The sequence below is a fragment of the Nocardia salmonicida NBRC 13393 genome (genome assembly GCF_001613085.1).
GTDB classification, from domain to species: domain Bacteria; phylum Actinomycetota; class Actinomycetes; order Mycobacteriales; family Mycobacteriaceae; genus Nocardia; species Nocardia salmonicida.
Window position 1 is genome coordinate 112,848 of record NZ_BDBR01000011.1, and the last position, 115,343, is coordinate 228,190.

General features: G+C 65.4%; 103 protein-coding genes and 1 tRNA gene (2 of these 104 cut by a window edge). 43 read left to right on the plus strand and 61 right to left on the minus strand.

Features of this window, described 5'->3' with window-relative positions:
* The 4 genes from NS1_RS13675 to NS1_RS13690 all read right to left on the minus strand — a co-directional run.
* On the minus strand, positions 1–319 hold the beginning of the coding sequence (locus NS1_RS13675; RefSeq protein ID WP_062984959.1) for a lytic transglycosylase domain-containing protein. It extends 398 nt beyond the left edge of the window; the window shows 319 of its 717 coding nt (coding positions 1–319); the start codon lies at positions 317–319; its stop codon lies beyond the left edge, outside the window.
* A gap of 106 nt (positions 320–425) precedes the next feature.
* Positions 426–3,044, minus strand: coding sequence for an ABC transporter ATP-binding protein/permease (locus NS1_RS38990; protein ID WP_157125205.1), 2,619 nt, complete (start codon positions 3,042–3,044; stop codon positions 426–428).
* Positions 3,045–3,079: 35 nt separating this feature from the next.
* A complete protein-coding gene (locus NS1_RS13685) occupies positions 3,080–4,009 on the minus strand; it encodes an ABC transporter permease (protein WP_062984961.1) in 930 nt (309 codons plus the stop codon).
* A 5-nt stretch (positions 4,010–4,014) separates the two neighbouring features.
* Positions 4,015–5,520 carry an ABC transporter substrate-binding protein gene (locus tag NS1_RS13690; protein WP_062984747.1) on the minus strand — a complete coding sequence of 502 codons (1,506 nt, stop codon included), beginning with the start codon at positions 5,518–5,520 and terminating at the stop codon, positions 4,015–4,017.
* A gap of 330 nt (positions 5,521–5,850) precedes the next feature.
* On the opposite strand from NS1_RS13690, the gene NS1_RS13695 reads away from it, so the two are divergent.
* From NS1_RS13695 to NS1_RS13715, 5 genes are read left to right on the plus strand one after another with little or no spacing between them, the layout of a single operon-like run.
* Complete coding sequence (locus tag NS1_RS13695) at positions 5,851–6,927, plus strand: TauD/TfdA family dioxygenase (protein ID WP_084503708.1); 1,077 nt, start codon at positions 5,851–5,853, stop codon at positions 6,925–6,927.
* Positions 6,899–7,909 (plus strand): ornithine cyclodeaminase family protein, encoded by a 1,011-nt coding sequence (locus NS1_RS13700; protein ID WP_174562647.1) that lies wholly within the window; start codon positions 6,899–6,901, stop codon positions 7,907–7,909. Before NS1_RS13695 ends, NS1_RS13700 begins: the two co-directional genes overlap by 29 nt.
* Positions 7,900–9,354 (plus strand): alanine racemase, encoded by a 1,455-nt coding sequence (locus NS1_RS13705; RefSeq protein ID WP_255284522.1) that lies wholly within the window; start codon positions 7,900–7,902, stop codon positions 9,352–9,354. Before NS1_RS13700 ends, NS1_RS13705 begins: the two co-directional genes overlap by 10 nt.
* Positions 9,355–9,390: 36 nt before the next feature.
* The gene (locus tag NS1_RS13710; RefSeq protein WP_062984752.1) at positions 9,391–10,425 is read left to right on the plus strand and encodes a PLP-dependent cysteine synthase family protein; all 1,035 of its coding nucleotides are present in this window, start codon (positions 9,391–9,393) and stop codon (positions 10,423–10,425) included.
* A gap of 37 nt (positions 10,426–10,462) precedes the next feature.
* On the plus strand, positions 10,463–11,854 hold the full coding sequence (locus NS1_RS13715) for an MATE family efflux transporter (RefSeq protein WP_062984754.1): 1,392 nt from the start codon (positions 10,463–10,465) through the stop codon (positions 11,852–11,854).
* Between the two features lie 50 nt (positions 11,855–11,904).
* On the opposite strand, the gene NS1_RS13720 is transcribed toward NS1_RS13715, so the two are convergent.
* The 4 genes from NS1_RS13720 to mfd form a co-directional block, all read right to left on the minus strand.
* Positions 11,905–12,480, minus strand: coding sequence for a TerD family protein (locus NS1_RS13720; protein ID WP_056813802.1), 576 nt, complete (start codon positions 12,478–12,480; stop codon positions 11,905–11,907).
* A 38-nt stretch (positions 12,481–12,518) separates the two neighbouring features.
* Positions 12,519–13,004 (minus strand): pyridoxamine 5'-phosphate oxidase family protein, encoded by a 486-nt coding sequence (locus NS1_RS13725; protein ID WP_062984756.1) that lies wholly within the window; start codon positions 13,002–13,004, stop codon positions 12,519–12,521.
* Between the two features lie 189 nt (positions 13,005–13,193).
* Complete coding sequence (locus tag NS1_RS13730; protein ID WP_062984758.1) at positions 13,194–13,901, minus strand: nucleoside triphosphate pyrophosphohydrolase; 708 nt, start codon at positions 13,899–13,901, stop codon at positions 13,194–13,196.
* On the minus strand, positions 13,898–17,512 hold the full coding sequence (gene mfd / locus NS1_RS13735; RefSeq protein ID WP_062984760.1) for a transcription-repair coupling factor: 3,615 nt from the start codon (positions 17,510–17,512) through the stop codon (positions 13,898–13,900). The genes NS1_RS13730 and mfd overlap by 4 nt, the downstream gene beginning before the upstream one ends.
* Positions 17,513–17,730: 218 nt before the next feature.
* Between mfd and NS1_RS13740 the strand changes: the two genes are divergently transcribed.
* Complete coding sequence (locus NS1_RS13740; RefSeq protein WP_062984762.1) at positions 17,731–18,990, plus strand: hypothetical protein; 1,260 nt, start codon at positions 17,731–17,733, stop codon at positions 18,988–18,990.
* A 68-nt stretch (positions 18,991–19,058) separates the two neighbouring features.
* Complete coding sequence (locus tag NS1_RS13745) at positions 19,059–19,682, plus strand: TIGR03085 family metal-binding protein (RefSeq protein ID WP_062984764.1); 624 nt, start codon at positions 19,059–19,061, stop codon at positions 19,680–19,682.
* A 1-nt stretch (position 19,683) separates the two neighbouring features.
* On the opposite strand, the gene NS1_RS13750 is transcribed toward NS1_RS13745, so the two are convergent.
* A complete protein-coding gene (locus NS1_RS13750; protein WP_062984766.1) occupies positions 19,684–20,331 on the minus strand; it encodes a TetR family transcriptional regulator in 648 nt (215 codons plus the stop codon).
* A 160-nt stretch (positions 20,332–20,491) separates the two neighbouring features.
* Entirely contained in the window at positions 20,492–21,130 is a 639-nt protein-coding gene (locus tag NS1_RS13755; protein ID WP_194827177.1) for a TetR/AcrR family transcriptional regulator, read from the minus strand.
* 313 nt (positions 21,131–21,443) lie between these two features.
* Between NS1_RS13755 and NS1_RS13760 the strand changes: the two genes are divergently transcribed.
* The 6 genes from NS1_RS13760 (at position 21,444) to NS1_RS41180 (ending at position 26,093) form a co-directional block, all read left to right on the plus strand.
* Positions 21,444–21,514: transfer RNA gene (locus tag NS1_RS13760), tRNA-Gln, on the plus strand.
* A 93-nt stretch (positions 21,515–21,607) separates the two neighbouring features.
* Positions 21,608–23,098 carry a bifunctional UDP-N-acetylglucosamine diphosphorylase/glucosamine-1-phosphate N-acetyltransferase GlmU gene (gene glmU, locus NS1_RS13765; RefSeq protein ID WP_062984768.1) on the plus strand — a complete coding sequence of 497 codons (1,491 nt, stop codon included), beginning with the start codon at positions 21,608–21,610 and terminating at the stop codon, positions 23,096–23,098.
* Entirely contained in the window at positions 23,095–24,075 is a 981-nt protein-coding gene (locus NS1_RS13770) for a ribose-phosphate diphosphokinase (RefSeq protein WP_056813833.1), read from the plus strand. Before glmU ends, NS1_RS13770 begins: the two co-directional genes overlap by 4 nt.
* A gap of 211 nt (positions 24,076–24,286) precedes the next feature.
* Entirely contained in the window at positions 24,287–24,904 is a 618-nt protein-coding gene (locus tag NS1_RS40020; protein WP_157125206.1) for a hypothetical protein, read from the plus strand.
* 80 nt (positions 24,905–24,984) lie between these two features.
* Positions 24,985–25,653 (plus strand): DUF2461 domain-containing protein, encoded by a 669-nt coding sequence (locus NS1_RS13780; protein WP_062984772.1) that lies wholly within the window; start codon positions 24,985–24,987, stop codon positions 25,651–25,653.
* Positions 25,654–25,718: 65 nt separating this feature from the next.
* Positions 25,719–26,093 (plus strand): hypothetical protein, encoded by a 375-nt coding sequence (locus tag NS1_RS41180; protein WP_063816132.1) that lies wholly within the window; start codon positions 25,719–25,721, stop codon positions 26,091–26,093.
* On the opposite strand, the gene NS1_RS39000 is transcribed toward NS1_RS41180, so the two are convergent.
* From NS1_RS39000 to egtA, 5 genes are all read right to left on the minus strand, one after another.
* On the minus strand, positions 26,090–26,791 hold the full coding sequence (locus NS1_RS39000; RefSeq protein WP_084503709.1) for an MmpS family transport accessory protein: 702 nt from the start codon (positions 26,789–26,791) through the stop codon (positions 26,090–26,092). The genes NS1_RS41180 and NS1_RS39000 overlap by 4 nt on opposite strands.
* Before the next feature lie 108 nt (positions 26,792–26,899).
* Positions 26,900–27,871, minus strand: a complete 972-nt coding sequence (gene egtD / locus NS1_RS13795; protein ID WP_062984774.1) for an L-histidine N(alpha)-methyltransferase — start codon at positions 27,869–27,871, stop codon at positions 26,900–26,902.
* Positions 27,868–28,746 (minus strand): class II glutamine amidotransferase, encoded by an 879-nt coding sequence (locus NS1_RS13800; protein ID WP_062984776.1) that lies wholly within the window; start codon positions 28,744–28,746, stop codon positions 27,868–27,870. The genes egtD and NS1_RS13800 overlap by 4 nt, the downstream gene beginning before the upstream one ends.
* Complete coding sequence (gene egtB / locus NS1_RS13805) at positions 28,746–30,080, minus strand: ergothioneine biosynthesis protein EgtB (RefSeq protein WP_062984779.1); 1,335 nt, start codon at positions 30,078–30,080, stop codon at positions 28,746–28,748. Before egtB ends, NS1_RS13800 begins: the two co-directional genes overlap by 1 nt.
* A gap of 82 nt (positions 30,081–30,162) precedes the next feature.
* A complete protein-coding gene (egtA, locus tag NS1_RS13810; protein WP_062984967.1) occupies positions 30,163–31,446 on the minus strand; it encodes an ergothioneine biosynthesis glutamate--cysteine ligase EgtA in 1,284 nt (427 codons plus the stop codon).
* Between the two features lie 122 nt (positions 31,447–31,568).
* On the opposite strand from egtA, the gene NS1_RS13815 reads away from it, so the two are divergent.
* Positions 31,569–32,747, plus strand: coding sequence for an aminotransferase class V-fold PLP-dependent enzyme (locus tag NS1_RS13815; protein ID WP_062984781.1), 1,179 nt, complete (start codon positions 31,569–31,571; stop codon positions 32,745–32,747).
* Here NS1_RS13815 and NS1_RS13820 read toward each other — a convergent pair.
* Positions 32,737–33,297: a TetR/AcrR family transcriptional regulator gene (locus NS1_RS13820; protein ID WP_062984783.1), complete on the minus strand. Its 561-nt coding sequence runs from the start codon at positions 33,295–33,297 to the stop codon at positions 32,737–32,739. The two genes, NS1_RS13815 and NS1_RS13820, sit on opposite strands and share 11 nt — an antisense overlap.
* A gap of 98 nt (positions 33,298–33,395) precedes the next feature.
* Here NS1_RS13820 and NS1_RS13825 point away from each other — a divergent pair, with 98 nt between their 5' ends.
* Entirely contained in the window at positions 33,396–34,052 is a 657-nt protein-coding gene (locus NS1_RS13825) for a lysophospholipid acyltransferase family protein (RefSeq protein WP_062984785.1), read from the plus strand.
* Positions 34,053–34,173: 121 nt separating this feature from the next.
* Positions 34,174–35,817: a fatty acyl-AMP ligase gene (locus NS1_RS13830; RefSeq protein WP_062984787.1), complete on the plus strand. Its 1,644-nt coding sequence runs from the start codon at positions 34,174–34,176 to the stop codon at positions 35,815–35,817.
* Between the two features lie 43 nt (positions 35,818–35,860).
* Here the strand turns inward: NS1_RS13830 and pth are convergent, their stop codons facing one another.
* Together pth and NS1_RS13840 are read right to left on the minus strand one after the other, a co-directional pair.
* A complete protein-coding gene (pth, locus tag NS1_RS13835) occupies positions 35,861–36,439 on the minus strand; it encodes an aminoacyl-tRNA hydrolase (RefSeq protein ID WP_062984789.1) in 579 nt (192 codons plus the stop codon).
* Positions 36,440–36,462: 23 nt separating this feature from the next.
* Positions 36,463–37,083, minus strand: a complete 621-nt coding sequence (locus tag NS1_RS13840; RefSeq protein WP_056813862.1) for a 50S ribosomal protein L25/general stress protein Ctc — start codon at positions 37,081–37,083, stop codon at positions 36,463–36,465.
* 483 nt (positions 37,084–37,566) lie between these two features.
* Between NS1_RS13840 and NS1_RS13845 the strand changes: the two genes are divergently transcribed.
* The gene (locus NS1_RS13845; RefSeq protein ID WP_157125207.1) at positions 37,567–39,207 is read left to right on the plus strand and encodes a peptide chain release factor 3; all 1,641 of its coding nucleotides are present in this window, start codon (positions 37,567–37,569) and stop codon (positions 39,205–39,207) included.
* Positions 39,208–39,225: 18 nt separating this feature from the next.
* Here NS1_RS13845 and NS1_RS13850 read toward each other — a convergent pair whose 3' ends face one another.
* Together NS1_RS13850 and NS1_RS41625 are read right to left on the minus strand one after the other, a co-directional pair.
* Positions 39,226–39,792 carry a nuclear transport factor 2 family protein gene (locus NS1_RS13850; protein ID WP_084503710.1) on the minus strand — a complete coding sequence of 189 codons (567 nt, stop codon included), beginning with the start codon at positions 39,790–39,792 and terminating at the stop codon, positions 39,226–39,228.
* Positions 39,793–40,032: 240 nt separating this feature from the next.
* The gene (locus NS1_RS41625; RefSeq protein WP_082843540.1) at positions 40,033–40,905 is read right to left on the minus strand and encodes an Abi-alpha family protein; all 873 of its coding nucleotides are present in this window, start codon (positions 40,903–40,905) and stop codon (positions 40,033–40,035) included.
* A 336-nt stretch (positions 40,906–41,241) separates the two neighbouring features.
* Between NS1_RS41625 and NS1_RS13860 the strand changes: the two genes are divergently transcribed.
* Together NS1_RS13860 and NS1_RS13865 are read left to right on the plus strand one after the other, a co-directional pair.
* A complete protein-coding gene (locus NS1_RS13860) occupies positions 41,242–42,516 on the plus strand; it encodes a DUF445 domain-containing protein (RefSeq protein WP_255284523.1) in 1,275 nt (424 codons plus the stop codon).
* Positions 42,507–43,352 carry an Abi-alpha family protein gene (locus NS1_RS13865; RefSeq protein WP_062984793.1) on the plus strand — a complete coding sequence of 282 codons (846 nt, stop codon included), beginning with the start codon at positions 42,507–42,509 and terminating at the stop codon, positions 43,350–43,352. Before NS1_RS13860 ends, NS1_RS13865 begins: the two co-directional genes overlap by 10 nt.
* Here NS1_RS13865 and NS1_RS13870 read toward each other — a convergent pair.
* Positions 43,349–45,139 carry an ABC-F family ATP-binding cassette domain-containing protein gene (locus NS1_RS13870; protein ID WP_056813869.1) on the minus strand — a complete coding sequence of 597 codons (1,791 nt, stop codon included), beginning with the start codon at positions 45,137–45,139 and terminating at the stop codon, positions 43,349–43,351. The genes NS1_RS13865 and NS1_RS13870 overlap by 4 nt on opposite strands.
* Positions 45,140–45,340: 201 nt before the next feature.
* Complete coding sequence (locus NS1_RS13875; protein WP_056816101.1) at positions 45,341–46,276, minus strand: 4-(cytidine 5'-diphospho)-2-C-methyl-D-erythritol kinase; 936 nt, start codon at positions 46,274–46,276, stop codon at positions 45,341–45,343.
* 151 nt (positions 46,277–46,427) lie between these two features.
* Between NS1_RS13875 and NS1_RS13880 the strand changes: the two genes are divergently transcribed.
* Positions 46,428–46,634, plus strand: a complete 207-nt coding sequence (locus NS1_RS13880; RefSeq protein ID WP_062984973.1) for a heavy-metal-associated domain-containing protein — start codon at positions 46,428–46,430, stop codon at positions 46,632–46,634.
* Between the two features lie 280 nt (positions 46,635–46,914).
* Here NS1_RS13880 and rsmA read toward each other — a convergent pair whose 3' ends face one another.
* The 5 genes from rsmA to NS1_RS13905 all read right to left on the minus strand — a co-directional run bounded on the left by rsmA (position 46,915) and on the right by NS1_RS13905 (position 52,605).
* Positions 46,915–47,799, minus strand: a complete 885-nt coding sequence (rsmA, locus tag NS1_RS13885) for a 16S rRNA (adenine(1518)-N(6)/adenine(1519)-N(6))-dimethyltransferase RsmA (RefSeq protein WP_056813872.1) — start codon at positions 47,797–47,799, stop codon at positions 46,915–46,917.
* A 34-nt stretch (positions 47,800–47,833) separates the two neighbouring features.
* Complete coding sequence (locus tag NS1_RS13890) at positions 47,834–48,988, minus strand: lipase family protein (RefSeq protein WP_062984795.1); 1,155 nt, start codon at positions 48,986–48,988, stop codon at positions 47,834–47,836.
* An 84-nt stretch (positions 48,989–49,072) separates the two neighbouring features.
* Positions 49,073–50,224 carry an alpha/beta fold hydrolase gene (locus NS1_RS13895; RefSeq protein WP_062984797.1) on the minus strand — a complete coding sequence of 384 codons (1,152 nt, stop codon included), beginning with the start codon at positions 50,222–50,224 and terminating at the stop codon, positions 49,073–49,075.
* 226 nt (positions 50,225–50,450) lie between these two features.
* Positions 50,451–51,578, minus strand: coding sequence for a resuscitation-promoting factor (locus tag NS1_RS13900; protein ID WP_062984799.1), 1,128 nt, complete (start codon positions 51,576–51,578; stop codon positions 50,451–50,453).
* Positions 51,579–51,750: 172 nt separating this feature from the next.
* Positions 51,751–52,605: a TatD family hydrolase gene (locus tag NS1_RS13905; protein WP_062984801.1), complete on the minus strand. Its 855-nt coding sequence runs from the start codon at positions 52,603–52,605 to the stop codon at positions 51,751–51,753.
* 1 nt (position 52,606) lies between these two features.
* Between NS1_RS13905 and metG the strand changes: the two genes are divergently transcribed.
* Positions 52,607–54,175: a methionine--tRNA ligase gene (metG, locus tag NS1_RS13910; protein ID WP_062984803.1), complete on the plus strand. Its 1,569-nt coding sequence runs from the start codon at positions 52,607–52,609 to the stop codon at positions 54,173–54,175.
* A gap of 53 nt (positions 54,176–54,228) precedes the next feature.
* Here the strand turns inward: metG and NS1_RS13915 are convergent, their stop codons facing one another.
* Together NS1_RS13915 and soxR are read right to left on the minus strand one after the other, a co-directional pair.
* The gene (locus tag NS1_RS13915) at positions 54,229–54,981 is read right to left on the minus strand and encodes an isocitrate lyase/PEP mutase family protein (RefSeq protein WP_062984805.1); all 753 of its coding nucleotides are present in this window, start codon (positions 54,979–54,981) and stop codon (positions 54,229–54,231) included.
* 33 nt (positions 54,982–55,014) lie between these two features.
* Positions 55,015–55,500, minus strand: coding sequence for a redox-sensitive transcriptional activator SoxR (gene soxR / locus NS1_RS13920; protein ID WP_056813892.1), 486 nt, complete (start codon positions 55,498–55,500; stop codon positions 55,015–55,017).
* A 153-nt stretch (positions 55,501–55,653) separates the two neighbouring features.
* On the opposite strand from soxR, the gene arcA reads away from it, so the two are divergent.
* Both arcA and NS1_RS13930 read left to right on the plus strand, forming a co-directional pair.
* The gene (gene arcA / locus NS1_RS13925) at positions 55,654–56,895 is read left to right on the plus strand and encodes an arginine deiminase (protein ID WP_062984807.1); all 1,242 of its coding nucleotides are present in this window, start codon (positions 55,654–55,656) and stop codon (positions 56,893–56,895) included.
* Complete coding sequence (locus NS1_RS13930; RefSeq protein ID WP_373864335.1) at positions 56,892–57,260, plus strand: GntR family transcriptional regulator; 369 nt, start codon at positions 56,892–56,894, stop codon at positions 57,258–57,260. Before arcA ends, NS1_RS13930 begins: the two co-directional genes overlap by 4 nt.
* A gap of 87 nt (positions 57,261–57,347) precedes the next feature.
* Here the strand turns inward: NS1_RS13930 and NS1_RS13935 are convergent, their stop codons facing one another.
* Complete coding sequence (locus NS1_RS13935; RefSeq protein WP_255284525.1) at positions 57,348–58,952, minus strand: dolichyl-phosphate-mannose--protein mannosyltransferase; 1,605 nt, start codon at positions 58,950–58,952, stop codon at positions 57,348–57,350.
* 191 nt (positions 58,953–59,143) lie between these two features.
* Between NS1_RS13935 and rsmI the strand changes: the two genes are divergently transcribed.
* The gene (gene rsmI / locus NS1_RS13940; RefSeq protein WP_255284526.1) at positions 59,144–59,974 is read left to right on the plus strand and encodes a 16S rRNA (cytidine(1402)-2'-O)-methyltransferase; all 831 of its coding nucleotides are present in this window, start codon (positions 59,144–59,146) and stop codon (positions 59,972–59,974) included.
* A gap of 16 nt (positions 59,975–59,990) precedes the next feature.
* Here the strand turns inward: rsmI and NS1_RS13945 are convergent, their stop codons facing one another.
* From NS1_RS13945 to NS1_RS13975, 7 genes are all read right to left on the minus strand, one after another.
* The gene (locus NS1_RS13945) at positions 59,991–61,118 is read right to left on the minus strand and encodes a glycosyltransferase (RefSeq protein WP_062984811.1); all 1,128 of its coding nucleotides are present in this window, start codon (positions 61,116–61,118) and stop codon (positions 59,991–59,993) included.
* Between the two features lie 79 nt (positions 61,119–61,197).
* Positions 61,198–62,187 (minus strand): GAF domain-containing protein, encoded by a 990-nt coding sequence (locus NS1_RS13950; protein ID WP_062984813.1) that lies wholly within the window; start codon positions 62,185–62,187, stop codon positions 61,198–61,200.
* A gap of 9 nt (positions 62,188–62,196) precedes the next feature.
* On the minus strand, positions 62,197–64,014 hold the full coding sequence (locus NS1_RS13955) for a putative bifunctional diguanylate cyclase/phosphodiesterase (RefSeq protein WP_062984978.1): 1,818 nt from the start codon (positions 64,012–64,014) through the stop codon (positions 62,197–62,199).
* A 74-nt stretch (positions 64,015–64,088) separates the two neighbouring features.
* Positions 64,089–66,218: an Rv1355c family protein gene (locus NS1_RS13960; RefSeq protein ID WP_062984816.1), complete on the minus strand. Its 2,130-nt coding sequence runs from the start codon at positions 66,216–66,218 to the stop codon at positions 64,089–64,091.
* A complete protein-coding gene (locus NS1_RS13965) occupies positions 66,215–66,895 on the minus strand; it encodes a hypothetical protein (RefSeq protein WP_157125209.1) in 681 nt (226 codons plus the stop codon). The genes NS1_RS13960 and NS1_RS13965 overlap by 4 nt, the downstream gene beginning before the upstream one ends.
* Positions 66,896–67,136: 241 nt before the next feature.
* Entirely contained in the window at positions 67,137–67,577 is a 441-nt protein-coding gene (locus NS1_RS13970) for a hypothetical protein (protein ID WP_056813908.1), read from the minus strand.
* Entirely contained in the window at positions 67,574–68,017 is a 444-nt protein-coding gene (locus NS1_RS13975; protein ID WP_056813911.1) for a GyrI-like domain-containing protein, read from the minus strand. Before NS1_RS13975 ends, NS1_RS13970 begins: the two co-directional genes overlap by 4 nt.
* A gap of 130 nt (positions 68,018–68,147) precedes the next feature.
* Here NS1_RS13975 and NS1_RS13980 point away from each other — a divergent pair, with 130 nt between their 5' ends.
* Positions 68,148–70,493, plus strand: a complete 2,346-nt coding sequence (locus NS1_RS13980) for a glycosyltransferase family protein (RefSeq protein WP_255284527.1) — start codon at positions 68,148–68,150, stop codon at positions 70,491–70,493.
* Positions 70,494–70,734: 241 nt separating this feature from the next.
* Here NS1_RS13980 and NS1_RS13985 read toward each other — a convergent pair whose 3' ends face one another.
* Complete coding sequence (locus NS1_RS13985; RefSeq protein WP_235569384.1) at positions 70,735–71,661, minus strand: alpha/beta hydrolase; 927 nt, start codon at positions 71,659–71,661, stop codon at positions 70,735–70,737.
* 324 nt (positions 71,662–71,985) lie between these two features.
* Here NS1_RS13985 and NS1_RS13990 point away from each other — a divergent pair, with 324 nt between their 5' ends.
* On the plus strand, positions 71,986–73,470 hold the full coding sequence (locus NS1_RS13990; protein WP_062984820.1) for an MDR family MFS transporter: 1,485 nt from the start codon (positions 71,986–71,988) through the stop codon (positions 73,468–73,470).
* A 67-nt stretch (positions 73,471–73,537) separates the two neighbouring features.
* Here NS1_RS13990 and NS1_RS13995 read toward each other — a convergent pair whose 3' ends face one another.
* Together NS1_RS13995 and NS1_RS14000 are read right to left on the minus strand one after the other, a co-directional pair.
* Entirely contained in the window at positions 73,538–75,127 is a 1,590-nt protein-coding gene (locus NS1_RS13995; protein ID WP_062984821.1) for a glycosyltransferase family 39 protein, read from the minus strand.
* 1,370 nt (positions 75,128–76,497) lie between these two features.
* Positions 76,498–77,037: a helix-turn-helix domain-containing protein gene (locus NS1_RS14000; RefSeq protein WP_062984823.1), complete on the minus strand. Its 540-nt coding sequence runs from the start codon at positions 77,035–77,037 to the stop codon at positions 76,498–76,500.
* A gap of 644 nt (positions 77,038–77,681) precedes the next feature.
* On the opposite strand from NS1_RS14000, the gene NS1_RS41325 reads away from it, so the two are divergent.
* Both NS1_RS41325 and NS1_RS14015 read left to right on the plus strand, forming a co-directional pair.
* The gene (locus NS1_RS41325; RefSeq protein WP_211300397.1) at positions 77,682–78,038 is read left to right on the plus strand and encodes an NAD(P)-dependent oxidoreductase; all 357 of its coding nucleotides are present in this window, start codon (positions 77,682–77,684) and stop codon (positions 78,036–78,038) included.
* A gap of 27 nt (positions 78,039–78,065) precedes the next feature.
* The gene (locus NS1_RS14015) at positions 78,066–78,635 is read left to right on the plus strand and encodes a Rossmann-fold NAD(P)-binding domain-containing protein (protein ID WP_062984825.1); all 570 of its coding nucleotides are present in this window, start codon (positions 78,066–78,068) and stop codon (positions 78,633–78,635) included.
* Between the two features lie 53 nt (positions 78,636–78,688).
* Here NS1_RS14015 and NS1_RS38585 read toward each other — a convergent pair whose 3' ends face one another.
* The 10 genes from NS1_RS38585 to NS1_RS14070 form a co-directional block, all read right to left on the minus strand.
* Positions 78,689–79,486 carry an alpha/beta fold hydrolase gene (locus NS1_RS38585; RefSeq protein ID WP_169812772.1) on the minus strand — a complete coding sequence of 266 codons (798 nt, stop codon included), beginning with the start codon at positions 79,484–79,486 and terminating at the stop codon, positions 78,689–78,691.
* Positions 79,487–79,625: 139 nt separating this feature from the next.
* The gene (locus tag NS1_RS14030; protein WP_084503714.1) at positions 79,626–80,258 is read right to left on the minus strand and encodes a hypothetical protein; all 633 of its coding nucleotides are present in this window, start codon (positions 80,256–80,258) and stop codon (positions 79,626–79,628) included.
* A 30-nt stretch (positions 80,259–80,288) separates the two neighbouring features.
* Positions 80,289–81,245, minus strand: coding sequence for an MlaD family protein (locus NS1_RS14035; RefSeq protein WP_063816134.1), 957 nt, complete (start codon positions 81,243–81,245; stop codon positions 80,289–80,291).
* Complete coding sequence (locus tag NS1_RS14040) at positions 81,242–82,309, minus strand: MlaD family protein (protein ID WP_245914573.1); 1,068 nt, start codon at positions 82,307–82,309, stop codon at positions 81,242–81,244. Before NS1_RS14040 ends, NS1_RS14035 begins: the two co-directional genes overlap by 4 nt.
* Positions 82,310–82,329: 20 nt before the next feature.
* The gene (locus NS1_RS14045; RefSeq protein WP_062984835.1) at positions 82,330–83,433 is read right to left on the minus strand and encodes an MlaD family protein; all 1,104 of its coding nucleotides are present in this window, start codon (positions 83,431–83,433) and stop codon (positions 82,330–82,332) included.
* Between the two features lie 2 nt (positions 83,434–83,435).
* Complete coding sequence (locus NS1_RS14050) at positions 83,436–84,356, minus strand: MlaD family protein (RefSeq protein ID WP_169812774.1); 921 nt, start codon at positions 84,354–84,356, stop codon at positions 83,436–83,438.
* 107 nt (positions 84,357–84,463) lie between these two features.
* Entirely contained in the window at positions 84,464–85,480 is a 1,017-nt protein-coding gene (locus NS1_RS14055; protein WP_062984839.1) for an MCE family protein, read from the minus strand.
* Positions 85,477–86,469, minus strand: coding sequence for an MlaD family protein (locus NS1_RS14060; protein WP_062984841.1), 993 nt, complete (start codon positions 86,467–86,469; stop codon positions 85,477–85,479). The genes NS1_RS14055 and NS1_RS14060 overlap by 4 nt, the downstream gene beginning before the upstream one ends.
* A 66-nt stretch (positions 86,470–86,535) precedes the next feature.
* Positions 86,536–87,402, minus strand: a complete 867-nt coding sequence (locus NS1_RS14065) for an ABC transporter permease (RefSeq protein ID WP_062984843.1) — start codon at positions 87,400–87,402, stop codon at positions 86,536–86,538.
* Positions 87,403–88,137: an ABC transporter permease gene (locus NS1_RS14070; protein WP_084503715.1), complete on the minus strand. Its 735-nt coding sequence runs from the start codon at positions 88,135–88,137 to the stop codon at positions 87,403–87,405.
* Positions 88,138–89,150: 1,013 nt separating this feature from the next.
* Here NS1_RS14070 and NS1_RS14075 point away from each other — a divergent pair.
* A complete protein-coding gene (locus NS1_RS14075) occupies positions 89,151–89,450 on the plus strand; it encodes a hypothetical protein (protein WP_062984847.1) in 300 nt (99 codons plus the stop codon).
* A gap of 48 nt (positions 89,451–89,498) precedes the next feature.
* On the opposite strand, the gene NS1_RS14080 is transcribed toward NS1_RS14075, so the two are convergent.
* The 6 genes from NS1_RS14080 to NS1_RS14100 form a co-directional block, all read right to left on the minus strand.
* On the minus strand, positions 89,499–89,798 hold the full coding sequence (locus NS1_RS14080; protein WP_063816137.1) for an IS3 family transposase: 300 nt from the start codon (positions 89,796–89,798) through the stop codon (positions 89,499–89,501).
* Between the two features lie 182 nt (positions 89,799–89,980).
* Positions 89,981–90,115, minus strand: a complete 135-nt coding sequence (locus NS1_RS39010) for a transposase (protein WP_084503716.1) — start codon at positions 90,113–90,115, stop codon at positions 89,981–89,983.
* A 440-nt stretch (positions 90,116–90,555) separates the two neighbouring features.
* The gene (locus tag NS1_RS14085) at positions 90,556–91,434 is read right to left on the minus strand and encodes an alpha/beta fold hydrolase (protein WP_062984981.1); all 879 of its coding nucleotides are present in this window, start codon (positions 91,432–91,434) and stop codon (positions 90,556–90,558) included.
* A gap of 8 nt (positions 91,435–91,442) precedes the next feature.
* Entirely contained in the window at positions 91,443–91,883 is a 441-nt protein-coding gene (locus NS1_RS14090; protein WP_062984982.1) for a PaaI family thioesterase, read from the minus strand.
* Between the two features lie 43 nt (positions 91,884–91,926).
* Entirely contained in the window at positions 91,927–92,613 is a 687-nt protein-coding gene (locus NS1_RS39015; protein ID WP_101465753.1) for a TetR/AcrR family transcriptional regulator, read from the minus strand.
* Between the two features lie 93 nt (positions 92,614–92,706).
* Entirely contained in the window at positions 92,707–93,351 is a 645-nt protein-coding gene (locus tag NS1_RS14100; RefSeq protein WP_022565909.1) for a TetR/AcrR family transcriptional regulator, read from the minus strand.
* 1,002 nt (positions 93,352–94,353) lie between these two features.
* Here NS1_RS14100 and NS1_RS14105 point away from each other — a divergent pair.
* Entirely contained in the window at positions 94,354–95,283 is a 930-nt protein-coding gene (locus NS1_RS14105; protein WP_062984851.1) for a ferritin family protein, read from the plus strand.
* Complete coding sequence (locus tag NS1_RS39020; RefSeq protein WP_084503717.1) at positions 95,280–96,785, plus strand: flavin-containing monooxygenase; 1,506 nt, start codon at positions 95,280–95,282, stop codon at positions 96,783–96,785. Before NS1_RS14105 ends, NS1_RS39020 begins: the two co-directional genes overlap by 4 nt.
* 1,002 nt (positions 96,786–97,787) lie before the next feature.
* On the opposite strand, the gene NS1_RS14115 is transcribed toward NS1_RS39020, so the two are convergent.
* The 4 genes from NS1_RS14115 to NS1_RS14130 form a co-directional block, all read right to left on the minus strand.
* The gene (locus NS1_RS14115) at positions 97,788–98,747 is read right to left on the minus strand and encodes a protoglobin domain-containing protein (protein ID WP_169812775.1); all 960 of its coding nucleotides are present in this window, start codon (positions 98,745–98,747) and stop codon (positions 97,788–97,790) included.
* 191 nt (positions 98,748–98,938) lie between these two features.
* On the minus strand, positions 98,939–99,481 hold the full coding sequence (locus tag NS1_RS14120; RefSeq protein ID WP_062984983.1) for a PaaI family thioesterase: 543 nt from the start codon (positions 99,479–99,481) through the stop codon (positions 98,939–98,941).
* Positions 99,482–99,503: 22 nt separating this feature from the next.
* Positions 99,504–99,953 carry a universal stress protein gene (locus NS1_RS14125; protein ID WP_062984857.1) on the minus strand — a complete coding sequence of 150 codons (450 nt, stop codon included), beginning with the start codon at positions 99,951–99,953 and terminating at the stop codon, positions 99,504–99,506.
* On the minus strand, positions 99,950–101,548 hold the full coding sequence (locus tag NS1_RS14130) for an MFS transporter (protein WP_062984859.1): 1,599 nt from the start codon (positions 101,546–101,548) through the stop codon (positions 99,950–99,952). Before NS1_RS14130 ends, NS1_RS14125 begins: the two co-directional genes overlap by 4 nt.
* Positions 101,549–101,676: 128 nt before the next feature.
* Here NS1_RS14130 and NS1_RS14135 point away from each other — a divergent pair, with 128 nt between their 5' ends.
* A complete protein-coding gene (locus NS1_RS14135) occupies positions 101,677–102,345 on the plus strand; it encodes a TetR/AcrR family transcriptional regulator (protein WP_062984865.1) in 669 nt (222 codons plus the stop codon).
* Positions 102,346–102,874: 529 nt separating this feature from the next.
* On the opposite strand, the gene NS1_RS14140 is transcribed toward NS1_RS14135, so the two are convergent.
* Positions 102,875–103,876, minus strand: coding sequence for a helix-turn-helix domain-containing protein (locus NS1_RS14140; RefSeq protein ID WP_062984985.1), 1,002 nt, complete (start codon positions 103,874–103,876; stop codon positions 102,875–102,877).
* Between the two features lie 118 nt (positions 103,877–103,994).
* Between NS1_RS14140 and NS1_RS14145 the strand changes: the two genes are divergently transcribed.
* From NS1_RS14145 to NS1_RS14195, 11 genes are all read left to right on the plus strand, one after another.
* A complete protein-coding gene (locus NS1_RS14145; protein ID WP_019050196.1) occupies positions 103,995–104,315 on the plus strand; it encodes a 2Fe-2S iron-sulfur cluster-binding protein in 321 nt (106 codons plus the stop codon).
* A 23-nt stretch (positions 104,316–104,338) separates the two neighbouring features.
* Positions 104,339–105,727 carry a cytochrome P450 gene (locus tag NS1_RS14150; RefSeq protein WP_062984867.1) on the plus strand — a complete coding sequence of 463 codons (1,389 nt, stop codon included), beginning with the start codon at positions 104,339–104,341 and terminating at the stop codon, positions 105,725–105,727.
* A complete protein-coding gene (locus NS1_RS14155; protein ID WP_062984869.1) occupies positions 105,724–106,926 on the plus strand; it encodes an NAD(P)/FAD-dependent oxidoreductase in 1,203 nt (400 codons plus the stop codon). The genes NS1_RS14150 and NS1_RS14155 overlap by 4 nt, the downstream gene beginning before the upstream one ends.
* Before the next feature lie 64 nt (positions 106,927–106,990).
* Positions 106,991–108,451, plus strand: coding sequence for a cytochrome P450 (locus NS1_RS14160; protein WP_084503729.1), 1,461 nt, complete (start codon positions 106,991–106,993; stop codon positions 108,449–108,451).
* The gene (locus tag NS1_RS14165; protein ID WP_062984873.1) at positions 108,448–109,173 is read left to right on the plus strand and encodes a transglutaminase domain-containing protein; all 726 of its coding nucleotides are present in this window, start codon (positions 108,448–108,450) and stop codon (positions 109,171–109,173) included. The genes NS1_RS14160 and NS1_RS14165 overlap by 4 nt, the downstream gene beginning before the upstream one ends.
* Positions 109,170–110,696, plus strand: coding sequence for an aldehyde dehydrogenase family protein (locus NS1_RS14170; RefSeq protein WP_062984875.1), 1,527 nt, complete (start codon positions 109,170–109,172; stop codon positions 110,694–110,696). Before NS1_RS14165 ends, NS1_RS14170 begins: the two co-directional genes overlap by 4 nt.
* On the plus strand, positions 110,693–111,529 hold the full coding sequence (locus tag NS1_RS14175) for an SDR family oxidoreductase (protein WP_062984877.1): 837 nt from the start codon (positions 110,693–110,695) through the stop codon (positions 111,527–111,529). Before NS1_RS14170 ends, NS1_RS14175 begins: the two co-directional genes overlap by 4 nt.
* A 49-nt stretch (positions 111,530–111,578) precedes the next feature.
* Positions 111,579–112,646: a BtrH N-terminal domain-containing protein gene (locus NS1_RS14180; RefSeq protein WP_062984879.1), complete on the plus strand. Its 1,068-nt coding sequence runs from the start codon at positions 111,579–111,581 to the stop codon at positions 112,644–112,646.
* Between the two features lie 82 nt (positions 112,647–112,728).
* Positions 112,729–114,360, plus strand: coding sequence for a long-chain fatty acid--CoA ligase (locus NS1_RS14185; RefSeq protein ID WP_062984881.1), 1,632 nt, complete (start codon positions 112,729–112,731; stop codon positions 114,358–114,360).
* 282 nt (positions 114,361–114,642) lie between these two features.
* Positions 114,643–115,173: a PaaI family thioesterase gene (locus tag NS1_RS14190; RefSeq protein WP_022565926.1), complete on the plus strand. Its 531-nt coding sequence runs from the start codon at positions 114,643–114,645 to the stop codon at positions 115,171–115,173.
* On the plus strand, positions 115,170–115,343 hold the start of the coding sequence (locus NS1_RS14195) for a cytochrome P450 (RefSeq protein ID WP_062984883.1). 1,041 nt of this gene lie beyond the right edge of the window; the window shows 174 of its 1,215 coding nt (coding positions 1–174); the start codon lies at positions 115,170–115,172; its stop codon lies beyond the right edge, outside the window. Before NS1_RS14190 ends, NS1_RS14195 begins: the two co-directional genes overlap by 4 nt.

The following is a 115,343-nucleotide window of genomic DNA, read 5'->3' on the forward strand; positions in this document are numbered from 1 at the left end:
CGTGCCCACTCTCCACGCTGGCGATGCCGGCGATGGTGGTCCAGGCGATCCCGCATTCGGGCTTCGACTTCGCCAGCACGGCGGCGGCGTAGCCGTAGGCCTCCAGCGCGACCGGCTCGATGCCGATCGCCCCGGACTGCTCGTCGGCCCAGCCGCGCAACTGCGCGGCCGCGCGGCCGGGTGCGTCGACATCGATCACGGGCAGCGCGACGCCCGGCCCCGGCGGCATGTCATCGGGGATCGACGCGAGCGAACTGCACCCCGATAAGAGGGCGCTGATCGCCACCGCGGCGAGTACGCCGACCTTCTGCACTGACATCTGTTCAATCATCCAGATCCAGCAGTGTTCGTGCACATCTCACAGGGAGTTCTCAGCTCCGTGTCCCCGCGATTCCGGCCCGACCGAGGCGGTTGTCCGGGCGGTGTCAGCCGAGTAGCGCGGCGGTGGCTCGGTGGGTCGGGGTGGTGAGAACTGTTTCGGGGGTGCCTGATTCGACTATTCGGCCGTGGTCGAGGACGAGGAGGTCGGTGCAGTGGCCACGGACCAGGGTCATGTCGTGGCTGATCAGGATGACCGCGGTGCCGTGGTCGGCGCGGAGGCGGTCGAGCAGGGACATGATGGCGGCGGCGGTGTCGGTGTCGAGGGCGGTGGTGATCTCGTCGCAGATCAGGACCGCTGGGTCGGCAGCGAGGGCGCGGGCCAGGGCGACTCGTTGGCGTTGGCCGCCGGAGAGTTGGTGGGGGCGACGGTCGGCGACGTCGGCGGGGAGGCCGACGGCGGCGAGTAGGGCGGTGACGCGGGTGCGGATTTCGGGTCTGGGGACGCGTGTGATGCGGCGCAAAGGGCGCGCCAGGGTCTGTTCGACGGTGCGCCGCGGGTTCAACGCGGCCCGAGGGTTCTGGGGGACGAATTGAATACCGTTGGCGCCGAACCGAATTCGCCGACGACTCCCTAACCGAACCCGCACACCGCCTATCTCCAGCAGTCCGACGGCATCGGTGTGCAAACCCGCGATCACCCGTGCGAGCGTGGTCTTTCCAGCCCCTGAAGGTCCCACCACAGCAAGGGCGGCACCTGCGGGCACGCGGAAACCGATGCTCTCGAGCACCGTGTGGCCGCCCGCGTCCGCGTTGATCGCCTCGGCGTGCAGGGCAATTACCTCCGTGAGGTCAGGATTCAGCGCCCGTCCCGAGCAACCATTGCCGCGTGCCGGAACCTGGGACGGTGGGTCGGCCCGTCGGCGGCCGGTCCTGCAACGCCCATTGGTCGAGTGCTCACCGCCGGCTGAATCAGCCACTACTTCGTCCGTCCGCCCACGGACCATCTCGGGCTCGGCGATGCTGTCGGCGCCGGTGACCGCGCGCACGGACGGTGGAAGGCGGTTGCTAGCCGAACCAGCCACGGCGGCCGCGATATTCGTCGATCGCTCACCGGGTGGTCGGAGCTCGATCACGGTGTCGGCGATGACGTTGATCGCCTCGGTGTCGTGGCCGGAGAGGAGGACGGTGGTGTGGTTCTCGGTGGCGAGGGTCGAGATCAGCTGGGCTATTTCGGTGCGAAGAGTGCCGTGCAGGCCCGCGAGTGGTTCGTCGAGTACGAGGATTCGGGGGCGGCGCAGGATGGCGCGGGCCAGGGCGACACGGCGTTGCTGGCCGCCGGAGAGCCGAGCGCAGCGGCGGCGGAGATGGGCGGGGTCCAGGCCCACTTGTTCGAGGACGGCCAGACGGTCGGCGGCGGAGGCACCGGGCGCCGCCTCGGCCAGGACTGCCCGGACGCGAAGCAACGGATTGAGTTCGGAGCCGGGATCCTGGCCGACATAGGCGATCTGCCCACGGCGGAAAGCGCGCAGCGCGCCCGCGTCGAGCGCGAACACATCGTGTCCCGCGACGAGCACCGCGCCCTGCCTACTGGCACCGGCGGGCAGATGTCCGAGCAGCGCACGCATCGCCGTCGACTTTCCCGACCCCGACGCCCCGGTGAGCGCGGTGACCGTCCCCGATTTCAACCGAAACGACACCGGCGCCAGCAATACCGCTCCACTGTCGGCAACGACGCTGAGCCCGTCTACCACCGCCGCGTCCCCTGAATCCACCACGGAGATCCCACATATCCCGGCCCTCCCCGAATCCCTCGGCCGCCCAGCATCTCCTGATCCTCCAGCAACGTTTACGCCCCCGAGGGCTCCCCCGCTGAGTGCGCCCCTCTCAGCTCTCGGCCTCGAGACCCCGACCGCGTCGAGCGCATCCGAGGTTTTCGCGGTCCGGCGATTCCTCGGCCCACTCGTCACCACCAAATTCACACCGACCGCCACGATGGCGATGGCAGCGCTCGGCGCCAGCACCGCCAAGGGGTTCAGCAGCAGCCCGGAGGCATTGTCGCGGACCATGATCGCCCAGTTGTCGGGGTCGAGGGCGGAGACGCCGAGGAAGGCGATGGTGCTGACGAGGTAGACGGCGACGACGAAGCGCAGGCCGAGCTGGGTGGTGAAGACGGCGCGCAGGTTGGGCAGGATTTCGCGAAAGACCAGGTGCGACAGCGACTCTCCGCTGGCGACGGCGGATTCGACGTATCCGGAGGCAGCGATGGTCGAGGCGGAGGCCGCGAAGATTCTGGCGCAGTAGGGAACTCCGAAGAGCAGGGACACGGCGACCAGCGCGGTGACGCCACCCTGTGGCCATGCGGTGAGTACGAGCAGGATGCCGAGGACAGCGGGCAGCAGGATGACCAAGTCGCCGCAGAGTTCGATGACCTTGCCCGCGCGCGGGCGCACGGCCGCGACGGCGCCGAGGACGGCCGACAGCACGGTCACCGCCACCGCGATCACCGCGGAGACGGCCAGCAGCTGCGTGCCGCCGGTGAGCAGGTGACTGAGCACATCGCGGCCGAGCCGATCCGTCCCGAGCAGCGCGTCCCCACCCGGCTGCGCGAACGGCATCCCGACGGCCTTCTCCCCCGGATGGGGCGCGAAGAGCGGCCCGGCCACCGCGAGCAGCACAACCAGCCCCACACCACCCGCCACCGAATACCGCCACCACCTGGACATCCGCGGCACCGCTCTACCTCCCGAGTTGGACCTCTTCACCGCGCGCTCCTCGATGCCCACGCCCGGACCAGGTCGGCGACGGCGAGCAGCACCATGATGACGATCGCCGTCAGGGCGACCACCGCGGCGACCGTGGTGGCGTCACGGTCGGCGACCGACCCGGCGAGAACGGCGCCGATACCGGGGTAGTTGAAGAGTGTCTCGACCACCAGGGCGCCGCCGAAGAGCATGCCGACCGAGGTCGCGTACCCGGCGACAATGGTCGGCGCGGCGAACGGCAGCATGTGCCGGATCAGGATCGTGCGGGTAGGGAGTCCGTCCAGCACCGCGCTTTCCACATGGGGTGCGGCACCCACATCGAGCAGGGCCGAGCGCACGACTCGGGCGTTCCAGCCGATCTGCGGAATCGCCAACGCCAGCACCGGAAGCACCAGCATCTCGGGACCGAGAGGAAAACCGGAACGGCCCGTGATGGTGACGGCCGGGAGCCAGCCGGTGGCCAGGGAGAACACCAGGATCAGCAAGGTGCCGCCGACGAACTCCGGAACGGCCACCGCGATCGTGCTGACAGGCTGCAGAATTCGCGAGCCGAGCGCGGTCGGCCGCATCGCCCACCAGCAGCCGAGCCCCAAGGACAAGGCGACGGTCAGCAGCAAGGCGAGCCCACCCAGCAGCAGCGTCTGCGGAAACTTGTCGGCCAGCAGCGCGCCGATCGAGTTCCCGCGCGCGGTCTGCCCGAAGTCTCCGGTGAGTACCCCGCGGATCCAGTCCAGGAACTGCACCGGCAGTGCGCGATCCAGTCCGAGCTCGTGTTCTTTCGCCGCCAGCGCGGCCGGATCCGCGTCCCTGCCGAGCGCCGCGCGTGCCGCGTTACCCGGCAGCAGATCCACCGCGACGAACACGATGGCCAGCAATGCCACCAGGAGCGCGATCCGCCGGAACATCGGCAGGGCGAAGGTTTTCATGACACTCACGCCAACCAGGCACGTTCCAGCTGAACGCGCGCGAACCCGCCGAGCGTCGGCAGATCACGCACCGTCGACGCGGCGATGTCGACACCGTCGGCCATGCCCCACACCAGATAACCGCCCCGCTCGAACTCGATGCGCTGCAGTTCGCGCACCGCACGGGTGTACTCGTCACCGGAGGCGGCGAGGGCCTTCGCGTCGGCGGCGTCGAATTCCGGGTCACGGAAGGCGGTTTCGTTGCGGTTGGAGCCGGACGTCATCAGCTTGTCGGCCAGGAACACCACCGAGTCATTGGTCCCCCAGGACACCGTGTACAACGGTGCGTTGAGCCAGGTCCGGTCGTAGAACGCCGCCGATTCCGCCACCTGCACGTCGAGCCGGACGCCGATCTCGGCGAGCTGGGTGGCGATCACCTTCGCCGATTCGACCTCACCCGGCACCTCGGCCTTCGTCACGAACGGGTAGCTGCGCCCGGTGTCGAAGTTCGCCTCGCGCAGTAGGGTTTTCGCGCGCTCGACATCGCGGTCACGACGCAGCGCGGTGTCGTAGAGCGGGTCGGCGGTGCCGAGAACATCGGCGGCGACGGTGCCGTAGCCGGAGTGCACCTGGTTGACCAGCGCGGTACGGTCGACGCCGAGACGCAGCGCGGTGCGCACCCTGGCATCGGCGAACGGGCCGTCGGCGACACGCATCGCCACACCGAGCATGGTGTCGTCGGCACGCCGGATCACCTGCAGGTCACCGCGTCCCGCGGCGGTACGCCCGGCGATCGCGCCCACGTTGGAGGCGAGGTCGATCTGGCCGCCCAGCGCTGCGTTGCCCAGCGCGGTGACGCTGTCGAACATCGTCACCTCGATGGCGTCGAGCAGGGGCGGCGTGCCGTGCCAGCGCTCGTTGCGCACCAGCCTGGCGTTGCCGCCCTGATAGGACTCGAGCCGGAACGGCCCGGTGCCGATCGCGGCGGCGAAGTCGGTGGTGTCCTTCGGCACAGTGAAGGTCATCAGCCGAAGCAACAGTGGCAGTTGGGTATTAGGTGCCGGCAGCGTGAACACGACGCGGTTCGGGCCGTCTGCGACGATGTCGTTCTCGGCCACCGGCATCTTCGAGGCGCCACCGACCAAGCGCAGGCGCCGCATCGACCACACCACGTCGTCGGCGGTCACCGGCGCACCGTTGTGGAAGGTCGCGCCCTCGGCGATGGTGAAGGTCCAGCGGCGGTTGTCCTGGCTCGGCTCCCAGCGCGAGGCGAGGCGCGGGGCGACAGTCGGGTCCGCGCCGGGAACGGTGAGTGCGTCGTAGACGAGCGAGGCGATGAGAAAGTCGCTGTCGTTGCTGAGATTCGCGTGCGGATCGCGTTCGCTGCGGGCCGCGGTGCCGAGCGCGCCGACGCGCAGAGTGCCACCGCGTTGCGCGGTGGCGGATCGATCATCGCTGGTGCATGCGGCGGCCAGCAGCACCGCGGTGACGCCGATGCCGGACTGGAAGAGCTGCCTGCGAGTGAAACTCATCGTGTTGCCTCCTCGAACCGCGTGCGCCGAAACCCCTTTTCCGGCGCCGCAAACCAGGCGAGGCTAGCCTAAAACTTACACCGAGTGGGGAGCTTCACATCGACCGTCACCGAACCGCAGCGACCTGACGACACCCCGGTCAGCGTTCGCTTCGGCAGTTCGGGGGCACAACGCTATGTTATATGGATCGGCTATTTCCCTGGCCGACACGTTAGGTAAGTCTTGCCTAATCAGAGTACAGGCACTACCTTCGCACATCGAGTCTGAAGATCACCCGCGTTCGACCGATGCGAAGAAGGGAAGCCGGTGAAAAGCGTTCTCTCCGAACGTATGACGATTCACCAGCACGACATCGAATATCGCGAGCTGGATCCCCGTGCCGCCACGGCGCTGCGATCGCTCGCGACCGACATCCGCCACCGATTAGGTGATGCACTACACACCGCGACTCTGCACGATCCCGCATTGATCGCCCAGATCACCGAGCGCGTCGGCGAACTGCCCGATAGCGTGCGCCACGCCGTTCGACCACCCGCCACCGCCGCGGGTGCGACCGTGGTGCGCGGATTGTCCGTCGACGACGCCGAATTCGGTGCGACTCCGGCGCATTGGCAGGCCGCGGCCGAGCACGCGCACCGTGGCTCACTCGAGCTGGATATCGCGATGTTGCTGCTCGGTCGATGTGCCGGTGAGCCTTTCGGCTGGCAGGGGCAGCAGAACGGCAGGCTGGTCAACAACATCGTGCCCGCCGAGGGTCACGAGGACGAGCAGTCGGGCGCGAGCAGTTCCACCCTGCTCAGCCCGCACACCGAGGACGCTTTCCACGCTCAGCGCGCGAACATGCTCATGCTGGCCTGCCTGCGCAATCCCGACCGCGTGGCCACCACGGTCTCCTCGGTGCGCGAGGCACGCCTGTCCGACGACGATCTGCGCACGCTCACCACCCCGACGCTGCCGATCCTGCCCGACGTCTCCTACGGCACCGGGTTCGATCAGCTCGCACCGTTGCCCACGCTGTGGCTCGACGAAAACAATTCTGTCACAGCACGTTACGATCCCGCATACACCCCGATCGACGACGCGGACGCGGTCTTCCGCGCTGCCTACGCCAGGCTCACCACCGAACTCGCCAGGGTCAGTCACGCCCCCGCGCTGGCCCCCGGCGAGATCCTGCTGGTGGACAACGATGTCGCCGTACACGGGCGCGTTCCGTTCCGCGCGCGCTACGACGGCACTGACCGCTGGCTCAAGCGTGTCAATATCCGGCTGCCCGAACGCCGTCGGCGCGCGCAGGAGTCGTCCGAGAATGGGTATGGCCAACGTGTGGTCGCCCCGTTCCGGGCGGCCGCTGATCGGACAGCAGAGCGGGGCATTGCAGATGAACGAGGATCCGTTGAACAACCGTGACCGTGGCATCGGGCTGCGGGTGCTCTCTCGCAGCGACCTGGCCGACGTGCCGATCAGCCCCGCCGAGGTGGTGCGCGCCGTGGAGGAGGCCTATCTCGCCTTCGCGGCGGGCGAATCCGACAATCCGCGCAAGCTGAGCGTCGCCGACCCCGGCGGCTCGTCGGTGTCCTATGCCATGCTCGGCCGCGACGGGCGGCGGCGCGTGGTGGCCATGAAGACCTCCTACAAATTCGACCCCGGCCACGACCGCAGCACCAAGCGGTACTACACGACCATCACCCTCTACGACGACACCACCGGCGCCCCCATCGCGATGATGGACTGCGCGCGGGTCGGCGCGTTACGCACGCCGGCCGTGTCGGCGCTGCTGGTGCGCGAGACGGTCCGACGTGGGGCCGAAAGCGTGCTGCTCATCGGCACCGGCACCCAGGGACGTAATGCGTTGCCGCACTTGCTCGCCGCGAACCCACAGTTGCGCAAGCTGATGGTGTACGGCACCCATCCCGAGGGGCTGGCCGCCGTGCACACGCACCTGGCCGACGCGGCGCCGCACGCGCTGCTCGACGTGGTCGACGATCCGTACGCCGCGGCGGCGTCCGCCGATGTGGTGCTGGCCGCGGCCGGACCCGGCACCGAGGTGGCGCTCGAATCCTCGCATCTGGCACCGGGTTCGGTGGCGGTACTGGTCGGCTACGGACTGGCGCCGTCGACGCTGGTCGAGGCCGATCGGGTGGTGGCCACCAGCGCGGCGCAGATGGCACTGACGGGCACCGACATGGTCGGACCCGACGGGACCCTGCGGTCGGTGGATGCCGAACTGCCGCAGGTACTCACCCGCAGCGCCGTGGCGCGTCGCAACGAGGACGAGAAGATCTTCGTCTACAACAGCGGGCTGGTACTCACCGATATCGCGGTCGCGCACGCGCTGGCCGCCAGGGCGATCAGCGAGGGACGCGGCACGGAGGTGCCGTTGTGGGACTGACGGGTGCGCAGCCCGGGGTCACCGGGGACAGCACCCCACTCGCCGCGCCCCGCACCGACGCGCGAGTGCCGCCGAGCCCGCCGCCAATCGCGGACCTGGCCGTCGACTCGGCACCGACGGCAACCGACGAGCGGCCGGGGCACTGCGCGCCACCCATGCCCGCCTACACCGACGTGGCGGAACAGCGGCTGCTCGCCGATCCCCGCCTGCTCGGGGAGATCGCCGATGCGGTCGGTGGGCCGTTCCATGTGCTGTTCCCCGAGCGGGTCTCGGTGAATATCAAAGCTTTTCAGTCAGCGTTCGGTGAGGTCGACGGATTCGTCTACTACGGGAAGAAGGCGAACAAGGCGGCGTGCGTGGCTCGTGCGTGCGCGGAGAACGGCGCGGGGATCGATGTCGCCAGCACCGGCGAGCTGATCGCGGCGTTGGGACAAGGGGTGCGTGGCGAGGATCTGATGGTCACCGGGCCCGCGAAATCCGATGAGTTGCTGTGGTTGGCGGCGCGGCATCGAGCACTCATCGCTCTCGACGCACTCGATGAACTCGACCGCCTCACCGCGCTGGATCTGCCGGTGCGGGTGCTGCTTCGGGTCTTGCCCGAGGGTTCGACCAGCCGGTTCGGGCTCGATGCCATGGAACTCGAACAGGCGATCCAAGCCATCGCCGTCGCAGGACCGATCACGCTGTCGGGCTTCAGTTTCCATCTGTCGGGCTACGACGCGGTCGCCCGCTCCGAACAGGCGGCCGCGCTGGTCGGGCACTGCAGGCGTGCACGGGCGAACGGTCATCTCGCGGATACGATCTCGATCGGCGGCGGCTTCGGCGTCGACTATCTCGATGCGTCGCCGTGGGCCGAGTTCCGGAACAACGTCAGCGACAACTGGTTCCACGCGAGCCCACCCGGCGACTTCTACCCCTATCACTTCCCGGTTCCCGGCGCGGCCATGCTCGAAGCCGTCCTCGCCCACAACGATCTCGCCTGCCTGCTGCGCGACAACGGAATACGACTGGCGATCGAGCCCGGCCGGGCGCTCCTCGACCGCGCGGGCAGTTCCGTCTTCCGGGTCCAAGGCGTGAAAACCCGAACCACGCAAGGAAACCCGTACGACATCCTCACCGTCGACGGCACCAGCCTCAGCCTGTCCGAGCAGTGGTTCGACAGCGAATACCTCCCCGATCCCGTGCTGTGGCCGCAAGGCCCCGGCCGGCTCACCCCCACCTGCGTCGGCGCCACCACCTGCCTGGAGTCCGACCTGTTGAGCAGACGGCGCATCCCGCTCCCCCGCCGCGCACGCACCGGCGACCTGCTCGTCTACCCGAACACCGCCGGGTATCAGATGGATTCCAACGAATCCCCCTTCCACGAACTCCCGCTCCCGCCCAAGGTGGTGCTGCGCGTGGGCGCCGACCGACCGCGCTGGAGTCTGGACAGCACAGCCCGCTGATCCACCCGAGCTCTCAATCCGATGGAGGAACACCCCATGGCTCTCGTCACGCGCGTGACGGACCTGATCGGCCGCACCCCCCTGTTCGAACTCGCCGTCACCGACGCCGGTACCCGGCTGCTGCTCAAGCTCGAACAGTTCAATCCGACCGGCGCCGCCAAGATCAGAATGGCCCGATCGATGGTGCTCGACGCGGAGCGGCGAGGTTTGCTGCGCGATGGCGGGCATATCATCGAGTCGACGTCCGGCAACACCGGACTCGGCTTAGCGGTGGTCGCGGCCGAACGCGGCTATCGGTTCACCGCCGTGGTCGACAACCATGCCTGTAAGGACAAGTTGCGCGCGATGCAAGCAATGGGCACCGACCTGGTGTTCGTCGCCGACGACGGTGACGACGAACTCGCCACCTCGGCGCGGGAAGACCTCGCCGAGGCCATGGCGGCCGCCCGCGACGACGCGTACTTCACCGAACAGCACAACAACGACGCCAACGCCGTCGGCTACTACGCCGTCGCCGAGGAACTGCTGGAAGACGTCGAGCGGGTCGACATCCTGCTCTCTGCGGTCGGCACCGGCGGCTCGCTGTTCGGCACCGCCACCCGCCTGCGCGACCTCGGTAAGCCCGCCAGGGTGATCGGGATCGAGCCGGTCGGATCCATCGCCTTCGGCGGCGAGGGCGGGCCGTACTGGCAGTCGGGCACCGGCACCCCGCCCGGGGCGACCATCGGCACCGCCGTCGACTACGCGCTGCTCGACGAAGGCGTGAAGGTCAGCGATATCGACGCCTTCGCCACCACCCGTGCCGTCGCGAGGACACACGGTCTGTTGATCGGCGGTTCGGCGGGCGGTTCGGTGCACAATGCCTTGGCGCGGCTGGAGGAGTTCCCGGCCGGGTCCACCGTGGTGACCATCGTGTGTGATGGTGGCGAGAAATATCTCGACACCGTGTTCGACGACGACTGGATGCGCGCGCGCGACCTGCTCGACTCCGCCGCCGAAGCCGAAGTGACCACGCTGCTGCGCCGCTATTCGCCGCTGCGGCATCAGGACGAATTGATGGAGGTCAGGTGAGCGCGAACGCGCGCGAGACGAACCACGGAGCGGGTGGGTGAACGGCACGGCGAGCGATAGCAGCGCGCTGGCCAGGCTGGCGACGCCGATCGCGCTCACCCAACTGGCGCAGATCGCGGTCTCGACGACCAACCTCGCGCTGATGGGCACGCTCGGTGTGCGCGAGGTCGCCGCGGGCGGGCTGGCGCTGGTGCTGTTCAACCAGATCCGCACCATGTGCGTCGGGCTGATCACCGGCACCGGGAATCAGATCGCGGGCGCGCTCGGCGCGGCAAGCAAGCGTGGCGGTTCGGCCGACGCCGAAGTGCGTGCGGTGGTGCGGGCCGCGTTCGTCATCGCGACTCTCGCCGGCCTACTCGGTGGGGCCCTGTTGATCGGGCTCGGCTGGGTGTTGCCCTGGCTCGGTCAGGATGCGGCGGTGCTCGAACTGGCCCGGCCGATGATGATCGCGCTCGCGCCCGGATTACTGCCGTGTCTGTGGTTCCAGGTGTTACGGCAGTACACCGTCGGCATGCAGCGCCCACAGGCGTTGCTGCTGGTCACGCTCGGCTCGGTGGCGTTGAACCTGGTGCTCGCGCTGGCCTTCATCCACGGCTGGGCGGGTATTCCGGTGATGGGTCTGACAGGTGTGGGCATCGCGACCTCGCTGGTCTTCCTGATCACCTTCGGGGTGTTCTGGGCGATGGTGCGCCACGACGAGCAACTCGGTCGCACACTGCCGTCGACGCCGTGGCCGGTGTGCTGGGCGACGGTGCGCGAGGAACTGCGCCTGGGCACCCCGATCGCGCTCACCTACGGTTCGGAAGCGGGCATGTTCTCGGTGCTCGCGTTGGTGATGGGCAGTTTCGGGCCCGCCGCGCTGGCCGCGCACAATGTCGTCTACCAGATCATCTACATCGTGTTCCAGATGGCGATCGGGCTGTCGCACGGTGCGTCGATCCTGGTCAGCGACGCTGTCTCGCGCGAGGAGTTCGCCCGTGCGAGGGCGCTGGCCTGGTTGGCGTTGCGGATGGCCGCGGTGATCGCGATCGTCACCGGTGTCGTCTACGTGCTGGCCCCGGACATCATTCTGGCACCGTTCCTCGATTCCACCGACACCGACACGATCGCCATCGCGCACACCCTGCTGCTCATCGGCATCGTGCTGCAGTTCTTCGACGCCGCCCAGAACATCGGCACCGGGCTGCTACGCGGTCTGAAGGAGACGTCCGCGGGCTTCCGGCTGTCGCTGGTCGGCTACTGGGGCGTCGGTCTGCCCTCGGCGCTGCTGCTCGCGTTCCCGCTGCATCTGGGCGCGGCGGGCGTGTGGTGGGGTCTGACGGCAGGCTTGGCCACCACCGCCGTGCTGATGCTGCGCAAGTACTTTGCGCTGCTCGATCAGGTCAGCATGACGCCGCCACGGCGCGTGCCCGTCACCCAGTCACGATGAGCACGACAAAGGCGGGCGACCTCGCGTCGCCCGCCTGATGTCGTGGTTCGTCAGAGATTCACGCCGTAGTCGCGAGCGATGCCCGCCAGGCCCGAGGCGTAACCCTGGCCGACCGCGCGGAACTTCCACTCGTTGTTGTGGCGGTAGAGCTCGCCGAAGACCATCGCGGTCTCGGTGGACGCGTCCTCGGACAGGTCGTAGCGCGCCAGCTCCACGCCGGTGTTCGCGTCGGTGACGCGGATGTAGGCGTTGCGGATCTGGCCGAACGACTGGCCGCGGGCCTGGGCGTCATGGATCGAGACGGGGAAGAAGATGTTGGTGATCGTCGGCGGGGTGGCGGCCAGGTCGACGTTGATGATCTCGTCGTCGCCCTCGCCCTCGCCGGTCAGGTTGTCACCGGTGTGCTCGATGGTGCCTTCCGGCGAGCGCAGGTTGTTGTAGAAGATGAAGTGCTGATCCGAGAGCACCTTCAAATTCGTCCCGGTGGCCAGCGCGCTGGCGTCGAGGTCGTGGTCGGCACCGGTGGTGGTGCGCACGTCCCAACCTAGCCCGACCGCCACCTTGGTGAGGTTGTCGGTCTGCTTCGACAGCGAGACATTGCCGCCTTTGGCGAGTGTGACGCTCATGAAAACCCTTCTGTCCAGATGGTGTGCCGTAGAGGAAATTACGCTGAGGGTCCGATGTCGGCCCAGGTTCGCAGGGTCTCGACCCGACCCTCGAGCGCTCGCAATTCGGTGTCGTCGAGAACGGTGCGCTGGATGCCGCGGTCGACGGCGAACGCGGACTGCCGATGGTCGTCGATCACTTCCACGTCCAGCTGCACCGCGGTGTAGTCCTGCGCCGACGGCATCTGCTCGGCGAGGACTGTCGCCCGTCCGCGCGCGCACAACGCCACATTGCCGCCGCCGAGGATCAGCAACGCCACCTCCGGCCGCGCCCGCAACCGCGCCAGCGACCCACGATCGGACTTCAAGCTGAGGAGAATCCGCCGGTCGCCCGCGCGCACCGGCCAGGAGACCGGGATCGCGTGCGGCCCCGGATCGGTGGTCACCAGCACCGCGATGGTTTCCTGCGGCCATACCGGCAACACGTCCAGCTCAGGATGGTCGGACGCCACGTCCTGCCTTGCCGAATCTACCTCTGTACCCATCAGCCTCACCTCGACGATCGCCGGACCCCTGCCCCGCCGCGAACGACGAGCTGCCTCGATTCTAAAGCGGTGCGGCCCTTGCTCGCTGGCGCGCGCATGATCGGCCACAAGATCTCAGCAACGTCTCAGACGCTGATGCCGTTCCCCGAACCCACGATCGACCGGTAGCTGATCGGTAGCGGATGGTGCTCAGCGTGGCCAGAAGGTGTGCCAATCCTGGCTGGTGAGCGGCGACCGGGTGCCTCGTTCGGCTTCGGCGGCGTCCTCGGCGGACCGGATCGCGGTGGCGAAGTCGATGGACGCTGTGCGCAGGCGTTCCTCGGCCGAGCCGGGGCCGCCGAGCTCGACCACGCGCAGGGAGTCAGGGACGAGGTCGGCGGGCAGCCCCGCGGCGGCACTGCGGGTGCGGATCTTCTCGGCGAGGGCTAGGGCGGGTTGGGCCATGGCTATGCCGTCGAGGCAGGAGCGACGGGCCTTCTCCGCGGATTTGCGCTCCTCCCAAGCCTTTTCCTGCGCCGCGATCTTGTCGTCCACCGAGGCCCCCGAGGAGAAATCGGCGTCGGTGAGGTAGGGGCTGCGGTGGACGAGCTTGCCGACCAGGGTCGCCGCGACGTCGTCGACGGTGAATTCGCCCGCGTGTTCGGCGATTCGGGAGTGGAACAGCACCTGCAGCAGGAGGTCGCCGAGTTCCTCCTTGATGGTTTCGGCATCGCCCGCCTGGATGGCGTCGAGGAGTTCGTAGGTCTCCTCGAGGAGGTAGGGCCGCAGGGAATCGTGGGTCTGGGTGCGTTCCCAGCCGCCGAAGTGCCAGAGGCGGTCCATCACCTCGACGGCGTCGGACAGTCCCGCGGCAACCACCGCGGTATCGGCCTGCTCCTGGGAGATCTCGGGGCTCATCGGGCCGCTGCGGCTTCCGTCGGAACCGAGAGATCCACCATTCCCTGGGGTTTGCCGTCGAGGACCAGCAGTAGATCGGCGACGAACTGCAGCACTGCCACGTCACGCACCCGGTCGGCGCCGACGCTGTCGGTGATCCGCGGCAGCGGCAGGGTGATCAGACCGCTGGCCGGACGATAGTTGGCGGCGGGGTAGATCCGCTTGAGCCGAAGTTGTTTGGAGTCGGGCAGATTCAGCGGAGCGATCTTGAGCGAAGAACCGGTGACCACGATCTCGGACACGTCGTACTCGCGCGCGAGTAGGCGCAGTCTGGCCACCGCCACCAGTCGCCCGACCTCCACCGGCAGCGGGCCGTAGCGGTCGACGAGCTCTTCGATCACCGCCGCCAGGGCCGTATCGTCCTGGGCGGAGGCGAGTTTGCGGTAGCCCTCCAGCCGCAGGCGGTCGCTGGCGATGTAGTCGGGCGGGATGTGCGCGTCGACGGGCAGATCGATACGCACCTCCTTGTTCTCCTCGGTGACGATCGGCTTGCCGTCGGCGGCCGCGCGGTAGGCCTCCACCGCCTCACCGACCAGTCGCACATACAGATCGAAGCCCACGCCGGCGACGTGACCGGACTGTTCGGCGCCCAGCACATTGCCCGCGCCACGAATCTCGAGGTCCTTCATCGCCACGGCCATACCCGCACCGAGATCGGAGTTCTGCGCGATGGTGGCCAAGCGGTCGTAGGCGGTCTCGGTGAGCGGCTTCTCCGGCGGATACAGGAAGTACGCGTAGCCGCGCTCCCGGGAACGACCGACGCGACCACGCAACTGGTGCAGCTGCGAAAGCCCGAGGGAGTCGGCACGTTCCACGATCAAGGTGTTCGCGTTGGAGATGTCGAGGCCGGTCTCGATGATGGTGGTGCAGACCAGCACGTCGTACTCGCGCTCCCAGAATCCCTGCACGGTCTTCTCTAGCTGGTCCTCGTTCATCTGACCGTGCGCCACGACGACGCGCGCCTCCGGCACCAGATCACGAATCTTCTTGGCGGCCTTGTCGATCGAGGACACCCGGTTGTGCACGTAGAAGACCTGGCCGTCACGCATCAGCTCACGGCGGATGGCGGCGGTGACCTGCTTGTCGTTGTAGGCGCCCACATAGGTGAGCACCGGGTGCCGTTCCTCGGGCGGGGTGAGGATGGTCGACATCTCGCGGATGCCCGCCAGGCTCATCTCCAGGGTGCGCGGGATCGGGGTGGCCGACATGGTGAGCACGTCGACGTGGGTCCGCAGCGCCTTGATGTGTTCCTTGTGCTCCACACCGAAGCGCTGCTCCTCGTCGACCACCACCAGGCCGAGGTCCTTCCAGCGCACACCGGTCTGCAGCAACCGGTGCGTGCCGACCACGATGTCGACCGAGCCGTCGGCCATCCCGGCCAGGATCTCCTTGGAATCGGCGGCATCGGTGAACCGCGACAGACCACGCACCGTCACCGGGAAGCCCGCGACCCGTTCGGTGAAGGTCTGCAGATGCTGCTGAGCGAGCAGGGTGGTCGGCACGAGCACGGTGACCTGTTTGCCGTCCTGCACCGCCTTGAACGCGGCGCGCACGGCGATCTCGGTCTTGCCGTAGCCGACATCGCCGCAGACCACGCGGTCCATCGGCACCGCCTTCTCCATGTCCGACTTCACGTCGGTGATGGCGGTCATCTGGTCGACGGTCTCGGTGAACGCGAACGCGTCCTCCATCTCCTGCTGCCACGGCGTATCGGGGCCGAAGGCGTGACCGGGCGCGGCCTGGCGCGCGGCGTAGAGCTGCACCAGCTCGCCGGCGATCTCGCGAACAGCCTTGCGCGCCTTGCGTTTCGTGTTCGCCCAGTCGGAGCCGCCGAGCTTGGACAGGCTCGGCAGTTCGCCACCGACGTAGCGGGAGAGCTGGTCCAGCGATTCCATCGGCACGAACAACCGGTCGCCGGGCTGGCCGCGCTTGCTCGGCGCGTATTCGATGACCAGGTACTCGCGCCGCGCGCCGCCGATGGTGCGCTCGATCATCTCGACGAACCGGCCGATGCCGTGCTGGTCGTGCACCACCATGTCGCCCGAGGTGAGGGCGAGCGGGTCGACCTGGTTGCGGCGCTTGGCGGGCAATCGCTTGCCCTCGGTGGGCGCGGTGACCCGGTTGCCGGTGAGGTCGGACTCGGCGACGACCACCAGACCGGCGTCGTCGAAGATCAGGCCGTCGTGCAGCGAACCACACAGCACGCCGACCACGCCCGACTCCGGTGCCACACCAGCGGCCAGCAGGGCGGCGGGTACCTCGGCCTCGCCGAGCCGCTCCAGCACGCGTTGCGCGGTGCCGTGGCCGGTGACCACCACGACCGCGCGGCCGCCGGTGGCGACGTGCGCGCGCAGCGACGCGAAGATGGTGGCGACCAGTTCCTCGGAGCCGCGGGCGGTCGGCCCGGCGGATACCGGCAGGTTCACCTCGATCGGATCGCCGGAGCTGAGCGGACTCAGCGTCCACCAGGGCAGGCCGAGTTCGTCTGCGCTGGTGTGCAATTCGGGCAGGCTGCGGTAGCCGGAAGCGGCCAGGTCGAGGCCGTTGGCGCCCAGCGGCGCGTCGCTGCCGAACGAGGCAGCGGTCCACGATGCTTCGAGGAATTCCTCGCCGGTGCGCACGAGATCGGCTGCGCGGGTGCGGATCTTCTCCGGGTCGCACAGCAGCAACTGGGTGCCCGCGGGCAATGCCTCGGTGAGCAGGCTGAGCTTGCCCGGCGCCAGGACCGGCAGCAGAGCCTCCATGCCGTCGACGGGGATGCCGTCGGCGATCTTGTCCAGCATCTCGACCAGGGAGGCGTCGGCCTCGTTGTCGGCGGCGACCGCGGCGGCGCGTTCGCGCACCGGCGTGGTGAGCAGCAGCTCGCGACACGGCGACGCGACGACCAACTCGACCGTGTTCTCGGTGAGCGAGCGCTGATCGGCGACCGAGAACGGCCGGATCTCGCTGACCTCGTCGCCCCAGAACTCCACGCGCACCGGATGATCCGCGGTCGGCGCGAACAGATCGAGGATGCCGCCGCGTACCGCGAACTCACCGCGCTTGCCGACCATGTCGACGCGGGTGTACGCGAATTCGACCAGGCGAGCGAGCAATTCGTCGAAATCGTATTCGCCGCCGACGCGCAGTACGACCGGTTCGATATCGCCGAGCCCGGCGGTCATCGGCTGCATCAGCGAACGCACCGTGGTGACCACGACCCGGAGCGGATCGGGGTAGACGGGGTCTTCGGGATGGGCCAGCCTGCGCAGTACCTCCAGCCTGCGGCCCACCGTGTCGGGACCGGGCGAGAGACGTTCGTGCGGCAGGGTCTCCCAGGACGGGAACATGGCTACCGACGGGCCGATCATCTCGGTGAGTTCCACGGTCAGATCGTCGGCCTCACGACCGGTCGCGGTCACCACCACCAGCGGGCGCTGGTCGGCGATCGTCGCAGCGACGAACGGCCGTACGGCCGACGGTGCGACCAATTCCACCCCGGACTTGCCGACCAGGTCGGTGACCGTCCGCAGCGCGGCGTCACCCGCGACCACTTCGGCCAGACCGGCGAGCGGAGGACGAAGGGAGGACATTGTTCGCTCCTGAATGCGCAGACGGGATCGGCGAGGCAGCCGTCTCGAAGTCTAGATGAGTGATTCCAGGGGGTCGGCCTGCGGCTGACCCCGGAGTGCGCGCTGCCTCGGGGGTGGTAGGCGACCTGTGAGAGACATCACAGAAGGGATTTCGACCAGTCGCAGAACGCACTCGCCACGAACCTCCGAAAGCTATACGTCTATCGAGTAGGTGATTCATGACGACCACGGTCGGAATATCAGCGGAACGCACTGTCGTCCGGGGGGTGCTCCTGTCCAACGCACCGGGGAAACGGCCCGAGGTCCTGCAGGCAGTCGAGCAGTGGGTGGCAGACGGAGGCTCGATCGTCGGCGTGCTCGACGCGCTCACCGAGGCGTCGCCGGTCGTCGCCGACGTCGCCGTGGCCTATCACTCGGCGGAGGACCGGCACCGGATCGTGTCGCAGCTGGCAGACGGACAGTGGCGGGCATCGTCGCTGGTTTCGACCCGATCGGCACTGTTCGCGCTGGTCGGTGACATGCCCGAACTCGCCGAGTTCGAGACCGTGGTGCTGCTGAACCTCGCCGATCGCACCGCGACCGCCGTGGTGGTCGGGCCGGATCGTCGGCAGATCCTGGCGTCGGACACCTGGACCACCGGATTCGCCGACGGCACCTCGCTCGACGGTCCGGTGGACGCGTTCGATGCCGACGCGATGACCGAGGCGATCGCTCACGTGCGATCGATGCTGGAGTCGATTCCGACGCATCCCGGCGCGGTGGCCCTCTGTGGTTCATCGGCGGCCGATCCCGAGATCGCGGGCGCCTTGCGCTACGCACTCACCGCGCGCGTAGTCCTCGTGCCCGACTTCGCCGAGGCAACAGCGCGCGGAGCCGCGCTGATCGCCGCCGACCAGGTGCGACAGCAATCCGCCGAACCTCCGCGCGCGCCTCGGCGCCCCAAGCGGCTACTGCTGGCCGCGGCGGCGCTCGCGGCTTTCCTCGGCGTGTCCGGATTCGCGGTCGCACAGGTACTGGACGACAACACCCCGACCACGAACGCGGGTTCCCTGGACACGACCAGCCCTTCGCCATCCTCGACGCCGACAACCGTCGAGGCCCCGCTTCCGACCTCGTCACAACCACCGGCTCAGCCCGCTCCACCATTGGCGCCTGCGCCTGACCCCGGCGTACCCTCGGCCGCCGCGCCCGCGCCGCCGTCGGCTGCGACGGCCCCGACCGCGCCTCGTGGTCCGAAACCGCCCACTCGGGTTCCAGCACCCGAGGACGGCCCCACAGACTCCTCCGCGCCACCGAGCTCACCGGAAGCGGCCGCGCCGAGCGCCCCTCCGACACCGACAAAGGTCGGCCCTCCGGGTCCGCAGGGGCTGTTCCCGGGAGAATCGCCGCCCCCGGCGGCGGGCTCGGACCCCGCGGCGGAACAGGCGTGGTGGGCCAACCATTGGAACCTGAAGCGACAGTGGATGAACGGCGGCTGAAACACACCGCTGGGTGGGATCGCGCGGGGGTGAACGCCGCTACGCCGCTACGCGCGTATGGTCGAGGCGTGAGTCTGGCTCGACGTGAACGCCACGCCCTCGTGGAAACGATGACCGAGGCCGGCCCTGCCGCGCCGACCCTGTGCGGCACCTGGACGGTGCACGACCTCGCCGCCCACCTGGTGGTCCGGGAACGCAGGCCCGACGCTTCGATCGGCATCATGTTCCGGCCGATGGCCGGGTACCTGGCGGCGAAGCAGGCGCAGATCGCACAGCGCCCGTTCGCCGAACTGCTCGAGCTGGTCCGCACCGGCCCGCCGTGGTGGTCGCCGCTACGCCCGGTCGACGCGGTGGCCAACCTCAGCGAGATGTTCGTCCACCACGAAGACGTGCGCCGGTCCGAACCGGGCTGGGAGCCAAGGCAATTGGCGGAGAGCGACGAAGAGCGCCTCTGGAAGACCCTGCGCACCGTCGCCCGTGCGGCCTACCGCAAGTCGCCGGTCCCGGTCGTCCTCGCGACGCCGCAGGGTGCCAGGATCACGGCGCATCGTGGCGACGGCGCCGAAGTGGTGCTCACCGGCCCGCCGTCGGAGCTGCTCCTGCACGCGTTCGGCCGCGACGAAGTCCGGATCACGCCGACCGGGGCCGACGCCGATGTGCGGGCGGTGCTCGCCACCGACCGCAGCGTGTGAACTAGACGACGTAGCGACGGAGCCTGCGCGCGGCGAATTCCCGGAAGTACGACAGCTTCTCCGGCGGTACCAGCGAGGGCAGCAGGAAATACCAGGCCCGCTCCATCCGCGCCGCCATCTGATCCATCGTCTCGGTGCCGACCGCGACGATGTGCACGCCCGCGGTCAGTTCCTGCAGCAGCACGCCGACCACATCGGGATCGAGGTCGGCGATCAGATCGCCCTGGGCGATGGCCCGTTCCGACAGCAGCCGGTAGGTCTCACCCCAGGTCTTGGCGATGTTGTCGCCCTGCGCGCCGCGATAGTCACCGATCTGATGGGTGAGCTTGAGCATCGCCCCCACCATCGGATCGTTCATCGATAGATCGGCCACCACATAGGTGATCCCGATACCGGCTTCCAGCGCGGGCACCCGGGAATCGAAGAAGCCCTGACACGATCCGATCAGGCGTTCGTTGCCCTGATCGACCACCGCCCTGGCCAGCTCCTCCTTGGAGCCGAAGTGAAAGCACAAGGCGCCCTTGGTCACATTGGACTGCGCGATGATTTCGCTGAGGCTCGCGTTGGCGTAGCCCAAACGGAGAAAGACATCGGCAGCGCCAGCAAGGACGGAGTCGCGGGTGATCTCCGCGCGTGCTTGCCTAGCCATCAGATCCGCCTGTCATCCAATAATCCAGCCATCCTGAAGTAGACCGACATCCCGAAATTTGATCGACATACCGCCCGGCAGCACCCAAAAGGATGGGTGAACCGTACCACCAGGCGCCAAAGTGGCAGCCGAATCATGGATTCGGTCCACACAGCGTGCGCTAACGTCCGGTTACCCCACCGATGGTTGGTGTAGTCCCCGTATTCCATTCGGAGCTGAGCCCCGGTTCGGCTTCCAAATGACTCAAACCGTTCCAACACAGGTTCACCAGGTGCGCCGCGACCACCTCTTTGGGCGGGGTTCGCTCGTCGAGCCACCAGGTGGCGGTGGTCGACACCATGCCGACCAGGGCTTGGGCGTAGAGCGGGGCGAGGCTGGTATCGAGATCACGGCGGCCGAAATCGCTGGCGAGCAGATGCGCGACCTGGTTGACCGCCTCGTTGAGCAGGCTCGAGTAGCGACCGTCGGAGCTGGCCGCGGGCTGATCGCGGACCAGGATCCGAAACCCGTCGGTCCGTTCCTCGATGTAAGTGAGCAGAGCCAGCGCGACCTGCTCCAATCGCACCCGCGAGCGGTTCTGGGTGAGCGAGGAGGTGATCATCTCCAGCAGCATCGACATCTCGCGATCGACGACCACCGCGTAGAGACCTTCCTTGCCGCCGAAATGCTCGTAGACGACCGGCTTGGACACCTGCGCGCGCTGCGCGATCTCCTCGATCGATGTCGCGTCATACCCCCGCTCCGCGAACAACGCGCGACCGATCTCGATCAACTGCTGCCTGCGCTGTGTTCCGGTCATCCTCGGCCTGGTAGCGCGACCCGGCTCACTGGAAGACATACTCCCCCGCCTCTCCGTGCCTGTTGCCGGTCCTCACGTGCTCCTCCAGTACCGCACCGGACCGACGGACGTGCGCGGTCGAAGTTTTGGGCGCCCCCGAGGAGTAACCCATGTACTCGCGAAATCTGTACGAACGTTCCAGAAGGCTAACAACGCGCCGCGAGGCGGTGCGCGACAGGCGTACACAAGATTCGCCCGGGGGCGGGATCGTGTGCGAGGATCACTGGCGTGCCGTAGCACAGTGGTGGGCCTCGACGGCCCACTGGTGTGGCGATCCGCCGTAGTGTAATGGCAGCACCTCTGATTTTGGTTCAGATAGTTCAGGTTCGAGTCCTGGCGGCGGAGCACACACGGACACAGTGACGTATCGTCGGCCCGCACCATCTACCGACCGAACCCGCCACAGCACACTCGCTGACAGGCAGCCGAGGGAGATCCATGCCACCGCAGACCGCCGTCGTCGTTCTCGCAGCAGGTGCTGGGACGCGAATGCGGTCGAAGACTCCGAAAGTGCTGCACCCGTTAGCAGGCCGGTCGATGCTCTCGCACGCGCTGCACGCCGCCGCCGAGATCGATCCGACCCACCTGATCACCGTCGTCGGGCACGACCGTGAGAAGGTCGGAGCCGCCGTGGCGGACGTGGGTAAAGAACTCGGCCGCGAGATCGTGTGCGCGGTGCAGGAGCAGCAGCTCGGAACCGGCCACGCGGTGCAGTGCGCACTGGGTTCGATCCCGGCGGACTTCGACGGCGACCTTCTCGTCACTTCGGCCGATGTGCCACTGCTCGACGGACACACCCTCTCCGCGCTGCTCGACGAGCATCGCAGCTATGCCGAGCGGCCCGCCGTGACGGTCCTGACCTTCGTGCCCGAGGACGCCAACGGCTACGGCCGGATCGTGCGCGACGACGAAGGCCAGCTCGCCGAGATCGTCGAGCACGCCGACGCGACCCCCGAACAGGCCAAGATCAAAGAGGTCAACTCCGGCGTCTACGCGTTCGACGCGTCGGTGCTGCGCACCATGATCGGCCGGCTGTCGACCGCCAACGCCCAGCACGAGCTCTACCTCACCGACGTGCTTCGACTGGCCCGCGAGGCCGGTCGCCCGGTGCACGGCGCGCGGCTGGTCGACTCGAACAAGGTCACCGGCGTCAACGACCGGGTGCAACTGTCCCAGGCCGGCGCCACCCTCAATCGCTACATTCTCGAGCGCCACATGCGTGCGGGCGTCACCATCATCGACCCCGCGACGACCTGGGTCGACGCGAGCGTGCGGATCGGACGCGACGCCGTGCTGCGGCCGGGTACCCAGCTCTTCGGCGAGACCCAGATCGGCGAGGACGCCGAGATCGGGCCGGACACCACGCTCACCGATGTATCCGTCGGCGAGGGCGCGAGCGTGATCCGCACCCACGGTGAGCGCGCCGAGATCGGCGAGGGCGCCACCATCGGACCGTTCAGTTATCTGCGGCCGGGCACGGTCGTCGGCGAGGAAGGCAAGCTCGGCGCTTTCGTCGAGACCAAGAACGCCTCGATCGGCGCGCACTCGAAAGTGCCGCACCTGACCTACGTCGGCGACGCGACCATCGGCGAGCACAGCAACATCGGCGCTTCCAGCGTTTTTGTGAACTACGACGGGGTGAACAAGCACCACACTGTGGTCGGTTCCCATGTGCGGACCGGTAGCGACACCATGTTCATCGCGCCGGTCACCGTGGGTGACGGCGCCTATACGGGTGCGGGTACTGTACTGCGCAGAAGCGTTCCACCGGGTGCACTTGCTGTGTCGGGTGGGCCACAGCGCACTATCGACAACTGGGTGCAGCGCTACCGTCCAGGAACCGCTGCGGCGCGCGCGGCGGCGGAAGCCATCGCGGCAGACGAGACGTCTTCGAAGACAATCGAGCAAAAGGATGGCAACCAGCAGTGACCGCGTTCTCGATCGACAATCAGAAGAACTTGATGCTCTTCGCAGGCCGGTCACATCCTGAGCTTGCCGAACAGGTCGCCAAGGAACTCGACGTCGACATCACTCCGCAGACCGCGCGTGACTTCGCCAACGGTGAGATCTTCGTCCGGTTCGAGGAGTCGGTCCGCGGTTCCGACGCCTTCGTGCTGCAGAGCTTCCCCGCGCCACTCAACCAGTGGCTGATGGAACAGCTCATCATGATCGACGCGCTCAAGCGCGGTTCGGCCAAGCGGATCACCGCGGTGCTGCCGTTCTACCCGTACGCGCGCCAGGACAAGAAGCACCGCGGCCGCGAGCCGATCTCGGCCCGCCTGGTCGCCGACCTGCTCAAGACCGCGGGCGCCGATCGCATCATCAGCGTCGACCTACACACCGACCAGATCCAGGGCTTCTTCGACGGCCCCGTCGATCACATGCACGCGCTGGTGCAGCTGTCGGACTACATCCGCACCAACTACCCCTCGGACAATCTCGCGGTGGTCTCCCCCGACGCGGGCCGCGTGAAGGTCGCCGAGAAGTGGGCCGACGCGCTCGGCGGCACGCCGCTGGCGTTCATCCACAAGACCCGCGACCCGCTGGTGCCCAACCAGGTGAAGTCCAACCGCGTCGTCGGTGACGTCGAAGGCCGCACCTGCGTGCTGATCGACGACATGATCGACACCGGTGGCACCATCGCCGGTGCGGTGAAGGTGCTCAAGGAAGCGGGCGCGGGCGACGTGATCATCGCGGCCACCCACGGTGTGCTCAGCGATCCGGCCGCCGAGCGCCTCGCCAACTGTGGCGCCAGGGAAGTCGTCATCACCAACACGCTGCCGATCAGCGAGGACAAGAAGTTCCCGACGCTGACCGTGCTGTCGATCGCACCGCTGCTGGCCCGCACCATTCGCGAGGTCTTCGAGAACGGCTCGGTCACCGGCCTGTTCAACGGCAACGCTTGAGCTGTTCCGCCTCCCCGCGTCTTTTGGCCGGACTGAGGCGCGGGGTGAGTTAGGGACGCGGCAAGCTTTTTCGGGGTGGTGAGTTAGCTCGTGCCCGGTGAGTTACCCATGTTCTCTCGAGATCAGTCGGTGTGCTTGTCCTCGGACAATGGCGCACCGGCTGGTCTTTGGTGCATGGTGGTCCTGTAATTCGGGACGGGACGGGGGCGGCATGGGGACTGAGCCGGAGCGGCGGGTCGAGCTCGGTAAGGATCCGGGTGTGCCTCGGGTGCAGGACGCGCCGGAGGTGTCTGATTCGTCGGGCGGGGAGCCGTGGGGTGGGATCGCCGGTCCGGTGACCCCTCGCGATGCTGCGCCGTATCCACCGCCGCCCGCCGCACAGCCATGGGGTGGGATCGCGAATCCGGGTCCGGCTGTCGAGATGCCGCCGTATCCGCCGCCTCCGCCGGTTTTTCCCGCTCCTGGTTATCCCGCCGCTGGTTATCCCGTTTCCGGCAATCCGGCGCCGGGCTATCCCGCGCCGGTCCCGGGACCCTATGGCGTTGCGCCGTATCAGCCGTATCCGCCGCAGCCTGGGTACGGGTACAGGGACAACACGCCGCTGTGGTCGATCTTCAGTTTTTGCTGTGCCGCCGCGTCGGTGTTCGGCGGGTTGGCGTTGTGTGGGCTGCCGGTGCTGATCACCGCGCCGACGGGCATCGTGCTCGGGCTGGTCGGGCATGCCAAGGGCGAGGAAATGGGCAAGTGGGCCGCCATCGTCAACGGTGCGATCGCGGCGCTGGCCGCGCTGGCCGTCGTCGTGTTCGTGGCGATGATCGGCGGTATCTGAGCCGTGGCGCGCGATACTGGTAGCGGTAACCTGACCGATCAGGCCTGCTCCCCCGAACAGAACTGAGAAACGCCGCACCGATGGATGCTTTCACCGGATTCCCGCTCACCGGACTCGACTTCTACGAAGACCTCGAGGCCGACAATTCGAAGGCTTTCTGGAACGCGCACAAACACATCTACGACGACGCCGTGCGGGCCCCGATGACCGCGCTCGCCGCCGAACTGGCGGCGGAATTCGGACAGGCCAAGATCTTTCGGCCCTACCGTGATGTCCGGTTCTCGGCCGACAAGCTGCCCTACAAAACGCACCAGGGTGCGGTGGCGGCGATGTCGCCCGGCGTCGGTTGGTACGTGCAGATCGGGGCGGCGGGGTTGTTCGTCGCCGGCGGCTGCTTCCGGCCCTCGCCCACGGCCTTGGCGGTCTTGCGGGCCACGATCGACGACGAGGTGCGCGGCGCGGAACTCGAGAAGATCCTGGCCGCGACGACGGCAGCCGGTTTCACCGTCGGCGGCGACAAGCTCAAAACCAAGCCGAGAGGCTATGCCGTCGACCATCCACGCATCGACCTGCTACGCCACAAGTCGCTGACCCTGCACCGTGAGTTCGGCGCGCCGGACTGGCTCACCACTCCGGCCGCGGCCACCGAGATCCGCCGCGCGTGGAACGACCTCCGGCCGCTGGTCGAGTGGTTTGCCGCCGTCCTGGAGGGCGTCCCGGAGGACACGAGCGGCAGGCGCCCGAAGTAGCGGTGACCGACCGGCCCGAGCGTGCCTCGTGACGCCACGGCTCTCGGAGGCCGATACTGGAAACCATGAGCCGTGAACCGTTGGACGTGGACATGGGCGATGACGATCAAGCCGACGACATCGTTGAATACGAGCGCTATGTGGAGGACCCACCCGCGGACCACGTGATCCGCAACCACGAAGCCGAAGCCGACGGCTTCCTCGGCATCAACGAGGAAATGTCCGAGGAGTACACCGAGAGTGGGTCCCGCCGCGAGTCGTTGGCACAGGACGAACGACCCGCCGAGGAAGTCGCGATGGGAGTACGCGGCGACGACAAAGTCGACGGCGACCTCTTCGACGACGACGCCGTCAACGGCGAGGAAGGCACCGAAAAGGCCCTCGAGGGCGACGAGAACCTCACCAGCGGCGAATACCTCGCCGACGAACTCGACCTCTAACTCCCCGCGTCGCCGGTGCACGACACGCTGGCATACGGCCCGCTGGCCGTTTGCTCGGCGAGCACCTCGTCGCCGACGAGGATCCTGCAGGTGACATCGCCACCATCGGCGTCGGCCGAGGCGGTGAGGGTGACGGTTTTGAAGATCCCGTCGATGCTGACCTCTTTCGTCCAGGGCAGAGCGGCGTCGGTGTCCTGCGCGATGTCCATATTGCGACCGGAGTAGGTGATCGAACTGGCCTGGCCGGTTCCGTCGACCTGATAGGTCACGTTCACCGCGCGATTGATCTCATTGTCGACCTCGTTCACCGCAGTCCCGATGATGGCGATGCACGCGCCGAGTCCCACCAGGAACACCAGTAGGACGCCACCGAGAACCCATGGCCAGACCTTGCGCTTCTTGGGCGGCGGGTAGCCACCTTGCGGATAGCCGGCCTGCTGGTACGGCGGGCCACCCTGCTGCTGCCAACCTTGTGGCTGTCCGTAGGGCTGTTGTCCGTAGGGCTGTTGTCCGTACGGCTGCTGCCCGTACGGCTGCTGCCCGTACGGCTGCTGCCCATATGGCTGCTGCCCGTACGGCGGATAGCCGGGCGGCTGGTCGCCCGACGGCGGAGGGCCCGATGGCTGTTCACCGGAAGGCTGCTGATCGTGCGGGTCTGGCGACGATCCAGGAGGCTGCTGACCAGGTCGATCCGACATGTGAGCTCCTTTGCTCGGCGACGTGGCCCGCTACACGAGTGAGACCTGGGTCACATGTTGATCTTACTGTGCTGGTCCTTCCGGCCGGAAGAGCCGCCGACCCCCTGATCAGCGGCGTTCGGCCAGGGCCAGGATGAACCGATTGTCGGGGTCGGTCCAGGTGTGGGTGGGAGTGAAGCCCGCTTTGTCGAGTTCGGCGGCGAGGGATTCGGGGCGGAATTTGGCGGAGATCTCGGTCCGCATTTCCTCGCCTGCCGCGAAATCGACGGTCAGGTCGAGTCCGGCGACGTTGGCTTTCATCGCCTCGGTGGCGCGCAGGCGCATTTCGATCCATTCGTTCTCGGCGTCCCAGATGGCGACGTGTTCGAATTTCTCGGGGACGAAGTCGGCGTCGAGTCGGCTGTTGAGGACGTGCAGGACATTGCGATTGAATTCCGCGGTGACGCCCGCGGCGTCGTCATAAGCGGGGACCAGGATCGCGGGGTCGATGACCAACCCCGCGCCGAGCAGGAGCAGTTCGCCGGGTTCGAGGACCTCGTTGATGCCTGCCAGGAATTCGGCGCGCTCGGCGGGGACCAGGTTGCCGATGGTGCCGCCGAGGAAGGCGATCATGCGGCGACCGCCCCGGGGCAGGTTGTGCAGGGTGTCGGTGAAGTCGCTGACGACTCCGTGCACGGACAGGTTCGGGTACTCGGTCGCGATCTCGGCGGCCGCACCGCGCAGCGCCGAGGCCGAGACGTCCTGCGGAACATAGGTTTTCAGTGAGCCTTCAGCGGTGAGGGCGTCCAGCAACAGACGGGTCTTGGCGGCCGAGCCGGAGCCGAGCTCCACCAGCACCTCGGCGTTGGCCGCCGCGGCGATCTCGCCGACGACCCGCTCGAGGAGGGCTCGCTCGGTACGGGTCGGATAGTACTCGGGAAGTCCGGTGATCTGCTCGAAGAGTTCGCTGCCGCGTGCGTCGTAGAACCACTTGGGCGGCAGGGACTTCGGATCGGCGGTCAGACCGGTGCGGGCGTCGGTGCGCAAGGCCGCGGTGAGATCGTCGTCGGTGAGGTGGATGTCCAGCAGCGGCGCGGTCATGAACGGACCCTTTCGGTGGCGGGGAGTTCGAGAGCGGAGATGGTGCAGTGGCCGGGCGTGGCGACGACCAACTGGCGATCGGTGACGGATTGCCAGCGCGGGTCGGCGTCGTAGGGTTCGGAGGACACCACGGTGTGGTCGTCGGCAACGAGCACCGACAGCGAATGCCAGCAGGTGGTGGCCCACAGCGCAGCGCCGTTGCCGAGCAACAGGTTCAGCCGAGCTGTCGGCTGATGGCGCAGGATGAGCGCGACCAGCAGTTGCACGGCCTCAGCCGGAGAGGTGATCGGCCCCTCCGGGGCGATCGCCCGGAGCAGACCGCGCAGCAGCACCCATAGTGCGGCGGAGTCGGTGAACGCCTCAGCTTGGAGCAGCACTGCGGGCGAGCCGAATGGTGTTGCAGGGGACGCGGGTCGAGCTACAACGGCGGGCGTCGCGGTGGCGAATACTTCGTCGATGTCGGCGAGTACGGCCACGAGGGTTGTTCGCCAGTCGGGGATGACGCCGTTGTGACTGAAGGCCCAGTGTTCGTCGGTGAAGGGGGCGCAGGCCGAGCGCTCCACCGGCATCCCGACGGTGGCCGAGCGGACAGCGGCGATCACCGAGCGGGATTCGAGTTGGCCGAGGACCTCGGCGACAGCGGGATCGGTCCAGATCGGGGCCTGGTTGCGGTAGCGGGCAACGGCGTCACGGGCGGCTTCGACGCCGATATCGGCTCGGCGCCACCAGGCGACGCCGAACCCGTCGGCGTTGATGGTGCCGCCCGCACGCATGTCGGCAGGGGCCCAGGACTGGGCGAACAGTGAGTGCGGGCCGCGCATCACCAGCTCGCCAACGCCCACCGGCGGGCCGACGAAACCGAGGTGTCTACACATCAGCGTTCGTCCTCGCGCAGGTCTCTGGCGAGGCGGAAGCCGGCGAAGATCTGTCGGCGGATCGGGTGGTCCCAGTTGCGGAAGGTGGCGCGGCAGGCGACCTCGTCGGTACCGAAGGAGCCGCCGCGCAGGATGCGGTAGTCGCCGCCGAAGAAGACCTCGGAGTACTCGCGGTAGGGGAACGCGCGGAAGCCGGGGTAGGCCTCGAAACCCGAAGAGCACCATTCCCAGACATCGCCGATGAGCTGGTGCACGCCGGTGGCCGACGCGCCGGCCGGGTAGGCGCCGACCTCGGCGGGTTCGAGGTGTTGCTGACCGAGGTTGGCCAGGCCGGCATCCGGTTGCTCCTCGCCCCACGGGTAGCGCCGCGACGCTCCGGTTTCCGGATCGAAGCGCGCCGCCTTCTCCCACTCGGCCTCGGTGGGCAGTCGCTTTCCGGCCCAGCGAGCGAAGGCCTCGGCTTCGAACCAGCACACGTGCACGACCGGCTGATCGAGCCGCAGCGGGGTGCGGACGCCGAACGCTGTGCGCGTCCATCCGTCACCGTCGCGCTCCCAGAACTGCGGCGCGACCAAGCCCGCCTCTTGGCGGTGCGCCCAGCCGCGCTCCGACCACAGGTCGGCCCGGTCGTAGCCGCCGTCGTCGATGAAGGCGAGGAACTGCCCGTTGGTCACCGGTGCGACATCGATCGCGAACCCGTCGACCTGCACCGGATGGGCTGGGCGTTCGTTGTCCAGCGCCCACGGATCGGCCGACGTACCCATCAGGAATTCGCCTGCGGGAATGACGATCTCGCCGTCGACCCGAACCCGCCCGACCGGCGCGGGCGGGGCCGAGAGCACCGGCGCGCCGATCCGCAATTGGTGGGTGGCCAGCATGGTCTCGTCGTGCTGCTGTTCGTGCTGGGCGATCATGCCGAAGACGAAACCGTTGTCCACCAGCGCAGTACCGGCCAAATCACTGGAATCGAGGACATCGAGAACCTTTTCGCGCACCGAGCCGACGTAACCGCGCGCCTGCTCGGGATCCAACAGCGGCAGCGCCGGACGATTGACCCTGGCGTGCTTGAACGCGTCGTAGATCTCATCGATATCGGCGCGCACCGCCTCGCGCCCACCGACATCGCGCACCAGCCACAGCTCTTCCTGGTTCCCGATATGTGCCAGATCCCAGACCAGCGGTGACATCAGCGGCGAATGCTGCGCGACGAGATCGGCCTCGTCCACGCTGTCGGTGAGCGTGGCGGTGCGGCGGCGAGCACGCGAGAGGACCTCGGCGATCCGGGCGCGCGTACGGTCGCGGTCACTGTGGTCGGCGGGGACAGAAAGACTCACGAGAGCTCCGAAAAAGACTGGTCGACAACGACTTCGGACAGAAGGACAGCGGCTCGCCCGCGACGGACGATCAGCCGTGGGGTCATCGCGACGAGCCGTCGCGCGCGGAGTCGACCTCGGCGAGCGGACTGCGACCGGACCTACATCGGCGGGCCGAGGCTGCCAATTCCGCGGCGGCCTCGGGGGTTCGCGCATGAGCGGCGGCCAGGTCGAACACATCCACCGCCGCGCGGCGCAATTGCGGCTCGAGCAATCCGCAGCGGGCCGACGTCAACCACTCACCCGCGGTGGGCGCGGCGAGAGCGGTCGCCTCGGCGACGACGGCGGGGGTCGACAGCAGGGCATCGAACAGGTGGATCGGGGTGGTCCACGCTTCGCCGGGTTGGGTGTCGAGGTAGCGCACCTCGAGGTGACCGGACGGTCGGACCGGGGGAAACAGCGTGGTCAGGTGATAGTCCAGGTCGGCGCGGGTGGGGCGGCGGCCGACTTCGTCGTCGAGGGCGCCCGACAGCCAGTCGGCGAACGTTGCGCCGGGCGGCGGGAACCAGTCGGCGTCCTCATCGGCACAGCGCACGCACAGCAGTGGCACGTCGAGGGCCCAGTGGGCGTAGGCGGTGATCGGGTCGACCCAGTCGGCCACCGGGGGTCTGGCGCGGGACGGGTCGAGGCGCAACCAGGTACGCATGCGCTGGGAGGCCCAGTCGCCCGGCGGGACGCCGTGCAGGCGCGGTGAGCAGGCGAAGGCGGCGATCAGGGTGGGGCCGAGCGCGTAGAGGGCGGTCCAGCGGGCCCGTATCTCGGCGGTATCGGCGCCCGCGTCCACACTGACCTGGGTGGCGGCGGTATTGCACATCATCAGCGTGCCGAAGGGGCCGACGCCGTCGAAACGACGTTCCATCGCCGCGTAGCGGGGAAGTCGGAGCAGGCGCTCGGCGGGACGGCCCGCATCGGCGGCGGCGGCGAAGATGCTGATCTCCCGGGCGGCGAGCAGGTCCCGCAAACGGGCCGCGTCAGCGCGCAGATGCTGCGTCAGCGCTGCCGGATCGGCGAACGGTGCGCTGGAAAGTTCGATCTGACCACCGGGTTCGAGGGTGACCAGGCTCCCCCCCGGCAGGGGAACCGCGGCCGGGGCCGGGGCGATGGAGGTCGGTGCGTGCGGCCCGAGGGCCGCTGCCAGCTGGTCGAGCGTGGGGCGTGAACCGGTGGGCCCCGCGGTGAGCCACTCCAGTTCGGCGCCGATCAGCGCAGGTGGTCCGAGCTTGAAACACACGCCGCCGACATAGGCCTCCGCAGCCACCCTGGACGACATTTCGCCCTGGTCGGGGGCGTAATCGGGCCACGATGAGCGTTCCAGAGTGACCGCCATGCCAACCTCCACGTGCTGTGTGCTGCCGGGGAACCTGCGTTTCGCTCATTCCAGAGTAGCGAGCACCACCGACAGGGAAAGTGTCGAAAAGGCCAACGACTCGGGGCGCTATCGTCGTCACCATGCTTGACCTCGCCGCGATCAGAGCCGCCACCTCAGGACTTTCCACTGGTCAGGTCTTCCTCGACAGCGCCGGATCGTCTCTGCCGCCGAAGGTCGTCGTCGACACGATGATCGCCCATTTACACCGCGAAGCCGAGATCGGTGGCTACCGTGCGGCTAACGAACGCCTCGACGACCTCGCCAAGGTGAAGACCTCGATCGCCACCCTCATCGGCGCCACCCCCGACACCATCGCCCTCAGCGACAGCGCATCCCGGTCATGGGCCGATTTCGCCTACTCGGTGCCCCTGCGTCCCGGCGACCGCATCCTGATCTCCGGCACCGACTACGCCAGCAACGCGATCGCCGCCCTACAGCGCGCGAAGCGCACCGGGGCCGTGGTCGAGCGTATTCCCAGCGACGACACCGGACGCCTCGACACCGACGCACTCGCCGACATGCTCGACGAGCGCGTGCGACTGGTGTCGCTCCAGCACGCACCGACCAACGGCGGCCTCGTGAACCCGGTCGCCGAGGCCACCAGGATCGCCCACGAAGCCGGTGCGCTGGTACTGCTCGACGCCTGCCAGTCGACCGGCCAGCTGCCCATCGACGTCACCGAACTCGGAGTCGACGCCATGTCGAGCACCGGCCGCAAATGGTTGCGCGGCCCCCGCGGCACCGGATTCCTCTATGTCCGTGCCGAATTGGCGCGGACGATGGAACCGGCCCGCCTCGACCTGCACAGCGCCGAGTGGGTGAGCCCCGGCGAGTATCGCCTCGCCGACGACGCGTCCCGTTTCGAGTTCTGGGAATGCGGCGTAGCCGCCCGTCTCGGCCTAGGCGCGGCCGTCGACTACCTGCTCGAGCAAGGTCCCGACGAGGTCTACACGGCCGTCGCGAACCGCGCCGAGTACCTGCGCAAGACGCTGCCCGAGCTGCCCGGCGTGACCGTGCGGGACCTGGGTACCGAGCACAGCGGCATCGTGTCGTTCACCGTCGACGGCCACGACCCCGACCAGCTGCGCGACCACCTGGCAGAGCGCGCGATCACCGTTACCGTCAGCCGCGCGGGCTCCACCCTGCTCGACATGTCGGAGCGCACCCTGCCCGCCGTCCTGCGAGCCTCTCCGCACTGCTTCGTCAGCCCGGAGGATCTCGACCGCTTCGTCACGACACTGGCCGACCTCAGCCGCTGAGCCTCGCGAGGTGCTCGCGGACGATCCGGTCCACGAGCACCCGCGGGTCCTGATCGGGGGCAACGATTTCCAGCGTCCGGTTGACGGCGATCGTCGCCAGACCGTGCACATTGGTCCACAGGGCCAGCGCGCGCTGCGGCGCCGACTCCGGCGCCACCGCCGCGACCAGTTCGACCACCTGCCCGTACAGCGGCTGCGTCGTCGCCCGCAGGTTCTCGCCCGAACCCTCCAACAGATCGTGGCGAAACATCAGCGTGAACATCTCGGGCCGCGACACCGCGAAATCCACGTAGTCGACCGCCATCCGACGCAATCGTTCGCGCGGGTCATCGATCGTGGCGAGGACCGCGAACCGCTCGATCAGCTCCCCGAATCCGCGGGCCGCGATCGCCGCGAGCAGGGCCGCGTGGGTGGGAAACCACCGCCGCGGCGCGCCGTGCGAGACGCCGGCGGCCCGCGCGATCGCGCGCAGCCCGAGTGCGCCGACGCCGTCGGTTTCGAGCAGATCGACGCCGACGTCGATCAGGCGCTCGCGCAACGATTCAGGCATACCGGCAATTCTGCACACCAGCTCGGCGGCATTCGCCGTCGCATGCGTAGACAGTGTCTACTAGTCTTCGGTAGACACTGTCTACTGAAGGGCTGCCCATGTGGTACCTGTTGTGCAAATACGTCCTCATCGGCCCGGCGCTGCGCCTGCTCGGGCGCCCGCACGTCGAAGGGCTCGAACACATTCCCCGCACCGGCCCGGTGATCATCGCGGCCAACCACCTGGCCTTCATCGACTCGCTCTACCTGGCCCTGGTGATCCCCCGGCCACTCACCTTCCTCGCGAAGCAGGAGTACTTCACCGGCACGGGGCTGCGGGGGCGATGCAAGCGCTGGTTCTTCTCGGCCGCGGGCCAGGTGCCGGTGGACCGAGCCGGCGGCGACGCGGCCGCAGGCGCGCTCGCGGCGGCCACCGCGATCCTCGACGGCGGCGGCGCCTGGGCAATTCACCCGGAGGGCACACGGTCACGGGACGGCAGGGTCTATCGTGGTCGCACCGGGGCGCTGCGCGTTGCCATGGCCACCGGGGCGCCAGTGGTGCCCGTGGTCCTGGACGGTACCGATCGCATGAATCCTCGCAGTCGGAAACTGTTGCGTTTCACCAAGGTACGCATCACCGTCCACCCCGCGAGGCACTATCCCGCAGCAGTTCATCACGCCCAGGTCAGAGCGGCAACAGACCTGCTGATGCGGGAAATTGCCACGTTATCGGGTAGACCATATGTAAACCGCTACGCAGCCACCTTCACTGGCTAAGGCGCAACAGCAGGGGTGCTGGGTGTCAGCCCGGGTTAACACGCGCGGGGCGGGGCGGGATTTCTTGTTGGGAGTGCAAAGCACGGCCGTAACCGATCGTTGGCGTAAAGGGAGACCGACGTTGAGCAGGTTCACCGACGAAATGTTTGGCACAGCGCTGACCAGCCCGAAGGGACTGGTCACCGGAGAGCCGGAGGCACCACTGCGGCAGACCTGGGGGGAAATCCATAGGCAGGCACGGCGAATGGCGGGTGGTCTCGCGGCCGCCGGGATCGGGCACGGCGACGCTGTCGGCGTGCTGGCCGGTCTGCCCGTCGACATCGCGCCTGCCTGCCAGGCCATCTGGATGCGCGGCGCTTCGATCACGATGTTGCACCAGCCGACGCCGCGCACCGACCTGGAGGTCTGGGTGCGCGACACCGAAACGGTGCTGCGCATGATCGACGCGAAGGCCGTGGTTCTCGGCGCCCCGTTCGATGCCGCCGAACCGGTGTTGCGGGAACGCGGGATCGCTGTGGTGCGGATCGAAGACCTGCACGGTGGCCCGGATGCCGATCCGGTGCCCACCACGGAGAGCGATATCGCTCTGCAGCAGTTGACCTCTGGTTCGACCGGATCACCCAAAGCGGTGCGAATAACCCACGGCAACTTCTACGTCAACGCGTACGCGATGTTCAACCGGGTCAAGTTCCAGACCGACGACGACGTGATGATCAGCTGGCTGCCGCTGTTCCACGACATGGGCATGGTGGGCTTCCTCAGCGTGCCCATGCAATTCGGCGCCGAGGTGGTGTGCGTGACACCGCTGGACTTCCTGGCCAGGCCGCTGCTGTGGGCCGAGCTGATCGACAAGTATCGCGGCACCGTCACCGCCGCACCGAATTTCGCGTACTCCCTGCTGGCACGGCGACTGCGGCAGGCCGAGCCCGGCACGATGGATCTGTCGAGCGTGCGCTACATGTGGAACGGCGCCGAACCGGTCGACCCCGACACCATGACCGCCCTCGCGGCGGCGGGACAACAGTTCGGGCTCAACCCGATGGCGCTCACGCCGGTCTACGGCATGGCCGAGACCACCCTGGCCGTATCGATCCCCGACCCCGGCTACGGGCAGGTGCTCGACGTGATCGACGCCGACCTGCTCGAGGCCGTCGGCAAGGCGGTGCCGGTCGCCGAGGACGGCCACCACGGCACCCCGCGCAGGCTGCCGACGCTGGGGCACCTGGTCGACGACCTGGAGGGCCGCGTCGTCGACGCCGAACGGCAGCCGCTGCCGGTTCGCTCGGTCGGCGTCATCGAATTGCGCGGCCCCGCGGTCACTTCGGGCTATGTCACCGTCGACGGCTTCCGCCCCGCCCAGGACGCCGACGGCTGGCTCGACACCGGGGACATCGGCTACTTCACCGAAGACGGCCTGATGGTGGTGTGCGGACGCATGAAGGACGTCATCATCATGGGCGGCCGCAATATCTACCCCACCGACATCGAACGAGCCGCCCTGCGGGTATCGGGAGTCCGCCCCGGCAACGCGGTAGCGGTGCGTCTGGACGCCGGTGAGAAACGCGAAAGTTTCGCGGTGGTGGTCGAATCCAACGACTACCAGGACCCCGACGAGGTGAAACGCATCGAGCGCGAGATCGTCCACGAGGTCTTCGCCGAGGTGGGCGCGCGCCCACGCACGGTAGCCGTCCTCGGACCGGGAGCCCTCCCGAAGACCTCCTCGGGCAAACTCCGCCGCACCGCCACCGCGGTGCACCTGCGCTGAGAACGAACTCGGCGCGCCAAGAGTCGTTGGCGCGCCGAGTGTCTCAGTGCAGGTTGTTCTGGGCTGCTTCCAGCCCGACCTTCAACAACAGCTCCACCGCGTCGGCGGCCTGCTCCACGATCACCGGAACCTCTTTGCGCTCCGGCGCGGAGAAGGGCTTGAGCACGTAATCGGCCGGATCCTGCCGACCGGGCGGACGTCCGATCCCGATCCTGGTCCGCAGGTACTCCTTGGTGGTCAACGCCTGCGAGATCGACCGCAATCCGTTGTGCCCACCTTCGCCGCCGCCCTGCTTGAGCTTGAGCGTCCCGAACGGCAGATCCAGCTCGTCGTGGACCACGATCACCTGATCCACCGGCACCGAGAAGAACTTCGCCAGCGCGGCGACCGGCCGCCCGGACAGGTTCATGTAGGTGCGCGGCTTCGCGAGGAGGATCTGGCGTCCGTCCAGTCGCGCCTGGAGCAGGTCGGCACCGGACTTCTTGTGCACGGCAAAACGGCCGCCGATGCGCTCGGCGAGCACATCGGCGACCAGGAAGCCCACATTGTGGCGAGTGCGCTCGTATTCGGGGCCGGGGTTACCCAGTCCGACTACGAGCGCGGGCCCGGAAGATTCGGTCATTGCCCGAATCGTAGTGCGCGGTCTTACTCGGACTCGGGAGCGGTCTCCGCGGTCTCGGTCTCGGCGGCGGCTTCACCCTCGTCGTCCATCTGCGAGGCGGAAGGCGCCTCGATCACGTTGACGATCAGCGCTTCCGGGTCACCGGCCAGGGTGACGCCCTCGGGCAGCGCGATGGTGCCGGCCAGGATCTGGGTGCCGGGCGCGATGCCGTCGACCGAGACCTCGATGGTCTCGGGCAGGTTCATCGCGTCGGCCTCGATCGACAGGGTGTTGAGCTCCTGGGTGATCAGGGCACCGGAGACGGCATCGCCGACGACCACGACGTTGACGTCGGTGGTGACGCGCTCGCCACGCTTGACGATCAGCAGGTCAGCGTGCTCGATGTAGCGACGGATCGGGTGGACGACGACCGACTTGGTCATCGCCAGCTGCGGCTGGCCGTCGATCTGCAGGTTCAGGATGGCGTTGGTGCCGTGCAGACGCAGGATCGCGGCGAACGCCTTGGCGTTCAGCGACAGGTGCTGCGGCTCGGCGTGGTGGCCGTACAGCACGGCGGGCACGTTGCCGTCGCGACGGGTACGGCGAGCGGCGCCCTTACCGAATTCGGTGCGGACGGCGGCTTCGATCAGATTGGCGTCGGACATACTGAATGCGCTCCTACGGCTGGTCATGGGTGACCCAACTCCGGGGTCAAGGTCTACTCGTCGGACGAAAGAACGAACGAGGACGGCCCAAACAAACTCAGCCGAGCCGCGTCGATCACGGTGTGCGCACCAAACGGGCACTCACCCTCGCCGAGACAACCCGCCAACCATACCGCATAGCAATCCGCGATCTAAAACCGCCATGACCGCACTCCGAACCCCGCACCTGCGACCCATAGGGAGCAGCGGCCACAAAGTGGCCGGTCGCGGCCGGGTCGCCGGTTAGCCGCCGGGGCGTACGCGACGAAGGAGCAAGCCCCGGTGGCTAACCGGCGGCCCCCAGGGGCCGCGACTCGAGCGCGCCCGCGCTCCAAAAAACACAGCGTCAAACATCCTGGGACTACCGAACAATTGATCCCCCCTGTGACCACCCCTTCAGCCCCTCGTACCCTGGAAAGGCTGCCCCCACCGAAAGGCTCCCCTTTGTCCGAGTCCGGAGAGAACGTCGCCCCCACCCCACGCGGGTTGCCCGCCGAGGTGGCCCGTCGGCGTACGTTCGCCGTGATCTCGCACCCCGACGCGGGTAAGTCGACGCTCACCGAAGCACTGGCGCTGCACGCGCGGATGATTTCCGAGGCGGGCGCGATCCACGGTAAGGCCGGTCGCAAGTCGACGGTGTCGGACTGGATGGAGATGGAGAAGGCGCGCGGTATCTCCGTGAGTTCGACCGCGCTGCAGTTCAACTACCGGGCCGCCGGGTCCGATATCGACAATGTGATCAACCTGGTCGACACCCCCGGTCACTCCGATTTCTCCGAGGACACCTACCGGGTGCTCACGGCCGTCGACGCCGCGGTGATGCTGATCGACGCGGCCAAGGGCCTGGAACCGCAGACGCTCAAGCTGTTCCAGGTGTGTCGCCACCGCGGCATCCCGGTGATCACCGTCATCAACAAATGGGACCGGCCGGGTCAGGCCCCGCTGGAATTGCTCGACGAGATCAGCGAGCGGATCGGCCTCACGCCCACTCCTCTGTTCCTGCCGGTCGGCATCGCGGGCGATTTCCGTGGCCTGCTGCGCCGTGGGCCCGAGGGCGAGGCGAGCGAGTACATCCACTTCACCCGCACAGCCGGTGGCGCGACCATCGCGCCCGAGGAATACCTGAACGCCACCCAGGCCGAAGCGCGCGAGGGCGAGGCGTGGACGACCGCGGCCGAGGAGAGCGAACTGCTCTCGGCGACCGGACAGGACCACGATCAGGAGATGTTCCTGGCAGGCCAGACCTCGCCGGTGATCTACGCCTCGGCCATGCTGAATTTCGGTGTGCGCCAACTGCTGGAGACCCTGGTGGAACTGGCGCCCGCGCCCGGCTCGCGTGCCGATGTGACGGGCAAGGAACGCACGACCGGTGACCCGTTCAGCGCGGTGGTGTTCAAGGTGCAGGCGGGGATGGATACCGCCCACCGCGACCGGCTGGCGTTCATGCGGATCGTGTCCGGGGAGTTCGAACGCGGCATGGTGGTGACTCACGCGCAGACCGGTCGCCCGTTCGCCACCAAGTACGCGCTGACGGTCTTCGGCCGCGAGCGCACCACGGTCGACACCGCCTATCCCGGCGATGTGGTCGGCCTGGTCAACGCCACCGCGCTCGCACCGGGCCACACGCTGTTCGTCGAGAAGAAGGTGGAGTACCCGCCGATCCCGAGCTTCGCGCCCGAACATTTCGCGACGCTGCGCGCGCAGAGCGCGGGCAAGTACAAGCAGTTCCGCAAGGCCATCGACCAGCTCGATTCCGAGGGCGTGGTGCAGGTGCTGCGCAACGATGCCCGCGGTGACGCCACCCCGGTACTCGCCGCGGTCGGTCCGATGCAGTTCGAGGTCGTCACCGCCCGGATGCAGGGCGAGTTCAACGTCGAGACGCAGCTGGACTTCCTCCCCTTCACCCTGGCCCGGCGCACCGACGCGGAGTCGGCGCCCGAGCTGGATCGCCAGCGCGGCGTCGAGGTGTTCACCCGCACCGACGGCGTGATCCTGGCGCTGTTCAGCGACAAGTGGCGGCTGCAGTACATCGAGAAGGAACACCCGAAGCTCACGCTGGAACCGCTGGTCGCGACCGCGGACTAGGGCTGTCTGGGTCGGCCGCTACGCGGCCGGTCCCGGATTGCGTTCCACCGAGGAGATGTGGTTCTCCTGCGCGATCATTCCCCAGCGGCTCGCGGTGAGACGCAGGCTCGGCAGGTCGCTGAGCGAGAGCACCACCTCGTAGGTGCGCTCGTATCCGGTGTGCGAGATGCGCCAATGTCCGTCGTCGCAGCGCACATAGCTGTCGGTGTAGAACGCGGCGCCGCGCAGGCACATGTTGTGTTCGGGGATGATCACCGTGTCGGCCAGGTACCAGGTACCGCTGGCGGTGTCACCGTCGACATCGACCTCGGGGTGGTCGCAGCGGTGCTCGGTGATCACGTGCGGCCCCAGGGTGTTGCGCAGGAAGGCCAGGAAGGCCTCGCGTGACTCGAACTGGAGGTATTCGCTGTAGGTGGCGGTGGCCTCGGGGATCATCGTGTCGGCGAACTCGTCCCACGACTTGGTGTCGAGGCTGCGCAGGTAGCGGTACTTCAGCCTGCTGATCGCGATGAGGTCGTCGGGGTGATCCGGCGGGCGCTCGACCGGTACGGGCTGTTCGCCGTCGTCCAGCTGCTCTGACGCCATCCATGCCTCCCCCGAGTTCGACCCGGCGACCAACGGCGTGTCATCTCCGGGCAGTAACGGCGTAGGGCCTGTCCACGCGGCCGCGACAGGTTCGTCGACGTGCACGTTCGGAGATTCCGGACCCTGCTCCATCTCTCCACGATCCCACCGGAAACGGCTCGCCGCGCGTTCTGTATCAGATCGCTATCACTGCTGACACCGGAGTGTGACCTCCGGCGCCTGCCGTCCCGGCTGTCTGGGCTACCCGATGGTGAAGCAGGTGCGGCAGAAATCCTCACCGAATTCCGAGAGGCGAAGGCTCTTGCGCACGATCTTGGGCGCACGGCCCGCCTTCTTGAGCGCCTGCTCCACGACGGGCTGCACTTCCAGCACCATGTACCGGCTCAGCACGACCGGATCGTCGGAGGTGAGCGTGAGTCCGAGTCGGTTGAGGTTGATCAGGTAGGACCGTGAGCGGTCCGGGTAGCGCACGCCCGCCTGCTCGGGGACCGAGGTCAGATCGCCCTGCACCAGCTCCGAGCCGATGCCGAGCGGTCGGTTGGTACGCACGTCGACGGAAGGTTGCGGACCGTTGAGGGCCATGAACCGCAGGATGCGGGCCTCGTCGGGAGCGACCTCGTCGAGGATGCGGTCGTAGGCCGGGTGCACGTCCTCGGTGAAGTACACGTCGGCCGAGCGGGCCAGCAACGCGTCGCCGCGTCGCCGCAGGTCATCGGTGGTGGCCGACTGCAGGTACGGGCCGACCGTGATGGCCTGCTGCGATGCCCCGTTGGGCGTCGGCACATAGCTGACGATCTCGCGCACCGACCCCTCGGTGACGCCGAGTGCGCTGCGTGCGATGGAGCGCAGGGCATTGCCGGTGCGCTCGGCGATATCGGCGGAGGATTCGCCGTCCAGCGCCGCCTGCGCCAGTTCCTTGGTGACCTCGTAGGTGGTGCCCACAGCCCACTGGCTGCCGCGCACGGCGGTACCGGCGGCCAATCCGGCGGCGCGGAAAACGCCACGGATCAACCGTGCCTCATTACTGATCTGTCGCTGCTCGACATCCGAGCTGCGCTCGACGGCGCGGGTACCGGCACGGGCCAGGTCCTGTCCGGTCCTGTCGTCTGTCACGTCCTACTCCGAAGTCTCGCCATGTGAACAGTCCTGCCACCGCGCCCCCTGTGCGCAAGTTTGTGGGTTGTCACCAAATGTGGTGGTGGTCATTGTTCCGACTTGCAAGGGTGAGTACGGCATTCGGGACAGGTTCTGTGACTGATGTCTCAGACACTACCCTGTGGTCTGGCGCACGACGAATGGACCCAGTTCCTCAACTCACAGTAGGGTCACCTCGCCGCGGGGGTGATAAATTTTGGTTCTCGGTGAGGCGGTGGTCACCGGGTATCGGCAGGAGGGCGTGTCGTGTTGGAGAGTGTGTTCGGGTTACACCCGACACTCCTGCTAGAAATTGTGACCATTCCTCTTTTCACAGGAATTATCGGCTACATAACCAACTGGTCCGGCATTCTCATGCTGTTCCAGCCGATTCAATTCCATGGAGTCCGACTGCCCGGTTTGCGCGCGATCTTCCCTTTTCTGCCCAAGCGGATCCAGGTATTGCCGCTGCTCAGCTATGACGGCCGGATCGGCTGGCAGGGCATCGTGCCCTCGCGCGCCGACAAGATGGCCAGCATCGCGGTCGACAAGGGGCTGTCCAAACTGGGCAGCGTCGCCGACTTCTATCGCGAGCTCGACCCGGAGAAGCTGGCCGAACATCTGGCCGAGGTGGCCGACGCGCAGATCCGCGACATCGTCGAGGTGATCCTGCGCCGCGAACACCCACAGCTCTGGTACAACCTGCCCGTTCAGGTCAGGGAGATGATCCATCAGCGGGTGCGCTCGCAACTGCCCGAGATCCTGCGCGACCTCACCATGGAGCTCGGCGCCAATATCGACCAACTGCTCGACGTGAAGCAGATGGTGATCCGCTACTTCCAGGCCCGACCGCAATTGCTCAACCAGCTGTTCCAGGTGCTCGGCGCCAAGGAGCTGCGGTTCATGCAGAATTTCGGCTTCTATTTCGGCGCGCCCTGCGGGCTGCTACTGGTGCTGGTGCTGCACACCACCGGGCTCTCGGCACTGGTCGTGCTGCCGGTCGGCGGGATCATCATCGGCTGGGTGGTGAACTGGATCGGGATCAATATGATCTTCGCGCCCGCCACGCCGAAGTGGTGGTGCCCGTGGCGGCAGGGTCTGCTGATCAAGCGCCAGCCCGAAATCACCGCGGGGTACGCGGCATTGGTGTCCACCGAGGTCGTCACCGTGGCCAATATCGGCGACGAACTGCTCAACGGCCCGCGCTCGGACCGCACCCTGCAGATGCTGGAGGACACCCTGCGCCCGGCCGCCGACCGTGCGCTCGGGCCCGCGCGGCCCGCGGTGAAATTCATGCTCGGCAGCCGCGAGTACGACACGCTGCAAACAACTCTCACCACGCAGGCCATGACGATCGCGCCGATGGCGTTCGCCGACCCGGCGTTCAACGCTCAGCAGAGCAGGCAGGTCAACGATTACATCGCCCGGCAAATGTCCGCCCTTTCGCCCCATGACTTCGTGGACATGCTGCGCTCGGCGATCAAACAGGACGAATGGTTACTTTTCGTCCATGGCGGTGTGTTGGGACTGCTCGCCGGATACGCTCACATCCTGGTCTTCGGAACAGGAGTAGCGACGACATGGATGTAGACGACGGGACCCCGTCCACCGACATGGTGCGACGATCGGTACCGCCGCTAGAGGCATCAGGCGACAAGCGTGGCCTGCTGCCTGTCTCACCGGTGCGCACCGTGCGGGCGGCGACCGGCGTGGCACGGGTCGCGTTGACCGCTGCCTCGGGGATGACGCTGTGGACCCTGGACACCGCGCTCGGGGTGACCGTCACGGTGGTGCGCGGCAGCATGGCGGGCAACCCGCCCAACGAGGTGCTCGCCGAAGCGGAAACCGCAGTACGCGACCGGCTTCGGCACGCGCTCGGCCTGCCGACGGGCGCCGACCACCGCGGTGACGACGGCGCGCCGACCCTGCGCGAGCAGGGCGCCGAACTGCTTCGCCTGTCTGCCAGCACGCATGCCGCACAGCCCGACACCCATCCGGCCTATCCCGGCATCCTCGCCGAGATCACGCCGGACGAGGCACGGATTCTGCGATTCCTGCACGTCGACGGGCCGCAACCGGCCATCGATGTGCGCACCGGCCGTCAGCGGGCGTTCGGTGGCGAGCGGTTGATCAGCGGACTCACCATGCTGGGTGAGCATGCGGGCCTGCGGTTTCCGAACCGGGTGCCGCAATACCTACCCAACCTGCGCAGGCTCGGGCTCATCGAGTACACCCGCGACCCCGTCGGCAACCCGCACCGCTACCAGGTCATCGAGGCCCAGGAGCAGGTGCGGGAAGCGTTGCGGCGCCCCGGTTTCGGCACGAAGGTGACCTACCGCAGCATCCTGCTCACCGAATTCGGCGCCGACTTCGTCCAGACGTGTCTACCTGTCGTGATCAGCGACGGTCGCGAGACCGCGACCTAGCTCTCGCCGAGCTCCGCCAGTTCCATCCAGCGTTCTTCCGCTGCTTCCTTTTCGGCGACGACTTCCTTGAGTTCGGCTCCCAGCTTGATCAGCTTGTCGGGATCTGTCGCAGCGTCGGCCAGCGCCTTGTGGAGTTTCTGTTCGCGCTCGTCGAGCTTGGCGATGCTGCGTTCGACCTTCGACAGCTCCTTGCGGGCGGCCCGGCGGTCGGACGAATCCGTCGAGGTGCCACCGGTCTTCGCGGTGAGCGGCTTGGCGTTGCCCGCCATGGCGGCGCGCTTGGCGAGGTAGGAGTCGATGCCACCGGGCAGGTTGGTGAGTTTGCCGTCGCCGAACAGGGCCCAGGTGGAGTCGCAGATGCGCTCGACCAGGTAGCGATCGTGGCTGATGACCACCAGCGTGCCCGCCCAGTTGTCGAGCAGGTCTTCGAGCTGCTGCAGGGTGTCGATGTCGAGGTCGTTGGTCGGCTCGTCGAGCAGCAGGACGTTCGGTTCGGCCATCAGAATGCGGGTCAGTTGCAGGCGACGGCGTTCGCCACCGGAGAGGTCGCCGACCGGGGTGCGCTGGCGGGCCGGGGTGAACCCGAGCCGTTCGGCGAGCTGGCCGGCCGAGATCTCCTTGTCGCCGAGCATGATTCGCTGCGCGACCTGCTGCACGGCCTCGAGCACCCGCATATCGGTGGGCAGGTCGTCGAGTTCCTGACGCAACCAGCCGATCTGCACGGTCTGGCCCTGGATCCGCTTGCCCTTGGCGGGTTCGGTCTCCCCGGCCAGCGCGCGCAACAGCGTGGTCTTGCCCGACCCGTTGACGCCGACCAAACCGACCCGCTCGCCCGGCGCGAGTCGCCAGGTGAGGTCGTCGACCAGCACACGACCGTCGGGGGTGGCGAGCGCGACGTCTTCGAGTTCGATCACCACGCGGCCGAGGCGCTTGCGCGCGAACGCGGCCAGCGAGACCGAGTCGCGCGGCGCGGGCACATCGGCGATCAGCGCCTCGGCGGCCTCGACGCGGTAGCGCGGCTTGGAGGTGCGGGCCTTGGCGCCGCGGCGCAGCCAGGCCAGTTCCTTGCGGGCCAGGTTCTGCCGACGCGATTCCGAGGCGTCGGCCTGACGTGCGCGTTCGGCGCGGGCGAAGATCCAGTCGCCGTAGCCGCCCTCATAGACCTCCACCTTGCCGCCGACGACCTCCCAGGTGCGGTTGGCGACGGTGTCGAGGAACCAGCGATCGTGGGTGACGACGACGAGTGCGGTGCGACGGGCGACCAGGTGTTCAGCCAGCCACTGCACCCCCTCGATGTCGAGGTGGTTGGTCGGCTCGTCGAGGACCAGCAGGTCCAGGTCGCGCACCAGCGCCGCGGCCAGCGCGACGCGGCGGCGCTCGCCACCGGAGAGGTTGGTGACCAGAGTGTCGAGCCCGAGATCGGCGATGCCGATGCCCTCGAGGATCGAGCGCACGCGCGAATCGGCGGCCCATTGATGGTCGGCGATGTCGACGGTGGACAGATCATCGGAGAGCCCGGCGAACACGATCGAACCGATGCTCGCACCTTCCGGCAACACGCCACGCTGGGTGACCACGGCCATCCGCAGCCCACCCACCCGGCTCACCCGGCCCTTGTCGGGCGGTTCCAGTCCGGTCAGGACCTCGAGCAGCGTGGTCTTACCGCCACCGTTGAGGCCCACCACCCCGATCCGTTCCCCCGCGTGAATTCCGAGGGAGACGTCATCCAGCAGCGGCTTGACGCCGAAGCTCTTGGAGACCTGTTCCAGGTTGATCAGGTTGGACATAGATGTAGCCTGTTCCGCCTCCCCGCGACTTCTGGCCAGACTCAGGCGCGGGGAGGCGGTGCGTCGGCGGCCTACGTTGGATTGCTGGATCAGTGGGCCCGTCCCCGGCGAAGTTACCCATGTCCATACAAGATCTGTTGCCTGTGATCATAGAGGACCGGCCGTTGGCCGCTCTGGCCCCTGCCGCGGCGGCCGTGTCCATCAGCGATTGGGCTGCGTCTCACTGTCGAGCACACGCGCTCCCGAAACCGGTCCACTCGCGGTGCGCACGCTGCGGCACACGCCCGCGCCCGCCAGTTCGGCGGCGACACCGATCGCGACTTCCTCGGATTCGCAGAGGAAGGCGCAGGTGGGGCCCGAACCCGAGACCAGGCCGGCCAACGCGCCCGCGCCGACGCCCGCGCGCAGGGTGCGGCGCAGTTCCGGTTTCAGCGAGAGGGCCGCGGCCTGCAGGTCGTTGCCGAGCAGCGGCGCGAGGGTGTGCGGGTCGCCCGCGGCCAGTGCCTGCATGAGTTTCTGGGGGTCGCCGAGACGCGGCGGCTCACCTTCGGCGCGGAGGCGGTCGAGTTCACGGAAGACCGAAGGGGTGGACAGGCCCTCCTTGGCCAACGCGAGGACCCAGTGAAAGGTATTGCGCGACAGCACCGGAAGCAGGCGTTCGCCGCGACCGGTGCCCAGCGCGGTGCCGCCGTGCAGCGCGAACGGGACGTCGCTGCCGAGTTCGGCGGCGATCGTGGACAGTTCGTCGCGGGTCAGCCCGAGGTCCCACAGCTCGTTCAGCCCGACCAGGGTCGCGGCCGCGTCGGCACTACCGCCCGCCATGCCACCGGCCACCGGGATGCCCTTGGTGATGGCGATCTCGACCAGCGGGGCACGGCCTGCCAGGTGCGCCAGGCGGACCGCGGCCTTCCAGACCAGGTTGGTGCGGTCGGTGGGCACCTCGGCGGCGCCTTCGCCGGTGACCCGCACGGCGAGCGAGGCCGACGGGGCCAAGCGGAGGTCGTCGGCGAGGGACAATGCCTGGAAGACGGTGGTCAGGTCGTGGTATCCATCCGGACGCAGATCAGCGACTCCGAGATGCAGGTTCACCTTCGACGGAGCTCGCACGACGACCGGGCTGGGCACAACTGACAGCACGATCACCAAGCGTAATAGGTTCGGCCGACTAGTACGCACGTCGAACACCCGCCGTTCGAACAAGGCCTTGCGCTAGGTACCCACGGGGGGTATGTTCGTCCGTGTCGGGGACATACCCCTGGACCGTATGTTCGAAGCGAAGGAGTCGGCCATGGCCACCACCACTTACACCGTCACGGGGATGACCTGCGGGCATTGCGCGAGCTCGGTCAAGCAGGAGATCGGCAAGATCGACGGCGTCACCAGTGTGGATGTCGACCTCGCCAGCGGTCTCGTTCGCGTGGACAGCGCGGGCGAACTGGCCGATACCGAAGTGGCCGCCGCAGTCGACGAAGCGGGCTACGCGCTCAGCGCCTGATTTCCGCGCCGCCGGTGCACGGCTGACCAGCCGTTCACCGGCGGTTCACCCCCGTCGCACTGCCCGACGAACCATCCACAATGTCATCCACATCCATCCCCAGACGTGGTGAGAACCGAATTCCGGGGTGCGACCGGGAACGCCGCCCGCCGACCATGATCAACTCCGGACACGGCGAAAACCGGTTATCCACAAGTGCTTTCACAGGGACCGCCCGACCCGTGCCGATGAACGGCCGGTGTACTGCGGGTTCTCCTGCGAGAAACTACGATTCGCGGACCTAAGTCGTCGCCGCCAACCGGACGAACGCCGCGGTTTCGAGGGTCTCCCCCCGCGCCGTCGGATCGATGCCCGCGGCGACGAGCCTGCGCTCGGCCTCGACGGGCGAGCCCGCCCATCCGGACAGCGCTGCCCGCAAGGTCTTTCGCCGCTGCGCGAAAGCCGCGTCGATCACCTCGAACACCCGGCGGCGATGCGCCTCGTCCATCGGCCACGGTGGTTCGACATAGCGGTCGATGCGCACCAGCCCCGATTCGACCCGCGGCACCGGCCAGAAGACCTGCGTCCCCACATGACCCGCGCGACGAACCTTACCGAAGAAACCCGCCTTGACGCTCGGCACCCCGTACACCCGATTACCGGGCTCGGCGGCCAGCCGGTCGGCCACCTCGGCCTGGACCATCACCAGCGACACCATGATGCTCGGCAACGTCGCGAGCAGGTGCAACAGCACGGGCACGGCCACGTTGTACGGCAGGTTCGCCACCAGCGCGGTCGGCACGGCGGGCAACTGCTCCGGGCGCACCCGCAGCGCGTCGGCCTCGACCACCCGCAGCCGCTCGACCAGGCCGGGCGCGCGATCGGCGACGGTTTCGGGCAGGTAGTTGGCCAGCACGGGGTCGATTTCGACGGCGACCACCTGATCGACCACGTCGAGCAGCGCCAACGTCAGCGAGCCGAGACCGGGACCGACCTCGAGCACGGTGTCGCCCGCACCGACACCGGCCGCGGACACGATGCGACGCACGGTATTGCCGTCGTGCACGAAGTTCTGTCCGAGTTGCTTGGTGGGTCGGACGCCGAAACGTTCGGCCAGCGTCCGGACCTCGACGGGACCGAGCAATGCGGCACGGCTACCTCGAGCGGAATTCTCTGGTTCGGACACCGCTAGAACCTACCAACCTCGCCGATGAGGCAGCTCAGCGCTGTGTCGGGGCGGCGTTGACGCGCGCGAGGAAACCGTCGATGGCGGCGAGCTGCTCGGGCGAGACCGAGCCGTGCTGGCCGGTGCCGGTGACCACCTGCTGATCGACGCCGTTGGCCGCGAGCTGGGCGACCAGCGCCGCGTGCAGTGGGGACGGCACGACCGTGTCGGTGACGTTCATCGTCAGCAGGATCGGGGCGTCGTAGCCGCTGGTCGGCAGCATCATGTACGCCGCGAGCGGCTCACGCAGCGGGGCGAGCGGGCGCGCCAGGAAATCGGCCGAGGTCACGCCCTTGGTCGCGGCGAGGATCTCGTCGAGGCACTGGGTGCCCGCGTCGTCGACGAGCGCCTTGCCGCGCTCCGTCAGATAGGAGTCCACATCGAGTTCCGGGTGCGTGGCGCGCAGCCCGGCCAGGATGCTGACGACGAACGACGTGGTGCCCGAAAGTCCGGGCGCCGACGGGATGTCCGGCCCGAGCAACGGCAGGATCTTCTCCACATCGGAGGCGGCGTCGATGGCGGCGGTGCCGCGGAAGTCCAGCTCGGGAGCGTATTCGGCTTGGACATGCGCCGCGCTCAGCGCCGCGTGACCGCCCTGGGAGGTGCCCGCCGCGGTCCAGGTCCGCGACAGTTCAGGGCTGGCGGCACGGGCCGCGCGAACCAGGTCGATCGTCGCGGTCGCCTCGCTGCGCACTTCCAGATACGGGTGGGGGCCGGTGTCGAAGCGGCCGAGGCCGAGGTAGTCGGGGGTGACCACGGCGAAGCCCTGGTCGACGAACCGCTTGATCAGCCGGTCCTCGGACGCGCGATGCAGCGGCAGCGGCGCGAGCTCCGGATCGGCCTGACCGCCGCATCCCGGGCCGGAGCCCGAAGTGCCGTGGGCATAGGCCACGATCGGCCAACCACCGGCCGGGGCTTCGCCTTCGGGGAGGAACATCGCGCCGCTGGCCGGGCGCTGGACGCCCGCCGAGTCGGTCATCCAGTATTCGACCGAGGAGCCCCTGTCGAGCCCGTGCCAGCCTGCGGGCTCGGCCCGCACCGAGATGAGTGAACCGGGGGTCTCGGCCGTTGCCGGGGTGAAGCCGGCGGCCGTGACAGCGCTCGCGGCCAGCGCGGCGACAACGGTCGCCCGAATCGGGTTCTTCAGCACAGTTCGGTCTCTCTACCAGGCGATCAAGATTTTGGACGAGTGTACAGATCAACGATCGTCGGGACCCCGAATGACAGAGAACCCTTAACCCGCGACGACCCGACCCAAGAACTCGTCGATCGCGGCCCACATCGCCGGATTCAGCTCGCAGTGACTGCCTGTCCCGACCACCGGTGTGTAGTCCACGCCGCCCGCGGTGAACTGCGCGGCCAGCGCCGCGTGGAGCGGCGAGGGCACCGTGCGGTCGGTGGCGTTGACCAGCAGCACGATCGGCGCGTCGTACCCACTGGTCGGGACGGTCATGTAGTCGGCCATCACCGAGCGCATGGGCTCGTCTCCGAGCGAGCGGCTGAGCATCTCGCCCAGCGTGAGATCGGCGACCCGGTCGTCGATGGCGTCGGAGCACAGGGCACCGATCTCGTCGACGACCTGACGGCCGAGCGGGCTCAGGTAACTGTCGACCTGCGCGTCCGGGCGAGCGGCTCGCAGTCCGGCCAGGATGCTGGCCGAGAACCCCAGGATTCCGCCGCTGAGGCGATCGGGGTTGCCCGGCCCGAGCAGCGTCGCCACCTTCTCCACGTCCGACTCCGGGTCGATCGCGATGGTCCCGCGGAAGTCCAGCTCCGGCGCGTAGCTCACCTGCCGATGCGCGGTGCCGAGCGCGGCCTGCCCACCCTGCGACATTCCCGTCGCCACCCAGACCGGCGACAGATCATCACGCACGGAATGCGCGGCCCGGAGCATATCGATCGTGGCAGTGGCCTCGGTGTCGATCCCGAGGTACGGATGCGGACCGGTGTCGAACCTGCCGAGACCCAGATAATCCGGCGCGACGACAGCGAACCCCTTCGACACCAGATGCCGCAGGAAAACATCCTGGCCCGCTTGCGCTTGCGGCCACGGCGCACCCGCCGGATCCGACTGCCCGCCACAGCCCGCGCCGAGTCCCGTGGTCCCGTGGTCGTAGGTGGCGATCGGCCAACCACCCGCGGGCGCGACCCCGGTCGGCAGATACAGCGCGCCACTCGCGGGCTGCGGCACACCCCCCACACCCCGCGTCCAGTAGTCGATGACCTGAGCCCCCGACATCCCATGGAACCCGTCGCCCTGCGGAACAACCGCGATCACCGTTCCCGGCGCGTCCGCGTGCGCCACCGTCACCGGCGCGCACACCCCGACCCCCGCCGACAGCACCACCGTGGCAATCGCACGCCACCAGGCCGAAACCGTAGACATCCCAACCACCCGTCGACTCGTTCAACGACCCGACCCCACCGCACGAGCACAGCAGACCCGGCGAAACGAGAGCACTGTACCGGCGGTCCCGCCTCTCCGCGTATTCAGCGTGCCGTCCGGAAGTCCGATTGTTCAGTTCTCGGCCTTGCGTGATTCACGTATCAAGTGGGAGGTAGCCGGGGAGTTACCCATGTTCCTGCGTGATCAGCTCAACGGTCTTGCTGGATCAGCTGATTCCCAAGCGTCCGGTGCAAGCAGGCCACGCGCCCCAGCCCTGCCGCGCCCGCGTCACCTCGGCGATCGCGATCTGTTCTTCCCGACTCGCCAGATCGGCGCGCGGCGCGTACTTCAACCCGCCCTGTCGTTCCCACGTGCTCTGATCGAACTGAATGCCGCCGTAGTAACCGTTGCCGGTGTTGATCCCCCAGTTCCCCGTCGACTCGCACTTGGCCAGCGCGTCCCACACAGCGCCGTCGCGCACCGGCGGCACCTCGGTGCCCGGCTTGGCGCCCTTACGAATCGTCTTGGGCTGCGCGGGCGTGATCACATTCGAATTCACCTGCACGCGTGAGGCTTCGGCACCGTTGACCATCCGCACCGCGAACGTCGCCTCGTGCAGACCGGGCATGCCCGGGTTCTCGACCACGGTGCGGCTCATGTTCATGGTCACGTCCTCGATCACCGTTTCGACGGGATCCAGGGGCAGGGTTTCGGTGCGCTGTTCGGTGTGCTGGCGCGTGACGACGACCCGCATGCCCTCGGCGAGCGGCGTCGTCGCGGCGGGCTCGGTGAAGTCCTCGTCCTTCAACGGAACGCCTGCGGCAGTGAGGAATTCACCGATGGTCGCGGCGGCGAGGCGCAGATCGATCGGGGCGGCGCCGCCGTCGACCAGCGAGATATTGCGCGGGGTGTACACGCTCAGTGCCGCACCGGCGAGGGGCAGCTTCTCGGTGCGGGACGGCAACACGTGGGTGTCGGACGGGATCTGCATCGACGCGAGCGCGTCGCCAGCGGTGGTGCCGGTGGTCCACACCATGCGCTCGACACCGTCGACGGTGACTGTGATCTCGCGGCCACGATTGAAAGTGATCGTGGCGCCGTCGCCGACCTTGGCGCCCGCGGCGGGAATCACCTCGTCGTGTTCGCCGATCTCGTAGCCCGCGTCGGCCAGAATGGCGCGCACATCGCGCGACATCGTCGAGAGCTCGGTCCGTTCGCCGTCGATGACCAGTGCCACCGTCTTGTGGTTCACGATCGCCAGTGAGGCGCCGACGAGAAGAATCAGCAGCATGGCCGCCACCGCTGCGAACAGCAGCGGTGAACGTGACGAGTTGATCCGCGCAAAAGCTGACATGATTACAGGACGATAACGGCGAGGTGCGCGGTAGACAACACCAGGCCGCCCGAACAGCGGGATCGTAGATCACAATTCGATATAGACAGCGCTGGTAGATAACAACGTGAGCGCACGAATGTGAGCCGACTCACGTTTAATGTCCAGCCCCCTGCCGAACAGACGAAACGGACTACCGAATCCGATACAGCCTGCGTGCGTTGGCGGTGGTGATCTCGGCCAGCGCCTGCGGGTCCTGTTCGCGCACTTCGGCCAGCGCGCGGACGGTGTACGGCAGGCAGTACGACTCGTTCGGCGCACCGCGATACGGGTGCGGGGTCAGATACGGCGCGTCGGTCTCCACCAGGATCTGGTCGTCGGGCACCAGCTTGGCGGCCTCTCGAAGTTCGTGCGCGTTCTTGAAACTCACGGTGCCGGAGAAGCTCAGCACGCACCCCTCCGCCACACAGGCCTCGGCCATCGTGGCGTCGGAGGAGAAGCAGTGGAAGATCACCGTGTCCGGCGCGCCCTCGTCGAGCAGCACCGTGAGCAGGTCGTGATCGGCTTCGCGGTTGTGGATCATCAGCGGTTTGCGCACGCGTTTGGCCAGGTCGATGTGCCAGCGGAACCCCTCGATCTGGGTTTCGACATCGGCGCAGCCGTCGAGCTTGCCCGGCCAGTAGTAGTCGAGGCCGGTCTCACCGACCGCGACCACGCGCGGGTCGGTGGCGAGGTGCTCGAGCTCGGCCTTGGCCTTGTCGTCGAGGGCGTTGGCCCGGGTCGGATGCAACGCGACGGCGGCGTACACCCGCGGATCCCACTGCGCAGCCCGCACGGCCCACTGCGCGGCCGCGAGATCGTCGGCCACGGTCACCACGTGCCCGACACCGGCCGAGGCGGCGCGGTCCACGATGGCCGTGGTCGACGCGGCATCGGTTGCGCCACAGGCATCGAGGTGGGTGTGGGCATCGATCAGGGGCGCGAGCGGCGTCGGAACTGGCGGAGCCGGACGATTCGTATTTGCCACCCGGATTACAGTAATGGGCATCATGAGTGCAGCCGGAGGCGCCGAGGCGCCCGCCTTCTACGTCACGACGGCCATCGCGTACCCGAACGGTGTGCCGCATATGGGCCACGCGTACGAGTACATCTCCACCGACGCGATCGCCCGCTTCAAGCGACTCGACGGTTACGACGTGTTCTTCATGACCGGCACCGACGAGCACGGTCAGAAGATGCAGCAGACCGCCGTCACCGAAGGCATCCCGGTGCAGGAGCTCGCGGCCCGCAATTCCGACGTCTTCGAGTCGATGGACAAGGCGCTCGACATCTCGTTCGACCGCTTCATCCGCACCACCGATGACGACCACATGGCCGCGAGCGTCGCCATCTGGGAACGGATGCTCGCCAATGGCGACATCTACCTCGACAACTACTCGGGTTGGTACTCGGTGCGCGACGAGGCCTTCTACAACGAGGACGAGACCACCCTCCTCGCCGACGGCACCCGCGAGTCCACCGAGACCAAGACCCCGGTCACCTGGACCGAGGAGTCGAACTACTTCTTCAAGCTCTCGCAGTACCAGGACAAGCTGCTCGCCCTCTACGAGGAGCGCCCCGAGTTCATCGCGCCCTCGACCCGGCGCAACGAGATCGTCAGCTACGTCAAGGCCGGTCTGAAGGATCTGTCGATCTCGCGCACCACCTTCGACTGGGGCGTTCCGGTCCCCGGCGAGCCCGACCACGTGATGTACGTGTGGGTCGACGCGCTCACCAATTACCTGACGGGCGTCGGCTTTCCGAACACCGACTCCGCCGCGTTCGAGAAGTTCTGGCCGGCGAACCTGCACATCATCGGCAAGGACATCACCCGCTTCCACACGGTGTACTGGCCCGCGTTCCTGATGTCGGCCGGGATCGCGCTGCCGGACCGGGTGTTCGTGCACGGGTTCCTGTACAACAAGGGCGAGAAGATGTCGAAGTCGACGGGCAATGTCGTCGACCCGCTCTCACTGGTGTCCACCTACGGCCTCGACCAGGTGCGTTTCTTCCTGCTGCGCGAGATCTCCTACGGCCAGGACGGCAGCTACAGCAACGACGCCATCGCGGGCCGGATCAACAGCGACCTGGCCAACGAGTTCGGCAACCTGGTCCAGCGCAGCCTGACCATGGTCAACAAGAACTGCGACGCCAAGTCCCCCACGCCCGGCGAGTTCACCGACGAAGACCGTGCGCTGCTCGACCGCGCGAACGGGCTGCTCGACAAGTGCCGCGCCGAGTTCGACGTCCAGCAGATGCACCTCGCCCTGGAGGCCATCTGGCTCACCCTCGGCGAAACCAACCGCTACTTCTCCGCCAATGCCCCCTGGGCACTGCGCAAGTCGGGCACCGAAGAAGACCTGGCCCGCATGGCGACGGTCCTCTACGTCACCCTCGAGGTGGTCCGCATCGTCGCCATCCTGGTCCAGCCGGTGATGCCCGGCTCCGCGGCCAAGATCCTGGACCTGCTCGCCCAGGAAGGCCGCACCTTCACCGATATCGCCACTCCCCTGGCCCCCGGTCTCGACCTGCCCGCGCCGGAACCGATCTTCCCGCGCTACATCGAGCCCAAGGAATAGTCGAACGAGCTGTGGCGCACGGCCTTTCGCCGTGCGCCACCTAGAGCCCGGCCCTATTTCCAGGCGGCCAGCAGGTTGCTCGCTTCGGCGCCCAGCGCGGCCTGCAGGAATGGGCCGAAGCTGATACGGGCTACGCCGAGTTCGGCGAAGTAGTCCTTGGCCGGTGCGCCCGGCTGGCCGATCGCGTTGACCGGCAACGGCAGATCGGTGGTGAGCCTGCGCAGGTCGGCATCGGCGTGCTTGCCCACGGGATAGAGCACGTCGGCGCCCGCTTCGGCGGCCAGAGTCAGCCGGGCGATGGCGCGGTCGAGGCGGTCGGCCTCGTCGCCGTCTTGACGCAGGAACAGGTCGGTGCGGGCGTTGACCACGACATGCACGCCCGCCGCGTCGGCGGCTTCGCGCAGACCGCGGACCAGATCGGCGTGTTCGGCGGGCGATCGCAGGCGCTTGCCTTCGCTGTGGACCGTGTCCTCGATATTGAGGCCGACGGCGCCCGCGGCGAGCAGGCCGTCGATGAGCTGCAGCGGTTCGAGGCCGTAGCCGGATTCGATGTCGACCGAGACCGGGAGCTCGACGGATCCGGTGACCTGGGTGACGCGGGCGAGGAGCTCATCGAAGCTCATGCCCTCGCCGTCGGCGCGACCGATCGAGTCGGCGACCGGATGGCTGCCCATGGTCAATCCCGAAAAACCAGCGGCCACAGCGACATTCGCCGACCACGCGTCCCACACCGTCGGCAGCACCACCGGATTTCCCGGACGGTGCAGTTCGAGCAGAGTCTTCGCCTTGGCATCCAGAGAAGTCATACCCGCGATGATGCCCCAGGCATCCGACAAGAGCTAGACACAGCCGGATTTGGGCGGGCAGTTCAGCTGAACATCGAGCACGCGCGCGCCGGGGCCCTCCGCGCCGAGGCGGTCGTGCTCGTTGACGAGCTTGCACGAGCCGAGCGAGAGGCAGCCGCAGCCGATGCAGCCGGTCAGATTGTCGCGCAGGCGCACCAGCTGGGTGATGCGATCGTCGAGATCTTCGCGCCACGTGGTCGACAGGGTCTCCCAGTCGCGACGGGTGGGTGTGCGGCCCTCGGGGAGACGATCCAGTGCCGAACGGATCTCGCTGAGCGGGATCCCCACCCGCTGCGAGATGCGAATGAAGGCGACCCGACGCAATGTCTCGCGAGAATATCGACGTTGATTGCCACTGGTTCGACGGCTCGATATGAGACCTTCGCGTTCGTAGAAGTGCAACGCGGACACTGCAACTCCACTACGATCGGAAAGCTGCCCGGGGGTCAGCTCCTTCGTTTGCCAATCGGCCATCGTCATCTATAGCTCCTCCCACTACCACCTAAACAATACTTCAGGTATTCGTGTCGTGTACGAAAAATGGGCGGAACACGTGTCAGAGGCGAGCACGCCGTGGCCGAACCCAGCGCGTTGCGGCTCGCAGACACGCCGTCCTCGCATTACGGTTTGCCAATGGGAACCGCCCCCGACTCGCGCCTGACCGTCACCTCCGAGGTCGGCCAGCTACGGACGGTGCTGCTGCACCGCCCCGGCGCAGAACTACGCCGCCTCACCCCGAGCAACAACGACCAGCTGCTTTTCGACGGAATCCCCTGGGTCGAACGCGCACAAGCCGAACACGACGCCTTCGCCACCGTACTGCGCGACCGCGGCGTAGAAGTGCTGTTGTTGGCAGATCTGCTGACCGAAACCCTCAGCGCCAGTGGAGCAGCCAGGATCCAGGGCATCTCGGCGGCGGTCCACGCCCGCAGGCTCGGCCACGGCCTGGCCGACCAGCTCGCCGCCGAACTGCGCAAATTCGACGCCCGCGCGCTCGCCGACATCCTGATGGCCGGGATGACCTTCGACGAGCTGCCGTTCGGCCCCGACGCCACCTCACTGGTGCGGCGCATGCACCACGGCAGCGACTTCGTCATCGATCCGCTGCCGAATCTGCTGTTCACCCGCGATTCCTCGTTCTGGGTCGGCCCGAAGGTCGCGATCACCTCGCTGGCGCTGCCCGCCCGCAGCCGCGAGACCTCCATCACCGATCTCGTCTACGCGTTCCATCCGCGCTTCCTCGGCGTGCGCAGGGCCTACGAATCGCATACCGCGCCGATCGAGGGCGGCGATGTGCTGCTGCTCGCCAAAGGCGTTGTCGCCGTGGGCGTCGGCGAGCGGACCACGCCCGCGGGCGCGGAAGCGTTGGCGCGCAGCCTGTTCGACGACGATCTCGCGCACACCGTCCTGGTGGTGCCGATCGCGCAGAATCGGGCGACCATGCATCTGGACACCGTCTGCACCATGGTCGACACCGACGCGGTGGTGATGTACCCGGGCGTGCGGAAATCGCTGGAGGCGTTCACGATCCGCCGCGAGGACGGCTTCTCCGGACGCGGTGACCTCGAACGCATCAGCATCAGCGGACCCGAACCCTTCCTGCCCGCCGCCGCCAAGGCGATGGGCATCCCGAAGCTGCGGGTGATCGACACCGGCCGCGACGGACCCGACGCCGAACGCGAACAGTGGGACGACGGCAACAACACCCTCGCCCTCGAGCCAGGGGTGGTCGTGGCCTACGAACGCAACGAGATGACCAACTCGCGCCTGACCGAGGCGGGTATCGAGGTCGTCACCATCAGCGGCTCGGAGCTGGGCTCCGGCCGCGGCGGCCCCCGCTGCATGTCCTGCCCGCTGTCCCGAGACGAGGTGTGAGCACCGTGTTCCACGTCGAGCTGTCCACTGATTCCACCCAGCCGCCCTACGAGCAGTTGCGCACGGCCGTGATCGAACAGGTCCGCGCGGGCACGCTCACCGCGGGCACCAAGATTCCCACGGTCCGCGCACTGGCCGCCGACCTCGGCATCGCCCCCAACACCGTCGCCCGCGCCTACCGTGAGCTCGAAGCGGACGGCGTCCTCGAAACCCGTGGCCGCCAAGGTTCTTTCATCGCCTCCTCCGGCGACCCGACCCGCGACATAGCCAGCCGCGCCGCCGTCGACTACGTCACGACCACCCGACGACTCGGCCTCGACGACGCAGACGCCCTAGATCTCGTCCATCAAATACTGAACACCTGAACGACGCACGAATCTTGATCCGCCGGTCGCGTCCACACCGGACAACAACCTGAGTCCGGCCTGAATACCCGGAGAGGCGGAGGAGCCCTATCGCCAACTCGGCAGCCAGAGGTGGTCCTGCCAGTTCTGCGGCGTGATCGCCTGACCCGTGAGGATCGGCCACAGCCAGACGAAGTTGGCGATCACCAAGCCCAGATAGATGCTCACGATCAGCAGGCCGAGGGCGTAGCGCTCGTTCACCGGGGCGGGCAGATAGGTGCCCGTGGGACTGCGCGGTAGCCCCGCGGGTCGCGCCGATCCGAGGATGTCACCGAGCGCCAGCGCCATCCCCATCACCAGGAACGGTGCGAGCACCACCGCGTAGAAGAAGTACATCTGCCGGTCCAGCGTCAGGAACCACGGCAGCAGCCCGGCGCCGTAGCCCACCAGCACCGCCGCGTAGCGCCAGTCGCGGCGCACGATCGAACGCCACACCATCCAGCCGATCAGGGGCAGTGCCAGCCACCACAGCGCGGGCGTACCGACGGCCATCACGGCCTTCACACACTGCGCTTCGCCGCAACCGGTGACCGTGCCGTCGGCGTAGTAGTAGAGCATCGGGCGCAGGCCCATGGGCCAGGTCCACGGCTTGGATTCCCACGGATGGTGGTTGCCCGCCGAATTGGTGAGGCTGGAGTGGAAGTCGAGGGTCTCGCCCTGGTAGTACCAGAGCGAGCGCAGGGCGTCGGGCAGGAACGCGAACGTGCCGCCGCTGCCGACCTGATTGCCCACCGCGTACCGGAACACCCCGTTCTCGCTGGCGAACCACGCCCAATACGAGGACAGATAGACCACCAGCGGAATCACCACCAGCGCGTACAGCGCGGGCCCCACGTCGCGGATCATCGTGCCGAGCCACGGCCTGCGCACCCCGTACGCGCGGCGCGCGCTCACGTCGAAGGCCACGCTCAGCAGGCCGAAGAACATGATGTAGTAGATGCCCGACCATTTGGTGCCGCACGCCAGCCCGAGCAGCACTCCCGCGCCGAACCGCCACCAGCGCACGCCGAGTCGCGGGCCCCAGTCCGAGACGCCGACCCGGCCTGCCAGATCCGCGCGAGCCATACGTTCGCGGACTTCGTCGCGGTCGACTATCAGACAGCCGAAAGCGGCGGTGACCAGCAGCGACATGAAGATGTCGAGCATGCCGATACGGGAGGAGACGAAGGTCAGCCCCTCGGCGATGAGCAGCACTCCCGCGAACGCGCCGATCAGCGTGGACCGTGCCATCCGGCGCACGATCCGCACCACGAGCAGCACCAGGATCGTGCCCGCCAGCGCCGCGGTGCCGCGCCAGCCCCACGCGTTGTAGCCGAAGATCGCCTCGCTGATGGCGATGAACTGTTTGCCGACGGGTGGGTGTACCACCAGGCCGTAGGCGGGGTTGTCCTCCACACCGCCGCCGGTGACCATCTGCCAGGCCTGTGGGGCGTAGTGCTTCTCGTCGAAGACGGGAGTGCGCGCATCGGTCGGATAGTTCAGGTTGACGAACCTGGTCAGCGCCGCGATGAAGGTGAGCACCGCGGTGACCAGCCAACCACGCGCGGTGTCGAGCGGGCCGAAATCGGCGGCCGGGCGCAGCGGCGCGGGACTCACCAACGCCGACACCGGACGCGACGGGGGCATCGCGCGCTCATCGGTCACCGGGATCACGCCCCGATCGTAGGCGGTACGCCCACCGAAGTCCGACCCGACACTGCGCCCCCTCGTTTCCCCACCTACGCGCGCACAGGGCCCGCGCGCTCGCCTGACAGAATGGATCGGGCGCCATCTGCTCATCGCACGCACCGCTCGCCGTACTGATCGCCTGCGGCCCCAAAATACCGGAGAGGCGGGACAACACTGTGTTGGTCTTAGCGGCAACCCCCATGGGCGATATCGGCGACGCGTCGCAGCGACTGCGCGACGCGCTCGGTTCGGCCGACGTGGTCGCCGCCGAGGACACCCGCCGCACGAAATCACTCGCGAAGTCGCTCGGCGTCGAGATCACCGGCCGCGTCGTGAGCTTCTACGACCACGTGGAAACCGCCCGCATCCCCGCCCTGCTCGACGATCTCGCGAGCGGCCTGACAGTCCTGCTGGTGACCGACGCGGGCATGCCATCAGTGAGCGACCCCGGCTACCGCCTGGTCGCCGCCGCCGTCGAACGCGATCTCCCGGTTACCTGCCTGCCCGGCCCCTCCGCGGTCACCACCGCGTTGGCCCTGTCCGGCCTGCCGGTGGAACGCTTCTGCTTCGACGGCTTCGCTCCGCGTAAGGGCGGTCAGCGCCGAGAGTGGCTGCGCACCTTGGCCTCCGAACAACGGGCCATCGTCTTCTTCGAAGCCCCCCACCGCCTCGCCGAGTGCATGACCGACGCGGTCACCGTCCTCGGCCCCGACCGCCGTGCCGCCATCTGCCGCGAACTCACCAAGACCTATGAGGAAGTCGTGCGCGGCACCCTCGGTGAACTGGCCGCCTGGGCCGCCGACGGGGCCCGCGGTGAGATCACCGTGGTTCTCGAAGGCTCCCAACCGGTTTCGGCCGAGCCCGCCGAATTGGTCGACGAGGTCGAGACATTGGTGGCCGGTGGAATGCGGCTCAAGGACGCCTGCGCCGAAGTCTCGGCGGGCCGAGGCGCCTCCCGTCGCGAGCTCTACGACGCCGTCCTGGCCGCCCGGTCCGCCGAAGCCTGACCACGCCGCCGGGGCCTCAGCGCCCCAGCACCGCGAGCATCCCCGCGACCGCGCGCGGCCAGCCGAACTGTTCGGCGCGGGAGCGGGCGGCGAGGCGGCGGCCGGAGGTCGGCATGGCCAGGACGTCGGTGACGGCTCGGGCGAAGGCCCGGGGTCGGTCCGCGGCGATGGCTCCGCATTCGGCGGTGACGATGTCGGCGAGCGCGGAGGAACGGCTGGCCACTACCGGGGTGCCCGCGGCCAATGCTTCCAGGGCCGCGAGGCCGAAGGTTTCGTGCGGGCCGGGCGCCAAGGAAACATCCGCGGTGGCAAGGAGTTTCGCCACCATCGCGCGCTCGCTGATGAAGCCGGTGAAGTGGACCGCCGGTTCACCACCGGGGAGGGCAGGCAGGGTGCGGGCGCGGCGTTCGAGTGATTCGCGGCGAGGACCGTCACCCGCGACGACCAGCCGGGCGGGTACCCCGGCCCGGTGCAGGGCGCCGACCGCTTCGATGCTGCGGTCCACGCGCTTCTCCACCGACAGTCGTCCGCAGTGCACCAGCATCGGATGTCCGTCGACCCCGAGATCGGCACGCAGGCCGAGGTCACGGCGGCGTGGACTGAACAGGTCGAGGTCGACGCCGAGCGGCACCAGTTCCACGTTCGGCGCACCGATCCGCAGGAACTCCTCGCGCGCGAAATCGGTGGTGCACACGACCATGTCGAAGTCGGCGGCCGTGCGCCGATTGGCCACATCGGCGCAGCGGCGCGCGGCGGGCCCTGGCAGGAACTGGCCGAGCAGCCGGTCGAGGCGCTCGTGCGAGATCATCACGCTCGCCACCCCACGACGCCCCGCCCACCGACCGAAACCACGCAGCGTGAGCCGGTCCGACACCTCGAGTACATCCGGCGACAACCCGGACAGCGCATCGGCCACCCGCCGCGGATCAGCCGCCCGATAACCACCGGTCCACGGAATCCCCAATGCGGGCAAGGTAATTCGCAGCGCGCCCGTGGGCAGCACCTCTTCCGAACGACGCGACCCCGGCACGATCAGCACCACCTCGTGCCCCGCTGCCACATATCCCTCACCCAGGTGGTGCAGGGCAGTGCGCAACCCACCCGATCGCGGGCCATAGAAATTGGCTAGCTGCACGATGCGCACCCGCCGATCGTCGCGCCGCGCGGGTTACCTACGGCTCCCGCCCGAGGAACGGGAGGTGAACAGCGTCGAAAGATGCGGCTCAGTGGTCGTCGGGCGAACCGTCACCGGCTGACCACACCCGCAGCAGCCCGTGCCCCACACCCATGGCAACCAATTCGGCCCGCGCCGTGATCCACTCCCCGTTGACGAACCGCAGCCGCAGCGACAGCTGCCTGGCGGTGCCGGGGGCGCGGGCCAGGTCGTGGCAGGCGGTCCGCAGCACGGCGAGATCGTCGAGGTCGATGGTGGGGCGCTCTACCAGCCAGCGATCCAGCGGCGGCAGCGGTGGACCGGCCCATTCGTAGATCAGCGCGCTGGTCAACTCGATGATGCCGACGCCGACGCCGCTGCACTGCGAGACGGCGCGCAGCATGGCCGCGTCGGGATCGGCGGCGGGCCGTGCCGTGTCGAGTTCTGGAATCGCGTGCATCAGCGCGCTGATCCGGCGGTGTGCGGGCACCGCCCTGGTGATCATCTGGAAGTGGCGGACCTCGTCGTCGTCGCCGACCATGTCGACCTCGCCCTGCCACTGTCCACCGTCGTCGAGCTGCGCGACCATCGTGAAGTAATCGATGCGCCCGTCGAAGCGCGCCATCCGACCGAACGCTTCGGGCGGGGTGCGAATCACCCGTACCTGCTCGGGATCCCTGGCGAATACGAGTTCCTCCAAACCCGGGCCGTGATGGGCGAGTTCGGTGTCGGCGTCCCAATCCCACGCGGCGACCCGCCGCGGTGGCGGGATCGGGGCATCGGCGGCCCCGGCCCACAGTCGCACCCCGTGGACGCCGCCGAAAGCGCACTGAACCGGCTCGGTCACGACCACCGTGTCCGCCTCGACCACGTGTCGAGGTCCTGCGCCCGCCTGGCAATGCCGCACCGCCTCCTCCGCGATCCCTGCTCGGGACGGGCCGAGAACGCGACGCAGCGAGCCGAGCCCGGACCAATGCCTCGGGTGCACGCCCGCGGCAACCACCGTCGGTTCACCACCGGGAACGAGGGTCTCCACCAGAAGCCAATCGTCGGTCGGCATCGCCGCGATTCAGCTCGACGCCACGCCGCGGCCAGCCCGCGGCAGGTCGAGGTCGAGCGGGATACGGCCCTCACGCAGATGCGATTCCACTTCCTCGCTCGGCATCGGGCGGGCGATGAGGAACCCCTGCGCGCGGTAACAGCCGAGGCCGACCAGCGTTCTGGCCGCCATCGGCGTCTCCACACCCTCGCCGACCACGCCGAGGCCGAACGACCCGGCCAATCCGATGATCGACTTCACGATCGCTAAATCATCGTCGCTGTCACCGAGGCGCTGCACGAAACCGCGATCGATTTTCACGGCGTCGACGGGCAGCGCCTTGAGGTGCGAGAGCGAGCTGTAGCCGGTACCGAAATCGTCGATGGCGATCTGTACGCCCATTCGTTTGAGGCCGCGCAGGGTGAGCCTGGTTCGCACCAGATCCTGCACAACGACGTGCTCGGTGATTTCCAGGCAGACCGAGCTGCCATCGATGCCGTACAGGCGAAGAATGTCCTCGATGCGCTCGACGAAATCGGCGCTGACCAGCTGGACCGGCGACACATTGATCCGGATCACCACGTTGGCGGCAAGCCCACGGCGGCGCCAATCGGCAAATTGCGAACAGGCCGAACGGATCACCCACCGGCCGAGCTCGCCCGCCAGGTTGGTGGCCTCGGCCACGGCCACGAACGCACCCGGTGGCAACAGCCCTCGGGTCGGATGCTGCCAGCGCACCAGCGCTTCCAGTGCCACGATCCGTCCGGTGCGCAGGTCGACCTCGGGCTGATAGTGCAGCACCATCGATCCGTCGGACACCGCGCTGCGCAGGTTGACCTCGACGTCGTCCTGTAACTCGAACTGGACCCGCATGGCATCGGTGAACACCGCGATGCCGTTGCCACCGCCGGATTTCGCCGAGAGCAACGCGTGGTCGGCACGACGCAACACGTCCGACACCGTCGTCTCACCGGGCACACCGAGTGCGACGCCCACGCTGACCCCGCGGCTCACCGATTCCTGCCCGACCGAGACCCGGCGTCCGACCAGCTCCTGGATCCTGTTCGCTTCCAGTTCGGCGGCCACCGCGTCCATAGTCTTGGCAGGCACGATGACGAACTCGTCACCGCCGAGGCGCGCGATCATGTCCTCTGGCGCGAAGTTCTTGCGCAATCGGGCCGCGAGCGTGCGAATGAAATTGTCGCCGGCGTTGTGGCCGAGGAAGTCGTTGAGTGCTTTGAGTCGATCGAGATCGAGGAAGAAGGTCGCGACCGGACCTTGGTTGCCCGGCGCGAGCCGTTCCTCCATGTGCTCGAGCAACGCGCGCCGATTCGCCAGGCCGGTGAGATCGTCGTGTGAGGCGATGTAACGCAGCCGGTCCTCGGCTTCCACCCTGGCCTGTAACTGCGCGAACAAGGCGGCGATGGCCTTGAGCACATTGACCTCACGGGTGGTCCACGCACGGTCTCCGCGCCGGACGAAGCCGAGCGCGCCGGTGGACACCCCACGGGAGACCAGGGGAACGCACGCGGTCACCATCGAGGGCATACCGGTGCTCTGCCGGATCATTTCCTGGTAGTCGGGGTACTCGTCACCACGGCTGACGAGGATTGGTTCGACGGCGTTCTCACTGGCCAGAAACAGCGAATCGGCCTCGGCGAACTCGATGACGCGTAGCGGGTCAGGCTCGGGCACGTACGGTCGGCGCGGCCACTCGGCGATCAGCACCGTCTGGCGCAGCTCGCGAACGGTGTGGCGCAGGTAGGCGAACTCCACGTCGAAGTAGTCGACCAGGCTCGCGAGAACGCGTTCACTGGCTGCGACCATGGTCGTGGCGTCGACACCCATCAACTCCGAGGCGACCTGCGTCACCAACGAGTCGAGGTTTCGCCGAGGCACCGTTTCTCCGATCGTGCTATCTGTCAGTTCCCTGGACCGAGTACCGGGAGCCTGGCGCTCCGTACTGTCGGCGCGGGCGCATAGCTCAGTCGTAATACTGCCGTGACCGTCTCGTGCCCGGGAATTCCCATCAGTGCGGAGAACCGTTTGTTGATCGAGGCCAGTGTATCTGTGAATCCTGCCGATACGTTGCGCAAATCGTTGTCGTCACGGGCGTAGAGGAAAACCGGCGACATCGGCTGCACCGCGAGGCCCAGCTTCTGCGCGGCAATCCATACGCGCTCCACGGCAGAACCGCCGCGCACATAATCGGTCAGATCGGCGTCGATTCCGGCCGGGCAGGTGATCGCGATCAGCGCGGACCCGGACGAAATGCGCTGGTACGCGTAGTCACCCAGTGCCACACCACCGGACCAATCCCGCAGGTAGGCCATCACATCGGCGCGTGCGCCGATATCCAGCTTGGCCTGCTCGTCGGCAGCCAGCTCCATGGTTCGCAGATCGAGGCCCGTACGTAAATCGTCGGCGGGCCAGCGCAATTCACCGAACATCTCCGCGTGTAATCGGGGCGTCAGGTAGCGGACGCGGTCGGATTCGGCGAGCAGTTCCGCGACCTCGCCGAGCGCCGCGCGATCGACGAGCCCGTGCACGATCGAACCTTCGGCTGCAGCCGAAATAGACAGTGCGTCAAGCACTTCCGGATCCAAAGGGCGACCGTCGCCGAGGTGCCGATTGGTGGCGCGCGTGAGCATCCCCGGGTAATCGGCGGCCAATTCCGGGTCAGCGCGCGCACCGAGCCGCAGGAGAGCGGAGACCGGAGCCGTACCACCGAGCACGATCTCATGCGTTCCCAGCAAACCCTGAGCTGCGGCGGCTACGCGGGCGTTGTAGAGGGCGGCACCGAGCGCTACCGCACTGCCCCGGAATCCGATATCCATCCCGGAAGTGCGTGCCGGGTCGACAGCGAGGTGCACGACGGAGCCGTCGACATGCACCGCCCACGGTTGCGCATTCCCGCCCGACGGTGCGCGCTCGATGCTGTGCAGAATGCGCGCGATCGGCGTATGCGGCTCATCGGACTCGACGAGCGGTGCGTCGGCGGTGAATATCCGGTCACCGCGATCGGGTTCGCAGAGTCCGTCGAGCTCCCGCTCCAAGTCGATGCGAATTCGACCGGACGGCAGCGCCTGGTCGAGGCCGATCCGGCGCACCGCGGTGGCGATGATCGCCGCGCCGAGCCCGACATCGCTGCCGAGCTGGGGCCAGGTGGTCACCGTCTCGTCGATTTCGGTGAGGCTGGCGGCAAGTCGTGCCGAGAGCTGATTCGGATCGAGAATCCGCATCACATGCGGGGCCTTGTCCCTGTTCGATAATCCGCGCAGGTCGGACTCCATCGTCTCGCCGAGCAGACCGTGGAAGGGCGGCCGATCAGGTTCGAGATCGAATCGCTCGACATCGAACAGACCTCGGTCGTTGGTCTCCATCAGCACCGGAATGCGGTGGCGCCTCGCCGCCTCGCGCGCGGCGAGCTTCACGTCGAGGGAATCGCACACCTCGACCACCACCGACAGGCCGGTCAGGAATTCGTCTATCGAGGACTCGTCGACGCCCGCCGGAAAGATCTCGACAGGCAGGTATGGATCGAGTTCGGCGATCCTGCGCCCGGTGACCACGCACTTGTTGAGCCCGATGTCGAACAGACCACCGGGAATGCGATTCAGATTCGACAGTTCGACGGTGTCGAAGTCGGCGATCCGCAGCAGTCCACAGGTGCCCTCCAGCGCGATGACGTAGGCGATCTCGTGCCCCGCGCTCTGTCCGATGACGCCGACCGCCTGCCCGCGAAGCTCTCGCTGCTCGACGATCGTCACCTTGTTCCGGTTACGGTCCTGCCGAATCGCGCGAAACGCGGGAGCGCCGACGATGGCGACCAGCGAGGACCGCCACGGGTAGTACACCCAGCGATCATCTGCCGGATCCGCCTCGGGTGCGGCTTTGAGCCGGGCCAGCTCCGATCGCATCGCGGGACGCAGATCGATGACCGAGACTCCGGGGACTTCCCGTATGCGGGCCAACTCGGCCGCGTCGGCAGGGACAGCGTCATCGAGCACCAACGGTCGAAAGATGTCGGCGGGTACGAGATCTCGAATCATGAGCGTCGCGCTTCGAGTAGCTGCGCACGCTCGGCATCGATCAGCTCCAGCTGCGCCGGCGTCGCCGCCGAGAGATCGGACAGGTCCCACCACACCGGCACGGTGGTGTACCGCTCGTCCGGGTAGGACACCGCGGGGATGCCGGGATCGGGTCGCGCTCCACTCGATCGATAGGAATCGAGCTGGTGCAGGGGGCTCACACCGAAGCCGTACCGCACGTCGAGCAACCAGGTGACGTGCACGACGCCGCGGGCCACCAACGCGCCGAGTTCCGGCCTGCGCGGGACCGACCGCGTGGACCACCCACCCTTGGATTCCACGACCCCGCTCGGCACCTTGGCTTCGACAGACGCACGCAACGCGGCCTCGCCTGGAGTACCGAGCCACGGGCGGAATCCGGGGATGTCATCGGCGCTCGCGTGTGGCCCATGAGTGCGCAATCCGGCCACCACCGAGCCGTCGGGGTCGATCGCGGCAAGGAATACCGTCGTCGAACTGCCGTCGGCGAGCGATTCGACGTCGAGCGCGTCCTGAACTCCGTAGTGCCGGTAACCATTCAGCGCACCCTCGAGGTACTGATTCCACAGCGCTGGATCTTCCCGAGGGGAACAGATGCGGACATGACATCCAGAACTGCTGTCGAGGTACCGCAACCCGCCCGCATTCGCACCAACCACCCGGTCATCCGAGCCGGTGTGAGCCGACACCCTCATACAACTCCGTACCTACACCCACGTCGGCTTAGTCCGACCAGCCAAAGATTTCCTACGCAGTATCCGTCATTACGAAGGAATCCACCATACGAGTGGCTAATTTTCCGGAAACCTTCTGAGCCAGTTGAAATAATCCCAGGTCAGAACGGGTGAATGCGCGAAAGGCGAACGAGTCAAGACCGATCGGTTCGAATTCGGCTAACTTTCAGCTATCGACAGTGATCGACACGAACAGTTCCACCGTGTCGGGGCCGTGCCACACTTCGATCTCCTCGCGGTAGGCGCGGGAGATCTCGGCCGACGCCGTCGCGTCGTCGACCTGGGCCCACACGTCTTCCACCGGGTCGTGATAGTCACCGTTGGGCGCGAAACGGGCGTAGATGCCCTTGGGAACGCGCAGCATGAGATCGCCCACCGGCACGTCGGCCGGAGTCGCGTATTCGCGCGCGACCAGCGCGTTCCAATTTCCCGCCGGATCGGGGACGTAGACCGTGTGCAGCGGTTCGCCGGCGCCGGGCCGGTCGCGCAGTCGGTCCTTGAGGAACTCGATCAGATCGCTGTTGCTCACTTTGAAGCTCGGATGCACCCGGGGTACGGCCAGGCCGCCGTACAGCGCCGCGCCACGGACCACGATCGAATAGGTCATCGCGGGTCGACCGCCAGGTACAGGTCGATCTTGTAGGCGTGCGGGTAGCACTCGAAATCGCCGGTGAAGGTGCGCTTGATCTGGTTGTGCTCCTCGGCGTAGGCGATCTGGGTCCACAGATCCGTCATCACCTGCGGGAAATTGCCGACCGAGGAGAAGCGCGCGTACGCGCCGCGCGGCAGCCGAGCCGCCAGATGTCCACGAGTCACCTGGTCGAGTGATTCACACTGATAACCCACGATCTGGGTGTTGTACGTGCTCAACTCGCCGGTGTAGTCGGTGTAGGCGCTGGCCAGTGGCCCGCCGAGATCCTGATGCAAGACCGCCGACCATGCCGCTTCGAGGTCACGGTCGCGCAGCTCACCGAGTGCGCGTTTGGGACTGCGAACCGGAAGACCGGCCACCCAGGTCTCGTCCCGCTCGACGATTTCGAACTGCAATTGATGACTCTCTCGAAGGGTCCTGCTCGGGTTGCGCAATGCTATCAAACCCCACCCTAACCATATCTGAGCTGGACAAATGTCCACCACCGCCGAATGGACGTCTGGCGCTATTGTTCGATTCATCTCCATGCCCTATGCTCCCGCGCTCGTGTGGGTACGCGCGGTGCTGGAGCCGCGAAAACAAGTCGTGGGTTGGGCCGGTGTCGTCATCGCGGCCGTGCTGGTCGGATATCTCGCTGTACTGCTGGGGGATTCGCGGCACTTCTACACCGACGACACCGAGGCGCAATACGTGCCGATGTGGCAGTTGCTCGGTACCGAATTGCGGGCGGGCAGATTCCCGGCGATGGTGCCGTGGGAATGGATGGCGGGCAATTACAGCCTCGAAGAGGCCGGACTCTACAACCCCGCGCAGTTGCTGGTGTACCTGCTGGCGCCCTCCTTCGACAATCTCGCGCTGTACGCGACCGCCGTGAAATTCGTGTTCTCGGCGATCGCCGCGCTCGGCGTCTTTCGCATCTGCCTGGCCTACGGCGCCCGCGCGCCATGGGCCGCGGTCGCCGGCGTGGCGTTTCCGTTCAGCGGCTGGTTCCTGTTCTTCGACGAGGCCAGCTGGTTCACCTCGCAGACCGGCACCGCGTGGCTGGTGCACGCGTGGGCCTCCGCGGTGCTCTACGCCCGAGGGCGGACCGGACCGATTCCGCTGTTCGTGTTCCTGTACCTCGCGCTGACCATCCAATACGCCTTTCCCGCAGTCGAATCCGGGCTGATGATCGCGACGGTCGCCGCGGGCGAGTACCTGCACCAGCGTCGGTGGGCGCCGGTATTGCGCCTGCTCACCGCGTCCGGCCTCGCGGTGCTCGCGTCGATGATCGCGAATCTGCCGATCCTGCTGTCGTCGCAGGCCACCTGGCGCGGTGACGTCTCCACCATCCACAACGACCCGTTCCTGACCGTGCCGTGGTCGGAATCGCTCAATGCCAGCCTGCCCAGCACCGTGCCCGCGTTCACCGCGTGGTGGGGGCATGTGCAGCCGCTACCGATGGTCTACATCGCGTGGTTCGTGATTCCCGCGCTCGCGTTCATCGACTGGAAGGCCGCCGCGCGCGCTGCCGCGTCCTGGAGCGGGATCGCGCTGTTCGCGGTGGCGACCCTGATGTGGACGGCCGGGCCGGGCGCGATCGGTCCATTGCGGTGGCCGGCGCGGGTGTTGCCGATGCTCGCGATCGCGTTGCTGGTGCTGGTGTGTGTGCTGATCAGTCGCTACGGGGATTTCTCGTCGTCGCGGCGGCGTTACGCGGCGGCGGGCGCGCTGATCGCGTTGCTGTTCATCCGATCGTTCTCCGCCGCACCGAAACTCGTCGAACGGCATGCCCTCGCGGTGTTCGTGGTGCTCGGTCTCGGAGCCGGAGTGGTGTGGCTGGCCCGCACGCGCGGGATCGCCGCCGCGGCGGCGTTGACCATTGTCGCGACGTTCCCGATCGCCTTCGTCCAGGTGGCGTCGGCGCCGCGGACCCCGATGTCGTACGGATTCGCCGAGCAGCGCTCGGACATGACCGCCGCGTTCCCCGATTTCGGCGGGCGCACACTGCAATTGGCGGACCGGATCATGGTGCGCGACGAAGAGCGAACGCTCGCAGGCACTTACGGCTCCATCGCATTGGGCAGCTACGCCAAGAACCTGGGGCTGCAGTATGTGAACGGGTACACCCCCGTGGGGCACGCGGCCTTCGCCGGCTTGCTGTGCATGGCATGGGACGGCGGCACCTGCCCCGACGCGTACAAGAGGGTCTTCGCTGTCGAACCGTCGACCGACACACCGATCGTCGATTTGATGCGGCTGGATCGCATCGTCCTGCAGCGCAGTCAGTATCCGAACGCGGGAAACGACCCGGCCCCCGCGGGCTGGAAGTTCGTCCACTACCCCGGTCACGAACACCAGATCTGGGTACTGGAACGACTGAACCCACTACCCTCCCCCGGCGACCTGATCGCCCATGAATCCGGCGTCCACGCCAGCGTGATGCCGGAAGCCGGCCTCACCAACCGCGCCACCGTCTCGTCCGGGACCGGCGGCCGAATCGTGTTGTCCCGCCTGGCCTGGCCCGGCTACACAGCCACCCTCGGCAACAGCGAAATCCCCATCCGAGCCGTCGCGGGAACCTTCGTCGCGGTGGACATTCCCCCCGGTACCCGCAACGCGACCCTCACCGTCACCTGGCGCCCACCCGGCCTGTCCATCAGCCTCACCACCGCCCTGCTGGCCCTGATCGGCATCGCGACCCTGCAGTGGTTGTTCCGCCGCACCCGCCGGCACAACCCACCCGAAACCCCCGAACCCCACCCCTCGACCAATCCCCCGACCCCCCAACTGGTCACCGTGATACCCACCCCACCAACCCCATCTCCCACTCAGCCCACCCCAGCCGATCCCTGTCTTCAACAACCCACCCCCAGCACTCCTGCCCCCTAGGAACCCACCCCCAGCACTCCCGCCCCCTAGGAACCCACCCACCGCACTCCCGACCCCTAGGGAGGGACGGCCACGAAGTGGCCGGTCCGCGGCCGGGTCGCCGGTCAGGCGCCGTTGCGTAGGCGACGAAGGAGCAAGCAACGGTGCCTGACCGGCGGCCCCTCAGGGCCGCGGACGCGCGCGCGCCAGCGCGCCAAAAACACAGCGTCAAACCGTCCGGGACTACTTCTCACCCGATCTCTCACCCGATAGCGGCCGCCAAATGCGGCCAAGCCTCATGCAAGTCAGCCTGAAACTGCCCCCACGTATGCGACCCGCTCGGCCGATGCACATGCACAGCCGGAATCCCCAACTGCCCCAACCGCCCCGCGAAAGCAGCCGTGCACGCCCCCGCGAGAGCCTCGATCGGCGGCATCGGCAAACCCCGATCCTGCGCACCCGGAACCCCCGTCGCCGCGGACAGGAAAACAGCCTTCCCCGCGAGCCGCCCCGCGTTGGCGAAGACGTCGTGCTCCTGCCACCCCGGCCCACCGGGCAGCCCCCACATATTCCCCGGATTCCCACCGCCACGCACCGCCTGCGCGCTGGCCATCGCGATCCCCATCGGATCCGACGCCCACGGGCAACCACTCAGCGCCGCCACCGCGGAAAACCGCGAACCACTCCGAATCGCGAGATCCAGGGCCGAGGACGCGCTCATCGACACACCGGCGATGGCATTGCGCCCACTCGTCTCGAGCGCGCCGTCGATCACCCCGGGTAACTCCTGCGTCAGATAGGTCTCCCACCGCACCCGGCCCACCCCGGGGTCATCGGAGATCCAATCGGTGTACAGCGTGTACGCGCCGCCGACCGGCATCACCACATTCACGAACTTGTCGGCGAAGAAGGTGCGTACGTCGGTGTTGTCCCACCACGAGATCCCGTCCGCCCCACCACCGGCCCCGGTGAGCAGATACAACGTGGGCGCCCCGGCCCCCGCCGCCTTGATCACCTTGTTCTGGATGACCCGCCCCATCGCGGGCGAGTACACATCGATCTGCGCGGACCTGCCACCCAGCGGCGCCTCGCCCGCCACATAGGCCCCTGGATCGGCCGATGCCTTCGCGCCCCCGAGAGCGGCAACAATCGCGCACACCACAGCAAGCCACGTTCTCGATGCAGTCACCTCATCGGTATACCCCGCATTTCGGGCGCCACTCCGGGAACACACCGGCGCGCCGCATGTCGAGATCGGGCAGTGACCAGGCTCACCATCCCGCCCGAGATTAGCTTCGATATCCCCGGGACCTGCGACTTTCGATACGTTCGCGCTGACGCGAATCCGGAAAACCAGGTGATTTGTGTCGTACCCGCCCGGAATACTGACCGGCGCCCGATGAGTTGGACGGACGGAATCCGTCTTCTCTCTTGTGGTGCCGGGACGTCGTCTACTCGGCATCGGGCCACAGCTCACGCCCCGCCGTACCCATGTCCTCCGGAGGTTACCCCGATGCCAGCCGATCTATCCACGCCGACGACGAAGGGCAAGACACCGACCGTCATCCGCGTGCTGGTGCTCGCGACCTTCGTCGTCATCCTCAACGAAACCATCATGATCAACGCGATCCCGCGGTTGATGAGCGATCTCCACGTCACCGAGGTCGCCGCGCAGTGGGTCTCCACCGCGTTCATGCTCACGATGGCCGCGATCATTCCCACCACCGGCTGGTTCCTGCAGCGGGTCACGACCAGGCAGGCCTACGCGGCCGCGATGGGCGTGTTCATCGCGGGCACCGTGATCTCGGCGCTCGCGCCGACGTTCCCGGTGCTGCTGGTCGGCCGCGTCATCCAGGCGGGCGGCACCGCGGTGATGATGCCGCTGCTGATGACCACACTGATGACCGTTGTGGCGGAACAGGACCGTGGTCGCGTGATGGGCAACGTCACCCTGGCCATCTCGGTGGCGCCCGCGATGGGCCCGGTCATCTCCGGCCTGATCCTGCAGATCGACATCCCCGGCATCGACTCGTGGCGGCTGCTGTTCGTGGTGATGCTGCCGATCGCCGGTCTGGTCACCTGGCTGGGTCTGCGTCAGCTGGAGAACGTCGGCGAGCCGCAGCCCGGCACGCTCGACCTCCCCAGCGTGGCGCTGGCGGCTCTCGGCTTCGGCGGATTGGTGTTCGGGCTGAGCAAGTTCCACGGTGACAGCTACACCACCGCGGCACTGATCACCGCCGTCGGCGTCGCGCTGATCGCGGCGTTCGCGCTGCGTCAGATCAGCCTGCAGCGCAACGGAACCCCGCTGCTGGATCTGCGCGTCCTGCTGCAGGGCACCTACACCAAGGCACTGGTCCTGATGTCGATCGCGTTCCTGGCGATGATGGGCTCGATGATCCTGCTGCCGCTGTACCTGCAGAACCTGCGCGGTCTGAGCCCGCTGGAGACCGGCCTGCTGGTGATGCCGGGTGGTCTGGCGATGGGTCTGCTCGGCCCGACCGTCGGCAAGCTGTTCGACAAGTTCGGTGGACGCCTGCTGGTGATCCCCGGCTCGATCGGCATCGCGGCCTCGCTGGCCGGTTTCACCCAGATCTCGATGGACATGCCGTACTGGCAGCTGCTCGGCCTGCACATCCTGCTGATGGTGTCGCTGGCCGCGACGTTCACTCCGGTGTTCACCCTGGGCCTGGGCGCACTGCCGATGCACCTGTACTCGCACGGCAGCTCGATGCTGGGCACCATCCAGCAGGTGGCGGCGGCCTTCGGTACCGCACTGGTGGTCACCGTCATGTCGGGCCGCAGCACCTCGCTCATCGAAGAGGGCACCCCGGCGGCCGTCGCCACCCTCGACGGCATGCGCCTGGCCTTCCTGATCTCGGCCACCCTGGCCCTGGTCGTGATCGCCATGGCGGTCCTGCTGCCGAACCGCGCGGCGACCGACCCGCACGCCGCACCCGTGCAGGACGAGGCGGACGAGCCGGAGCTGGTCAAGAACTGACCTCCCGGATCCAACGACGAACCCCCGGCCACCTACGCGACCGGGGGTTCGTTTGTGTCGTCCTCGCTCAGTGCGTGGGTCGGGTGGTGGTCCGACCGTCTCGCCAGAGGCCGAGATCGAAATACAGCGTGGTCATGGAATCCCACATGGTCGACCACTGCTGCTTCGGACCCTTGCAGACCCAGACGGCGGTCATGCGGTCGATGCCGGGGATGCCCATGGGATCGTCGAGGTGGACTACGCGCTCCACCTCGGTGAATCGGGTGCGCAGTTCGTGTTCGGCGGTGTCGAGTCCGACGTAGACCACCGATGTCGCCGAGTCCGGTGGCGGGCCGAAGAACCCGAAGCCACGGCTCGGGCTATAGGTGGCGGGTAGCCCGTACTGCCTGCCGAACTGTTCGACGGCACCTGCTTGCGGATAGCCCTGCGCGACGATGACGGCGTCGGCCTTTTCCGCAGGCGTCAGCGTGCGGTAGCCGTCGTTGACCGCGGAAACCATCAATGACCAATTGGTGTTTCCGAAGAATGCAGTTCGGAGTCCGAGGTCGATCGCGTCCTCGGCCTGTGTGCGCCAACTGGGCGCGAGGGGTATCACCGTGAGTGTCACGATGGTCGTCAGCACCGAGATTCCGGCGATCGGAACCAGCGCCACATTCATCCACCGTTTCCGGTCGTACTGCCAGAGGCCGACGGCGCCGAAGGCGAACATCGCGGGAAAGAGACCGCCCGGATAATAAGGACGTCCATGCGTGATCATGACAAACGCGGTCATGATCACAAGTGCCACCGCGATAAATAGATACGGGCGCAGCGACTCCTGCGTGAAGGCCGCCCAGAGTCCGATAGCGAGCAACAATGTGCCCAGGATGCCGGCCAAGATGGGAAACTGCGGAAGAAATCCCACCGGACCGTAACCGGTGGCGTCCTGCTCGGCTCCGATGACCGCACCCATTGCCAGCTGTGGCCAATTGTGTTGTGACTGCCAGTAAAGAATCGGGATCAGGGACGAAGCGAGAATGCCGGTCGCCACCCACAGCGCGGGGCGGCGCAGGATGTCGCGGGGACCGCACAGGATGACCGCCGCGCCCAGGCACGCCCAGACGATGGGGATCATCCACTTCACCTGCATATCAAGGGCGGCGACCAGTCCGGCTACGACGATCAGCCGGTCCTGGCGCGTGCGAACCCAGCGAATGAACAGCCAGGTGATCACGGCCGTGAAGGTGGCATCGAAGGAGAACGTGCTCAGCACGACCTGATTGGCCGCCAGTCCCGACAACGCGTACGCGGCCGCGGCGAGCATCTGAACGCGGTGGCTGCCCCGGAGTTCGTAGGCGATCAGTGCCGCCACGACCACCGCACCCACGCACATCAGGACAGCCGGGAAGCGCAGGGCCGTCACCGATCCCGGTGCGAGCTGGTCGGCGATCCAGGCGAACATCGGCACCACCACGCCCTGATCGGCATAGGTGTAGTCGAGTCGCCGACCGGCGGAGAGGAAATAGAGTTCGTCACCGAAGTAGTCGTAACGGCCCGCCGTTGCCGTCAGTGCGATCGCGGCGATCGAAGCGATCAGCGCGACGCCACGATACGCGAACGACGGATGGGTATTCGGTATTTCTTCGGGCTCGGTACGAACCTCGATGACCGCTGTCATGAACTGCCTCTGATGCTTTCCAACAGACGCGTTCGACGCCCCTCCCGATGGTGACGTCACATCTGTTCGCTGGTGAAACGATTCCTCCCCGGCAGCGAACTTGGTGAGCGAGCGCTCGCGGTCCTGCGCGGATCATGTGATTTACCGGAACGTTACTGCCATTCAGCAGCGTCCGCAAATACATCGACCTGCACAGCAATAGCCATTTTTGGTCTATCGGCTACCACTTGGTCAGCGTTACCGATGTGACCGATATTACGGTTTATACAGTTTGCGAATAGGTTTAATCCGCCGCTGTACAGCAAAATGAAGCTTTCACAATGAAATTCGACAAATACCGGCACCGAAATGAAAAGGGCTATTACTCACCAGTAAATATTCATCAATGGATCGTGCCATAAAAATTGGGGGCATGCGATCTATCCGTGTCGCGCCTAGAGTGCGCGCCACGGCGAAGGGGCGGCCGATGTTCGCCAGGTACAGAGAAAGGGCCCGGTCGGTGACCGGGCCCTTCTGGGGGTGGAGCTAAGGGGAATCGAACCCCTGACCTTCTCGGAGCGCGCGGCATAGACAACCGTGGCCCACTCTGGGCAACCATCGTCTACCAAATCAGCATGCCTACCTGGGGAAATACGCTCCGATACGACAACTATCGACAACGCTGGACAACGCTCGACAACGGCGTGTCCAGCCAAATTAGTGGTGACATAGTGGGGTCCCCGCCCGCTGCCACCGCGTTGGAGAGCCACTCGCCCTGCGTCGAGATCGACGATCGCGCACCCCAGATCGAGGCCGCCTGAGAGTGTGCCAAGCCATACGAGCGATCGGCACGGCCCCGCCCGACCCGATCCACACGTGATGATCAACACACCACCTTCTGGCCGAGCCGTGTATCTCGCCGCAACGCCGCATCGCCGACAGCCACTAGCACCCAGCGATCGCGCGTCACACACCCGAGCATCGCACTCACGACCTTCTCGAAAGACGCCGTGCGGACAAGCAGAGAAGTCGAGCTGAGTTCCCGAATGGCTCACATGCAGGAGCCGTCTACACGGCATCAACGGCTCTCGACGATCGTCCTCTGTACGGGGAGCAGATCGAGGGACGAAAGCTCTTACTCCGGCGAGCGGGGCCAAGATCACGTGAGCCACGATCGCAGACCGATTGACGCTAATGCCGTGGCGCCGACCCCCACGATCCCCGCCAGGCCACGCCTGCGCGGCAGGCGCCTTCAGAGCACGCAACGTGAGGTGGCCGACGCCCGCCCGACGACATCGAGAGCTGGGACAACAGCCATTTCTCGCGCGATTGGATTCACCCGCCCCACCACAGCTGATCCTGTGCTCCCCCGATCAGGGTGCATACGCACGTTAACCCCCAAGATCGACACTGTGCGCACGCTCGTTCAGCCGTGCGCACAGTGCAACTGACCGTGTGCACCCGCACTCGACCGGTGCGCACGCCGAGAAGTCCGAGAAATTCTGCCGTGCGCACACCCTGCAACGCAATGTTCTCGGCGCTGCACCCAGCAGATACGTAATCTCGCACGACAGGGAGGCACGGGCGAAGCGATCCATCCGCGACCGTCCGGACCCGTTACCTTCGTGCTGGGTCGTCGTCAGTCCGAACAGGTACTCGGTCACCCCTTGGGGAGTGAGACCGAACTCCTTGGCAATGTCGCGCACCGTCATCCCTTGCCCATGCAGGCCGGCGAGCACTTTACCCAGCACCTGTGACGATTCGTGGACAAGCGCCGAGCCTGGGCGCGCGGAGCGGACTCCGCGCTTGCTCAATTCCACCAACGCTGCGCGATACGTCCAGTCAGCTATCAAACCCAGCGCATGCAGCCGGTTCGCCAGCGCTGTCGCGGACACGTTCCATCGAGCCTTGGCACGGATGACCTGCGCCACGCTAGGGTTTCGCAGTCCCACCGATAGAACATCATGGCGACTTGAGCAACGCGTTAGCGAACTGATCGCCGCAGCTTCTGCCTCGCACCCGTGCGGCACAGCATGAATGCCGTGAATACACAGGTGCCCGAGGTCGTGAGGTGCATCGAACCGTAGCCGCTCGGCGGTGGTGTCGAGGAAAACGAACGGAGTATTGCGGCGGTAGAAGCTGAAGGCATCGACGTCTCAGCGCCGCGGTCGGCCTCGCGGTGATCATGGCGCTGGCAATGGTGGCCCACGCGCGCTGGAAGGAGCCCGCCGCGATCGTGTTCAACCTTGCCCTGCTGGAAGCCGCGGTGTTCGTCGCTTGGGGACGTTTCGGCCCCTACGCCTCCTGACCACCCCGATTCCCGAAGGAGGACTCGTATGAATGTCACTGTTTTCGGGCCACCGGTTCGCTGATGGTGGAACGGCTGCTCGCGGCCGGGCAGACCGTGACCGCCTACGCCCACAACCCGCCAAGATCCCTTCTCGCTGGGGTGAGCAGGTGAAAGTCGTGGTCGGCGAGGTTTCCGATGCAGTGATCAGCGCGTTGGGCCCGAGCATGGACCGCAAAGCCAACCGGGACCCCGCTGATCGAGGGCACCAGCCACATCCTGGCGGCGATGAAGCGTCACGGTGTGGGCCGCTTCATCGGCCACGCCACTCCTGCGGTACTGGACCCGCGGGGGTCCCCGACCTTGATCACCGGGTTGATCGAGTTCATGCCGCGCACGTTCATGCCCCGCGCCTACGAGGAGATCACCGGCATGTCGAACAAGATCATGCCCTCGGGGCTGGATAGGACGATCGTGCGGTTCATCGCCCCCCAAGGACTGTGCACCGAAGGGCCATATCCGGTCAGGTTCTTCGGCACCGACAAGCTCGGCTTCGCGATCACCCGCGCCGGCATCGCCGCCTTCACCGCCGATCAGATCGGCGAGAGTCGCTACCTGCATCGCGCAGCCGCCATCAGCAACTGACCACCGTCGAAACCTGAACGGAGACCTGTGTCCATCGTCATCACCGTTACCTGCGGTCACCTCGGCCGAGCAGCCGTCGAAGCCGTCCTCGACCGCAGCACCGACCCCGCCGAGGTAATCGCCGGTGCCCGCGACCTGGCCAAGATCATTGACCACGCCGCCCGAGGGGTGCACACCGCGGTCATCGACTACGACGACCCCACCACCATTACGCCGGTGTATATGTTCGTGCTGATCTCGGGCACCGCCCTGGCCAACCGCGACCGCCAGCACACCGAGGAGATCGCTGCCGTCGCCAAAGCCGGTGCCGCGCGGATCATCTACACCAGCGGCCTCAAAGCCGACGACACCGCGCTGTCGACCGCGGCCATGCACCTGCCCACAGAAGACGCGTGCGTGCCAGCGGGGTGTCGTTCACGATCCTGCGCAGCGGCTGGTACAGCGAGAACTACGGCCGCGACATCATCCCCACCGTTCGCGAGACCGGTGCCGCTGTCGAGCACCGGCGACGGTGTGGTCGCTTCGGCGTCGCGCCGGAATCTGGCTGAAATCATCGCCGTTGTGGTCACCACCGAGGAGCATCAGGGCAAGACCTAAGAGCTGTCCGGCGACACCGGCTGGGCCTACGACGAACTCGAGCCTCCATGCCGCTATGCAACGTCGCTGTCCGAGTACGCCATTGGCATTGTCAATCCCAGTAGGTGGGCCGCAATCTCACCGCAACGTTCATAGGGTAGGAAGTGTCCGGAGTTCGGGAAGATGACCAGGCCGCTCCTTGGTACGCGACGGTGTATCGCACGAGCGTGATAAACGGGAGTCAACAGATCTCGCGAACCTGCGAATACGACGACACGGCAGTCGAATCGATCCAGTGCCGAGTACCGATCATGGGACAGGATCGAACGAGTCAGCTGTGCGACGCTGCGAGGATTGCTGCTCGCCAGCTGCCCTACCGCTCGGTTCAGGTCGTGGCGGAATGGTCGGTACCCGAACAAGACGGCGCGTGTCAGCTGTCGCACGATGAGCAGCGGCCGGGAAGGGATCACGAGAAGCGGTGCCACAGTCAACGCCAGCGATACCAACCATGACCAGAACCCGCGGCGCATCAGTCGTCCGAGGATATCTCCGGCTCCAGTCGCCACGAACGCGACGCCGACGACTCGCGCTTCGAGCACCATGCTGTCGCGTTCGGCCAACGCCATCAATGTCATTCCGCCCATGGAATGACCGCCGAGCACGATCGGGCCGACGGGTGCATATGCGGAGATGACTGCAGCGAGATCGTCGGCGAGAAGCTCCAGGCTCGCTGGAGCAGATTGCGACTGCCCGTGTCCTCGATGGTCGTAGGCGAGTACACGTACGGTGGGATCCGCCGTGACGACCAGTTGTGCGACGTCTTCCCAACTCCCATGAGAAAGAGCCAACCCGTGTGCCAGGATGATTGTCACTCTCGGGCTCGTCGATCCCCACTCGGCGATATGTAAAGCAGGCCCAGAGTCCCGCTCCAGCGTGTAGTTTCGGGGAGCAACAAAGATCGTAGATTTCGAGGTCATTATTTCAGTTCCCTGCTACTGACAGTGTCGCCGGCTACTTGATCGGAAGGGCCATGTCAACACCGCCGACATCCGTGATCTTCCAATCCGCGTTCTTGTCTAGCGTCACCGTGTAGGTGACGGTTGTTTGCGCACCCTCCGGGGTCTGCACACTGGTCGATGTCACACTCAAGAAGACGTTCACAACATAAACACCAGCGTCTTCCGATTTCACTTTCGCGGCGATGGGGGTCGCGTTCGAACTCCACTTAAGCGGAAGTACTATGTCTTTGAGTTGAGGGGCAGTGAGGTCGAACTTGTTCGTTAGGGCGGGGGAAGTATTCGATTTCAGATTACGTACCCATCCATCGAAGTTCTGATAATCAATATTGGACGCGCCAACAGCGTACTCGGAGGCTACTTCTTCAGCCCTTTCTTCCGCGGACGCAATGGAGTCAGTTTCTCGCAGCTCATTCCTCGTCGAGAGCCACAACAAAAAGCTAACAGACATCCCAACGACAAGTGTTACCACTATCACCCCGACAATGATCGAGCGCAAGTCCACCGACAGCGTTCTTCCCGGACCAAACCGGTTCCTGATCTCTACGACCGACTCTGGCGGCATATCCAACTTACTGGATACGCTCTCCGTTCGGCCGTCGATGTTGTCAGCGGTTTCTATGGGCATGAATATCTCCTCGGATAGCGTGTTTCAGTCCTATTTGATGCCGATACGCACATTTAATGCACTGTCTCCAGTCGCGCTGAGAGCACGTGATATCAAATCGCTTATGTCTATCTGTGGTATGGACATCGCCGCGCTGTCCGCCAGCGGCTGAACGGCTGGTGCCAATTCTTGCAAGTCGGGTCCAATGCGGCTGAGATATTCCGTGACCTCGCCGAGGAAAGGTACGACGCCGTTGCCTTGCAAGTAGTCGTCCGGCATGGTGCCGATACGGGCCAGCCGGGCGATGGAATCGGCGATGAGAGCACCCCACATTCCTGCCTCGTCCCACAAGGGACCAGCGGCTTCCATCCCGGGCCCGGCCCAAGCCATGTCCGCGCCCATCGTCTGTAGATCGACGAGGATGCTGCGGATGGCGGGCGACCTACTCAGAATCGTCTCCGACAACAGTGTCGTCGAGGCTGCCAGCCTCGGCATAACGGTGTCTGTTCCCGTCAGCGCTTGATCCAACGTCTTGACGATGTTGCTGATCGCCTGTGGATTCAGTTGTTCAAGCAGCCCCGTAACAGTCTGCGCCACGTCTGGAATCGAACGGGGCAGTACTACTTGTACCGCGTCGAGGCGCTGGCCATCGGTTAGGTAGGGACCGGCGCCGTTCTTGGGCACGAACTCGATATACGGCTCACCGAGACCTGATAGGTCTTCGACTGTCGCGGTCCCCGTTGCCGGAATTCGGTATCTCGACTCGAGGGCTAGTTGCATTTCGACACCACGTTCGACTTTCTCTATCGACGCGATCTCTCCCACCTTCACACCACGTAGAAGTATCGGTGAACCCACCAGCAGACTTCCCGCCTGGGGAACACGCAACGTCACGTTGATCGAGTCGCTGAAGACATCTATTCGCAATACACCGAATGCGAGATAACCGACGCCCAGAGTCAAAACCGACATGATCGCAACGAGGGATAGTGCCGAACTCAGTTTCATCGCACTGCTCCGATCATACGCAATGCCGATAAAATCCCAGCGATCCGGTCGGCTTCGGATCCGGGAGAGCCTTCGGCAGTCTCAAGGCCGATAACATTAACCTTCGGTCCGTGCTCCACGAATGGAATGACCTTTTCGCGCAACAACGCAATGATCTTGTTCAAGTTCGACGGGGCTGAGAGGTCCAACGGCCGGGACGTGAAAAGGAGTGGTATAAAGGCACGGGCAGCCGCGTCGCCTGACTGCGCCAGTGGACCGATCCATCGGAGGGAATCTGCCAGTAGCGTGAATCCATCGTACAGTGAGATCAAACCGATCATGGACGTCATCGACGCAGCCGCCTGATCCACTCCAGAATCTGTAAGCAGATACTCCAACTCGGGTGTTCGGCTCAGCACAGCATCGGTACTGGCCCGCAGTCCACCCAGCAAGGCGTCGACAGCATCCAGGTGCTGTGCCAAGTCTTCGATATCGGCACCCAGCACCTCCGAGATCGAGGCAGTCTCCCGTGTATCCGCCGGAAGCACCGAGTTCACGCGGTTGATGATCTCCTGAGCCTGCTGTATTCCACCCCCTTGGACAAAGGTCGCCAAGACGTTCATGGTGTCCTCAACCTGAAGCAACGGCTTAGTTTGTCCTCGATCGATTGTGGAGCCCGGCGCGATGAGGCCACCTCCGTCGGCCTCCGGCGTGATCAACGCTATGGAGACGTCACCCAATATGGTCGGCTGGCGGAGCTCAGCCGTAGTTCCAACAGGCAACCGCACCGATTCGATGATTTCCACGTCGACCACGACGTATCCGTCGTTATCTTTCCCGGCATCGATCACCGCAACATCGCGGACAATTCCGGCACGTAGACCGTCGACCGTCACTCGTGCTTGTGACGGCAGGTTTAGCGTATTGGCGAACTCGATTCGGATACCATAGCGGTCCCCCGATATCCCAGTCCCAGGGACAGGAATCGCAGCTGGATCGAATCCGCAGCCGGGGACAAGGCATACAAGTGCCACAGCGGCCGCGGTCACGAATTGCGTCAGGCAGGTCCGGGAAGGAATGGCCACCGCATGTACTCTCAGATTAATCATCGCGCACCTGCCACTCCGAGCACCAAGGGAATCAGAGACACATTCGTCAACCCGTCCTCGGCAGTATCGCAACGGCCCTGTGCGACAAGGCCGATCGCAGCACATATTCGGTCAGCATCAGCTTGGGGCATGGCCACCCTAGGTGCTGCATACGTCAGAACGGGTCGACCGCTGTGCGCGTCGGTTACGTCCACGAAGGCTTGCAGCAGCGGCGGCGCCATGTCGACAATGTCCCTCATTGTACCGATATTCGCGCTAGCGAGGCGAGCGAGGGGAACTGTCGCATCGAGACCTTGGAGGATTTGGTCACCGAACATGGTGGTGATTTCGTTCAGCCATGGCACGATAATTCGCAATGAGTCGATGATCGAGACTGTTCGCGCGAAGATTCCGTGGTCGATCACCGCCAGCCCCGGCGCCAAACGGGTGATCATGGATTCGATATCTCCCCATCCACGCGCGACACTATTCATCAAGATGTGCAGCGAATCTATGAGTGCCCCGAGGTGTCCGGCGGCAGCGCTGGAAGAGCCGAGCGCTCGATCGAGTGTGCGGATTATTTCGTTCATTCTCGGACCGGTGCCGGACAACGAGCTGTCGAGTGCGGCGATTTCCTCGGATAGCTGCCCTCGCTGTGCCGGATCACTCCCATTGTCGATTTCTGCTGCGAGGGCACCCAACGCATCGAGTGTCTGTGTCATGCTCTTCGGAGTCAATGTACGGGAAATGCACTTCCGGGGATCCCATTCAGCATCGGATTCGCTGTTGTCGAGAATAGCAAGGGAGCGATCAGCAACGATGGTGTCTGACAGGGTAGTGGCCGATACCTCACCACGCGGCGAATAGTTGGCGTCCACCTCGAAACCAACCTGCACCGCATCACCACGGGGTTCGATGTGCGTCACCGTGCCAACTCTGACGCCACGAATGGTGACGTGGTTTCCGGTGTACAGCCCAATTGCGTCCGGCATCGTTGCACAGTAGTGCCGCATCGTCTTGGGCGGATTGAGTACCGCGAAGTACCCAGCAACCAATATCGTGCACATAGCCCCGACGCCCAGGACGGATATGAGACCGCGGGAGGCCAGAATCCTATTCATCCTTAGCAGTCCTTTCCAGGGACGGGAATACAAACCGATTGCGCAACGACAACTGATGCAGACTGGTCAACAACGACGCCATCTTCTGAGGAAGCGATCGGCTGCAGTCTCGACATCAAGTCCCGAGTGCTTGTGATGATCTGCCCCATACCTTCGCCCAGACGGTTCAGTTCGGGTATGACCTCGGCCAGACTTCGGGCGATGGAATCCAGCCTTGACCGGTACACCGGCTCGAGTGCCGCGATCCGAGACAGAAGCTGTTCCATCAACCGGACTGCCTCGAAAATCTCAGCCCTTTTGCCGAGCCCCACCGTCTCCATAAGGTTGACACTTGCGATTAGTTCCCCGAGGATCGCCTTCGAGTTATTGATCGCACTGATGTACTCGTCGGCCATCGCAAGCGTTTCCGACACGTCCCGACTCTGACGGTCGAGAATTTCGACGAGCGATGTGAACGCATCGACTGCTCGCTGGATCCCTGCCGGCCCGGAGGCGATCGCGCGATTCATGTTAGTCAAGTTCTGCCGTAAGGTGTCGCCCTCGATATCCGCGATCGGCTGTGCTGCATCTTGAAAGGTCCGACCGAGGCTGTATGGGAGATGCACTCTGTCAGAAGGTATCGGGGCGCGAAGCGATGAAGTCCCTGCTGATGTCACGGCGAGATAGTGCCCACCGATCAGAGTCAACATTCGGACGTCGAGACTTGTCTGATCGCCTATGAAAATATCATCGTCAATCGTAAAGCTCACGCGGACGTCCTTCCGACGCAGCTCAATCGATTTCACGGCACCGACCGGAACACCGGCGATACGGACGTCATCGCCGACCTTTATGGACCCGAGTTCCGACATCTCGGCCCAGTACGTCGACTGGCCGAATGGCACCACGTACACCAAAACGCTCGCTAGCAACGCGACACCCATCAGGAACGCTCCGACGAAGCCCCATCGCAATTCCCGCAAATCACGTGATGAGGCGGCCGTTGGCGCCCAGCCAGCGAATCTCCCGGCTATCCTTACTAGTTTGGCTATCATCCTTTGCATATCGATATCCTTTGTCCCGTGATCATCACCTGGAAAGGATCCGGACTGTCTACGTTCCCGTTCGAACAGTTTCGGTTCACGACAGGACTATCGGACGGAATCCAACTATTCAGGGTCTGGAGCATCGCTGGCAGTTTTCGGAGTACTTCGACTGCCTGTTGAGGATCTGGAAATATCGCCCGCAGCAGCGTATCGGCGTCCGGATTGCTACCAGGAGTCAACCCAATCGCGTCGAGGAGGCTGTTCAGCGGCGCGATCACGTCTGGAGCCATAAGAGCGAATTCGACGATTCCATCCACCTTGCTACGTAGCGTTGAGACAACCACCGACAGCTCCGAAACAAGCTGCACCAGATGTGAGGATCGACCGCCGAGATGGTCAGATATCTTTTTCAGATTAGCCACCAATGCGGTAATCACTGCCTGTCGGTCCATCGTATAGCTGGACAACGTCTGGATAGAGTCGAGAACCGAACCGATACCCGAGCCGTCTCCTTCTATAGCGGCGATCATGTTAGTAGCGAACTTATTTACTGCTGCTGGCGACAACTCGCTCAGAACCGGTTTCAGCCCGTTGAATAGGGCTGTGATGTCGAATGACGGGATGGTTCTGGAAGCCCCGATCCTACTGCCTGCCGCCAACTCCGCCGTGACTGGCGATGATTGTTGAACATCGACGTAACGCTGGCCCACCAGACTCTGATATCGTATCGCCAGGACGGTGTTCTCGTATAAATTCCGATCGCGTTCGACCATGAACGTAACGATTGCGCGACCATCCTCAAGTGAGATCGAAAGCACTTTGCCTATGCGGACACCGTTCATCCGAACATCGTCTCCGGACTTGAGACCGTTCGCATCGACGAATTCCGATGAGAACTGCTTAGTCCCTCCTGAGACGGGGCGTTGCACAGTCTGCGCGATTGCTGCGAGCAGCACTGCGATCACGACTACAGAAACCGCGAGCTTCGCGACTACCACCAATAGGCTGCCATGCCTGTTCATCGACCACCTCCGGAATACGGTGACGGAACGAACGTTCCCGGCGAGGACGCCGCAATCGCGGGCACTAGATCGAGAATCAGTTTGATACTCAGTGCCGGGCCACTAGGTGTCGACGTGAACGACCGATCCAGACGCGACAGTATCTCGGAGAGTTGCATGCTCGAAACACCAGGCGTCGAAACCATTCGGCTGCCACTTGCAAGAACCGGCGTGAGCATTACCGCGTACTCTGACAGATGAGCCTGCGCCGTGAATAGCGTTCCTGCGAGGGCGGGGAAGAAGCGTTGGCCTACAACACTGACTGTGGCGTCGAATAGCTCGCGTTGGCTATTCAGAATCTCGATGGTGGTGAGCCGATATATCAGGCCTACCGTGCCGTCGATCATCGATGCGCTGCCGACAAGCATCGAGCCATACTGTTCCAGCAACTCCGATACCGGCACAGAGCGTGTCTCAGCAACGTTCCGGCCGGATACCACAATCGCCTCCATGAGTGGCGTGAATTGGCGGGCCGCTGTAGCAACCCGCACCAGCACGTCGGTGAGTTCCGGGGTAAGAAGGCTTCCCGTGGTCTCGGCGACTGTCCGAATCAGTACACCCATGGTCGCATCTCGCTGCCTGTCAGATCGAGGACCCGTCAGGTCGATAACAACGCCGTCTCGCAGGGGCGCGCCCCCAACGCCCGGTTTCAGCGCAACCTCGCTGATACCGAAAAGATTAGACGGCGAGTAGTCTACGAGAAGGCTGTCGGTGAGCCCGCTCGAGTTTGCTCGATCAAGCATCAAAGTCACCTGTTTCGCCCCATCACCTGAACCGATGGCAGTGACGGCACCGATGCCGACACCGTCGAACTGCACCGGCGTACCCACCCCGACGCCGTCTCCGATTTTCTCGGTGCGCAACACCACAAGCATTCGGTTGTCGCCGCGGGCCGCGTTGCCAACTGTCCAAGCGGCCGCTACTGACAGTGCCGTCAGCACGGCGACCATACCGACAATAATCGACGATCGCTTTGTTGCCGATACTCCCGGCATTTCATATCGAGACATCGGCGCTCACCCTGTGAATTCGATCGCGGAGTTGACACCCCACAAGAGCATGGTCAATACCATGTCCAGACTGATGATCGCCACAAAACTTGCCCGGACGGCGCGGCCGGACGCAATTCCGACGCCTTCCGGACCGCCTGTCGCGAAGAACCCTTGATAACTGTGAATCAAAATTACAGCCGTTCCGAATACAAGAACCTTGATCACCGCAGCAGTGATATCCCACCCGCTGATGAATTGATAGAAGTAGTGATCGTAGACACCTGCGGCCTGGCCGTGCAGCTGGACGATCACAGTCCGGCACGCCGCATAGCTGAGGATTAGAGCAATAAGAAAAGTCGGAACGATGGCGACCGCGCCGGCAATAATCCTGGTCGTTACCACGAAAGGTATCGATCGCAATCCAAGCGATTCGATGGCGTCGATCTCCTCTGAGATCCGCATCGATCCAATTTGCGCTGTTATACGACACCCAGCTTGTGCGGCGAATCCGACTCCTGCCGCGATCGGCGCCAGCTCTCGGGTGTTGGCGAAGGCTGAGACAATGCCTGACACTGGCCCCATACTGATGAGATCCAGAGTCGCGAATGACTCGACGCCGACCGAGCCGCCGATGACCAGTCCCAGCACCACCAGCATCGGGACCGTTCCACCGCCCACGATGATCGAGCCTTGCCCCCACGTCATATCCGTGATCGCGCGCATTGTCTCCGCTCGATATCGTTTGAGCGTGAACGGTATCGCCGACAATGCCTGCCAGATGAAATTGAGGACGAAACCTAGGAGCTCCACCGGAACGACACGGTGCCCGAGTGACGTCGCAGTTCGCCGGGCCTTCACTAGCCGCGGGGGGGTGTACTTCATCTCCGACATCTATGCCAGCCTTGTTGGAAGGAACATTGAGACCAACTGAGTGACCAATAGATTCACGACAGCGACAGAGACGACGGAGAGAACAACCGCCGCGTTCACGCCATCCGCTACTCCACGTGGACCACCTTTGGCCTCAAGACCCCGCTGGCACGCGATCATCACGACGATGAAGCCGAACAGGACAGACTTGACAATCGACACGCCGATATCCGCCATTACGGTGAAGGATCCGAAGGTTCCCCAATAGCTTCCGGGCGTCACCCCCTGAGGACCGACCGCGACTGCATATCCCGCCACGACCCCTACGAAGATGATCAAGACATTGAGCATCGGTGCAACGAGAATCATCGCCACCATCCGAGGAATTACGAGGCGATGCATAGGACTTATGCCCATTGTTCGCATGGCGTCGATCTCTTCACGGATGTTGCGGGCGCCCAAGTCGGCCGCGATCGCGGCCGCGCCAGCCGCGCCCAGCAACAATCCTGTCGCCATGGGGGCACCCTGTTTAATTACCCCCAAACCGCCAGCTGCACCGAGCAGTGAATCTGCGCCGATTTGATGGATCAGATTCCCGACCTGAACCGAGACGATAACCCCGAATGGCACGGCCATTAGGATTGCCGGAATTGCGGTAACAGTAATCAAGTACCAGGATTGATACAGCGCCTCACGCCATTGAAACTTAGATCCGGCAATGTCACTCGCGGCACCCAGCACGGCTGAATACGCCATCCGCGTAGTCCGACCAAACGTTCGGAGGCCAGAGACCACTGTTCCGGATAAATTCTCGCGAATTACTCGGGCCGACGCCGACAACTCACTACGCGCAGGCACCACGGCAGATTCCCATCTCGTCTCTCGCATCGTTGCCCGACGTCGCGGCGGGCGCAAAGAACGCATCGGTTCGGCTGATCTTGCACTCGACGTGCTCGGCTGGTGCTGGCCGGAAAGCTGTGCCTTGCTGAGTTGTGACCAAGTGCGCCATCACGACCACGACACCTCCATGTGTGCTACGGCAAGTACTAGATACTTGAGGTACGAGTATGCGTCCTGGGTCACACCCTGTCAATAGACCATCAGACTCCAACGGATGCGTGACAGCAATTGATCCGCAAACTCGCGATTCGATCCGACGATCGCCGCTTGGCGATGGATTTCGAGTCGCTCGCGACCTCCACCGGATGCAAGCTCGCCGACACGCCAGACCCATCAGCGCGGTCTGACCGACCGCGATATGCCCCTTCGTCGCCGCCCGACCGTCTCGAAGCCTTCCCGTAACTCCATTTTCGGGCCGTCTCCATGCATACACAACAGAATCTGCCGGGAGAGCGGTCCGGGGAAGACCTGGCCCATCACCACTCGCACAAGGTGACCGAGATAGTGGCAGCAACACCACAGTTAACTGCATGGCTGACGCGAGTGCTTCCGCCAGCCATGTTGGAATCTGGCTCGGCCGGTCTTCTAGGTCTGGTCTTACCCTGGTTTCACGGAGTCGTGGACCTCACGCCACGATGGTTGCGTTCTCGTACTCCATCGAGGTCAGCATTCCGATGCCGCTGTGACGCCGCTGACAGGGTTGCGGAAGAGCTCGAGGTATCGAACATCGCGTCTTGCTCCGCATACACACCCGTGGCGTCGGGCGCGGCGTCGAGCCTCCAGCCCGGTGAACCCACCGATAGCCGACATCAGGCGAAACTCCCGCGGCCGCGGCAGGGCCCGGTTCGTGGCTCCTCGATCCAGAAACTTTGAAGCGCTATCTCGTCCTCGGACACCTCGGCGCCGAACGGACCGCCGAAGTCGTCCGCGACAGCCTCATCGCCGCCGGCACCGAACTACCCGCGACCCTCCACCGCACCGCGACTCGGGACCAGGATGCCGAGATAGCCGAGCACCGATCCTTTCCCATGGCCACCGACATTCGCGTCTACTTCGCCGATCCCGGCGCAGCACGGCAGCGCGACAGCGCGACAGCGCGACAGCGCGACAGCGCGACAGCAACGAAGACACTAATGGTACTCTGCGGCAGAACCTGCCGCGACGAATAGACTTACGCATCTACAATCCAAATGCGCACTGCGAGGTCGCTGAGGAGCTCACCGGCCGTCCACAAAAATTCTCGACTGCGACACACCAGCCCAACGTTTGGCTGCTTTGATCGAGCGCACCCGTCCAGAGCCAACCTCGATACCCATGCCGATGGTGAGCTCGGGGTGCATGCGGCGCACGCCGTAGCAGCCGCGCGAGGCCGCATGGATAGACCGGATCGTTTCGGCGAGCATCTCGTGGCGCAGTCGGCGTTGGCTGGGTAATCGGTTGCCGTGATGGCGGTAGCCGCGCTCGGACACGCCGAGCACACGGCAGGCGGTGCGGATGCTGATTCCTTGCCCGGTCAAGGTCGTGACAGCCGGGAACCGCCTTTTGAGCCGAGCGTGGTGTCGTCGAAAACCTTCGCGGCCAGCCGAGTCGCTCGCAGCTCCTCCTCGAGTTGCTTGATCCTGTTCAGCGCATCCCTCAGTTGCGCCGATTCGACCGTGGACGTCCCGTGGGCCTCACCGCGGGCCTGATGTTTCCACCGCTACAGCGTGGCCTCGGTGACTCCCAGATCATGGGCGACGTCGGCGACCCTGCTTCCTTCATCGACGACCAGAGCGACAGCGCTTTCACGGAACTGCGGTGAGTACATCATCGGCACGAGCGGAGATCCTTCCATCGAACGGTTGGAATCTCACAACTCAGCGGACAGAATTCCGAGACAGCCCAAAGCGGTACTCAACCCGGGGCGGTTCGCCGCCGGCCCTGCATCATTCTGTGACACAGTTGAGATTGGTCTATAAACTGTCCGAACTGGGCTTAAACGGGCAAGGCTAGTGCCAGCACAAGTAGCACGAACGGAGAGCACATTCAATGCTGCCCAGGCCGCGCGGTATCGCCAGTTGGCCATCGCTAGCGACCTGGAGTCCGCGCCTCTCCCGTTATCTCTGGCCGGTGTCATATGCGGCCGATGGGCCTCTCACCCTTCAGCCGCCTGGCCTTGCAAGTCGCGGTGTGCCTTCTTGCAATCAGAGAACAGCCCGTCAGCAGTCGATCCCTTGGCAATGGTGTCGCGCAAAGACGCCATGACCAGCACCCAACTCCCGGAGGCGATCGGGCCTATAGGGTGCGTCCGAGGAAGTCGGTGACAACCTGCGTGAATGCGTCATTGTCATCTCCTGCCACCATGTGGCCAGTTCCGGAGACATCGGTCGTCTCCGCGTGCGGCACAATTTCCAGGAATTCTGCAACGGTCTCATGCGATACCAGATCGGACAGGGCACCGCGCACGAGCAGAGTCGGCGCGACGACTCGACCCGCACCCGCGACGAGCAATTCTACAAGCGTCTCGAATTGCTCGGCACCGGCGGACGCGTCCTGTTGCAACGCCTGGAAACGACTGGTGATGAAGGCGGGATCCCATCGCCACACCCATCGACCGTCGGCTCGTTGCCGCAGTACCTTGTGAAGGCCTTCAAGCCGCACCGGTCGTTCGCGGTGCGGGTTGTATGCCGCGATGACGTCGGCAGCGTTTTCGAGGTTCGCGAATCCGTCAGGATGCGCAGACATAAACGAGACGATGCGTCGAGCGCCATCGAATTCCATCCGTGGGGTCACGTCGACCAGCACCACCGCTCCCCACAACTCGGGTGGCGCAAGCAGGTGCGCGGCAAGAACGGTCATCCCGCCCAACGATGCTCCGACGACCGCGGGCGCGTCCTCGGTGCAGAATCGTTCTCGCACCATGAGCAGGTCATCGACAAGGTGCTCGACGTCGTATCGTCCGTCGGGGGCCCAGTCACTGTCGCCGTGCCCACGTGCATCGTATGCAACTACTGTGTAGCCGCGATCGCGCAGGCGGAGCGCTGAGGTGGTCCAGGCGTGACGACTCTGCCCACCTCCATGCAACAGGATCACAACCTGATGGTTGGAACCATGGGGATAGTAGTCGGCTGCCAGCGTGATTCCGTCACGAGCCAGCACCTGCATCTCGATCATGCCCTCCGTCACGAGCTGCCGCCCCCGTCGCTGACGATCGTAACGGTCCCCTGAGCGGCACACACTGGCCTGCCGTCGTTGGTGATGTCGATGCGTGCGACGCCCGATCGCCTGGTCAGGGCAATGATATCTGCCGTGGCGATGCATACCCCAGCCGTGACCGGCCGCAGAAGATTGATCTTGAACTCGGTTGTCGCGACCCAGCAGCCGGTCGGGATCACCGGATAAAAGACAACACCCAGGCAATGGTCGACCATGGCTGACAGGCAGCCACCGTGCAATGTACGGAAGGGGGTAAGGAGCTCGTCTCGCACCTCCATCTCGGCGATCAACCGACCGGCGCTCAGTTCAGCATGACGAAATCCGAGATATGCCGAGATGCCGCCCACATCCGTTGCCGCGCCGAGCACCTGCCCAGCAACTTGGGGGTCGAACTGCGGGAATTCCATCGGAGCCTCCTCCGTCTCTGCGTTGACCTGCCCCAAGGTGACACTACTGCAGATTTGTGTCACCTGGATTGCGATCTGCACGCTCGTCATGACCGCGGTGCCGATCCAATTCGGTAGACCCTGGTACGACGATGGCAGGAAGGAGGCAGCGGCAAAGGTACGCGCGTAGGCCCTCAGGGCTGCGCCGTCTCGGGCCGCGCACGGTGAGCAGGCTGAGGATCGTCCGCAGGATCCACTCCGCGGCGTCGTCCACTGAGATCCCCGGCTGCAGGTCATCGCGGTGACGGGTGAATACCGGTCGCAGGAACTCGGTGACGAGTTCGAAGAGGGCGACCGATGTGGACTCTGTCAGACCGATTCCAGCGAGGCGATCATCGCTGACGAACAGAGCGGAAATCGACTTCTCTCGGCTGGCGGCGTGAACAGTGGTCTCTACGAAGACCAGCACGGCAGATGCGAGATCAGGCTGTCCGGCGAGTGGCCCGCCAATCCCGTCGAGGTAGCGGCCGGCCGTCCGCAGGACGACGCCCGAGACCACCGATTCACGGTTCGCGAAGTGCCGGTACACGGTGGCCCGAGAGACGCCGGCCTGCCGAGCGATGTCCTCCATCGTCGTCGCCGAGAATCCGACCTCTTCGAAGCAGAACTCTGCGGCATCAAGTAGGGCATCCCGGGTGCTACCCAGGGCCGAGAATCGCGCGCCGCGACGTGCAGATTTCGTCGTCACCACAACGAGTATGCCGCTACTTCGTCGAGGAGCGCATCCCCCTCTGTCCTCTACCGGTGCGCATCTCTGCGGCCGGGCAGCGATACAGATCTGACATTATGTCGCGCTACCGCCAACTGAGTCGTCACGCAGCTGAGGCAGGAGGTGGCGGCGCGCGAATCGGCGCGCACCCTCAGGGGTATCGAGGGATATGCGGGTCGATGGGGTCAGCACGAACGACAGGATCACGCGGACAGTCAGCTCGGAAACCACGTGAAGTTCGACATCCGTGCGGGCAGCATCAACTTCTTGCGCGAGTTGGTCGGCCAGAAAGTTCGACGCGGTCGCGACAAGACCCCCTGCCTCGATCGTGAGAAACGGCAGTAGTGACTCCGGCTCGGTCTCCAACAGCCTGTTGAGCAGGGCGTGCCCCCGTACTGCCTTCAGCGTGAAAACGAATCCTTCGACGATCTTCTCCTCGAGATCCTGATGATTTGACACCTCTGCTTCCAACTCAACGAGGAACCTGGCGAGTTCTCGCAGAATCACCGCCTCGACAATGCGCCCCTTGCTCGGGAAGTGTCGGTACAGCGTCACACGTGCCAGCCGTGCGCGACGAGCGATGTCTTCGATACGTGTGCGGCTGATCCCGACAACCTCGAATTGCCTTAGCCCGGCGTCGAGGATACGTTCCGAGGTCCCAGACGGCGACGGCGTCCGGATCACCGCGATGGCCTTCAGAAGCAACCTGGTGTAGTTCATCGTCGTGATCGGATCCTTCGAGCCGGGCAACGTCGCCGGGTGTCATGTGGGCAGGGGTCGTTGGTCGACCGTTGAGTATGCACCCAATGAACCTCCGTACGCCATACTTTCAAACCCCTGACGTGGGCATTGAAACGATCATACTAGGTGAGTACCATCGTTCCTGTGGTACGCAACGGGGCGCCCCGGTGCAAGTCCGGGCTGACGACGAACGAATGGATGAGGACCAACACGCGCGGGTCCTCATCGTCGGATGTCGTCGCCTCGGGACTGGCCCTATCGGAGAGGGAGTGCTCTGGCCTTGCAACAGTCATCATTGGAAGCGGTGTCCGAAGTGCGGTGTGGGCGTCGGCGGTCTCGCTTGTGCGCACGTGTTTCGGGGCTGCTTGCTCACTTGGTGGCGCAGTTCACGCTCCCGGTGTCAAGCATTGCGGACCTACACTCCCCTGCGTTCACGCCGCTACGCTCGCGGCTTGTTCACTGCCCGCCCACAGCAGACTGACGTCTGAGCTCTCCGCACGATCTGCGTTTCCCGGTGCCCTCGGTCGTGCGCCGAACGCCCCGACGGTGTCGCTCTCCTGGTGCGCACGACCATGGATGGCGTGCCTGTCGGTGGTCGGCCACGCGATTAGACGGCTTTCAAATCGCCATCGCGGAGTACCCGAGGCGGGGCCTCTGCCCGTCGATTCATGGCCAGGACGTACGCCTAATCGCAGCTGCGATCGCCTGACACCTCCCCCCTCGCCGGCCTCGACCTCGCTAACGGACGCAAATGGCGCGCACGGGCCCGCGATTTCAGGAGACCCCGCTGCGCCGCGGCCTTCGCCCGGCGCCGGATTACTCACGGCCAGCATGCGCCAGCGACGAGCGTTTTCGTCTACTGGAACGAGTTCCAAGAGTTTTGTCCGACAATGCCACACGTGAGCGGCTACCGCTGCGAAATGCACGGCCTCCGGACACCAGGCCAAGATTTTGTGTCCATATTCGCGAAGGAGTAGAGCGATGTCAATCGATTTGCCGCACACCTTGGAAATCATAAAACAACGCCAATGGGCACTCGGCGACTTCGACTGGGCGGAGCCCGGCGCGGACACGATAACGGCCGAGCAGCTCCCGCAGGTCAAGCAATTCATGTCCGATCTGGTCTGGATCGAGCAGGTCGGCTCGCGCGCCTTCGTCGCGCTCGGCCGTCAAACCAAGGACAGTACGCTAGCTGAGATCTACCGCTACTTCCAGGCCGAGGAACAAAAGCACGCAAACGCCGAGCTGGCCCTCATGCGCCGTTGGGGAATGCTCGATGACGACGAGATCCCAGAACCGAATATCAATATCCGACTAGCCATAGAATGGCTGGACAGCTACGCAGATGATCTGCCGCTGTCCGTACTAGGCTCAGCGATTCCGATGCTCGAGGTGGCACTCGACGGAGCACTGTTGAAGTTCCTACTTGAGGAGATCCAGGATCCCCTGTGCCACAAGGTCTTTCAGCGGATCAATGCCGATGAGTCCCGTCACCTAGCTGTGGATTTCCATGTGCTGGACATGATTGGAGCGGGGCCGATACACCGACTGCTGATCGAAGCCGCCGGCGCCGCGCTGCGCCCATCCCTACTCATCGGCATCCTCACCGGGTTGCCCCTGCTGACCCGTATGCACGACAGCATCATCGCGATGGGACTCGACGAACAGAAGCTCTTCGACGCGATTCGGAAGTTCGGCATTATCGGTGACCGGAGCGTCGCCACCCGCCGCAATCCGATCTACCAACTCGTCAAGTACTACGGTGAAATGGTCATGGACCAGTCGCACCCTTATCATCGACTACTCGGCAATGCCCTGTTGACGATCACTGAGCACTACCCTAAACAATGGCTCGGTTCGACTCCTTCCTGGATCAACGAGCTCACTTACCAACCGGTGGCCGCAGCATGATCGACGAGGGGCGGCCGACAGACGATGACCCCGGGCAAACAATTCCCGGTCCCACACGAGTCGTGATCATAGGTGCCGGGTTCTCGGGAATCGGCACCGCGATCCGATTACGGTGCGCGGGGATCGAGGACGTCGTGGTTCTCGAGCGCGCACCTGAGCCCGGCGGTGAGTGGCGCGACAGCGTTCATCCGGACGCATCCTGCGGTCGTCCGTCAGTACTGCGGTCGTTCTGGTTCACGCGGGATCCCGCCTGGAGCCATAGGTATACGCCGGGCGTAGACGTCCGCGCCTACATGCGCGGCGTGATCACCCGGCATGGTCTCGATGGACGGATTCGCTACGGGTACAACGTAAACGGACTCGACTTCGACGAGGCTCGAGGGACCTGGCATGTGCGTGTCTCGACCAGCAGTGGCGAGGAGGAGAGCATCACTGCCCGCTCGGTCGTGGTGGCGACTGTGCCGTTCTCGAACGCAAGCAGGCGCGAGATCGTGGGCGCCGACGACTTTCGTGGCCACAAGATAGACGGTACCCGATGGGACGCCGGTATCGATGTCACCGGACTGACGGTGGCAGTCGTCGGTACCGGCACCAATGCAGTCCAGATGATCCCGGAGTTGGTGGACCGAGCCCGCCACGTCACCGTATTTCAGAGTGCACCGCGATGGGTTCTTCCCCACCCGCAGTACGGGACGGCAGGGTGGAGACGTTCGCTATTCGAGAAACTACCGCTGGCCGAGGATCTAGCCCGGAGTGCCCACTTCTGGGCGTACGAGTCTATCGGATACGGTTTGGTTCGAACAACAGGTCTCACCACCGCGCTGGAACAGGTATCTAAAATCCAGTTGAGGCTTCAGGTCAAAGATAGATGGGCGCGACGGCAGCTCGCACCGGACAACCGGGCGTGCCGTCCGCGATTGCTCATCTCAAATGATTTCTTACCGGCTCTAGATCGGGACAACTGCAGACTCCTCACCTTCCCGATCATTCGGCTTACGGAGCACGGAATCCTCACGGTTGATGGCGTCGAGCGCCGCTTCGATACGATCGTTTTCGATGCACCCGGCGAGGCTGGAGTACCATTCCCGGTTCGTGGTTGTGGCGCACGACTCCTCCAGGAAGAATGGGTCGAAGGAGTTTACGCGTACAAGAGCATACATGTTTCTGGGTATCCCAACCTACATTTCACTTTCGGACCGAACTCCGGTCCGTATTTCTACACAGCCCTAGCCTATCTGGAGGCGCAGATAGATTACATCGTAGAGTCGGTGCGGACGCTGGAGCGATGGGGGCTCCGATATATTGATGTACGAAAGTCAGCGCAGGACCGATTCAACGCGGTTGTTCAACGGCACTTGGCTCGCACGACTTGGAACTCTGGATGCGTTACTTGGCCTGTCGGGGAAGATGGTTTTAATCCCGCGGCTTTCCCGGGCTTGGCTCGACAATTCCGTAGCCAAATGACTCAGTTCGCCCTATCCGACTACCACGCTGTGCCCTAGGAGCTCCTGTCAGGTTCAGTTGCTGAGTCGTCGCGGTCTGATACTGCGGCACCGACATTCAGGAATCGATAGTGGATGTCGATGCGGCGTTCCATCGATCACCGTTCGCCGATATTGGTGGGGTCGGGCCATGGTTTGTTCCACGACTAGCCGACTGGCGGTGACCTTTGTCTCGGGTTCCGCGATGGGAATGGGCCGTCGATCCCGGCGCTGTCGCAGGTCGGCGTACAGACTACATGCTCGCAACCCGTGTCGGTGATAGTTTTATCGATCCGCCGTCCCAGTGGCCTCGGCCGTCCAGGCAAGGGGATTTACTGCGTCGAATTACATCCCGCCGCGGAACCCGGGACAAAGTCACTGCGGCCGGTGGATCGTGGAGCAGACTTGCGCCCGCTCCCCCGGTACCGGCGCCTGGCCATCCGGTGGGCACGCCGCATCGACATCCATTACGGATTCCTGAATCTCGATGCCGCACTGATCTGATGGCGACGGCACAGCAACCGCACCGACAGAAGCTATTAGCCTGCGCCAGAAGGTCATCCGGACACGAACCCGAGAATGAGCGGCCCCCGACAGCACGTACAGCCCTCCCCCACTCCCCCTTGAACACCAACCTCGGGCTGTGTGGTGAGGGCTGGCTATTCCCGGCGGCTTCACTGGGAGTTGCGGTTCGCTAACCACCACAATCATCCGTCACATAGGTCCGCTGCGAAACTTCCTGCATCGCAACGTGTCTCGGTGACACATGCAGATTCACGCTAGGAGCTATGAGGACCGGTACCCGAACTCGAATGCCGCCGAAGCTCCGTACGATACCAGCGGTGGCCCACCGCAGATACTGCGCGCGGCATGTTTGGCGGTGCGCGCGAACGTTGCTGTTGAGCATCTTCACCGACGGCGGACTTACTTCGCAATCAGCACCGCGTCGGCACGTACACAGGCTGGTGAGCCGGATCGCCCACCGCAGCCGGGACTGCGCAACTGGCCAAGCACTTCGCCAAATCAGGTATTGCGTAATGGCCACGTCATCACCATCTCGTACCCAAGTGTCTGTGTGGCATGCTCGACCCCACTCTGCAAGTCGACAAATGTAATGAGCGTAGTTTTCTGTGGACTGATGTCGACAAGCGTCCGGGCGACTTCGGCGGAAAGCCCAGTGAAAATAACCTCCGCACCCAAAAGCGCACATGCTTTTACTGCTGTGATCAGATGGGCAGCAACGTCGAGATCGATCGACGGCAGTCCGGTGATATCGACGACGGCGGCCTGCGCCCTCGAATTGCGGATATGCGCCATCAGCTGATTGGTCAAATTGAGAGCCCGGCGATCGTCCAATTCTCCTACGATCGGGACCACCAGAAGCCCTGGGATCAACTGCAGTACCGGAGTCGGGAGTTCGCTCACCGCCCTCTGCTGCTCGCGATTCGAGTGCTCGCGTTTGGCGAGGTAGATGTCGGCGGCGAGGCCGATATCGAGGAACACCAGCCTTTGTAGCGCCAGCAGCGTCGCCAACGCACGCTCGGGATCGGAAGATGAGCTGGATTCACAGATCCGGCTCGCAGCAGAGCAAAGAAACCGATTGTACGCGCCGAGAAGCCATGTCGGCTTCACGCCGAGTCGCTCGTGACGCGCGGCCATACGCATACGCTCGATGAGATAGTCAGCATCGACGGTTCCCGCCGTCAAACCGGAAAGGTGATCGCTTCGAAGATGTTCGACCTGTTCCTCAGTGTCGCGCCCAGAAAGAAGTGCGGCAGTGTCCCGGTGTTCGTTTAGGTAGGCGCGGAGTTCGTCGACGATCTCAGCCATACCGGGTGTCGCGACTCCGCTAAACTGCCGCAGCAATGCCTCGTCTTCATCGGTGAATTCCATTAATCGTTTCCGAGCAGCGACCATGTCATCGGTGGTCACGAGGCCACCGAAGCTTGGCGTTTCCGGGATTTCCGGACCGTGCGTGCCCATTAGAGTCATAACAGCCGCATCCTGTGCGTAGTGTTTTGGCGGATCGTGTCAGACAGCGCATACTCGTGAGCGAAGCCCGTAGGTCACCGTCCCACAGCAGCCTGCACCCCAGAGTGCGCTGGCGGCATAGCGGTCCCGACCCAAGTCGTCCTCATCGCCTGATCGCGCCGGCCACAGTACGTGATCGCCGCTTAGGCCGTTGGTGGCACGTCTGAAGAGGTGGCACGCTGTGAGGCCAGGAAGAAGTGGTCGATGTTGACGACGAGAAAGAGGGCAGTAGCGGTTGTAACCATGTGGCCATGGTCGTCTTCGATGGTGGCCCGAAGGTTCAGTTTGCGACCCTGGCGGGAATGAAGATGGGCGCGGGCGATATACGGGGTGTCGAGTAGAACCGGGGAGAGGTAGTCGATGGAGAGGTGGCGGGTGACGGCGGGTTCTCCCACGGTGTAGAGGAGGAACCCGAACAGGTCGTCGAGGACGGTGGCGACTGCGCCGCCATGGGCGATCGCTGGGGCGCCAACGTGGCGGGAGTCAAACGTGTGACGGGCGTAGACACCTTCCGCGTCACGTCGGACGCTCAACTGGTGGCCGTGCGGATTGGCTGGCCCACAACCGAGGCAATGATCATGATGGGGCGGCAAGTCTTGGCATTCCGGCGGAACCACAGGGAAGAGGGGCGTACTCTCCTCGGCCTCGGACGATACGGATCTTATGGTATCGGATGTGCGGCTCATGGGTGCTTTCTGCATATGTGTGTCATTGGGTGGTGGCGATAAGGATGTCGCAGTGAGCTCTGCGTGCGAGCTCGGTCGGTGTATTGGACAGCAGCCGGGCCAGCGGACTCGACCGGCACAAGTCGGCGGTGATGATGAGGTCCGGCGCCGCAGTGGCGGCAAGGCGCAATAGGGCACGCAAAGTGGGTTCGGACAAGATGCGGGTGTCGATGTCGATGGCGCCGTGCGCTAGGGCGTGCTGGCAGGCCGTGCGCAATATCGCTTCGACCGGGTTGGTGCCGCGCAGCCGGTAGGCCTCGGGTCCCAGCCGGTCGAGGTCAACTCCGAGTGTGCGTTCGTCGATGTGGTGGCGGACGCCGACGATAACCAGTCGGGCGTGGGTGGCGTGGGCCAATTCGGCGGCGCGGTCGACCACGCGGTAGGAGCGATCGGATCCATCGGTATCCACAAGGATCGTGCGATAGGCCGTCATGCCGGGCGTCCTTCGCGGGTAGGGGACGTGCGAGAGGCAGGAGCCATCGTGCACGAGGGTTGTGCGCGGCATCGGCGAGTGGTGGGCCCGGGTGCAAGCACAGCCAGCACGATCGCGCCTGCGGCGGTAATAGCAGCCAACACCAGCGCGGCCTCGCCGCTGCCGTGCACGAACGCGGCCTTGGCGTACTCGGCTAGCGGCTGGGCCGCTGGTCCGCCCTTCTCGGCGACCTGCAGGGCGGCGGCCAGGGAATCGGCAACGGGTTCGCGAGCGGACTCGGGCAGGCGGGGTAGGGCGGGCTGGATACGCTGAGTATAGCCGGCGGCCAGCACGCTGCCGGCCACGGCGATCCCGATCGCGGCGCCGATCTCGCGGGCGGCATCATTCACCGCCGCGGCGACCCCGTGTTTGGCCTCGGGGGTGTCGGCGACGATGGCGTAAGTCGCCGGGGCGGTACACAATCCCAGGCCCGCGCTCATGATCAGCAGCGGCCACAGTAGGTCGAGGTAGTTCGCGGCGAGGTCCAACCGGCTCACCAGCACCAGCCCGGCAGCGATGGTGAGAAGGCCAGTCACGGTCATCACCCGCAATCCCACCATGCTCGAGAGCCAAGGCGCGATCACGGAAATCATGGCCAGCGGCGCCACCATCGGCGCCAGCGCCAGGGCCGACGCCAGCGGCCCGTATCCGAGAATCAGCTGTAGGTACTGGACCAGCAGTAGGAACACCCCAAAGGTGACCAGGAACTGAATGGTCACGGACAGGGAGCCAGCACCGAAGCCTCGGCGTCCGAACAACCGCACGTCTAACAGTGGTGCCGAGATCCGTAGCTCCACGGCCACGAACGCCACCGCCGCCACGACTCCGACACCGGCGGTGACAGCGACGAGCGGGTCGGCCCAGCCGCGTGCGGGAACCTCGACCGCGGCGAACACGATCGCCGCGATCGCGACAGCCACCGTCGCCGCGCCAATTCCGTCCACCGGCGGATGCTCGGGTTGGCGAGACTCCGCGATCGTGCAAGCCAACCCGGCCAGCACAATCCCCGCCACGGTCAGCCCGACAAATACCGATTGCCACGACCACCGCTCAAGCAGCATCCCGGCACCGAGAATCCCCAGAACAGCTCCGGATCCGGCGACGCCCGCCCATACCCCCACCGCTCGGCCGCGATGAGCTAGTGCGAAGCCTGCGGTCAGAATCGACAGGGTCGATGGCATCACTAACGCTGCGCCAGCACCGGCGAGTGCGCGTGCCGCGATGAGCCACACCGGGTCGGTCAGCACCAGCGGCAACGCCGAGGCGGCCGCGAACACCGCCAGTCCCGCCACCAGCACCGCGCGGCGCCCATAGCGGTCACCGATGGCTCCGGCGGGCAACACCAGACACGCCAGCACCAGTGTGTAGCCGTCAACGATCCAGGTGAGCTGGGCTTGGGTCGCCCCGGTCGCGACTGCAATCTGAGGCAACGCCGAGTACAACGCCGCCATGGCCGCGACGACCAGCGCCACCCCCAGGCACGATACTGCCAGCACCCAGTATTGGGCCCTGGTCCACCGGGCGATCTCGACAGCGCCCGTCCGGGAAGTGTTCACCGGTGCACCTCCCGCCGTTGTAGATCGATAGTCTCTGTGTGAGACTATTAGTATCATAGTGGGTCGGCGAGCGAGATGACGTCCACGCACGATCAAATTGAGCGATACGAATCGAGGAAGGGGCGGCCATGACAGAGCCGGACTCTGCCGCGGCCGATCCGCGCACCGTAGCCGACGAGCAGGCCGATCCTCGGCTGGCGCGGTCCCGCAACCGGTTGCTCGACGCGGCCAGTCATCTGCTGTCCACCGGCGGGGTCGAAGCGGTCACAGTCGATGCCGTCACCCGCGTGTCGAAGGTCGCGCGCGCCACTCTCTATCGACACTTCGGCAGCACCACCCAACTGCTCGCGGCAACTTTCGAACGGTTGCTTCCCCATGTCGACACACCGACCGGCGACGGGCCCGTGCGCGATCAACTCATCGCGCTACTCACTACTCAGGCGGACCTCGTAGAACAAGCCCCAGTGCAGATGACCACGCTGGCCTGGCTGGCGATGGGATCGATCGGCGACGACCACACCGACCCGGCAGCGGTAACCTCGCTGCGTGCCCGCGTCATCGAGCAATATCGCCAGCCGTTCGACCGGATCCTCACCGGCCCCGACGCGCGGGCGATGCTCGGCGAGTTCGACACCACGTTCGCCATCATCGAACTCCTCGGCCCGATCGTGTTCGCGCGCCTCACCGGACTACGCACCATCGATCATGACGACTGCACCCAACTGGTCGACAACTTTCTCGCTACCCACCCAAGGGTCGCGGTCGGAAACGGACCGACCGCCGATCAGTGCCAGTGACCGAATACCCGCCCGTGGATAACGGGTGAGCCGCTTCGAAGCAGGCCGACAAGATCAAGTACCCAGCTCACCGGCGATCCCCTCCACCTAGCGGGTAAGACTGTCGGTTCGGCACCGATCGTCGCCTTCTCGTCAACACCGGCCCTGGATGCGGGGCACGATCGATTCGTGCTGCAGTCCTGCATCGCATCGCAACTGGACCAGTTAGGGCTGGCTAACCGAGTCGATGTGCTTCACGATTGAGAGACTCGACTCCGTCCATCTCATGCGCAGCCGTCACCGACAGGATCCTGGTGGCAACGCGCTGAGATCATTCAGACCGGTGCCGACTCACTACTCGCCGTGTTAGGTGTTGGCTACGCCGCTGATAGCCGTTGGCTGCAGCAACGAGTTCGGCAAAGTTCTGCACGGTTTCGGCAAAGTCGCGAGTTTTTGTCGTATGCCGCAGCGGGTTCCTGCCTGGGGCCAGCCCCAACCGATCTGCACCAGTTCGCGCAGACTCCATCCACCAACGACGGGACGGGTGGTCCTATTCGTGTCGAAATTCGCTGGGAGAGCGACCGGTCCATCGCTTGAAGGCGTGCGAGAAGTTCGCGAGGTCGCTATATCCGAGATCGGCAGCTATCTCACTCACCGACATCGATCGGTCGAGTAGCCGCAGCATCGCACGGTCACGCAGAAATGATTCGCGCAACTCGCGAAAGGTGGTCCCCTCCCCGGATAGACGCCGCTTGAGTGTGCTCGTCGATATCGACAGCTCGTGCGCGACCCAGTCTTTACTCCGCTTTCCAGGATCTTCCTCCAGCAGCCGTCGTACCTTCTCCGAGAAAGACATGGTTTTACTTCGCTGGTCGAGGGTTCGTTGCAGATCCACGATGGCAAGTCGATAGGCGACCGGATCGGAGAACCTGCATACCTCGTTGAGAGTGTCCGCCGGGACACTAAGGAATGACGTCGGAGCGTCGAAGAACAACCGCCCAGCTAGGGCGTCCTCATTATCGGCTAGAAAGTTCGGCGCTGACCAGCTCAGATGGAGTGTCACGGTCGGCATATCGCCGGCCAGCATGTCGAGCAGGCGCAGGAGTGCCGACCCGCCATACGCGACGACCAGGCAGTTCAGCGCCGAATCGCCTGTGTGCGCGGCGAGCCCGACGGTGAGTCCCTCGTCACTTGGGTGGAACTGCGGACTGAGAGCCGTCGAGATCAAAGGCAGATAGGTGAGCAGCTCCACGATCTCAGCTACCGAGCCTGCGCTGACCAGCGGAAAACTCAATGGGCCGAAGGATGTCAACTGAGCTTGTTCGGCGAACGCGAAGCCGAGCGAAGTTGCCTGGTCGACATCGAGTGCAGGGTAGACCTCGCGAAACCACCGTATCGGGGCCTGGATATTGCGTTGGATCAACGTCGTCTCGTCAATTCCTTCGCGAGCCATGATGTCGCGAAGCCGAGCGGCGGCGTCCGGGTCGAGCGCTTGGCTCTCGAGCAGTTGCACGAACATGAGCGGAGGCACGCCCTCGTCGTTGAGGTTCACCATGGTCTCTCTGAGCCGAATTCACAAATTTCTGACTCTGCCGAACATAGCCTCCGAACCCGTGTTCGACAACACTTGGACCAAGTCACATTGAGGACAACGCATCGAGGAGTTGGCTATGGCAGTTGTCACTTTTGTCTCCCACGACGGCGAGAAGCACGAGGCGCCGATCGAGGAAGACCAGTCGCTGATGCAGGTCGCGACCAACAACGCTGTGCCCGGCGTCGACGGGGACTGCGGAGGCGAAGCTGCCTGCGGCACCTGCCATGTGGTTGTCGATCCGCAGTGGATCGAGCAGGTCGGACGTTCCGGCGCCGATGAGGAGGAGATGCTCGCGATGAACCCCGAGCGCCAGCCGACCTCCCGGCTGTCGTGCCAGATGATGGCATCGACGGCCTGGGACGGCTTGATCGTCCACCTACCCGAGTTCCAGATGTAACGGCGAGAAACGGATACGACGCGATGAAGATTCCCGGAGCAATCACCGCCAAGGTTCAGTCGACCATCCCGATGGATCTACAGATCCAGGGTGCACACCTATATGACAAGACTCGCCGATGGATGACCGGAACGAACGGGGAGAAGCTCTTCGTCGAGAGGCCCATCCCGCCAGTCGAAGAAGTCGCGCTCGCTGACATCGACCTCAGCAACCCTTTCCTGTACCGCCAGGGACGCTGGCAGTCCTACTTCGCGCGCCTGCGAAACGAGGCCCCGGTCCACTATCAGCCAGACAGTCCGTTCGGTCCGTTCTGGTCCGTGACGCGGCATGCTGACATCGTGGCCGTCGACAAGAACCACGAACTCTTCTCCGCTGAGCCGTTCATCGTTATCGGGGCTCCGCCCCGTTTCCTCGATATCGAGATGTTCATCGCGATGGACCCGCCACGACACGACGCACAGCGGGCCGCTGTTCAAGGCGTGGTCGCGCCGAAGAACCTGCGCGAGATGGAGGGCCTGATTCGATCGCGCGTCCAAGAGGTGCTCGACGATCTACCCGTAGATAAGCCGTTCGACTGGGTGCAGAACGTCTCGATCGAACTGACCGCGCGGATGCTTGCGACCCTGCTGGATTTCCCGTACGAGCAACGTCACAAGCTCGTCTACTGGTCGGATCTCGCAACCTCGCTGGAGCAGGCCAACGGTGGGCCATCGGACAACGACGAGGTGTTCCCCGGCATGCGCGACATGGCGAGAGGTCTCAGCGCTCTCTGGCACGACAAAGCGGCCCGGACAGCCGCTGGGGAGCAGCCCGGATTCGATCTGATCACGATGTTGCAAAGCAATGAAAATACCAAGGACCTGATCGACCGCCCGATGGAGTTCTTGGGCAACCTCGTATTGCTGATCGTCGGAGGGAACGACACGACCCGGAACTCGATGAGCGGCGGCGTTCTTGCGCTCAACCGCTTCCCTGAACAGTTCGCGAAGCTGAAAGCGAACCCCGACCTGATCCCCAACATGTGCTCGGAGATCATCCGATGGCAAACTCCGCTTGCCTACATGCGCCGTGTCGCCAGAGCTGACACCGTTCTTAACGGGCAGTTCATCCGCAAGGGCGACAAGGTAGTGATGTGGTACGCCTCGGGAAACCGCGACGAGCGAGTATTCGAACGCCCCGACGATTTCATCATCGACCGGTCAAACGCCCGCAACCACATAGCCTTCGGCTTCGGTGTTCACCGCTGTATGGGCAACCGGCTCGCCGAGCTGCAGCTGCGGATCCTCTGGGAGGAGCTACTTCCTCGCTTCGAAAGTATCGAGGTTGTCGAGGAGCCCGAGTACGTGCAGTCCAACTTTGTGCGGGGCATCAGCAAGATGATGGTCCGTCTCACCCCGAAAACTAGCATATGACCACGCGGCGGGCCGTCATCGTCGGGGGCAGCCACGCCGGGGTCCAACTCGCCGGCAGTCTGCGCCAAGAAGGATGGACCGACGAGATCACCATCATTGGAGAAGAGGCGGTATTACCATACCACCGCCCTCCGCTGTCGAAGGCATACCTGGCAGGGAAGCAAACCCTCGACGAGCTCGCGATTCGCAGCGCCGAGTTCTATAACAAGCAGGAAATCCAACTCGTGGATGCAACGGTGGAGGCGATCGACCGTTCGGCTGGCCTGCTCTCACTGAGCACCGGCGACGAAGTGCCCTACGACAAGCTCGCACTGTGCACGGGCGCTCGCCCCCGTCGACTCCCCGTGCCCGGTGTCGACCTGGCCGGGGTCTATTACCTACGCTCCGCGGCGGACGTCGAGATGATCCGAGAGGAAAGCAGCCCGGGGCGCCGGGTCGTGATCATCGGCGGCGGATATATCGGACTGGAGACGGCCGCCTCGTTGCGTGCGCTGGGTCTGCAGGTCACTGTGCTCGAGGCTACCGAACGCGTCCTCGAACGGGTCACAGCCCCCGAGGTATCCGCGTTCTTCGACCGAATTCACCGACAGGAGGGCGTGAACATCCGAACAGGCGCGCTAGTCGAGGCCCTATCCGGAGACGTCAGGATCCGAGAGGTATTCCTGTCCAGCGGCGAATCAATTCCTGCCGACCTCGTCATTGTCGGCATCGGCGTGGAGCCGAATACCGAACTCGCCGCCGACGCGGGTCTGCTGGTCGACAACGGGGTCGTGATCGACGGCCAGAGTCGGACCAGCGACCGCAACATCATGGCCGCTGGGGACTGCGCCAGTCACGACATGGCCCGTTACGGCCGTCGCATACGCCTGGAATCTGTACCCAGCGCGGGCGAGCAGGCCAAGGTCGCTGCCGCGACCATCTGCGGGAAGTCAAAGAACATAGCTGCGCTTCCATGGTTCTGGTCGGATCAATACGATCTCAAGCTCCAGATCGCCGGTCTAAACACCGGCTACGACGAAGTCGTACTCAGCGGGGATCCTACCCGGGGCCGCGAATTCACATGCTTCTACCTCCGTGCTGGCGAGCTGATTGCCGCCGACTGCATCAATCGCCCCCGTGACTTCATCTTCAGCAAGCGGGCCATCACCCAGCAGCTTCGCATAAGCCGGGCAGAACTGGTGCTCGCTGGCTCGCCCTGAGTGACCGACTCTCAGGCGACTCGCACGACGACTGCGTGCGAACAGCATTCAGAAAGGAATGTCAGTGACGTACGCCATCCATCTGCCGCTGGCGAAGAGTCGGGAGCGACTCTCGTCAGTCCTCCTGGCGCCACTGCCGAGCCGGGTCGATGTGGCCCTCCTGCGGGCCAGTGATCAGTGGCCTGTCCGTGAGCTGGCAATGCCCCCCGCAGGGTCGGGCCTCAAGCCGATCCGAGGGACCGCTGGTCTGCCTGTGCTCGGTCACACCCTGGACTACATCCGTTTCGGATCCAGCTTCACCCGGGCCAGGTACCAGCGATTCGGGCCCGTCTCATGGATGGGCGCCTTCGGCACGAAGATTGTGATGGTGGCCGGTCCAGATGCCATGCAGGAGGCGCTGACCGTCAAGGCGAAATCGTTCTCACAGGACGGGTGGGCGTATCTCATCGACGCCTTTTTTCACCGGGGTCTGATGCTGATGAGCTTCGACGAGCACAGGATGCATCGACGAATCATGCAGGAGGCGTTCACCCGCGACCGCCTGACCGCCTATGTGGACCAGCTCGGGCCGCCGCTCGAGACCGGTATTCCCGCGTGGCCAGCGGGCCAGTCCACACGCATCTATCCACTGCTGAAGGGCCTGACCCTTGACGTAGCAACGAAGGTCTTCATGGCGGATCGGGGTGGCAGTGAGGACACTGACGCCATCAACGATGCCTTCGTGGCGGCCGTGCGTGCGGCCAGCTCGATCATCCGTTTCCCGCTGCCGGGGACTCGGTGGCGGGCCGGAGTCCGTGGGCGTGCGCTCCTGGAGGACTACTTCACCTTCCACCTGCCGGCGGCGCGGAGCGCCCAGGGAGAGGACCTTTTTGCGGCGCTGTGCCATGCCCGCACGGCCGACGGTCAAGCTTTCACCGATGAGGACGTCGTCAACCACATGATCTTCTTGATGATGGCGGCACACGACACCTCGACCATCACCAGCACCGCTGCCGTCTACTTCCTCGCCAAGCATCCAGCTTGGCAGGAACGGGCTCGGGCCGAGTCCGACCAACTGGGCGGACGTCGCCCAACTATCGACGACCTGGACGCGCTGAAGACTCTCGACCTGGTGATCAAGGAGACGCTGCGGCTGGTGGCGCCCGTGCCGATCATGATGCGTAAGACCATCGAGGATGTCGAAATCGCCGGACACCAAATCCCCGAAAACACACTGGTAGCCGTGGCTCCGGCGGTGAACCACTTCGATGAGTCGTACTGGACCGATCCCGACACTTTTGACCCTGACCGCTTCACCGAGCCGCGGCATGAGGACCGGAATCATCGCCTCGGTTGGATCCCCTTCGGAGGAGGCGTGCACAAGTGCATCGGCCTGCATTTCGGCACTCTCGAGGTGAAGGCGATCCTGCATCACATGCTGCGAACCTACACTTGGACGGTCCCTGACCAGTATGAAGCCAGGTGGGACAACACCTCGCTCCCAATTCCCGTCGACGGATTGCCGATAGACCTGGAGCACAGATGAAAACGGACCGGATGACATTCTTGGCAGCGACCGACTTCCTCGACATCGAGCACGAGTTAGTCCGGGAGTTCACCGCCACTGTGATCGGCGACGCGAGCACCGGCCGAGAGAAGGCGAAGCGTCTCTTCGCCGCCGTTCGCGACCGGGTCTGGTATGACCCCTACACGGTGTCTGACGACCCTGCCCACTATCGCGCGAGCTTCGTCCTCGAGTCCGGGCGCGCCTATTGCGTCCCGAAGGCGGTGCTCTTGACCGCGGTGTGCCGTGCGGCGGGGATCCCTGCGGTGCTTGGCTTCGCTGACGTCCGCAATCACTTGCAGACAGACGCGTTGCGAGCGCTCATGGGTGGCACAGACCTGTTCGTCTATCACGGTTACAGCCTCCTCAATATCGACGGCCGGTGGTTGAAGGCGACGCCCGCGTTCAACACCGAGTTGTGTGCGCGTTTCGGTGTGCCGCCGGTGGATTTCGACGGCGATCGCGATGCACTACTGCACGCCTTTTCTGCCGACGGAGCCGAGCATATGGAGTACGTCCGCGAGCGGGGCGTCTACGACGACTTGCCGTTGAACGCGATCCTGGCCGAACTTCGCCGCACCTATGGGCCTCTTATCTTCAAGCGGCCCCAGGTGATCGCTGACGCTTTCACCGATACACCCGCCCACCGCACCCATCCCGACGGGATCGCCCGCGATCCCCATTCACCTACGGAGGTCCGATGAGCGCGACGATCCCAGCGGGCGTCTTGGACGTGCGCAACCCCGCCGACGGTCGGCTCATCGCAACCGTCGCTGTCGACGACCGCGAGACAGTAAGTCTCGTCGCTGCTGATCTTCGAGACGCTCAGGTCGGGTGGGCCGAAGCCGGCCCACGCCAACGCGCCAAATGGCTGCATCGCTGGCGGGACTGGATCCTTGATCACACCGACGAGCTCACCAACTTGTTGCAAGCCGAGACAGGCAAGGTGCGTCCCGACGCCCTGGTGGAGACGACAGCATCGTGCGAGTTCATCAGCTACTACGCCGACCATGCCGCGAAGTTTCTCGCCGGCGAGCAGGTCAGGTCCTCGAGCCTGCTGACCTTGTCGAAACGACTCACTACGACCTATCACCCCTTCCCGGTCGTCGGCATGATCATGCCGTGGAACTTCCCGATCACCCTCTTCCTCATGGACGCAGCGCCCGCGCTGGCAGCAGGCTGCGCGGTCCTGGCGAAGTCCTCGGAGGAGACGCCGCTGACGTGCGCGCGGATCATCGAGGGCTGGCACGAGATCGGCGCCCCCGCGGTTCTGGCGCACGTTGTAGGTGATGGCGATTCGGGCGCAGCCGTGGTCGATGCCGCTGACTTTGTACAGTTCACCGGCTCGACCGCCACCGGGCGTGCGGTCGCGATCCGCTGTGCCGAGCATTTGAAGCCGATGAGTCTGGAGCTTGGCGGCAAAGATCCGGCGATCGTGCTGGAGGACGCCGACCTTGCTCGTGCGGTGGAGGGAATCGCGTGGGGCGCTCTGTTCAACGCGGGACAGGTATGCATCTCTGTCGAGCGGGTGTATGTGGTATCTGAGGTTTACGACGAGTTCGTGGCGCGGCTGACCCAACGTGTGCGGTCCCTCGCCCATGGTGCGGCCGGTCGCGACGTGGGCGCAATGGTCACCGCGAGGCAGGTCGACATTGCCGATCGCCACGTCAGCGAGGCAGTGGTGGCAGGTGCGCGGGTTCTGGCTGGCGGAACTCGGAGTGCGGTCGGAAACTACTACGCTCCGACGGTCCTGGTCGGTGTCGACCACACGATGGCCTGCATGACCGAGGAGACCTTCGGTCCCACGATTCCGGTGATGCAGGTCGCGGATGAGAACGAGGCCATCCGCCTGGCCAACGACTCGGCGTACGGCTTGTCTGCGACGGTGTGGACCCGAGACCATGCTCGTGCTCAGCGCATCGCATTACAGCTAAACGCGGGAGCTGTCAACATAAATGATGTCTTCAGCAACCTGTTCGCCACCACACTGCCGCACAGTGGATGGAAGGCCTCGGGCATCGGTGCTCGGCTCGGCGGAGCTCACGGGCTACGCAAGTACTGCCGGGTACAGGCAGTGACAGAGCCACGGATCCCTGTCCTGTCGCGAGAACTCACCTGGTACCCGTACACCCCGCGGCGCGCGGCCATGGCCGGAAGAGTGTTGCGCGCGGCGGCCGGTCGCGGCCTATGGCAGCGCCTCGGCCTCAACAAGGAGAACAGCAAGTGACGACACACCGTGCCCGCACCGCCGCAAAGACCGTAGCTATCACCGGCGGGGCCCGCGGCATCGGCTACCAGACCGCGAAGGAGCTGATTCGACGAGGCCACCGCGTCGCCATCGGCGATGTCGATGAGAAGCGCGCTCAGGAGGCCGCCACCGAACTCGGCGTGAAGATCGTTACCCACCTCGACGTAACCGACCCCACTTCGTTTCGGCAATTTCTCGAGCTGGTCGAGGAAGAGCTCGGCCCCCTCGACGTGCTGATCAACAATGCGGGCATCATGCCCACTGGTCACGTACACGAGGAAGACGACACGGTGACCCGGAGGCAGGTCGAGATCAACGTCCTGGGAGTCGTCTTTGGGACCAAACTAGCCCTTCAGCGAATGCTGCCGCGGCGCGCTGGGCACATCATCAACACCGCGTCGCTGGCCGGCGAGCTCGCTGTGCCTGGACTGGCGACGTATTGCGGTACCAAATTCGCGGTCATCGGATTCACCGAGGCGGCACGGCACGAGTACCGCACGTCAGGCGTCGAGCTGTCCACCGTTAGGCCCACATTCACCAACACCGAGCTCGTCGCGGGAACCGCTGGTGCCAAGGGACTGCGCAATGCCGAGCCCGAGGAGATCGCGCGTGCGACAGCCGATCTTATCGAGCGCCCGCGTCCATTCGTACGCGTCACTCGCCTGGCCGGCGTATTGGTCGCGGCGATGAAGTTCGTCCCTGGCTGGCTGACCGCCAGGCTCGGATCCGCGCTGGGCACGGACTCGGTATTTCTCGACGGCGTCGACACAGCGGCCCGCCAGGCCTACCTGGACAGAATCCGGACCCACTGACCCGGTCTTCGATCCCCGTTGGCCCCCTCATTCACCCGGAAGGATTCACATGCCCCGCAGGACCCTGGTCGATGACTACCCGCACAAGATGGGGGGACACTGCGGTTCTGGCGCTATGCGGGATCTTCTGCATTGGCATGGACTGGGGTGGGATGGGCCGCCCGACGAAGGTCTGGTGTTCGCTCTCGGCGGCGCACTGGGGTTATCGTACCTCCGGTCAAGCGACCTCGTTCCACCGCTGTACCTGGTAGGACGAGGCGCCGACTTCGAAATTGATCTGCCCCGCCGACTCGGCGCGCAAGTCCAGGTTCTCACGACCGATGATCCCCGAGAGGGGTGGTCATGGGTTCTCGACGAGCTCGAAGCAGGCAGACCCAGCCTGGTATGGGGAGATATCGGTGAGTTGCCGTACCTCCGCGTCCAGTTCCAGATGAGTCGCCACGACATCGTCGTGATCGGTCACGACGAGGCCGAGGGGATCGCCTTTGTCGTAGACAATGACCGCGCCGAGGTGCAGAAAGTCCCGCTCGATGCACTGGCTCGGGCGCGGTCCTCGAAGTCTTTCCCGCAACCGACGCGCCACTGTACATACCGCATCAGCTGGCCGAGTGCGCTGCCGGACGTGGCGGAAGTAGCGGCGGAGGCATTTCGACAGTCCGCAGCCGGAATGCGCCGCCCATCGCAACCCGGGATCGTCGATCTCAGGACAGCGGCATCCGGTGCGGAGGGCTTGGCCGCGGCGGTGCAGCTGGCGGCCGACATTCAGACCTGGGCCGATCTTCCGGTGGACGACCTCGAGACTCTCCTGTTCAGCCTGAGCGCTTTCATTGAGAAGGCAGGTACTGGCGGCGGGCTGTTCCGCCGATTGCTAGCCGATGGCTGCGCAGATGTCGCTCGTCTGACCGGGGACTCCGCCACCGCTCAACTCGCCGTAGCGGCCAGCCGTTGTGCGCAGGCGTGGACCGCCACTGCGCGTGCCGGTATCCGCCGCGACGTTGATATACGAGTTCGCCTGGCCGGGGTGGCCTCGGCCGCTAGCCAACTGCCAGAGCTGGAGTTGGACCTGGTCGCGTCCCTGGAGGCTGCTTCCAGTTCGCTGACGGCTGTGGATCGCTGACAGCAGCCCCATGTCGCCGGCCAGCGGCGAATCAACCCCCAGATCGCCTACGTTCGAAGACACTCTTGAATGAGGAAATGCTATGCAGAGCACGATGATGAACGTCCCGTTGACGACCGCGGCGATTCTGCGCCACGGCTCGAGTGTGCACGGCTCGGCGACCGTGCGGACTTTGCAACTTGACGGAAGCGTGAAGGTTGCTACGTTCTCCGAAATCGGACGGAGGTCCGCTCAGTTGGCCAACGCATTGCGGGCTTGCGGGATCACAGGCGATGAGCGCGTCGCGACCCTCATGTGGAACAACCAGGAGCACGTGGAGGCCTACTGCGCAGTGCCCTCGATGGGAGCGGTGCTGCATACCCTGAATCTACGGCTCGCCTCCGATCAGCTTGTTTACATCGGTAACCACGCTCAGGACCAAGTCGTGATTGTCGATGGAAGCCTAGTACCCATGATGGCCTCAGTGTTGCTGCAGCTCACTAGCGTGCATACCATCGTTGTCACCGGAGAGGTGGACCTTACCCCGCTGCACCGTGAGGGACTGACAGTCGTTGATTACGAGGAGTTCATCTCCGCCCAGCCCGAGACGTTCGACTGGCCAGACCTCGACGAGCAGTCTGCGGCCGCGGCCTGTTACACCTCTGGCACCACCGGCGACCCCAAAGGTGTCGCCTATAGCCACCGGTCGACTTACCTCCACTCGATGGCGGCCTGCGCCGCCGACGGACTGAGCGTGAGCAGCGATGACCGAATCCTCCCCATCGTCCCGATGTTCCACGCGAACGCCTGGGGGCTGGTCTACGCCGCACTCATGGCGGGTGCCGGCTTGCTCATGCCTGACCGGTTCCTACAGGCCGAGCCGCTCGTGCGGCTGATCGACGTCCACAAGGCAACCATCGCCGGGGCAGTCCCGACCATCTGGAACGACGTCTTGGACTTCCTGGATTCCAACCCCAGCTACGACATCTCGTCTCTAGGCCTGGTCGCTTGCGGTGGCTCAGCTGTACCCGTTCATCTGATGAAGGCCTTCGAAGAGAGGTACAACGTACAGGTTGTACAGGCGTGGGGAATGACCGAGACCTCGCCACTAGCGGCTGTCGCGCGTCCACCGGCGTCGCTCGACGCCCAGGAGCGGTGGCGTCTGCGAGCGACCCAAGGTCGTCCGGTTGCAGGAGTCGAGCTTAGGATCGTCGACGACGGAGGCAATGAGCTCCCGCACGACGGCGAAGCCGTCGGTGAGTTGCAAGTGCGCGGACCTTGGATTACCGGCTCGTACATCGGCGAAGAGGATGGCGGGGATAAGTTCCAGGACGGCTGGTTGCGCACCGGCGATGTCGGCCGGATCGACGAACGCAGCTTTGTCACGCTGACCGACCGCACCAAGGACGTGATCAAGTCCGGCGGGGAGTGGATCTCCTCGGTCGAGCTCGAACTTCTGCTCGCCGGTCACCCCGACGTGCTCGAGGCATCAGTAATCGGGGTCCCGGATGAGAAGTGGCAGGAACGCCCCCTCGCTGTGATCGTCGTACGCGACGGGCGGCAAGTAACACCTGCCCAACTGCGTGACTTCCTCGACGGCAAGGTCGCCACGTGGTGGCTGCCTGAGCGCTGGAGCTTCACCGCAGAGGTGCCCAAGACCTCGGTCGGCAAGTTCGATAAGAAGCGGTTGCGCACCCTGCATGCGAACGGCGAGCTGACCGTCGTCGAGATTTAGGAATTGTCTCCATGCCTGGTCCTGAGTAGGACGGAACAGGACATTGATACCCATAATGCGAAGCTTTCGCGACACCGGCGACATTACCGTGCACGTCGACATCGGCGAAAGGCTGCAAACGAAGATGGGAGTCACCTCCCAGTGCACGGCACGTTTCGCGCCGGTGGTGGTGGAATGGGGCCACCGGCTGCGCACCACCTCTGGCGTGCGCGATATGTATTTGCATAGTGGTCACGCTCGAGATCGATGTTGGGTGCGGCTTCATCGACAGGAAGGCTGACCATGAGCAATCTATCGGACACGGGCGGCAGGTCGTCCGATCCCGACTTGGAGGAATGGGTGCGTTCGTTCCGACTTTTGGAACCTCGATCGACTGAGTTGCCTCCCCACCATCCCAACTGTCTCGGTTGTGGACCGGCCAACCCGCATGGGCATTTTCTGACGGCCCAGCGCTGCGCAGGCGGCGTGGTCGCTCACCACCGATTCGATCGACGTCATGTAGGAGCGCCCGGAATAGTGCACGGGGGCGCTGTGGCGACAGTAGTCGACGACCTATTCGGTTTCCTGCTATACACCGTCGGCGAACTCGCCGTGACGCGCCATCTCGACCTCGACTATCTTGCTCCGGTTCAGCTCGACACTCCCTACGCCCTGCACGCCGAACTACGGTCTCGAGATGGCCGGAAATTACATCTCGGGGCCAGAATCGAGGATGCAGGGGGACATTTGGTTGTCACGGCCACAGCACTGTTCATTGTGGTCGATGTCAAACATTTCTTGCAGTCGCCGGTGAGTGCAAGGAGACAGGCATGACTGTACCGAGCGAGCGAGCACTGCTCCTGGACGCCTTGCTAACCGATCACGGCTCGGCCGGACCTTATGAGGCGTTCCGGCGGCTGCGCCAGACGCAACCAGTGTTGGTTACACGATCGGGGGTGCTGGTATTGAGCCGCTACGACGATTGCGCGGCGGCGCTCCGCGAC

What these genes read in the sequence shown, in the direction of transcription:
- NS1_RS38990 (WP_157125205.1), bottom strand. Translation starts at nt 3,044, where the DNA reads ATGTCCAGGTGGTGGCGGTATTCGGTGGCGGGTGGTGTGGGGCTGGTT.
- NS1_RS13685 (WP_062984961.1), bottom strand. Translation starts at nt 4,009, where the DNA reads ATGAAAACCTTCGCCCTGCCGATGTTCCGGCGGATCGCGCTCCTGGTG.
- NS1_RS13690 (WP_062984747.1), bottom strand. Translation starts at nt 5,520, where the DNA reads ATGAGTTTCACTCGCAGGCAGCTCTTCCAGTCCGGCATCGGCGTCACC.
- NS1_RS13695 (WP_084503708.1), top strand. Translation starts at nt 5,851, where the DNA reads ATGACGATTCACCAGCACGACATCGAATATCGCGAGCTGGATCCCCGT.
- NS1_RS13700 (WP_174562647.1), top strand. Translation starts at nt 6,899, where the DNA reads ATGAACGAGGATCCGTTGAACAACCGTGACCGTGGCATCGGGCTGCGG.
- NS1_RS13710 (WP_062984752.1), top strand. Translation starts at nt 9,391, where the DNA reads ATGGCTCTCGTCACGCGCGTGACGGACCTGATCGGCCGCACCCCCCTG.
- NS1_RS13720 (WP_056813802.1), bottom strand. Translation starts at nt 12,480, where the DNA reads ATGAGCGTCACACTCGCCAAAGGCGGCAATGTCTCGCTGTCGAAGCAG.
- NS1_RS13725 (WP_062984756.1), bottom strand. Translation starts at nt 13,004, where the DNA reads ATGGGTACAGAGGTAGATTCGGCAAGGCAGGACGTGGCGTCCGACCAT.
- NS1_RS13730 (WP_062984758.1), bottom strand. Translation starts at nt 13,901, where the DNA reads ATGAGCCCCGAGATCTCCCAGGAGCAGGCCGATACCGCGGTGGTTGCC.
- mfd (WP_062984760.1), bottom strand. Translation starts at nt 17,512, where the DNA reads ATGTCCTCCCTTCGTCCTCCGCTCGCCGGTCTGGCCGAAGTGGTCGCG.
- NS1_RS13740 (WP_062984762.1), top strand. Translation starts at nt 17,731, where the DNA reads ATGACGACCACGGTCGGAATATCAGCGGAACGCACTGTCGTCCGGGGG.
- NS1_RS13750 (WP_062984766.1), bottom strand. Translation starts at nt 20,331, where the DNA reads ATGGCTAGGCAAGCACGCGCGGAGATCACCCGCGACTCCGTCCTTGCT.
- NS1_RS13755 (WP_194827177.1), bottom strand. Translation starts at nt 21,130, where the DNA reads ATGACCGGAACACAGCGCAGGCAGCAGTTGATCGAGATCGGTCGCGCG.
- glmU (WP_062984768.1), top strand. Translation starts at nt 21,608, where the DNA reads ATGCCACCGCAGACCGCCGTCGTCGTTCTCGCAGCAGGTGCTGGGACG.
- NS1_RS40020 (WP_157125206.1), top strand. Translation starts at nt 24,287, where the DNA reads ATGGGGACTGAGCCGGAGCGGCGGGTCGAGCTCGGTAAGGATCCGGGT.
- NS1_RS13780 (WP_062984772.1), top strand. Translation starts at nt 24,985, where the DNA reads ATGGATGCTTTCACCGGATTCCCGCTCACCGGACTCGACTTCTACGAA.
- NS1_RS41180 (WP_063816132.1), top strand. Translation starts at nt 25,719, where the DNA reads ATGAGCCGTGAACCGTTGGACGTGGACATGGGCGATGACGATCAAGCC.
- NS1_RS39000 (WP_084503709.1), bottom strand. Translation starts at nt 26,791, where the DNA reads ATGTCGGATCGACCTGGTCAGCAGCCTCCTGGATCGTCGCCAGACCCG.
- egtD (WP_062984774.1), bottom strand. Translation starts at nt 27,871, where the DNA reads ATGACCGCGCCGCTGCTGGACATCCACCTCACCGACGACGATCTCACC.
- NS1_RS13800 (WP_062984776.1), bottom strand. Translation starts at nt 28,746, where the DNA reads ATGTGTAGACACCTCGGTTTCGTCGGCCCGCCGGTGGGCGTTGGCGAG.
- egtA (WP_062984967.1), bottom strand. Translation starts at nt 31,446, where the DNA reads ATGGCGGTCACTCTGGAACGCTCATCGTGGCCCGATTACGCCCCCGAC.
- NS1_RS13815 (WP_062984781.1), top strand. Translation starts at nt 31,569, where the DNA reads ATGCTTGACCTCGCCGCGATCAGAGCCGCCACCTCAGGACTTTCCACT.
- NS1_RS13820 (WP_062984783.1), bottom strand. Translation starts at nt 33,297, where the DNA reads ATGCCTGAATCGTTGCGCGAGCGCCTGATCGACGTCGGCGTCGATCTG.
- NS1_RS13825 (WP_062984785.1), top strand. Translation starts at nt 33,396, where the DNA reads ATGTGGTACCTGTTGTGCAAATACGTCCTCATCGGCCCGGCGCTGCGC.
- pth (WP_062984789.1), bottom strand. Translation starts at nt 36,439, where the DNA reads ATGACCGAATCTTCCGGGCCCGCGCTCGTAGTCGGACTGGGTAACCCC.
- NS1_RS13840 (WP_056813862.1), bottom strand. Translation starts at nt 37,083, where the DNA reads ATGTCCGACGCCAATCTGATCGAAGCCGCCGTCCGCACCGAATTCGGT.
- NS1_RS13850 (WP_084503710.1), bottom strand. Translation starts at nt 39,792, where the DNA reads ATGGCGTCAGAGCAGCTGGACGACGGCGAACAGCCCGTACCGGTCGAG.
- NS1_RS13865 (WP_062984793.1), top strand. Translation starts at nt 42,507, where the DNA reads ATGGATGTAGACGACGGGACCCCGTCCACCGACATGGTGCGACGATCG.
- NS1_RS13870 (WP_056813869.1), bottom strand. Translation starts at nt 45,139, where the DNA reads ATGTCCAACCTGATCAACCTGGAACAGGTCTCCAAGAGCTTCGGCGTC.
- NS1_RS13880 (WP_062984973.1), top strand. Translation starts at nt 46,428, where the DNA reads ATGGCCACCACCACTTACACCGTCACGGGGATGACCTGCGGGCATTGC.
- NS1_RS13895 (WP_062984797.1), bottom strand. Translation starts at nt 50,224, where the DNA reads ATGTCTACGGTTTCGGCCTGGTGGCGTGCGATTGCCACGGTGGTGCTG.
- NS1_RS13900 (WP_062984799.1), bottom strand. Translation starts at nt 51,578, where the DNA reads ATGTCAGCTTTTGCGCGGATCAACTCGTCACGTTCACCGCTGCTGTTC.
- NS1_RS13905 (WP_062984801.1), bottom strand. Translation starts at nt 52,605, where the DNA reads ATGCCCATTACTGTAATCCGGGTGGCAAATACGAATCGTCCGGCTCCG.
- metG (WP_062984803.1), top strand. Translation starts at nt 52,607, where the DNA reads ATGAGTGCAGCCGGAGGCGCCGAGGCGCCCGCCTTCTACGTCACGACG.
- NS1_RS13915 (WP_062984805.1), bottom strand. Translation starts at nt 54,981, where the DNA reads ATGACTTCTCTGGATGCCAAGGCGAAGACTCTGCTCGAACTGCACCGT.
- soxR (WP_056813892.1), bottom strand. Translation starts at nt 55,500, where the DNA reads ATGACGATGGCCGATTGGCAAACGAAGGAGCTGACCCCCGGGCAGCTT.
- arcA (WP_062984807.1), top strand. Translation starts at nt 55,654, where the DNA reads ATGGGAACCGCCCCCGACTCGCGCCTGACCGTCACCTCCGAGGTCGGC.
- NS1_RS13950 (WP_062984813.1), bottom strand. Translation starts at nt 62,187, where the DNA reads ATGCCGACCGACGATTGGCTTCTGGTGGAGACCCTCGTTCCCGGTGGT.
- NS1_RS13955 (WP_062984978.1), bottom strand. Translation starts at nt 64,014, where the DNA reads ATGGGTGTCGACGCCACGACCATGGTCGCAGCCAGTGAACGCGTTCTC.
- NS1_RS13960 (WP_062984816.1), bottom strand. Translation starts at nt 66,218, where the DNA reads ATGATTCGAGATCTCGTACCCGCCGACATCTTTCGACCGTTGGTGCTC.
- NS1_RS13970 (WP_056813908.1), bottom strand. Translation starts at nt 67,577, where the DNA reads ATGACCTATTCGATCGTGGTCCGTGGCGCGGCGCTGTACGGCGGCCTG.
- NS1_RS13980 (WP_255284527.1), top strand. Translation starts at nt 68,148, where the DNA reads ATGCCCTATGCTCCCGCGCTCGTGTGGGTACGCGCGGTGCTGGAGCCG.
- NS1_RS13990 (WP_062984820.1), top strand. Translation starts at nt 71,986, where the DNA reads ATGCCAGCCGATCTATCCACGCCGACGACGAAGGGCAAGACACCGACC.
- NS1_RS13995 (WP_062984821.1), bottom strand. Translation starts at nt 75,127, where the DNA reads ATGACAGCGGTCATCGAGGTTCGTACCGAGCCCGAAGAAATACCGAAT.
- NS1_RS41325 (WP_211300397.1), top strand. Translation starts at nt 77,682, where the DNA reads ATGAAGCGTCACGGTGTGGGCCGCTTCATCGGCCACGCCACTCCTGCG.
- NS1_RS14030 (WP_084503714.1), bottom strand. Translation starts at nt 80,258, where the DNA reads ATGCCCATAGAAACCGCTGACAACATCGACGGCCGAACGGAGAGCGTA.
- NS1_RS14035 (WP_063816134.1), bottom strand. Translation starts at nt 81,245, where the DNA reads ATGAAACTGAGTTCGGCACTATCCCTCGTTGCGATCATGTCGGTTTTG.
- NS1_RS14045 (WP_062984835.1), bottom strand. Translation starts at nt 83,433, where the DNA reads ATGAATAGGATTCTGGCCTCCCGCGGTCTCATATCCGTCCTGGGCGTC.
- NS1_RS14050 (WP_169812774.1), bottom strand. Translation starts at nt 84,356, where the DNA reads ATGGGTGTCGCGTTGCTAGCGAGCGTTTTGGTGTACGTGGTGCCATTC.
- NS1_RS14055 (WP_062984839.1), bottom strand. Translation starts at nt 85,480, where the DNA reads ATGAACAGGCATGGCAGCCTATTGGTGGTAGTCGCGAAGCTCGCGGTT.
- NS1_RS14060 (WP_062984841.1), bottom strand. Translation starts at nt 86,469, where the DNA reads ATGGTCGCCGTGCTGACGGCACTGTCAGTAGCGGCCGCTTGGACAGTT.
- NS1_RS14065 (WP_062984843.1), bottom strand. Translation starts at nt 87,402, where the DNA reads ATGTCGGAGATGAAGTACACCCCCCCGCGGCTAGTGAAGGCCCGGCGA.
- NS1_RS14070 (WP_084503715.1), bottom strand. Translation starts at nt 88,137, where the DNA reads ATGGCGTATTCAGCCGTGCTGGGTGCCGCGAGTGACATTGCCGGATCT.
- NS1_RS39010 (WP_084503716.1), bottom strand. Translation starts at nt 90,115, where the DNA reads ATGGAAGGATCTCCGCTCGTGCCGATGATGTACTCACCGCAGTTCCGT.
- NS1_RS14085 (WP_062984981.1), bottom strand. Translation starts at nt 91,434, where the DNA reads ATGATCGAGATGCAGGTGCTGGCTCGTGACGGAATCACGCTGGCAGCC.
- NS1_RS14090 (WP_062984982.1), bottom strand. Translation starts at nt 91,883, where the DNA reads ATGGAATTCCCGCAGTTCGACCCCCAAGTTGCTGGGCAGGTGCTCGGC.
- NS1_RS14100 (WP_022565909.1), bottom strand. Translation starts at nt 93,351, where the DNA reads ATGAACTACACCAGGTTGCTTCTGAAGGCCATCGCGGTGATCCGGACG.
- NS1_RS14105 (WP_062984851.1), top strand. Translation starts at nt 94,354, where the DNA reads ATGTCAATCGATTTGCCGCACACCTTGGAAATCATAAAACAACGCCAA.
- NS1_RS39020 (WP_084503717.1), top strand. Translation starts at nt 95,280, where the DNA reads ATGATCGACGAGGGGCGGCCGACAGACGATGACCCCGGGCAAACAATT.
- NS1_RS14115 (WP_169812775.1), bottom strand. Translation starts at nt 98,747, where the DNA reads ATGGGCACGCACGGTCCGGAAATCCCGGAAACGCCAAGCTTCGGTGGC.
- NS1_RS14120 (WP_062984983.1), bottom strand. Translation starts at nt 99,481, where the DNA reads ATGAGCCGCACATCCGATACCATAAGATCCGTATCGTCCGAGGCCGAG.
- NS1_RS14125 (WP_062984857.1), bottom strand. Translation starts at nt 99,953, where the DNA reads ATGACGGCCTATCGCACGATCCTTGTGGATACCGATGGATCCGATCGC.
- NS1_RS14135 (WP_062984865.1), top strand. Translation starts at nt 101,677, where the DNA reads ATGACAGAGCCGGACTCTGCCGCGGCCGATCCGCGCACCGTAGCCGAC.
- NS1_RS14145 (WP_019050196.1), top strand. Translation starts at nt 103,995, where the DNA reads ATGGCAGTTGTCACTTTTGTCTCCCACGACGGCGAGAAGCACGAGGCG.
- NS1_RS14150 (WP_062984867.1), top strand. Translation starts at nt 104,339, where the DNA reads ATGAAGATTCCCGGAGCAATCACCGCCAAGGTTCAGTCGACCATCCCG.
- NS1_RS14155 (WP_062984869.1), top strand. Translation starts at nt 105,724, where the DNA reads ATGACCACGCGGCGGGCCGTCATCGTCGGGGGCAGCCACGCCGGGGTC.
- NS1_RS14165 (WP_062984873.1), top strand. Translation starts at nt 108,448, where the DNA reads ATGAAAACGGACCGGATGACATTCTTGGCAGCGACCGACTTCCTCGAC.
- NS1_RS14170 (WP_062984875.1), top strand. Translation starts at nt 109,170, where the DNA reads ATGAGCGCGACGATCCCAGCGGGCGTCTTGGACGTGCGCAACCCCGCC.
- NS1_RS14180 (WP_062984879.1), top strand. Translation starts at nt 111,579, where the DNA reads ATGCCCCGCAGGACCCTGGTCGATGACTACCCGCACAAGATGGGGGGA.
- NS1_RS14185 (WP_062984881.1), top strand. Translation starts at nt 112,729, where the DNA reads ATGCAGAGCACGATGATGAACGTCCCGTTGACGACCGCGGCGATTCTG.
- NS1_RS14190 (WP_022565926.1), top strand. Translation starts at nt 114,643, where the DNA reads ATGAGCAATCTATCGGACACGGGCGGCAGGTCGTCCGATCCCGACTTG.